This is a genomic window from Pseudaminobacter soli (ex Li et al. 2025), from assembly GCF_003012705.1.
Classification (GTDB): Bacteria; Pseudomonadota; Alphaproteobacteria; order Rhizobiales; family Rhizobiaceae; genus Pseudaminobacter; species Pseudaminobacter soli.
The window spans coordinates 1-110,263 of sequence record NZ_PXYL01000006.1; the positions used below are offsets into that span (position 1 = coordinate 1).

At 63.4% G+C, this 110,263-nt stretch carries 111 protein-coding genes and 2 pseudogenes (1 of these 113 cut by a window edge); 46 read left to right on the forward strand and 67 right to left on the reverse strand.

Going from position 1 to position 110,263, the window contains the following annotated elements:
* Window positions 1–222 precede the first annotated feature (222 nt).
* Window positions 223–477 (reverse strand): annotated as a pseudogene (locus C7I85_RS13255) (transposase); the annotation flags it as partial.
* A gap of 41 nt (window positions 478–518) precedes the next feature.
* On the opposite strand from C7I85_RS13255, the gene C7I85_RS30565 reads away from it, so the two are divergent.
* On the forward strand, window positions 519–1,094 hold the full coding sequence (locus tag C7I85_RS30565; RefSeq protein ID WP_146148875.1) for a hypothetical protein: 576 nt from the start codon (window positions 519–521) through the stop codon (window positions 1,092–1,094).
* Window positions 1,095–1,214: 120 nt separating this feature from the next.
* Here the strand turns inward: C7I85_RS30565 and C7I85_RS13260 are convergent, their stop codons facing one another.
* The gene (locus tag C7I85_RS13260) at window positions 1,215–1,550 is read right to left on the reverse strand and encodes a hypothetical protein (protein ID WP_106724481.1); all 336 of its coding nucleotides are present in this window, start codon (window positions 1,548–1,550) and stop codon (window positions 1,215–1,217) included.
* A 284-nt stretch (window positions 1,551–1,834) separates the two neighbouring features.
* Between C7I85_RS13260 and C7I85_RS13265 the strand changes: the two genes are divergently transcribed.
* Window positions 1,835–2,512, forward strand: a complete 678-nt coding sequence (locus C7I85_RS13265) for a hypothetical protein (protein WP_106724482.1) — start codon at window positions 1,835–1,837, stop codon at window positions 2,510–2,512.
* 39 nt (window positions 2,513–2,551) lie between these two features.
* On the opposite strand, the gene C7I85_RS30965 is transcribed toward C7I85_RS13265, so the two are convergent.
* From C7I85_RS30965 to C7I85_RS13280, 4 genes are all read right to left on the reverse strand, one after another.
* Window positions 2,552–2,701 carry a hypothetical protein gene (locus C7I85_RS30965; protein WP_181257171.1) on the reverse strand — a complete coding sequence of 50 codons (150 nt, stop codon included), beginning with the start codon at window positions 2,699–2,701 and terminating at the stop codon, window positions 2,552–2,554.
* A 293-nt stretch (window positions 2,702–2,994) separates the two neighbouring features.
* Window positions 2,995–3,600 (reverse strand): hypothetical protein, encoded by a 606-nt coding sequence (locus C7I85_RS13270; protein ID WP_106724483.1) that lies wholly within the window; start codon window positions 3,598–3,600, stop codon window positions 2,995–2,997.
* Between the two features lie 3 nt (window positions 3,601–3,603).
* Window positions 3,604–5,172, reverse strand: a complete 1,569-nt coding sequence (locus C7I85_RS13275; protein WP_146148876.1) for a hypothetical protein — start codon at window positions 5,170–5,172, stop codon at window positions 3,604–3,606.
* 183 nt (window positions 5,173–5,355) lie between these two features.
* Window positions 5,356–6,444: a dsDNA nuclease domain-containing protein gene (locus C7I85_RS13280; protein WP_280954363.1), complete on the reverse strand. Its 1,089-nt coding sequence runs from the start codon at window positions 6,442–6,444 to the stop codon at window positions 5,356–5,358.
* Between the two features lie 340 nt (window positions 6,445–6,784).
* On the opposite strand from C7I85_RS13280, the gene C7I85_RS13285 reads away from it, so the two are divergent.
* Entirely contained in the window at window positions 6,785–7,807 is a 1,023-nt protein-coding gene (locus C7I85_RS13285; protein WP_106724752.1) for an IS110 family transposase, read from the forward strand.
* 606 nt (window positions 7,808–8,413) lie between these two features.
* On the forward strand, window positions 8,414–8,812 hold the full coding sequence (locus C7I85_RS13290; RefSeq protein ID WP_106724486.1) for a hypothetical protein: 399 nt from the start codon (window positions 8,414–8,416) through the stop codon (window positions 8,810–8,812).
* 141 nt (window positions 8,813–8,953) lie between these two features.
* Here the strand turns inward: C7I85_RS13290 and C7I85_RS13295 are convergent, their stop codons facing one another.
* Window positions 8,954–9,310, reverse strand: a complete 357-nt coding sequence (locus tag C7I85_RS13295) for an antibiotic biosynthesis monooxygenase (protein ID WP_181257172.1) — start codon at window positions 9,308–9,310, stop codon at window positions 8,954–8,956.
* Between the two features lie 122 nt (window positions 9,311–9,432).
* Here C7I85_RS13295 and C7I85_RS13300 point away from each other — a divergent pair, with 122 nt between their 5' ends.
* Window positions 9,433–10,320, forward strand: a complete 888-nt coding sequence (locus C7I85_RS13300; protein ID WP_106724487.1) for a LysR family transcriptional regulator — start codon at window positions 9,433–9,435, stop codon at window positions 10,318–10,320.
* 810 nt (window positions 10,321–11,130) lie between these two features.
* On the opposite strand, the gene C7I85_RS13310 is transcribed toward C7I85_RS13300, so the two are convergent.
* Entirely contained in the window at window positions 11,131–12,090 is a 960-nt protein-coding gene (locus C7I85_RS13310; protein WP_245444930.1) for a GlxA family transcriptional regulator, read from the reverse strand.
* Between the two features lie 122 nt (window positions 12,091–12,212).
* Here C7I85_RS13310 and C7I85_RS13315 point away from each other — a divergent pair, with 122 nt between their 5' ends.
* Together C7I85_RS13315 and C7I85_RS13320 are read left to right on the forward strand one after the other, a co-directional pair.
* Complete coding sequence (locus tag C7I85_RS13315) at window positions 12,213–13,298, forward strand: DJ-1/PfpI family protein (protein WP_106724489.1); 1,086 nt, start codon at window positions 12,213–12,215, stop codon at window positions 13,296–13,298.
* Between the two features lie 348 nt (window positions 13,299–13,646).
* Window positions 13,647–14,555, forward strand: coding sequence for an ornithine cyclodeaminase family protein (locus tag C7I85_RS13320; RefSeq protein WP_280954364.1), 909 nt, complete (start codon window positions 13,647–13,649; stop codon window positions 14,553–14,555).
* Between the two features lie 7 nt (window positions 14,556–14,562).
* Here C7I85_RS13320 and C7I85_RS13325 read toward each other — a convergent pair whose 3' ends face one another.
* Complete coding sequence (locus tag C7I85_RS13325; RefSeq protein ID WP_146148877.1) at window positions 14,563–14,952, reverse strand: aminotransferase class I/II-fold pyridoxal phosphate-dependent enzyme; 390 nt, start codon at window positions 14,950–14,952, stop codon at window positions 14,563–14,565.
* A 13-nt stretch (window positions 14,953–14,965) separates the two neighbouring features.
* On the opposite strand from C7I85_RS13325, the gene C7I85_RS13330 reads away from it, so the two are divergent.
* Genes C7I85_RS13330 through C7I85_RS13340 form a run of 3 tightly spaced genes read left to right on the forward strand, consistent with a single transcriptional unit; the run spans window position 14,966 to window position 16,943 of the window.
* On the forward strand, window positions 14,966–15,424 hold the full coding sequence (locus tag C7I85_RS13330) for an ABC transporter permease subunit (protein ID WP_106724492.1): 459 nt from the start codon (window positions 14,966–14,968) through the stop codon (window positions 15,422–15,424).
* Window positions 15,421–16,116 (forward strand): ABC transporter permease, encoded by a 696-nt coding sequence (locus C7I85_RS13335; protein WP_106724493.1) that lies wholly within the window; start codon window positions 15,421–15,423, stop codon window positions 16,114–16,116. Before C7I85_RS13330 ends, C7I85_RS13335 begins: the two co-directional genes overlap by 4 nt.
* 32 nt (window positions 16,117–16,148) lie before the next feature.
* On the forward strand, window positions 16,149–16,943 hold the full coding sequence (locus C7I85_RS13340) for an amino acid ABC transporter ATP-binding protein (protein ID WP_106724494.1): 795 nt from the start codon (window positions 16,149–16,151) through the stop codon (window positions 16,941–16,943).
* Window positions 16,944–17,367: 424 nt separating this feature from the next.
* On the opposite strand, the gene C7I85_RS13345 is transcribed toward C7I85_RS13340, so the two are convergent.
* The 4 genes from C7I85_RS13345 to C7I85_RS13360 form a co-directional block, all read right to left on the reverse strand.
* The gene (locus C7I85_RS13345; RefSeq protein ID WP_146148878.1) at window positions 17,368–18,096 is read right to left on the reverse strand and encodes a hypothetical protein; all 729 of its coding nucleotides are present in this window, start codon (window positions 18,094–18,096) and stop codon (window positions 17,368–17,370) included.
* Between the two features lie 213 nt (window positions 18,097–18,309).
* Window positions 18,310–19,845, reverse strand: a complete 1,536-nt coding sequence (locus C7I85_RS13350) for an AAA family ATPase (RefSeq protein WP_106724496.1) — start codon at window positions 19,843–19,845, stop codon at window positions 18,310–18,312.
* Window positions 19,846–19,857: 12 nt separating this feature from the next.
* The gene (locus C7I85_RS13355; RefSeq protein WP_106724497.1) at window positions 19,858–20,202 is read right to left on the reverse strand and encodes a DUF6634 family protein; all 345 of its coding nucleotides are present in this window, start codon (window positions 20,200–20,202) and stop codon (window positions 19,858–19,860) included.
* 156 nt (window positions 20,203–20,358) lie between these two features.
* Window positions 20,359–20,658, reverse strand: coding sequence for a DUF6634 family protein (locus C7I85_RS13360; RefSeq protein ID WP_106724498.1), 300 nt, complete (start codon window positions 20,656–20,658; stop codon window positions 20,359–20,361).
* Between the two features lie 178 nt (window positions 20,659–20,836).
* Here C7I85_RS13360 and C7I85_RS32280 point away from each other — a divergent pair, with 178 nt between their 5' ends.
* The gene (locus C7I85_RS32280; RefSeq protein WP_181257173.1) at window positions 20,837–21,079 is read left to right on the forward strand and encodes a helix-turn-helix domain-containing protein; all 243 of its coding nucleotides are present in this window, start codon (window positions 20,837–20,839) and stop codon (window positions 21,077–21,079) included.
* Between the two features lie 384 nt (window positions 21,080–21,463).
* On the opposite strand, the gene gyrB is transcribed toward C7I85_RS32280, so the two are convergent.
* Together gyrB and C7I85_RS13375 are read right to left on the reverse strand one after the other, a co-directional pair.
* A complete protein-coding gene (gyrB, locus tag C7I85_RS13370) occupies window positions 21,464–23,917 on the reverse strand; it encodes a DNA topoisomerase (ATP-hydrolyzing) subunit B (protein WP_106724500.1) in 2,454 nt (817 codons plus the stop codon).
* A gap of 170 nt (window positions 23,918–24,087) precedes the next feature.
* Entirely contained in the window at window positions 24,088–24,990 is a 903-nt protein-coding gene (locus tag C7I85_RS13375; RefSeq protein WP_106724501.1) for a LysR family transcriptional regulator, read from the reverse strand.
* Window positions 24,991–25,142: 152 nt separating this feature from the next.
* Here C7I85_RS13375 and C7I85_RS13380 point away from each other — a divergent pair, with 152 nt between their 5' ends.
* The gene (locus C7I85_RS13380) at window positions 25,143–25,547 is read left to right on the forward strand and encodes an ester cyclase (RefSeq protein WP_106724754.1); all 405 of its coding nucleotides are present in this window, start codon (window positions 25,143–25,145) and stop codon (window positions 25,545–25,547) included.
* Window positions 25,548–25,626: 79 nt separating this feature from the next.
* Here the strand turns inward: C7I85_RS13380 and C7I85_RS13385 are convergent, their stop codons facing one another.
* Complete coding sequence (locus tag C7I85_RS13385) at window positions 25,627–26,214, reverse strand: NADPH-dependent FMN reductase (protein ID WP_106724502.1); 588 nt, start codon at window positions 26,212–26,214, stop codon at window positions 25,627–25,629.
* Window positions 26,215–26,413: 199 nt separating this feature from the next.
* Between C7I85_RS13385 and C7I85_RS13390 the strand changes: the two genes are divergently transcribed.
* The gene (locus C7I85_RS13390) at window positions 26,414–27,787 is read left to right on the forward strand and encodes a cytochrome P450 (protein WP_106724503.1); all 1,374 of its coding nucleotides are present in this window, start codon (window positions 26,414–26,416) and stop codon (window positions 27,785–27,787) included.
* Window positions 27,788–27,870: 83 nt separating this feature from the next.
* On the opposite strand, the gene C7I85_RS13395 is transcribed toward C7I85_RS13390, so the two are convergent.
* From C7I85_RS13395 to rph, 8 genes are all read right to left on the reverse strand, one after another.
* Window positions 27,871–28,101, reverse strand: coding sequence for a DUF3297 family protein (locus C7I85_RS13395; protein ID WP_106724504.1), 231 nt, complete (start codon window positions 28,099–28,101; stop codon window positions 27,871–27,873).
* Window positions 28,102–28,319: 218 nt separating this feature from the next.
* Entirely contained in the window at window positions 28,320–28,691 is a 372-nt protein-coding gene (locus C7I85_RS13400) for a YraN family protein (protein ID WP_181257174.1), read from the reverse strand.
* Window positions 28,684–29,553: a 16S rRNA (cytidine(1402)-2'-O)-methyltransferase gene (gene rsmI, locus C7I85_RS13405; protein WP_106724506.1), complete on the reverse strand. Its 870-nt coding sequence runs from the start codon at window positions 29,551–29,553 to the stop codon at window positions 28,684–28,686. The genes C7I85_RS13400 and rsmI overlap by 8 nt, the downstream gene beginning before the upstream one ends.
* Window positions 29,554–29,817: 264 nt before the next feature.
* Window positions 29,818–30,255 (reverse strand): EamA family transporter, encoded by a 438-nt coding sequence (locus C7I85_RS13410; protein ID WP_106724507.1) that lies wholly within the window; start codon window positions 30,253–30,255, stop codon window positions 29,818–29,820.
* Between the two features lie 266 nt (window positions 30,256–30,521).
* The gene (gene hemW / locus C7I85_RS13415) at window positions 30,522–31,676 is read right to left on the reverse strand and encodes a radical SAM family heme chaperone HemW (protein ID WP_106724508.1); all 1,155 of its coding nucleotides are present in this window, start codon (window positions 31,674–31,676) and stop codon (window positions 30,522–30,524) included.
* A gap of 10 nt (window positions 31,677–31,686) precedes the next feature.
* Entirely contained in the window at window positions 31,687–32,334 is a 648-nt protein-coding gene (gene rdgB, locus C7I85_RS13420; protein ID WP_106724509.1) for an RdgB/HAM1 family non-canonical purine NTP pyrophosphatase, read from the reverse strand.
* The gene (locus C7I85_RS13425; RefSeq protein ID WP_106724510.1) at window positions 32,335–32,745 is read right to left on the reverse strand and encodes a VOC family protein; all 411 of its coding nucleotides are present in this window, start codon (window positions 32,743–32,745) and stop codon (window positions 32,335–32,337) included.
* Between the two features lie 7 nt (window positions 32,746–32,752).
* The gene (gene rph / locus C7I85_RS13430; RefSeq protein WP_106724511.1) at window positions 32,753–33,469 is read right to left on the reverse strand and encodes a ribonuclease PH; all 717 of its coding nucleotides are present in this window, start codon (window positions 33,467–33,469) and stop codon (window positions 32,753–32,755) included.
* 145 nt (window positions 33,470–33,614) lie between these two features.
* Here rph and hrcA point away from each other — a divergent pair, with 145 nt between their 5' ends.
* Window positions 33,615–34,685, forward strand: a complete 1,071-nt coding sequence (gene hrcA, locus C7I85_RS13435; protein WP_106724512.1) for a heat-inducible transcriptional repressor HrcA — start codon at window positions 33,615–33,617, stop codon at window positions 34,683–34,685.
* 39 nt (window positions 34,686–34,724) lie between these two features.
* Here the strand turns inward: hrcA and C7I85_RS13440 are convergent, their stop codons facing one another.
* Entirely contained in the window at window positions 34,725–35,108 is a 384-nt protein-coding gene (locus C7I85_RS13440; RefSeq protein WP_210203042.1) for a hypothetical protein, read from the reverse strand.
* A gap of 271 nt (window positions 35,109–35,379) precedes the next feature.
* Here C7I85_RS13440 and C7I85_RS13445 point away from each other — a divergent pair, with 271 nt between their 5' ends.
* Together C7I85_RS13445 and C7I85_RS13450 are read left to right on the forward strand one after the other, a co-directional pair.
* Entirely contained in the window at window positions 35,380–36,222 is an 843-nt protein-coding gene (locus C7I85_RS13445) for a DUF2189 domain-containing protein (protein WP_106724513.1), read from the forward strand.
* A gap of 138 nt (window positions 36,223–36,360) precedes the next feature.
* On the forward strand, window positions 36,361–36,564 hold the full coding sequence (locus tag C7I85_RS13450; protein WP_106724514.1) for a hypothetical protein: 204 nt from the start codon (window positions 36,361–36,363) through the stop codon (window positions 36,562–36,564).
* A 14-nt stretch (window positions 36,565–36,578) separates the two neighbouring features.
* Here the strand turns inward: C7I85_RS13450 and C7I85_RS13455 are convergent, their stop codons facing one another.
* Together C7I85_RS13455 and C7I85_RS13460 are read right to left on the reverse strand one after the other, a co-directional pair.
* Entirely contained in the window at window positions 36,579–37,169 is a 591-nt protein-coding gene (locus C7I85_RS13455; RefSeq protein ID WP_245444932.1) for a YceI family protein, read from the reverse strand.
* A 125-nt stretch (window positions 37,170–37,294) separates the two neighbouring features.
* A pseudogene (locus tag C7I85_RS13460) lies at window positions 37,295–37,777 on the reverse strand (cytochrome b); the annotation flags it as partial.
* Between the two features lie 182 nt (window positions 37,778–37,959).
* Between C7I85_RS13460 and C7I85_RS13465 the strand changes: the two are divergent.
* From C7I85_RS13465 to C7I85_RS13475, 3 genes are all read left to right on the forward strand, one after another.
* The gene (locus C7I85_RS13465; RefSeq protein ID WP_106724516.1) at window positions 37,960–38,574 is read left to right on the forward strand and encodes a LysE family translocator; all 615 of its coding nucleotides are present in this window, start codon (window positions 37,960–37,962) and stop codon (window positions 38,572–38,574) included.
* Between the two features lie 195 nt (window positions 38,575–38,769).
* Complete coding sequence (cysK, locus tag C7I85_RS13470; protein WP_106724517.1) at window positions 38,770–39,750, forward strand: cysteine synthase A; 981 nt, start codon at window positions 38,770–38,772, stop codon at window positions 39,748–39,750.
* 115 nt (window positions 39,751–39,865) lie between these two features.
* The gene (locus C7I85_RS13475) at window positions 39,866–40,486 is read left to right on the forward strand and encodes a glutathione S-transferase family protein (protein WP_106724518.1); all 621 of its coding nucleotides are present in this window, start codon (window positions 39,866–39,868) and stop codon (window positions 40,484–40,486) included.
* 36 nt (window positions 40,487–40,522) lie between these two features.
* Here C7I85_RS13475 and C7I85_RS13480 read toward each other — a convergent pair whose 3' ends face one another.
* From C7I85_RS13480 to C7I85_RS13495, 4 genes are all read right to left on the reverse strand, one after another.
* A complete protein-coding gene (locus tag C7I85_RS13480; RefSeq protein WP_106724519.1) occupies window positions 40,523–41,767 on the reverse strand; it encodes an RNA polymerase sigma factor in 1,245 nt (414 codons plus the stop codon).
* The gene (locus C7I85_RS13485; RefSeq protein ID WP_106724520.1) at window positions 41,767–42,120 is read right to left on the reverse strand and encodes a YciI family protein; all 354 of its coding nucleotides are present in this window, start codon (window positions 42,118–42,120) and stop codon (window positions 41,767–41,769) included. Before C7I85_RS13485 ends, C7I85_RS13480 begins: the two co-directional genes overlap by 1 nt.
* Before the next feature lie 293 nt (window positions 42,121–42,413).
* Window positions 42,414–42,593, reverse strand: coding sequence for a hypothetical protein (locus C7I85_RS13490; protein WP_106724521.1), 180 nt, complete (start codon window positions 42,591–42,593; stop codon window positions 42,414–42,416).
* A 270-nt stretch (window positions 42,594–42,863) separates the two neighbouring features.
* A complete protein-coding gene (locus tag C7I85_RS13495; protein WP_106724522.1) occupies window positions 42,864–43,544 on the reverse strand; it encodes an ArsR/SmtB family transcription factor in 681 nt (226 codons plus the stop codon).
* A gap of 52 nt (window positions 43,545–43,596) precedes the next feature.
* Between C7I85_RS13495 and C7I85_RS13500 the strand changes: the two genes are divergently transcribed.
* The 3 genes from C7I85_RS13500 (at window position 43,597) to C7I85_RS13510 (ending at window position 44,558) form a co-directional block, all read left to right on the forward strand.
* Entirely contained in the window at window positions 43,597–43,806 is a 210-nt protein-coding gene (locus C7I85_RS13500; protein WP_106724523.1) for a DUF1127 domain-containing protein, read from the forward strand.
* 78 nt (window positions 43,807–43,884) lie between these two features.
* Window positions 43,885–44,217 (forward strand): NIPSNAP family protein, encoded by a 333-nt coding sequence (locus C7I85_RS13505; protein ID WP_106724756.1) that lies wholly within the window; start codon window positions 43,885–43,887, stop codon window positions 44,215–44,217.
* Window positions 44,214–44,558, forward strand: coding sequence for an antibiotic biosynthesis monooxygenase family protein (locus C7I85_RS13510; RefSeq protein WP_106724524.1), 345 nt, complete (start codon window positions 44,214–44,216; stop codon window positions 44,556–44,558). The genes C7I85_RS13505 and C7I85_RS13510 overlap by 4 nt, the downstream gene beginning before the upstream one ends.
* Window positions 44,559–44,573: 15 nt before the next feature.
* On the opposite strand, the gene mbfA is transcribed toward C7I85_RS13510, so the two are convergent.
* A complete protein-coding gene (gene mbfA, locus C7I85_RS13515; RefSeq protein WP_106724525.1) occupies window positions 44,574–45,557 on the reverse strand; it encodes an iron exporter MbfA in 984 nt (327 codons plus the stop codon).
* Between the two features lie 168 nt (window positions 45,558–45,725).
* On the opposite strand from mbfA, the gene C7I85_RS13520 reads away from it, so the two are divergent.
* Window positions 45,726–46,043 carry a hypothetical protein gene (locus C7I85_RS13520; protein ID WP_106724526.1) on the forward strand — a complete coding sequence of 106 codons (318 nt, stop codon included), beginning with the start codon at window positions 45,726–45,728 and terminating at the stop codon, window positions 46,041–46,043.
* Between the two features lie 149 nt (window positions 46,044–46,192).
* On the opposite strand, the gene C7I85_RS13525 is transcribed toward C7I85_RS13520, so the two are convergent.
* From C7I85_RS13525 to C7I85_RS13545, 5 genes are all read right to left on the reverse strand, one after another.
* Window positions 46,193–47,011, reverse strand: coding sequence for a DUF2066 domain-containing protein (locus tag C7I85_RS13525; RefSeq protein WP_181257176.1), 819 nt, complete (start codon window positions 47,009–47,011; stop codon window positions 46,193–46,195).
* Window positions 47,012–47,126: 115 nt separating this feature from the next.
* Window positions 47,127–48,263: an ABC transporter permease gene (locus tag C7I85_RS13530; RefSeq protein ID WP_106724528.1), complete on the reverse strand. Its 1,137-nt coding sequence runs from the start codon at window positions 48,261–48,263 to the stop codon at window positions 47,127–47,129.
* Window positions 48,260–49,177, reverse strand: coding sequence for an ABC transporter ATP-binding protein (locus C7I85_RS13535; protein ID WP_106724529.1), 918 nt, complete (start codon window positions 49,175–49,177; stop codon window positions 48,260–48,262). The genes C7I85_RS13530 and C7I85_RS13535 overlap by 4 nt, the downstream gene beginning before the upstream one ends.
* A gap of 91 nt (window positions 49,178–49,268) precedes the next feature.
* Complete coding sequence (locus tag C7I85_RS13540) at window positions 49,269–50,213, reverse strand: HlyD family secretion protein (protein WP_106724530.1); 945 nt, start codon at window positions 50,211–50,213, stop codon at window positions 49,269–49,271.
* On the reverse strand, window positions 50,210–50,890 hold the full coding sequence (locus C7I85_RS13545) for a DUF1956 domain-containing protein (RefSeq protein ID WP_106724531.1): 681 nt from the start codon (window positions 50,888–50,890) through the stop codon (window positions 50,210–50,212). The genes C7I85_RS13540 and C7I85_RS13545 overlap by 4 nt, the downstream gene beginning before the upstream one ends.
* A 77-nt stretch (window positions 50,891–50,967) precedes the next feature.
* Between C7I85_RS13545 and C7I85_RS13550 the strand changes: the two genes are divergently transcribed.
* Entirely contained in the window at window positions 50,968–51,438 is a 471-nt protein-coding gene (locus C7I85_RS13550) for a CYTH domain-containing protein (protein ID WP_106724757.1), read from the forward strand.
* A complete protein-coding gene (locus tag C7I85_RS13555; protein ID WP_106724532.1) occupies window positions 51,435–52,376 on the forward strand; it encodes a CHAD domain-containing protein in 942 nt (313 codons plus the stop codon). The genes C7I85_RS13550 and C7I85_RS13555 overlap by 4 nt, the downstream gene beginning before the upstream one ends.
* Before the next feature lie 201 nt (window positions 52,377–52,577).
* On the opposite strand, the gene C7I85_RS13560 is transcribed toward C7I85_RS13555, so the two are convergent.
* Window positions 52,578–53,435 (reverse strand): LytTR family DNA-binding domain-containing protein, encoded by an 858-nt coding sequence (locus C7I85_RS13560; protein WP_106724533.1) that lies wholly within the window; start codon window positions 53,433–53,435, stop codon window positions 52,578–52,580.
* Between the two features lie 113 nt (window positions 53,436–53,548).
* On the opposite strand from C7I85_RS13560, the gene C7I85_RS13565 reads away from it, so the two are divergent.
* Window positions 53,549–54,511, forward strand: a complete 963-nt coding sequence (locus C7I85_RS13565) for a DUF6622 family protein (RefSeq protein WP_106724534.1) — start codon at window positions 53,549–53,551, stop codon at window positions 54,509–54,511.
* Between the two features lie 6 nt (window positions 54,512–54,517).
* Here the strand turns inward: C7I85_RS13565 and C7I85_RS13570 are convergent, their stop codons facing one another.
* The 7 genes from C7I85_RS13570 to C7I85_RS13600 form a co-directional block, all read right to left on the reverse strand.
* Entirely contained in the window at window positions 54,518–55,432 is a 915-nt protein-coding gene (locus C7I85_RS13570; RefSeq protein WP_106724535.1) for a phosphotransferase family protein, read from the reverse strand.
* On the reverse strand, window positions 55,429–57,846 hold the full coding sequence (locus C7I85_RS13575; RefSeq protein WP_106724536.1) for a GcvT family protein: 2,418 nt from the start codon (window positions 57,844–57,846) through the stop codon (window positions 55,429–55,431). The genes C7I85_RS13570 and C7I85_RS13575 overlap by 4 nt, the downstream gene beginning before the upstream one ends.
* Window positions 57,847–57,856: 10 nt before the next feature.
* Window positions 57,857–60,298 (reverse strand): GcvT family protein, encoded by a 2,442-nt coding sequence (locus C7I85_RS13580; RefSeq protein WP_106724537.1) that lies wholly within the window; start codon window positions 60,296–60,298, stop codon window positions 57,857–57,859.
* A complete protein-coding gene (locus tag C7I85_RS13585) occupies window positions 60,295–61,185 on the reverse strand; it encodes a phosphotransferase family protein (RefSeq protein ID WP_106724538.1) in 891 nt (296 codons plus the stop codon). The genes C7I85_RS13580 and C7I85_RS13585 overlap by 4 nt, the downstream gene beginning before the upstream one ends.
* A 10-nt stretch (window positions 61,186–61,195) precedes the next feature.
* Window positions 61,196–63,229, reverse strand: coding sequence for an ABC transporter permease (locus tag C7I85_RS13590; protein WP_106724539.1), 2,034 nt, complete (start codon window positions 63,227–63,229; stop codon window positions 61,196–61,198).
* Window positions 63,230–63,448: 219 nt separating this feature from the next.
* A complete protein-coding gene (locus C7I85_RS13595) occupies window positions 63,449–64,474 on the reverse strand; it encodes a quaternary amine ABC transporter ATP-binding protein (protein WP_106724540.1) in 1,026 nt (341 codons plus the stop codon).
* 84 nt (window positions 64,475–64,558) lie between these two features.
* Window positions 64,559–65,545 carry an ABC transporter substrate-binding protein gene (locus tag C7I85_RS13600; RefSeq protein ID WP_245444933.1) on the reverse strand — a complete coding sequence of 329 codons (987 nt, stop codon included), beginning with the start codon at window positions 65,543–65,545 and terminating at the stop codon, window positions 64,559–64,561.
* 256 nt (window positions 65,546–65,801) lie between these two features.
* On the opposite strand from C7I85_RS13600, the gene C7I85_RS13605 reads away from it, so the two are divergent.
* Window positions 65,802–66,569 carry a DeoR/GlpR family DNA-binding transcription regulator gene (locus C7I85_RS13605; protein ID WP_106724541.1) on the forward strand — a complete coding sequence of 256 codons (768 nt, stop codon included), beginning with the start codon at window positions 65,802–65,804 and terminating at the stop codon, window positions 66,567–66,569.
* Here the strand turns inward: C7I85_RS13605 and C7I85_RS13610 are convergent.
* Window positions 66,566–67,858: a sensor histidine kinase gene (locus tag C7I85_RS13610; protein ID WP_428832859.1), complete on the reverse strand. Its 1,293-nt coding sequence runs from the start codon at window positions 67,856–67,858 to the stop codon at window positions 66,566–66,568. The two genes, C7I85_RS13605 and C7I85_RS13610, sit on opposite strands and share 4 nt — an antisense overlap.
* Before the next feature lie 65 nt (window positions 67,859–67,923).
* Window positions 67,924–68,604 carry a response regulator transcription factor gene (locus C7I85_RS13615; protein WP_106724543.1) on the reverse strand — a complete coding sequence of 227 codons (681 nt, stop codon included), beginning with the start codon at window positions 68,602–68,604 and terminating at the stop codon, window positions 67,924–67,926.
* Window positions 68,605–68,806: 202 nt separating this feature from the next.
* Between C7I85_RS13615 and C7I85_RS13620 the strand changes: the two genes are divergently transcribed.
* The 9 genes from C7I85_RS13620 to C7I85_RS13660 all read left to right on the forward strand — a co-directional run bounded on the left by C7I85_RS13620 (window position 68,807) and on the right by C7I85_RS13660 (window position 77,391).
* On the forward strand, window positions 68,807–69,406 hold the full coding sequence (locus C7I85_RS13620) for a class I SAM-dependent methyltransferase (RefSeq protein ID WP_106724544.1): 600 nt from the start codon (window positions 68,807–68,809) through the stop codon (window positions 69,404–69,406).
* Window positions 69,403–70,023 (forward strand): DedA family protein, encoded by a 621-nt coding sequence (locus C7I85_RS13625; RefSeq protein WP_106724545.1) that lies wholly within the window; start codon window positions 69,403–69,405, stop codon window positions 70,021–70,023. The genes C7I85_RS13620 and C7I85_RS13625 overlap by 4 nt, the downstream gene beginning before the upstream one ends.
* A 106-nt stretch (window positions 70,024–70,129) precedes the next feature.
* Window positions 70,130–71,041: a LysR substrate-binding domain-containing protein gene (locus C7I85_RS13630; protein ID WP_106724546.1), complete on the forward strand. Its 912-nt coding sequence runs from the start codon at window positions 70,130–70,132 to the stop codon at window positions 71,039–71,041.
* Window positions 71,042–71,199: 158 nt separating this feature from the next.
* Entirely contained in the window at window positions 71,200–72,357 is a 1,158-nt protein-coding gene (locus tag C7I85_RS13635; RefSeq protein ID WP_106724547.1) for an ABC transporter substrate-binding protein, read from the forward strand.
* A 228-nt stretch (window positions 72,358–72,585) separates the two neighbouring features.
* Window positions 72,586–73,578 (forward strand): ABC transporter ATP-binding protein, encoded by a 993-nt coding sequence (locus tag C7I85_RS13640; protein ID WP_106724548.1) that lies wholly within the window; start codon window positions 72,586–72,588, stop codon window positions 73,576–73,578.
* Window positions 73,578–74,543, forward strand: coding sequence for an ABC transporter permease (locus C7I85_RS13645; protein WP_106724549.1), 966 nt, complete (start codon window positions 73,578–73,580; stop codon window positions 74,541–74,543). The genes C7I85_RS13640 and C7I85_RS13645 overlap by 1 nt, the downstream gene beginning before the upstream one ends.
* Complete coding sequence (locus tag C7I85_RS13650) at window positions 74,533–75,348, forward strand: ABC transporter permease (RefSeq protein WP_106724550.1); 816 nt, start codon at window positions 74,533–74,535, stop codon at window positions 75,346–75,348. The genes C7I85_RS13645 and C7I85_RS13650 overlap by 11 nt, the downstream gene beginning before the upstream one ends.
* Before the next feature lie 22 nt (window positions 75,349–75,370).
* Window positions 75,371–76,798 (forward strand): gamma-aminobutyraldehyde dehydrogenase, encoded by a 1,428-nt coding sequence (locus C7I85_RS13655; protein WP_106724551.1) that lies wholly within the window; start codon window positions 75,371–75,373, stop codon window positions 76,796–76,798.
* A 101-nt stretch (window positions 76,799–76,899) separates the two neighbouring features.
* On the forward strand, window positions 76,900–77,391 hold the full coding sequence (locus C7I85_RS13660; protein WP_106724552.1) for an ester cyclase: 492 nt from the start codon (window positions 76,900–76,902) through the stop codon (window positions 77,389–77,391).
* Between the two features lie 161 nt (window positions 77,392–77,552).
* Here C7I85_RS13660 and C7I85_RS13665 read toward each other — a convergent pair whose 3' ends face one another.
* The 7 genes from C7I85_RS13665 to C7I85_RS13695 all read right to left on the reverse strand — a co-directional run bounded on the left by C7I85_RS13665 (window position 77,553) and on the right by C7I85_RS13695 (window position 85,234).
* A complete protein-coding gene (locus C7I85_RS13665) occupies window positions 77,553–77,804 on the reverse strand; it encodes a formate dehydrogenase subunit delta (RefSeq protein WP_106724553.1) in 252 nt (83 codons plus the stop codon).
* Window positions 77,794–78,621 carry a formate dehydrogenase accessory sulfurtransferase FdhD gene (fdhD, locus tag C7I85_RS13670; protein ID WP_106724554.1) on the reverse strand — a complete coding sequence of 276 codons (828 nt, stop codon included), beginning with the start codon at window positions 78,619–78,621 and terminating at the stop codon, window positions 77,794–77,796. The genes C7I85_RS13665 and fdhD overlap by 11 nt, the downstream gene beginning before the upstream one ends.
* A 157-nt stretch (window positions 78,622–78,778) precedes the next feature.
* On the reverse strand, window positions 78,779–81,658 hold the full coding sequence (gene fdhF / locus C7I85_RS13675; protein ID WP_106724555.1) for a formate dehydrogenase subunit alpha: 2,880 nt from the start codon (window positions 81,656–81,658) through the stop codon (window positions 78,779–78,781).
* Window positions 81,659–81,669: 11 nt separating this feature from the next.
* A complete protein-coding gene (locus tag C7I85_RS13680; RefSeq protein WP_106724556.1) occupies window positions 81,670–83,226 on the reverse strand; it encodes a formate dehydrogenase beta subunit in 1,557 nt (518 codons plus the stop codon).
* Window positions 83,223–83,702: a formate dehydrogenase subunit gamma gene (locus C7I85_RS13685; RefSeq protein ID WP_106724557.1), complete on the reverse strand. Its 480-nt coding sequence runs from the start codon at window positions 83,700–83,702 to the stop codon at window positions 83,223–83,225. Before C7I85_RS13685 ends, C7I85_RS13680 begins: the two co-directional genes overlap by 4 nt.
* A gap of 91 nt (window positions 83,703–83,793) precedes the next feature.
* Window positions 83,794–84,693: a LysR family transcriptional regulator gene (locus tag C7I85_RS13690; protein ID WP_106724558.1), complete on the reverse strand. Its 900-nt coding sequence runs from the start codon at window positions 84,691–84,693 to the stop codon at window positions 83,794–83,796.
* Between the two features lie 70 nt (window positions 84,694–84,763).
* Entirely contained in the window at window positions 84,764–85,234 is a 471-nt protein-coding gene (locus C7I85_RS13695) for a VOC family protein (RefSeq protein ID WP_106724559.1), read from the reverse strand.
* Between the two features lie 184 nt (window positions 85,235–85,418).
* On the opposite strand from C7I85_RS13695, the gene C7I85_RS13700 reads away from it, so the two are divergent.
* On the forward strand, window positions 85,419–86,576 hold the full coding sequence (locus tag C7I85_RS13700) for an Mrp/NBP35 family ATP-binding protein (protein ID WP_106724560.1): 1,158 nt from the start codon (window positions 85,419–85,421) through the stop codon (window positions 86,574–86,576).
* Window positions 86,577–86,597: 21 nt separating this feature from the next.
* Here C7I85_RS13700 and C7I85_RS13705 read toward each other — a convergent pair whose 3' ends face one another.
* Window positions 86,598–87,050: an SRPBCC family protein gene (locus C7I85_RS13705; protein WP_106724561.1), complete on the reverse strand. Its 453-nt coding sequence runs from the start codon at window positions 87,048–87,050 to the stop codon at window positions 86,598–86,600.
* A gap of 145 nt (window positions 87,051–87,195) precedes the next feature.
* Complete coding sequence (locus C7I85_RS13710) at window positions 87,196–87,939, reverse strand: class I SAM-dependent DNA methyltransferase (RefSeq protein WP_428832856.1); 744 nt, start codon at window positions 87,937–87,939, stop codon at window positions 87,196–87,198.
* A 140-nt stretch (window positions 87,940–88,079) separates the two neighbouring features.
* On the opposite strand from C7I85_RS13710, the gene C7I85_RS13715 reads away from it, so the two are divergent.
* The gene (locus C7I85_RS13715; protein WP_106724562.1) at window positions 88,080–89,882 is read left to right on the forward strand and encodes an IlvD/Edd family dehydratase; all 1,803 of its coding nucleotides are present in this window, start codon (window positions 88,080–88,082) and stop codon (window positions 89,880–89,882) included.
* 743 nt (window positions 89,883–90,625) lie between these two features.
* On the opposite strand, the gene C7I85_RS13720 is transcribed toward C7I85_RS13715, so the two are convergent.
* The 5 genes from C7I85_RS13720 to C7I85_RS13740 are packed head-to-tail and all read right to left on the reverse strand — an operon-like array spanning window position 90,626 to window position 95,876.
* On the reverse strand, window positions 90,626–91,456 hold the full coding sequence (locus tag C7I85_RS13720; protein WP_106724563.1) for a dipeptide ABC transporter ATP-binding protein: 831 nt from the start codon (window positions 91,454–91,456) through the stop codon (window positions 90,626–90,628).
* Window positions 91,453–92,301, reverse strand: coding sequence for an ABC transporter ATP-binding protein (locus tag C7I85_RS13725; protein WP_106724564.1), 849 nt, complete (start codon window positions 92,299–92,301; stop codon window positions 91,453–91,455). The genes C7I85_RS13720 and C7I85_RS13725 overlap by 4 nt, the downstream gene beginning before the upstream one ends.
* 1 nt (window position 92,302) lies before the next feature.
* Complete coding sequence (locus tag C7I85_RS13730) at window positions 92,303–93,208, reverse strand: ABC transporter permease subunit (RefSeq protein WP_106724565.1); 906 nt, start codon at window positions 93,206–93,208, stop codon at window positions 92,303–92,305.
* A gap of 7 nt (window positions 93,209–93,215) precedes the next feature.
* Entirely contained in the window at window positions 93,216–94,223 is a 1,008-nt protein-coding gene (locus C7I85_RS13735; RefSeq protein ID WP_106724760.1) for an ABC transporter permease subunit, read from the reverse strand.
* Between the two features lie 57 nt (window positions 94,224–94,280).
* Window positions 94,281–95,876, reverse strand: a complete 1,596-nt coding sequence (locus C7I85_RS13740; RefSeq protein ID WP_106724566.1) for an ABC transporter substrate-binding protein — start codon at window positions 95,874–95,876, stop codon at window positions 94,281–94,283.
* A 485-nt stretch (window positions 95,877–96,361) separates the two neighbouring features.
* Between C7I85_RS13740 and C7I85_RS13745 the strand changes: the two genes are divergently transcribed.
* The gene (locus tag C7I85_RS13745; RefSeq protein WP_106724567.1) at window positions 96,362–98,464 is read left to right on the forward strand and encodes a long-chain-fatty-acid--CoA ligase; all 2,103 of its coding nucleotides are present in this window, start codon (window positions 96,362–96,364) and stop codon (window positions 98,462–98,464) included.
* A gap of 40 nt (window positions 98,465–98,504) precedes the next feature.
* On the opposite strand, the gene C7I85_RS13750 is transcribed toward C7I85_RS13745, so the two are convergent.
* Genes C7I85_RS13750 through pgi form a run of 3 tightly spaced genes read right to left on the reverse strand, consistent with a single transcriptional unit; the run spans window position 98,505 to window position 101,694 of the window.
* Window positions 98,505–99,296 (reverse strand): glutamate racemase, encoded by a 792-nt coding sequence (locus C7I85_RS13750; RefSeq protein WP_106724568.1) that lies wholly within the window; start codon window positions 99,294–99,296, stop codon window positions 98,505–98,507.
* A 37-nt stretch (window positions 99,297–99,333) separates the two neighbouring features.
* Complete coding sequence (locus C7I85_RS13755) at window positions 99,334–100,041, reverse strand: HAD family hydrolase (RefSeq protein ID WP_106724569.1); 708 nt, start codon at window positions 100,039–100,041, stop codon at window positions 99,334–99,336.
* Between the two features lie 6 nt (window positions 100,042–100,047).
* Window positions 100,048–101,694, reverse strand: a complete 1,647-nt coding sequence (gene pgi, locus C7I85_RS13760; RefSeq protein WP_106724570.1) for a glucose-6-phosphate isomerase — start codon at window positions 101,692–101,694, stop codon at window positions 100,048–100,050.
* A gap of 261 nt (window positions 101,695–101,955) precedes the next feature.
* On the opposite strand from pgi, the gene C7I85_RS13765 reads away from it, so the two are divergent.
* Together C7I85_RS13765 and C7I85_RS13770 are read left to right on the forward strand one after the other, a co-directional pair.
* Window positions 101,956–103,449: a PLP-dependent aminotransferase family protein gene (locus tag C7I85_RS13765; RefSeq protein WP_106724571.1), complete on the forward strand. Its 1,494-nt coding sequence runs from the start codon at window positions 101,956–101,958 to the stop codon at window positions 103,447–103,449.
* A 207-nt stretch (window positions 103,450–103,656) separates the two neighbouring features.
* Window positions 103,657–105,249, forward strand: a complete 1,593-nt coding sequence (locus tag C7I85_RS13770) for a trimethylamine methyltransferase family protein (protein WP_245444934.1) — start codon at window positions 103,657–103,659, stop codon at window positions 105,247–105,249.
* Window positions 105,250–105,306: 57 nt separating this feature from the next.
* On the opposite strand, the gene C7I85_RS13775 is transcribed toward C7I85_RS13770, so the two are convergent.
* Window positions 105,307–105,675: a DUF930 domain-containing protein gene (locus C7I85_RS13775; protein WP_106724761.1), complete on the reverse strand. Its 369-nt coding sequence runs from the start codon at window positions 105,673–105,675 to the stop codon at window positions 105,307–105,309.
* A 140-nt stretch (window positions 105,676–105,815) separates the two neighbouring features.
* Here C7I85_RS13775 and C7I85_RS13780 point away from each other — a divergent pair, with 140 nt between their 5' ends.
* Window positions 105,816–106,079, forward strand: a complete 264-nt coding sequence (locus C7I85_RS13780) for a PepSY domain-containing protein (protein ID WP_106724573.1) — start codon at window positions 105,816–105,818, stop codon at window positions 106,077–106,079.
* 114 nt (window positions 106,080–106,193) lie between these two features.
* On the opposite strand, the gene C7I85_RS13785 is transcribed toward C7I85_RS13780, so the two are convergent.
* Window positions 106,194–106,403, reverse strand: coding sequence for a hypothetical protein (locus C7I85_RS13785; protein ID WP_106724574.1), 210 nt, complete (start codon window positions 106,401–106,403; stop codon window positions 106,194–106,196).
* A 330-nt stretch (window positions 106,404–106,733) separates the two neighbouring features.
* On the opposite strand from C7I85_RS13785, the gene C7I85_RS13790 reads away from it, so the two are divergent.
* From C7I85_RS13790 to C7I85_RS13805, 4 genes are all read left to right on the forward strand, one after another.
* Window positions 106,734–107,834: an FAD-dependent oxidoreductase gene (locus tag C7I85_RS13790; RefSeq protein WP_245444935.1), complete on the forward strand. Its 1,101-nt coding sequence runs from the start codon at window positions 106,734–106,736 to the stop codon at window positions 107,832–107,834.
* A gap of 224 nt (window positions 107,835–108,058) precedes the next feature.
* Window positions 108,059–108,502 carry a DUF3775 domain-containing protein gene (locus C7I85_RS13795; protein WP_106724576.1) on the forward strand — a complete coding sequence of 148 codons (444 nt, stop codon included), beginning with the start codon at window positions 108,059–108,061 and terminating at the stop codon, window positions 108,500–108,502.
* A 108-nt stretch (window positions 108,503–108,610) separates the two neighbouring features.
* Complete coding sequence (locus C7I85_RS13800; protein ID WP_106724577.1) at window positions 108,611–109,261, forward strand: phosphoribosyltransferase; 651 nt, start codon at window positions 108,611–108,613, stop codon at window positions 109,259–109,261.
* Window positions 109,262–109,277: 16 nt separating this feature from the next.
* Window positions 109,278–109,724 carry a pyridoxamine 5'-phosphate oxidase family protein gene (locus C7I85_RS13805; protein WP_106724578.1) on the forward strand — a complete coding sequence of 149 codons (447 nt, stop codon included), beginning with the start codon at window positions 109,278–109,280 and terminating at the stop codon, window positions 109,722–109,724.
* Between the two features lie 117 nt (window positions 109,725–109,841).
* Here the strand turns inward: C7I85_RS13805 and C7I85_RS13810 are convergent, their stop codons facing one another.
* Window positions 109,842–110,263, reverse strand: the 3' portion of a protein-coding gene (locus C7I85_RS13810; protein ID WP_106724579.1) for a helix-turn-helix transcriptional regulator. Its footprint extends 418 nt past the window's final position; the window shows 422 of its 840 coding nt (coding positions 419–840); its start codon lies beyond the right edge, outside the window; its stop codon occupies window positions 109,842–109,844.

Below are 110,263 nucleotides of genomic sequence, written 5' to 3' on the forward strand. Positions count from 1 at the left end.
TCCGCTTTGCTTGGAGGGCGTGGGTTATGCCAGTCCTTCATCTTCCTAATCGGGATCGCGCGGACAGCCGGCGTCACCACTCTCAAGTGCGCATGAACCCATGGGCCACGTTTTTTAACGGGGTCGATCCCACCAATAAGCTGACGGCCGCTGCCCTCACGGATCGAGATTAGCACAGGGCGGTTTCTACCGCGCACAGGCGGGCAGAGGCCCGGGGTGGTTTTTTAGGATATCGCGCTCCGCCTTCAGCTTCGCGACCTCACGGCGCAGCCTCTCAACCTCAAGCTGCTTCGGCTTCATCTGCCCATGGCCGGGAAAGGCCTGCGTCGGATCAGCCCCATATTCCCTGACCCATTTGCGCAGGACATTCTCATGAACGTCCAGATCGCGAGCCGCCTGCGCGACGCTGACGCCGCGCTCCCTTACCAACTTCACCGCCTCAAGCTTGTATTCGCGGCTGAACTTCCGTCTCTGCATTCACACTCTCCGGTTTCGGAGGGCACCTTATCTCGGTGTCCATGAAACCGGCAGCAGGCCAGAGCGTTATGGTTATTGGCCTGAATCTCTATGGCTATGATTCCACGAAACTGGAGGAACTCGCCAGCGCAGTGGCCGAGCCAATTTCCATCAACACAAAGCCATTTTTTGGCAACAACTATTCGAGTTTCGACATTGTCGGCCCTCGAGGCAAAATCTCTTTTTCTTCGACAGAAGTCTATACCGATGACGAATGCACTGAGGAAGGGCGGCTTGAGTACGTAGATTTTTCAGTTCGATGCCTCCGGCCAGCAGCGACCTCGTCAACTAGAATAACGGTATTTGCTCAAGTTTGCTTCACAGAAAAAGAGCCGCCGGCTAGTGAAACAGTCGGCGTATATAATTTTACCAGGTATCTTCGCGATTTAAGTTTCGTATCGATATATAGGCGCAATGTAGTTATTTCTGGCTTGCGGATTATAACAGAAAGAAACACCATAAATATAGTGCTTAGCGATTATGAAAGCGCCTTGCATGTATCCTTTGGGAATGACGGTGTTTTGGGGCGGAATTATACTCCAATCGCTGAATATGGGCCAGGCATTGCCGCTTCATGACAGGTTTATTGGGGGCTCAGCCGAAACTTGGCAACGTGCGAGCGGCACATCGCTTCCAGCGAGGTGAAGCCCCGAGCGAAATCCGCCTAGGCCGCGTGGACGAATTGGCCTGTGACGGATTCAGCGATACTTCGAGAAGAGGTCTCTCTGGGCTCGGTTGATCGAACCATCATCCCAATCGACCTCGCGCTTTGACTGCGGGATGTGTCCGCGCCGATATTCGTTGCCGTAGAACAGCGTCCCGTGAATGCCGAGCGCATCGCGTTTCAGGATGGGACGGTCCCAAAGCGGGGCCAGCACACGGCCGACGTCGTCGTCACCAAGCCGTTCGATTAAGTCTTCGACTAGTTCCATGTCTCGTCCATCCGGAAAGATGGCGGCATACTCCTCCTCTGTTGCCTGGAACACACTGAAGGTAGCGTTCACGGCGCTGTCGATGATTTGGATATTCTTCATGACGTGTGTTCTGACATTCAACAGCAACGGCGGCAATGGGATGCAAGCGGATAGGCAAGTTCGCTACAGCCAGATACTGGCACAAATTCGTCCCCGCGGCCTAAGATAAGAGCCCCAGGTGGTCGGCGGGCCTCTAGCTGTCTTCAAAACCAGCCAAACACGCCCGCCAGCAATAGCAGCACCAGCGCGAGCAACAGCAGCAGGCCCGACCAGCCAGCGACTTAACCCCGCAATCGTTTCAGGCTAACGTGCCCACAGTAATTCATAGAGGCATCATTACCGCCATGAGCCCCAAAAATGGATCACGATCATTCATCTTGCAGGCCATTGATCCGGCCACAGATTCGGCTGTGGCCGAGGTGCGCGTTCTCATCTCAGACATAGATCGGCTACGAATGGTGCTTGGCCTCGAAGAAGGCGAGGATCCAAATCTAAGCGGTCGATACATTTTATCTCAGTGCGAAATGGTCGAGGTCGGTGCGCTTTGCCGCCCGTCGTTTGTGCCCGACCGGATGCTGACGGTCATCGAACCTTGGCATTCCATACGAGAGGTTCCCTATCTTGTTCACACCAATTTCGAACTGCCGTTGATGCTTGAGGGCCGGAAACCTTTGGCCGTTTTCAGCGATGGCTATCCCGCACAATGGTTCGATGACCGGATTGCGCACTTTGAGCCATTCATAGAATCTGGTCGATTTGTGCGCCGGATCGTAGATCGGCCCTTTGATGCAACGGCAAAATCCCAGACCGGCCTCGACGGCATCCGAACCGTCTGTTTCGCCTTACCATCCGAGCGATGGCGGATTGATGCGTATATGCTGCTGAAATATGTTGGCGAAAGGTCAGGCTGGAACGAAAGTCTCGAACGCTTCGAGGGATTGTTGTTAGGTTATGAGGATTGGCAGAACGATTGGTGGCTTGACCGGTATCGAGAACGCCATGAAGAAAGCCCACCGAAGTGAGCGGCGGGCTTCTGGTCGGTCGGCGAAGATAGGTCGGCGCTATTCGTAGTAGCCGCGAGAGCTTTCCCGCACGATGCCGCCAACGTCCATCAACGCGAACTGGATAGGCTTGTCGGGGTGACGTTGCCCCAGCCGTCGCACGTCGGCTGTGATGCCGGTGCAAGCTGGCCGCTCAATCAGGGCCGTCATTCCCGGACGCTCAAACGCTCAAACCCGTTGTCATCCACCGCGAAAGCACGGGTGGAGAAAAGGGTTACTTCTTCGATAGCGTGAAGGGGGACGACGGCGGTAGTGGACCTTTCGATTGGTTAATGACGAAGCCATCAAACGGGCCGAAAAATACGCCTCTGACAATGGTATCCCGCATGTTGTGGTCCGCGCTCAGGTAGAGCGCTGAACCATGCGAAATGCACGAAGAAGCGTTCTAGAAACCGCCCCTTCCGCTGGAAGGGCGGCGGCTGATTTCCTTCGGGTGCGCGTGCTTACTCGTGCAAGCCCCAGTTCCGTTTCACGTCGTTCCTGCGATTGAACGCCTCCGACGGCAGTCCGGAGCTTGAACTCCGACGGACGCCGTCGCTCCCCGTCCAGGTAAAGGAATATTCGTACCCGGTCGACTTGCCGCTATTGCTGGAGAAGCCCCGCAGGTCTTTCGAAACGTCGATGCCGGCAAGCGTCAGCCTGGCCGGTCCGGGCCCGGCATTTTTGTAGAATATCCGGTTCATGAAGTGATGATCGAGGAAGTCGCTCTCGCGTACGAGGACGATGTCGTCGACGCAGTCCTTCCTGCGCTTGCGTTCGCGGATCTCTTCCCGGAGCGGCTCGGCGTCACGGAGATAGGCTTCGGCCTCGGGCGCCTCCTGCACAGCCTTCCCGCGCTGCATAGGAAGGCGGCCATCCTTGTACGCCTGCAGGATTGCGGCCGCAGCATCCGGGCCGACCACGGTGACAAGATCGAAGAGGCTGTCGTTGCGGGGGTGGAGGTCGCGCTTCAGCTCCCTCGACAGCAGGTCTCCTTCCATGACAAGCGTGTAGGCCTTGCGAGGCGCGACGCCGGGGAGCCACCGAAGAAAATCCGTGAGTGATCGCATGACTTACTCCATCGCGAGGATCTTCTGGAAGAACGGGTCGAATACAGCCTTCACCCGATCGAATTCCTTTTCGCGGAGAACTTGCCGCTTCGCCTCGCCGTAGGTGGCGATGGTGACCCCTTCAAATTCAAGCCCCGAAGCGTCCTCGGTCGCAACGATGGTCTGGGCGTCGCCTGGAAGGTGATCGAAAATGAACTTCACCATCTGAGGAAGATGGACCTTGTCCTGTCCCTGCTGGTTCGGGGAGTCGATCACGACGGGGAACCTGGCGTTTGTCGTGAATTCGATCTTCGTGTGCAGAAAAGCGTAATAGTACGCCAGCAGCGCTCTCGGACCTTCGCTTCCGCGCGCCACGTTAATGGACACGATCGACTGCTTTTCCGGATCGTCCAGATGGACGTCCAGTTCCTGCGAAAACATCGAAAGCCGGGTCCGATAGAACTTCCTGATCTCCGATGTGCGCGTTCTGTCGGTGAACTCGTTCATCGAAGCGCGCAGGGCGTCGGTTCTGGTTCTGGAGCCATCCGCCGCCACGATCTTGTCGTTCAACGATACCCGGAGAATCTTGGTGGCCTCTGTCTTGCCGGCCGCGACCAGCACGTCGTTCAGCGAGAGCGATTGTTTCCGGGTCTCGAGGATCTTCTGAACGCGGGACAGGCTTGCGCTGATCGCGTCGAGCTTGCCGCGCTCTGCCCGTTCCTTCTCGACCAGTCTTTCCATCTTCGATTGGGCGTCGGTCAGCGCCTTGGACAGGACGCCCTCGTCCTCGATCAACGCGAATCTTTCGGCAAGGGAGTTCTGGTACTCGTGCCCGCAGGTGGGGCACTCGACCTGCCGTGGCAGGGAGGACGCAAGTTCGAACTCGCCTCGCATTTCATTGAGAGCGTTTTTGAGGAGGACCGCTTCGGCCCTGACAAGGTGCGATTCCTCGTGGAGGTCGGACACCGTCCGGCGGTGTTCCGCCTGCAGCACGAGAAGTCGTCCGCTTTCCGCGACTAGGTCGTCGCACTCGCTGGCGAATTCCTGCAGGTCGTAGGTCGGCGTCGTCCCTTCGATTTCTTCGATCTGGGTCATCGCCTGGCGGAGCGTCTCGACTGCGGTCTCCAAACTAGAAAGGACGATCTTCTCCTTCGTCAGCTCGGCCTTGGCGGAATAGTAGCCGTCCGGCCGTATGCCGGAATGGTAGTCGGCCAGCGTTACTGCGCTTTCCGGCAGGTAGAAGTCCTTACGGAAGGAAACCCAGGTATTCTCCCAGCTTCCGTCCTGGTCGACGTAGAACGGCGCGAACAGGTACGCGGGCGGCGGCGTCAAGGTTTGTCCATCCTTGTCCACCATCTCCAGTTTGAAGCCGAAGAACTCCGCGAGCTTCGGTCCCCAGTCCTTGACTAGCCGCTGGCCCCAGAACCGTCTGTTGCCCTTGTCGTCGAAGAGCGAATGGACTCCATGCGCCTTGACCGAGAACCAGGTCTCGCCTGCGAACTCGAATTCGAGGCAGCTCGAAACATTGGCGTTCTTCCAGCGATCGTCAATCTTGTTCGGCGTCGCTCCCAGAGCCTCGTACAGGCTCTTCATTATGACCGACTTTCCAAAGCCGTTTGCGCCTTGGATCAACAGCTTTCGCGAGTGCAATGGTACGTGCAACGCTCTCTTTTCGACCTGCGACAACAGGAAGAGATTTTTGAATTCTACCGTTGGCATTGCTGCTCTCGCTTAGTTTTCGAAGGACGCGCCGCAGTCTCGTCGTGTCGTCGTGTGTCATGTCATGGCTTCCATCAGTTCGACGATCATCGCGGACTGGAGATCGTAGAGTTCCGACGCGGGTTCAACGAGACCGTGGGTCTTCACGGCTACGGCCGCCTCGAGTACGCTGTCCATGTCGCTCAACGCGGTTTTTCCGATCGCGTCGCCGATCGCGGCGCTCAACTTGGCTGCCGTCCTGTCGCCCGCCCGACGGGCGTTCGCGTAGGACATGCACTTGTTCTTGATGCGCTGGATCTGCAGCGCCCGCATCCCGTCCGCCGCGAGTTCGTCGTTCACGCTCGCCCACCACTCGACGAGATTTTTTGACCTGCTCTGAACCCGGACGATCAGACGGCTGATCTGGTCTCGATCGAGGGCGACGCGCTTGTGCAGTTCTTCGACCGTCGCCGACTTCGTTTTGTTGCCGGTGCACTCTCCCGCGGCGGCGAGGAGCGCCGTATAGAAGGGGCTGGAAACCGCGACGAAATCGGGGTGGAGTTCTTCCAGCATCGTCACGATCCTGCCAAGCACCGTGGCGCGATAACTTTCCAGGTCGAACGGGACGCGCTCGAACGTCAGAAGCGTCGCGTGGGTCTTGTCGAAGCCGGCTGGGAAATCCGCCTCCAGCGACTTCATTAGCGTGTCCTGATCGGCGGAGCATAGATCGGCGACCGAAAGCTCGCCGTCGTGGAGATCGGATTTGGTGGCCGTCGCCAACGTGGCGCTTAGCGGCCGGTTGGACAATATCGACGCCCGTCGAATTTCCGGCCCGAACTGGGCGACATTGTAGTAGGCCTTGCCGACGATGGATTTCGGCAGTTCGCCCTTGGGACTTCGTCTCGCGAGCCTCTTCGCAGTCCACGTGAGTTCGCTGCTCGATTTCACCTGGTAGAACGATAGCTCCGAGTTTTCTCCTTCCCCGACGAAGACGACGAGATCGTCGTGATGATCGAACAGGGCGACGAATTCCTTGCCCTGCTTGTAGAGATTGAGAACGAGCGCCATCGACACGTTCACCTGGTAGTCGAAGGCCATGAACGCAGCGGAGCCCGCGGTCTCGCGTGGCTGTTTCGATGCTACCGTCGTTAGTGTGGGCTTTGGCAAGGAGACTCGGTCCGGAAGGGTTTGAATCTTTTACTAGTTGTTGCCGAAAATGGAAGTGGAGGTTGCAATGAGAGGCATCGTTACAAGTCACCGCCTCGCCCTGATGGCGACGATCGCGCGACTTGGTCGCTGGTACCCTTAACGTGACTCATGCGGTCGCATTTTAGACTCCCGTACGCCCCACATCATAGGATTTACCGAGGCAAGGTCAGCAGGATGAGTTCACAATGGCAGCTTAGCTCAGGGTTCCGCCAAAACCGGCCAGTCTGCTCATGATGCGGTGGACGGCTCTCCTCCCTCCCTGCGTATGATCATGGGGCTAGAGCTGAGGAGAGCTATGATGGGCAACGTTACGACGATTGGTCTGGATATTGCGAAGTCAGTGTTTCAAGTCCACGGCGTGGATGCAGAGAGTGAGGTTGTCGTTCGCAGGAAGCTGACCCGAGGGCGCGTGCTGGCATTCTTCGAGAGCCTGCCGCGTTGCCTGGTCGGAATCGAAGCCTGCAGCTCGTCGCATTATTGGGCGAGAGAGCTGACTGCACGTGGCCATGATGTGCGGCTGCTGCCGGCACAGTATGTGAAGCCTTATCTGAAGCGGCAGAAGAATGATGCGGCAGACGCGGAGGCGATCTGCGAGGCGGTGACCCGGCCGACCATGCGCTTCGTACCGGTGAAGTCGCCCGAGCAGCAAAGTGTGATGATGCTGCACCGGGTCCGGTTGATGCTCAACCGCCAGCGCACGCAGATATCGAACGCGTTGCGAGCACACCTATCCGAGTTCGGGGTCGTGGCGCCGATCGGGCGGAATGGGATCGAGCAACTGCTCGTGGTTGTCAACGACGAGAACGACGCCAGGATCCCCGCTGACGCACGGCTGTGCCTGCGCATGCTCGAGGCGCAGCTCCGGGTCGTGAAGGAACAGATCCTCGAAAACGATCGTCGGGTCCGAGCGAGTGCGCGAGAGACCGAGCTTGGCCGCAGGTTGATGGAGATCCCGGGCGTCGGCCCGCTGCTGGCGAGTGCATTCGTGGCCACGGTCGCCGATGCGCATGCGTTCAAGTCGGGGCGCTGTCTTTCGGCCTGGATCGGGCTCGTGCCGAAGCAAAACTCTAGCGGGGGCAAGGAGAAGCTCGGCGGCATCTCCAAGGCCGGCAATCGCTACCTGCGACAGTTGCTCGTGGTCGGCGCCATGGCGGTCATCCGCTATGCCGAACGGAACGGGACAAGGCGGCCATGGCTGGTGCAGTTGATGGCGCGGCGAACAACCAAGGTTGCAGCGGTTGCGCTGGCCAACAAGACCGCCCGGATGGTCTGGGCATTGATGACAAGCGGCGAGCGCTACAGGGAGCCGGTCGTCGCATAGACAAGGCGAGGAAACGCCGACGAGGTTGGAAAGGGCGGACAGGAGCTAATGCAGCAAGCCGGTTGATACCGCCGGATCAGGAGAACCCACTGGGGCCGTGCACCTCGAGTGCGAGCTTACGATCGGGATCTGAGACGCGCGAATGGCATTATGGCCAGCGGCACATGAAAGGCCGCACCTACAGGTCGGATACATGGCCGCACCAACCAGCAACGGCAATGCTCAAAGAACCCCTTGCCAACGGAGAGCCGTCCATACACGGCCCCAAACTGCCAGTCAGCAACTCGCCCCATTCCAGCCGTTCTGATCCACGTCATCCGCTCCTGGACGCTGCTGTCGCAAATGACTTGCAGAGGCGGAGGCGTGTCAGCGGAAATAACTTGCCGCGCAAATAAGTCGAATCATCTTGCATCAAACGGCAAGTCTCCGGCCACCACAGCTATGAATTTTCGTATCAAATCCGCAACACTACAGCAGTCAGTGTACCGACCCTTGCCATATGCATTTAGTGACACAGCGAACATTTCATCCAAAACGGAGTATTTACTCGCTCGCGGTTCTCGAGAAGGCTGATCCTCACGGCGTTCCTGCCATGAGGATTAATGAATGCACTATAAACCAGAACCACACTTCCCTTCGCTGACCCCGCTAGTTGTCCAGGTCCGCTGGAAGGTGCCGACCGAGTTTCCTGCCTGCCCCGATGAATTCACCGACGATGCGCTCCTACTCTACGCCTCGAGGCTCTCGTTCGGCAGTGTCTTCGCGCGCAACCAGTATTCCACCAGCCTTGTCGTGGACCATCGCCTCAAGGACGATGACCTGATCGTACTCACTCGTTTCGCAGGGGACAGCATCAAGGATTGGGCCGTCGCCCATATTTCGATCCATGACGGCATTTTTTTTCATCGCAGCGAATTCACCTTCTACACCCTGCCGGGTGCCCTGAAGCACTTCTGTGAATTGGTCGGGGAGGTACTGACGGATTCGATCGACGATTATTGCTGATCGGGCGATGACTCGGCAGGTGCGCCGGCGTGGCGAAGCCGGCGAGTGCGAGGGCGATCAGCGCCGACAGAGGGAAGGTTCCCCCGTCGGACTGCTGTCGGCCGAGCATGTTCCTTTCAGAACTTGACCCGGTCATATTGGTCACGCCGCCGCTGCACGCATGGGCAGAACGAGATCGCCGACCGTGTAGGTATGAAACTCGCTCTTCGAGACGTCATCCAGTTTCCGGAACTTCTCGACGAATGCTGGATCGGAGAAGAACTCGTCGACATTGCCGGCTCCCTGGATCGCCTCGATGTTGACGACCGTCTGCCCATCCATGCTTTTCGCCAGGCTGCTCCAGAGGAAACCTTCTTTGCGTTCGGCGACGTAATGAACGACGTCCTGGATGATCGCGAAGGCTTCCTCCTGCTTTCCGGGATGAACGTGAATGACGTTGACGATAAAGGTCGTGGGAGCGGGAGCGGCCGCAAAGGCGGCGATATGTTTCGTTTCCATGAGTGTCTCCATCTGAGCGCGGGCCATGCCGGCCGCGACAACGTCTGGATATCGGCGGACAAATAGCGGATAAACGGGCCAGTATTCTCGACACATCGGAACGAAATTCCTCAATAGCCGTCATGGACAAGCTCGGAACACTCGGCATTTTCATCCAGGTTGCAGAGGCCGGGAGCTTCGTCGCCGCCGGTCATCGCCTCGGCATATCCGGTTCGGCCGTCGGGAAGGCCATCGCCCGCCTTGAAGACGAGCTCGGTGTACGATTGTTCAATCGCTCGACGCGAAGTATGGCCCTGACGGAAGAGGGCAGCTTCTTTCTCGAGACTTGCCGGCGCATCCAGTCGGAATACGAGTCCGCCCAGTCAAGATTATCGAGATCGCAGGCGATCCCGCGCGGGCAGCTCCGTGTAAGCCTGCCGTTGGCAGGCATGCTTCTGATGCCAACAATATCTTCCTTCATGGAATCGTTTCCTGAGATCAACCTCGACCTCGACTTCACCGATCGCCTCGTCGATGTCATCGAGGAAGGTTTCGACGCCGTCATCCGCACAGGGGACGTGAGGGACACTCGGCTGATGAGCCGCAAGCTCGGCACATTCAGGCACATGATCGTGGCTGCGCCAGCTTACCTGGCGGCCCATGGCCACCCGACGGTGCCAGAAGACCTCCTCCAGCATCGTTGTCTTCACCACCGCTTCGCGAACTCCGGGAAGCTTGAACCATGGCCGTTGGTGCGCGAAGGACGCGAGATCAAACTCGAGCTGCCGACGACAACGGTTGCAAGCACCCTGGAACCGCTGATCTACCTTGCTGAACGATCGTTCGGGATCACATGCCTTCCACCATTCGCTGTGGCGTGGGAGGTAGCACAGGGGAAATTGGTTTCACTGCTGGACGACTATCTGGCAGACACGGGGACCTTCCGAGTCCTCTGGCCGACCAATAGATACCTGTCCCCAAAGGTCAGAGCGTTCGTGGATTATATGGCCGTGAACCTCTTCGCAGGGTGATCGCAGGGAAAGCAGGTCGGGCGTCTGTGTACGGCGACCACAACCTCCAGCATTTGTGGAATGACCGCTTTCAGCCGTCCATACACGGCCCCGTTCTACCTTGACGTTTTCCGTTTCTCGACTGGCCAATCATGGCCGAGGAGAAACACGATGGGTTACTCTCGATTTGATCCAGCCATACAAGGTCGCGCAGCGTGGAATGCCGGAAAGACGGTAGGGACGAAGAGGCCACTCACACCGCGGTTTTGCCCTCTGGCGTGACTTGAACGAACGGCAACTCGCGGGTGTCTACCGATGCTTCCGGAACGGCGGCAATGCGGTCGGGTGCCGAACGGCAGCTTATCGCGAGGGCGGACAGAAACCGGACGGTCTGGTACCGGCCCCTAAACTGACAGTCCGCAACGTGCCCATGTCGGCCGTAGCGATCAGCTTTGCCAGACATTGCCGGCCATCACGCTCGAGGTCGCGGTTGCGCCAATTCCAAGCCTCACCTAGCGGAGAACGAACAGCAGCTTACGATGGATGGAGAACTGACCTTCCGGTCAATCGCGTTAGAGCGCGGCTAGTTTCAGCCACGGCGAAGGAATAGCAGGTAGAAAGCCGCGAATACAGAAACTATTCCAATATTCACGACCAGCCTCTGCCAGAACCGATCTCTGAAGGACAGAAAATCCACCCTGCTGAAATCACGGTGGGTTTCCAGTCGATTTTACACAGCCACGTTCTTTTTCTGGGTATAGCTGCCCCCGAACGCACGAGCGGTTGGCACGCCTCCATCGCCCCCTAAGCCATAGCCTCCACATGCCTCCTTTACCCAATCCCGAAGCGATCGCGATACGAGCCGGGCGTAATTCCCAGCCGCTTCTGGAACGCGCGGTGTAACGCATGGAGACTGCCGAAGCCTGAGTGCGCGGCGATGCGGGCCAGCGGCCAATCGGATGTCTCCAGCAGCGTCTTCGCGCGTTCAACTCGCGCTGCTTCTACGAATTGAGCGGGCGTCGTACCGGTTTCCTTATGGAAAGAGCGCGAGAAAGTTCGCTCGCTCATTCCGGAGCGCGCGGCAAGAGCGCGGCCGGAAAGATCGCCGGTAGGATCTTCGACGATTTCATTCAGTAACTTGCGCAGGCGTGGCGTGGCCTTGACCTGTATCGCCAAACCTGGACTGAACTGTGACTGCCCCCCAGGCCTGCGCATGAACAGCACCATCTGCCGAGCGACGGATAGCGCCGTTTGCGCCCCGCAATCAGCTTCAACCAACGCCAGGCACAAATCGATCCCCGCCGTGATGCCGGCAGAGGTGAACACCGGCGGCTCGGCGACGAAGATCGCGTCCGGTTCGACCTCGATCTGAGGACGAAGCTCCTTCAGGAGAGCGATGGAATTCCAATGCGTGGTCGCGCGCTTTCCATCAAGAAACGCGCCCGCAGCGAGCACAAAAGCGCCCGTACAAACGCTGGCAAGCCGACGCGTTGCCGCGGCGCGCGACTTCAACCACTTGATAAGATCAGTCTCGAAGATAACCCCGCGCAGCCCCTCCTCGTTCCCGCCAGCGACGATGATCGTATCGACCTCATCGGGCAGGTCATCGAGCGCCACGGCATCACCCAGGCGAATTCCTCCAGCCGAACTGCAACTCATGGACCCGCCCGCCGGGGAGGCCAGCACAACCTCATAATGCGGCATGTGTTGGGACATATGGAGGTTCGCCATGGCGAAGACTTCCATCGGCCCCACCACATCCAGGGCCTGCACCCCGTCATAGCCGATCACAACGATCCGTCTTACATTGCGAACTGGTCCCTGCATTGGCGTAAAATGCGATAGATTTGACATTTTCGCCAGGGCCGAGCCCACCTATCTTGGTGGCACTCTAAGTCAATGCGAATATCCCCATGCACCGCCTTCTCCTGAAAGCCCTCCTCGTCGTCCTCCTCCTGGCCTTGCCGACAATCATAGGTACCGGCGATGCCCCGGCCGCCGACACAAACTCCATTCGATTGCCGCCTGTGAAGGCTGGGCGAACCCGTCCGCTCATCGCCATTGCGGCGGACAATGCAGGCACTGAGACAACCGACCTCATCGTTCCCTACGGCGTGTTGAAGGAAGCAGACATCGCCAATGTCGTCATCGTTTCCACGCATGCGGGCGCAGTCAGCCTGATGCCCGCCCTCACGATCAAGCCGGATACCACTATGCACGCATTCGACACGGCCCATCCGAGCGGCGCGGATATCGTCATCGTGCCAGCCTTGCACAACAGCAGGAATGAAGTCGTTGTCGATTGGGTGCGCGAACAATCCGACAAAGGGGCGACCATCGTCTCGATCTGCGAAGGCGCTTGGATCGCTGCTCGAGCCGGTATCCTCGTCGGCAGGGCTGCAACCACTCACTGGTACGCGTTCGACGAGATCTCCCGAAGATTCCCCGGGACACATTGGGTTCGAGACCAGCGTTATGTCTTCGACCACAATGTGATGACCACCACGGGCGTCACCGCTTCCATTCCGGCGAGCCTCGCCCTCGTCGAAGCGATGGCGGGGCATGCGAAGGCGAAAGCCGTGGCGGCCGTGCTCGGCATCAAGACCTGGACTCCAGCGCATGATGCGGCACCGTTTCATCTGACGACAAGGCGAATGTGGCTGGTCGCCCGAAACTTCCTCTCGTTCTGGGGACACGAAACGCTGTCGATTCCGATCACAAACGGCTTTGATGAGATTGCGCTCGCGCTCACTGCCGATGCATGGTCGAGAACCTACCGCTCACAGGCGATCGCCGCCCCAAGTGGCAGCCTCATCCAATCGCGGCACGGACTCGTGCTGATGCCGGATGGAGACGTGGAAACAAGGGATCTTCAATTGGCTCTTCTTCACGCGCCCTCGGGGAAGGCTCTCGATCACGCTCTTGAGGAGATCGCCACCCGTTACGGCAAGGCCACGGCGGATCTTGTTGCGCTGCAACTGGAGTACGCACGCAACTGATGCGGGCAGCATCAAAATACCGCATCCTCGGCAATCTGGCGACGGGACGCGTCTGGATGTGGAACAGCTTGGTGGCGGTCAATGCACGGCGCTGAAGTAGAAGGTCAAGAACTGAGCCGAAATGCCATGTTTCTCTGGTTGGCGTGAGGTCCAGTATCAGCGCGAGATGGTGGAAACTGCCAATAGAAGTGGCACATTCGGCATAATCTGTCAGGCGATCGGACCATAGTCGATGCCCTGGAGCGGAAAGCTTTTGCTTGCCTGCAACGCCAAAATTGTTCGAGGAAACACATGCCTGCTGTTTTCAATCCTGCCGAAATCCGGTGTGCCGTCGCCGAGATCGATCTGGTGGCCGAGATGGAAGCGGGCTTCGCGACCTATTCGCGCGGGTTGGTCGATGTGCCGCCGGTTGGCGAGTTGCTGTTTCCTGAAGTGCGGGGCGAGATGCATGTGAAATACGGTGCGGTGCGAGGGGACGGTGTTTTCGTCGTCAAGATTGCAACCGGCTTCTACGGCAATCCCGAAAAGGGCCTGCCATCCTCCAACGGAGCGGTTCTGGTCTTCAGTGCACGTGATGGCAGCCCGATAGCGATCCTTCTGGATGAGGGGCACCTGACCGATATCCGCACTGCCGCTGCTGGAGCGGTAGTAGCCAAATATCTCGCACCACAAAGGCTCGACTGGATCGGAATATGCGGCTCCGGCACGCAGGCCCGTCTTCAGGCGCGCTATCTTGCTTCGGTGACGAGATGCCGCAACGTGTTGGTGTGGGCCAGAAATCCCGAACGGGCTGCGGAATGCGCCTCCGACATTGTGCGACTTGGCTTTGAGGTTGCCTTAGCGACATCTGCAGCGGCGCTGGCGGAGAGGTGCCGGCTGATCGTCACCACCACAGCCTCGCATGAGCCGTTCCTCATGGCACATGATATCCGTCCAGGAACGCACATAACGGCAATGGGGGCCGATACGCCCGAAAAGACCGAACTCGATCCAGCCTTGCTGGGTGGAGCGGCAATCGTCGTTGCCGACAGCAGGGCGCAATGCATAGAGCGCGGCGAGATCCATCATGCCCTCGCGCGTGGTGAAATTCGCGCCGACGCCGTTGTCGAAATCGGAGAATTGGTTGACGGACGACGTTTCGAACGCCGCCCGGAGGATATCACGATTGCCGATCTGACCGGGGTCGCGGTCCAGGACATCGTTTTGGCCAGGGCGATTTGCCGCCGCGTGGGCCTGATCGACAACCGCTTGGGCTGACTGGCCGTCAGGCTCTCTCACTAAATTCCTGGGCCAGGAAAAGTTCGATACGTCGCAGCGCCTCTGCAAAATGGTCTGGGTCGCCGCCGATACCTAACCGCAGATGGCCATCCAGTCCGAACCAGCTTCCGGCAACGACAAAGACACTTTGCGTCTCGCGCAGGCGACGGCTCAATTCCTCGGACGGGATGGGAAGGTTGTAGCGCAGGAATGCCATAGCTCCCGCCTGCGGCGCTATCCAGTGGAACATAGGCGTATGTGCCTCAATCCAGGCGGAGAGTCGCTCGACATTGCGAGCGAGCAAGGCACGGTTGCGTGCTACGATATAGGCTCGCTTTTCCTGCTGCAGCGCGAGCGTCGCTACGCGCTGGCCAAGCACATTCTTCGGAGGCGGCAAGTTCTACCGCCAGATCGCTGAGGCATTCGGCTATGGCCGCGCAGGGTCGGCAGATGCGTTCGCGGCTGGTGTGTCGGCGGTGGTTCTCATCGCGGCCGCATATTCGGCGGAAGTCTTCCGGGGAGCCTACCAGGCTATTCCTGCTGGCCAGATCGACGCGGCGCGGGCGTTCGGAATGTCTCGTTCGACCATGTCCCGACATGTCACCTTTCCGCAGATGCTACGGCATGCTTTGCCGTCGCTTGCCAATATTTGGCAACTCGTGATCAAGGACACGGCCCTCATCTCTGTCACCGGGCTCGTCGAACTCATGCGCACCACGGATGTGGCGGCCGGTTCGACGCGTAACCCCTTTCTCTTCTATTCCGTGGCGATCATGATCTTTCTGGTATTCACCGGCATATCCAACATGGCTTTCGAGAGTGCCGAGCGCCGCTTTAGCCGTCATGTCGATCGAGGTTCCGCTAAATGAGATGGGACGTCGTCGCCACCGCTTTTCCGGCTCTTCTCTCCGCCGTACCGATGACGCTGCAGCTTGCATTCATCGCCGTTGCAGCCGGATTTTTCCTGGCGGTTCTGCTCGCGGTCGCTCGGCTTTCGGGCATTCGCGGGTTGTCAGGGCTTGCCTATGCATATGTCTATGTCATTCGCGGCACGCCGCTGCTTCTGCAGATATTCTTCATCTACTATGGCGCGGGACAGTTCGATGCAGTACGCGCGTCGCCGTTCTGGCCGATCCTGCGGGAGGCGTATTGGTGCGCATTGTTGGCGCTTTCGCTGAATACGGCCGCCTATGGCAGCGAAATCATCCGCGGCGGTTTGATGTCGGTGCCGAAAGGCCAGATCGAGGCCGCAAGGGCGTTCGGCCTAAGCGGGATGCGTCTTTTCAGGCTGATAGTCTTTCCGCAGGCCCTGCGCGTCATGCTTCCTGCCTACGGCAACGAACTGATCCTGCTACTCAAGGCCACCTCGCTCGCCAGTACGATAACGATCATCGACGTCACCGGGATGGCCCGCACTCTTGCGTCGCAAACCTATGCGCCGGTCGAAGTTTTTGTCTGTGCGGGCGTGATCTATCTGGCGCTCACCACTTTATCGACGCTTGCTGTCCAGTCCGTGGAGGGAAGGCTCAGGCGCCGGGGCGGGCTTGCGCTGCAAGGCTAGAAAGAAGCCAGCTATTCCAAATGGGAGAAATTATGACACATCCCTTGCCTCGACCGGTCGATGGCGCCGGCGCAGCATTGCCGACGATCGAAACACGAGACCTCAGAAAGAACTTTGGCGCAGTGGAGGTGCTTAAGAGCGTGTCGTTCCGGGCATGTGAACACCAGGTCGTCTCCATCATAGGAGCGAGCGGATCGGGCAAGAGCACATTCCTGCGATGCCTCAATTTCTTGGAACAGCCCAGCGGGGGCGAAATACGTTTCAAGGGCGAAAGCCTGCATATCGACGGCGCCAAGGGCGGCGCCAGACAGAGGGACATCGAGCGCTTGCGCCGTCGCACCGGCATGGTTTTCCAGCAGTTCAATCTGTGGTCTCATTGGACGGTGTTGGAGAATGTCGCCAAGGTTCCCATGCATGTGCATGGTGTTTCCAAGGGGCTCGCCGAGAAGCGTGCTATCGAGCTACTCGCCAAAGTCGGCCTTGCTGGCAAGAAGGACGCCTATCCTTCCGCACTCTCCGGCGGTCAGCAGCAACGTGTTGCCATAGCGCGGGCGCTTGCCGTCGACCCCGAGCTTCTTTTGTTCGACGAACCGACTTCTGCCCTTGATCCGGAACTGGTGGGGGAGGTCCTCACTGTCATTCGTTCGCTGGCCATGGAAGGACGCACCATGATCGTGGTTACCCACGAGATGGGGTTTGCGCGCGAGGTCTCCGACAAAGTCGTGTTCTTCCACAATGGTCGCATTGAAGAGGAGGGGGCGCCGGGGGAAATCTTGAAAAGGCCTCAAAGTCCGAGACTTGGCACTTTCCTGAGTTCTACCCGCTAGGTTGAAGAGCGGCAAGATCCTGGCGCGGGCATTACCAGCCGACGCATATTCAAGAACCGATGATTAACAAGGCCGGCACGGATTGGCTGGCGCGAGTTCTCTACTCGGTCCTGCAAGATTTTGCCTAATGCCAGGCATGATCTGTTGCCTGGCTTGGCCATAGGACCTCAGTGTCTATCAGAGATCATGACCTGAGGCGCGCGACCATGGGCATTCAGCCGCTTCGCAGTTTTTGCATCAGAGCTGCTTTGCATGAGCACGCTGAATCCCTTTGTCCCGTCCCACTCAAAGAGCAATAACCATCTACCCACGTAGACTCGGGCGATGGCGCCGTAAAGTGGGACGCCTTCACCAATTGTTGACACTGCTCGGAGGACACTTGGAAACCTGAACGACGCGCGACCCCTTGCAAGGAATCGTCCGCCTACGGAGCCATGTGTCGCTTGACTTCCTCGAACAGCCGCTCGAGTTCCGGCCCTTCCAAGGTCTTTCGCACAAGGAGCTTTTTGGCGAGGAACACGATGGCGGCCTGCTGGCGAACGACCTCCTGGCGGGCAGCTTCGTAAGCCGTGTCGAGCCGGGCGTTGACCAAGCTCCTCAGGCCCGGTTCAAGCGCGAGAAGCACGGGGCGGTCGGCCTTCGGGCGATAGAGCAGAGGCCATTTGCGGGCGAAGTCTGGCGTTGCCTCCAAGGCGAAGGCGAATTCGTTCGCCAGTTCGATCTCATCGTGCGTTTCCGCGGCGTCGCAGGCCGGGAGGATTTCCTGTTCGGCAGCGCGGCCGCTCAGGATCCATACGAGCATCGTAGCGAGCAGTTCCTCGGTCAGATCGCCAAACTCCCTGTCTCCGACGGCCAGGCCAGCTTTCGGGGGCTCGATGGTGATTTTCTCGATCGTGCCCAGACCGAGACAGAGCCATCCTACGGCATGGGCAGCCTGATGAACTGCCAGCCGCTGCCACAGCAACGGCGACCGTAGCGGCGGGATGCCGTCGTTCAGGGATTGAGCGGCCGAACCGTCTGGCGTTTCGGGTCCTCGGAACTGCGCTTCATCACCGTCGGATTGATTTGATGGGGAGTGCACCCTCGCGTGGTATCGACCGCTTCCCTGGCGATGACGGCCCGTCGTGCCTGTGTGATCGATTGACTGTGCCATTGGCCGTCCTTTCTTGCGCCGGGGGTACTTGCAGGAATCGTTGGCTCACATTCCCTGCCTGCAACGGTGATGCCGCGCTGCTCTAGTTCGAACGAAACCACGTTGATCCCACCCGAGTTCGTTAGCGGGTTGCTTCATGAGGGGCGGTCATCATGCGGAGTGCTTTCCGGGTGCTCATCGCCCCTTGTCAGCCCCCATCCCATCGGCAGTGCTTCACTGCCGCGCGCGGCCATCTTCCCGCACCTCGAAGAGCTTTTCGACGAGGCGCTGTAGCGTGCGGAGCGATCCGCCCGGCCAGGCGGCGCTGAGCGCATCGATCTCGACCTGGTCGAGCGGCGCCGCCCAACGTGGATCGTGGCCAAGTTCGGCATAGAGCCGCTCGAGGATGCGAGTGGCCAGCACCGTGAGTTGATCGGGGCCGGGCTGGGGAAAGCGCAGAATGCGGCATCGGTCGCGCAGCACGGCCGGAACGCTTTCGACCTGGTTGGCGGTCATCAGCCAGGACACATGCGAGAGGTCGCAATTGGCCTCGACGTAAGGATCGAACCAACGTGCGGCGGTTTCTTTCTCGAGAAGACCGACCAGCACGTCATGAACATTGCCATTGTGCCGGCTGGTCGCGACCTTCTCGATCTCGTCGAGGACGATCGCCGGGCCCGCGCATCCGTGCCGCCGGACGGCCATCACCGCGATACTCGGCTCGCCGGTGGACCAGCGTCGCGCTGTCCCGCCGATGTAGCTGTCGCCGATGCCGCCGCAGGGAACCATCTCGTAGGGAAGTCCGAGCTCCTCCAGCAAGCGGCGCGCAAACCGCGACTTGCCGCCGCCGGGTGGCCCCAAAAGAATGGTCGGCCGCAAGTGCAGATGTCCCCGGCCGATGAGCTTTTGGAGAATGGCGTCGATGACGGTGGTCGCATGGGGGAATTCCGCAACCAGCCGCGCCCGCACGATCGTCAGGTTCGGCATGCGGGGGAGCTGCAGCGGTTTCCCGAGCAGGTTTCCGAACTCCTTGACGACTCTCTTGCCTTCGGCGGTGGTTTCGTTGCCGATGCACCGGAACACGATGGCAGTCCCACCCGGCGAGGCGGCTTCTTTCGTCCGCTTCTCGGCACCGCCTGCTTCACGGTCGCTGGCGCGCGCGTCGACCGCCGCGGCTACAGCGGCGAACTGTCGGCCCTCGATGGCCATCCTGAAGCGATGTTCGAGGCCGCTCAGCTCCCAGAACGATCCCCTCTGTCGATGCCGGCCGCTGTCGTCCCGCTGCATCCGGGCGATCGAGCACGAGTGCGCGCTCCAGCCGAGCGCGCGCCACAAAAGCTCAACCTCCTCGCATTCGCGCAGATCGGTGAGCGCCAGCGTGGCCATTTCCCCGGCGATCCGGGCAACCGCATCCGGATCGCCGAAGTTGGCGAGGTAGAACTGGCAGCGAAGCAGGCCAGCCTCCACCACGGCACGCTCCTTGCTGTCCGTCGCGGCAAGGACGATCGCAAGGCTCTGGACGGCATGTTGGCTCGGCTCCATGACCAGTTCGTCCAGCGAGGCGGCAAGGCCTGCCAGCGTCGGCTTGCCACGCTTCTTGATCCGACACGACAGCCGCGTGGCGTATTCGCGGATGTCTGCCGCGAGCTCGCCGCGGAGGAAGCCCATGCCGCGCAGCAGCTCTTCCTCGGTCGGCAGGTGCCGGCCGATGCGCGCGGCATGCTGGCGGCGCTTGAAATGCCGCCGCTGTGAGGTTTCCTTGGCTGTCATCTTGGCCGCCGCTCAGGCATCCGGCCGAGACTGCTCGACCGGACGGCCAAGCCGATACCAGCGCGACAGCGTTCGCGCCCAGGTCCGGTCTTCCGACATCAACCACAGGTCCGACGTTGCGATTGCCCGGTTCACCCCAGAGAGGCGTGGATGACCGGTCGAAAGCCCGGCCAGGCAGGGCACCGGTCGGTGGCCAAGGATCCATCGGTCGAGGATCGGGGCGTCCTCTCCGCCTGCCAGTGCCTGTGGCGGTTCACCGCGCCGGATGCCCTCCATGTCGGCAACGAGGCGCGCCAGCCGTTCAGTCTCGAACACGAATGCTTCATTCGGGTGCTCGCGCGGGGTGAACAACAACATTGGCAGGTCTCTATCTGGAATGGGGCAAGGATCCGCGAACGAATCCTGCGATCTTCGAGATGTCGATATGCAGATCGGAGATGAAGATGTCCCTCGACTGCACTGACACCGTCGGCTTTGCGAGGTTGCAGGAGTCACGCTTTGCGCGGTCACGTATCATGCCTTGCCAACGCCTACAGAATGCCCAAGGCGGTACCAACGGTTGATCGTACGCGCGATGCCGATCCCCGTGTCCATGTATATGAGCTGGCTTGTCATGATCTCACGACCGTCAATCAGAGAAGGATGACCAAAGACGTATCCAGACAGACACGGTGTCCGACGTGAAAGCATTTGATGGACTTCGAGGAGGGGAGCGGTGTCGAGAGATTCTATTGTGAGCGAGCCGGTTTCGACCACACGCAAGTCGGCGGAAAGCCGCTGCGCATCGTCCGCACTCATGTAGGCGAACTTCATGGAGAAATGTCCTCTTTTAGCGATTCGAAGCCGGCAACGCCGCAAAACGCGTTAGCGATCCGTTCGCGTAAATTAGCGATATGATCGCTCTTTTTCGCGAGTCGTTCGCTAGTGTCAACATTTATTTGCGAAGTGGAGATTTTGGTGACACCAAGGCGACATGAGGCCGCCTTCACGAATGCTTGCCGTCGCACGACTTATCCTTGGTCAAACCCAGGCCGAGGTTGCGGAGCTTTCCGGTATAAGTCCTCGCACGATCTATATGATCGAAAAGGGCGCCGCCGGTATCGCAAGTGTCGAAAAGTTGGTCCGCCACTATGGGAAATGCGGGGTCATTTTTCTCGCACCTAGCGGGACAGAAGGATGGGGAATCCGCGCCAACTTCGTGGTCACGTCATATGACGATGAGCGGCCAGAGTGACCCGCCGCGCTACAGCTCAAAGCCGCCCCCTATGTCGAGGGTCAAAGGGCTGCGCCGGAAAATGACGGCCGATCGGCCGACTTGTTGATTGATTTTGACGACAAGGCCTCGTCCGCTGCAGTGGAGGAGGCTCTCTCAGCCTTGTTGGCTTCCAAGCGGAATGCGTGCTGTTCGATCGCCATTGGGCGATCGGGGCGCATGCTTCATTCTGCTCGAGAATTGCTGTCGACTAACTGGTGACGGTCAAGGCGTTTAAGCCGCTCGCGTCGCTCCTGGAACCCGAACTTTCTGAAGAACGGGAATCTTGTTCCGTAGTTTCTCACTACCGTGAACAAGATTCTCATTATTTCTGACGCTGACCACCGTGCTTATTATTGGCGGGCGTTACACGTCCAGGTTCGCCACCGAAAGCGCGTTGTCCTGGATGAACTCGCGGCGCGGCTCGACCTCGTCGCCCATCAGGCGCGAGAACAGGCTGTCGGCGTCGGTGGCGTCGGCGACCTTGACCTGAAGCAGCGAGCGCACATTCGGATCGAGTGTGGTTTCCCAAAGCTGCTCGGCATTCATCTCGCCAAGGCCTTTGTAACGCTGCATGGTCAGGCCCTTGCGGCCGGTGGCGAACACGGTTTCCAGAAGCCGCGTCGGGCCGGAGATCACCTCCGCGGTTTCCCTGCGGCGCAGTGTCGGCGGCTGGCCATAGATTTCGCCAAGGCGGGGAGCGTAGCGGTCCAGCGCGCGCGCGTCGGCCGAGTTCAGCAGCCCCATGTCGAGGAAAGCCGCTTCCTTCACGCCGCGCACCGTGCGCTCGAAGACATAGCCGCCGGGACCATCGCTGGAGATCGCGGTGCGGCCGTGCCAGCCGCGCTCGGTTTCCTCCGCAATCGTGTCCAGCCGCTGGGCGATGGTTTCGGCCATGGCGTCGGCGCGGCCGAGATCCTCGAGGATGGCCGGGTTCAACGCGCCGGCGATTGCCGCCTGCTCCACGATGGAGCGCGAATAGCGCGTGTGCAGGCCGTTCAGCAGGCTGCGCACGGCCAGTGCGTCGTCGATGACGGCGCGCAGATCCTGGCCGGTCCGCACCTCGCCCGAGCCGAGCGTCAGCGAGGCTTCGTCGAGGCCGGTATTGATCAGATATTCCTCGAAAGCCGACTCGTCCTTCAGGTACTGCGAGCTCTTGCCGCGCGTGACCTTATAAAGCGGCGGCTGGGCGATATAGAGGTGCCCGCGCTCGATCAACTCCGGCATCTGCCGGAAGAAGAAGGTGAGCAGGAGCGTGCGGATGTGGGCGCCGTCGACGTCGGCGTCGGTCATGATGATGATCTTGTGGTAGCGCAGCTTGTCGGCGTTGAAGCCGTTGGTCTCGTCCTTGCCGATGGACGTGCCGAGCGCGGTGATCAGCGTGCCGATCATGTCGGACGACAGCATGCGGTCGAAGCGCACGCGCTCGACGTTCAGGATCTTGCCGCGCAGCGGCAGGATGGCTTGGTTCTGGCGCGAGCGGCCGCTCTTGGCCGAGCCGCCTGCGGAGTCACCCTCGACGATGAACAGTTCCGACTTGGCCGGATCGCGTTCCTGGCAGTCTGCAAGCTTGCCGGGCAGCGAGGTGACGCCGAGAGTGCTCTTGCGGGTGATGTCGCGCGCCTTGCGCGCGGCTTCGCGTGCGGCAGCGGCCTGGATCACCTTTTCGATGACGGTCTTGCCCTCGCTCGGATGTTCTTCGAGCCAGGTGCCAAGCGCCTCGTTGACGAGGTTTTCGACCACGGGCCGGACTTCCGAAGAAACCAGCTTGTCCTTGGTCTGGGAGGAGAATTTCGGGTCCGGAACCTTCACCGAAAGCACGGCCGTCAGGCCCTCGCGGCAGTCGTCGCCGACAAGCGAGACCTTTTCCTTCTTGGTCAGGCCCGAGCTTTCGCCATAGCCGGTCACCTGGCGCGTCAGCGCGCCGCGGAAGCCGGCAAGGTGGGTGCCGCCGTCGCGCTGCGGAATGTTGTTGGTGAAGCACAGCACGTTCTCGTGGTAGCTGTCGTTCCACCACATCGCCACTTCCACGGTGATGCCGTCGCGCTCGGCGCGGATGGCGATGGGCGCGGGGATCAGCGGCTTCTTGGCGCGATCGAGATACTTCACGAAGGCTTCGAGGCCGCCCTCATAGAGCAGTTCCTGGCTCTTCACGTCGGCATGGCGCTTGTCGGTCAGCACGATGCGCACGCCCGAATTCAGGAAGGCGAGCTCGCGCAGCCGGTGCTCCAGCGTGTTGTAGTCGAACTGGACCATCGAGAAGGTGTCGGGGGAGGGCAGGAAGGACACTTCGGTGCCGGTCTCGTCGCCGGCGTCGCCCACTTCCTTCAGCGGCGCGTCGGCCACGCCATGGGTGAAGGACATGTCGTGGATGCGGCCTTTGCGGCGGATGCGCAGCTTGAGCCAGATCGACAGCGCGTTGACGACGGACACGCCGACGCCATGCAGGCCGCCGGAGACCTTGTAGGAATTCTGGTCGAACTTACCGCCCGCGTGCAGCTGGGTCATGATGACCTCGGCCGCCGAAACACCCTCGGAAGGGTGGATGTCGGTCGGAATACCGCGGCCGTTGTCGGTGACGGTGCAGGAGCCGTCGGGATTGAGCGTGACGGTGACCAGCGTGGCGTGGCCGGCCAGCGCCTCGTCGATGGCGTTGTCCACCACCTCATAGACCATATGATGCAGGCCCGACCCGTCGTCGGTGTCGCCAATATACATGCCGGGCCGCTTGCGCACCGCGTCCAGCCCCTTGAGGACCTTGATGGAATCGGCGCCGTATTCAGCCTGCGTACCGGCCTGGTTCTCGGTCGTATCGCTCATGAAGTGCTTTCGTCTCTCTGTAGCGTGACAGGCGCGCGAAACCGCCCCGAATCGCGCGCCCGTTCATCTTTCAGATATAGGCGCTTCGACGTGTTTTTCCAAGTTTTACAAGGATTTTGCGGGGGAAATTGGGCGATCTCCGAGGCGTTCCGGATGGCTTGCTTCAGAGCTTAAACCAATACTCCGCCGCGCAGCAGGTCGACCTTTGCCGTGACCACTTCGGCCAGCACCCCGCCGGCCAGCCGGATGAGCGGATCGTTGCGCCGGCTTTCGTGCCAGCAGACCCAGAGCTGCGCCGGAAAGGAGGGCAGCGCCTCGCAGCGTACCAGCTCGGGCGCGGTGGCGGCGGCGACTGCGGGCAGGGCGGCGAGCCCGAGGCCGGATTCAGCCGCCGCAAGCAGTCCGGGCAGCGAATTGGAGCGGAAAGCGACGCGGCCTGCGCCTGCCTTGCCTTCCAGATAGGCCAGCGGCGGTGCCGCTGCCACGATGCCTTCGCCGACAATCACCGGATAGCGAGCTATGTCGTCTTCGGCTTCCGGCATGCCGAAATCATGCAGGAATGCGCGGCTGGCATAGATGGCCCACAGCGTATCTGGCATGCGCTTGCGCACGATGTCGGGCTGCTCGTTGGCGCCGCCTGCGCGCAGCGCGATATCGGCCTCGCCGGCCGCGAGGTCCAGGCGCCGGTCGGAGACGATGATCTCGGCATTGATGCCAGGATGCCTAGTCCTGAGCAGGGATGCCGCCGGTGCGAGCAGTGCGCGGGCCATGTATTCGGTGCCGGTGATGCGCACCGTGCCTGACACATTGCGCTGGCGCGAGCGAATCTTTTGTTCGAGCGCATCGGCCGCCTTTTCCGCTGCCGAAGCGAGGTCGAGCACGGCGCGGCCCTCTTCGGTGATGCGATAGCCGGACTGCTGGCGGTGGAATAGCGTCACGCCCAGCGCGGTCTCCAGCGCCTTGATGCGCCGTGCAACCGTAGTCTGGTTCACGCCGAGCGCAGCCGAAGCCTTCAGCGTCGACTCGTGTCGCGTGGTCGCCAGGAAGTAGCGGAGATCGTTCCAGTCGAACATCGCCCATTCTGCACAAATGCAGAACCGTTAGGCAAGTGGGTCAACTGCCTGCCACGGCGGTGAGCGGCTATACGGCAGATCGTCATCGACCGGCCGGCCCTGACTTTTCCGTTCCCATCACCGCCGCCAAGCTGCGGCAGCAGGAGACAGTCATGCTTCATGAACAGCAGAACAAGGATGTGGTGCGCGCCTATGTCGAGGCGATGAACGCCGGCGATTTCGACAGGCTGGAAGGCTTGTTCGCCAAGGACACGAATATCCACGGTGTGCTCGGCCGCGGCTCGCTCGACATCGCCATGCCGATATGGCGCGAGCTGCACGGCGCACTCGCCATGCATCTGGAAATCGAGGAACTGGCGGCAGATGGCGACACTGTGGTGGCCCGCTTCCGCGAGACCGGCCGCTCGGGAGCCGAGTTCCGGGGCCTGCGTGCCACCGGCAGGACCTACGAGATCATCGCCATCGAGTGGTTCACCATCCGCAACGGCCTGATCACCGACCGCTGGGGCGTGCGCGACAGCGCAGCGCAAGCCCGCCAGATCGGCTGGCAGGCATGAGCCGGTTTTCGCCCATTCGCCCCGCCTGGTGCAGGCAGGGCGAGTTTCCCAACTGGCTCTATCTGGCCACGCCTGCGGGTCAGGCGGCGGCAGCGGCCTGCTTGGCCGGACGCAGCGCTTTGAGGGCGCCAGTCCAGCTGTCGAGCTCGTCCAGCATGGTCTTTGCGCCGGCGGTGATGAGATCGTTCGGCTTGAACTGGCCGTCGGCCAGGAACTGCGGATAGTTCGGCACCGGAACGCCTTCCGGGATCGGCACGATCTTGACGGTGTTCAGAAGCGTCTTGGCCGATTCCACGGCGCGCAGGCCGCCCGAAACGCCGCCATAGCTCAGGAAGCCGGCCGGCTTGTAGTTCCATTCGGTCGACAGATAGGTGATGGCATTCACCAGCGGCGCCGGGATGAAATAGTTGTATTCCGGCGTCACGAACACAAAGGCATCGCCTTCGGCAATGGTCTGCGACCACTGCTTGGTGTGCTCGTTCTCATACTGGCCGAGGCGCGGGTGCTTCGGCTCGTCGAACAGCGGCAGGTTGAATTCGGCAATGTCCACCAGCACCGGTTCGAACTTGCCATGTTCGCGCGCGAAATCGGCAAACCACTTGGCGAAGAGGGGGCCGACGCGGCCCGGCCGGGTGCTGCCGATGATGATGTGGAGCTTGTGCTTCAATGTCGTAATCCCTATGCGATTCTGGTCACCAAAGGTAACTTAGGGAGGAAATGGGCCTAACGCTTCCGGAAGGCAAGCAAGCACTTTTTGGTAACCGGCCAAATTGCGGGTGACGCAGCGTTCACCCTTTGCAAACGCGGTCTTCGTTTCTGTGGACGGGGGCGCTCGCGGCGCTTACATAGACCGGATGGAGGACACGATGGATACCGCGCCCGCTCCCTTCATTCCGCCCGCGCCAAAGCCTCGCAGCACGCCGCCCTCGACGCTGCAGATGATACGCATCGTCTATCGCAATCCGCTCGAATTGTGGGGCGAGCCATCCTACAACCAGCCCTGGATTTCAGTGTCCGGCATTGGCGGGCCGCTGGTTATCGCCAACGATCCCGGCCTGATCCGCCATGTGCTGGTGGACAATGCCAGGAACTACAAGATGGCGGCGGTGCGCCAGAAAATCCTGCGGCCGATCCTGCGCGACGGGCTTCTGACCGCCGAGGGCGAGGTATGGAGGCGTTCGCGCAAGGCCATGGCACCGGTGTTCACGCCGCGCCACATCTTCGGCTTTGGTCAGCCGATGCTCAAGCGCACGCTGGAATTCGTCGAGCGTTACGAGGGCGAGACCGGCACGGTCGACATCGCCCGCGACATGACCACGCTGACCTACGAAATCCTCGCCGAAACGCTGTTTTCCGGCGAGATCGCCGGCGAGCCCGGCAGTTTCGGGCGCCAGGTCGACCATCTGTTCGAGACGATGGGCCGGGTCGACCCGCTCGACCTCTTGCGAGCGCCGGACTGGCTACCGCGCATCACCCGCATCCGCGGCCGCAAGACCATGGCCTATTTTCGGAAAATCGTGTCCGACACCATGACCATGCGCAAGGAGCGGCTGGAGCACGAGCCCGATACCGTTCCGCAAGATTTTTTGACCCTGCTGTTGCGCGCCGAAGGGCCGGACGGGCTGGCGCGCGCCGAGATCGAGGACAACATCATCACCTTCATCGGCGCCGGCCACGAAACCACCGCCCGCGCACTTGGCTGGACGATCTATTGCCTGGCCGAGGCATCGTGGGAGCGTGCGCCCATCGAGGCCGAGATTGATGCTGTGCTGGCGCGCGAGCCCGACCCGACCAAGTGGCTGGATGCCATGCCGCTGACGCGCGCGGCCTTCGAGGAGGCGCTGCGGCTCTATCCGCCGGCGCCCTCGATCAACCGCGAGGCCATCGAGACCGACCGCTACCAGGATCTGGAAATCCGCAAGGGCTCGCAGGTGCTGGTCATGCCCTGGACGGTGCACCGCCACCGCAAGCTGTGGGACCAGCCCGAGGCTTTTATCCCGGCGCGCTTCCACCCCGGCAACCGCGAGAAGATCGACCGCTACCAGTACCTGCCCTTTGGCGCCGGCCCGCGCGTCTGCATTGGCGCGAGCTTTGCCATGCAGGAAGCGATCATCGCGCTCGCCATCCTGCTCTCGCGCTTCCGCTTCGACACGGTGGCCGAGACAAAACCCTGGCCGGTGCAGAAGCTCACCACCCAGCCGCAGGGCGGCCTGCCAATGCGCGTGACGCGGCGAGGGTAGGGAAGGGAGCCGGCGGGTTTATATACCGCCGGCTTGTTGCTCTGCGTTGCGAAGAAGCATGGCCTCTCTGCAATTGCCGGCGCTCAGGCCCTCGGAAAAGGCTCGACCGTGCCCTTGAGCTTGATGGTGATCGGCTGACCGAAGCGGTCCTTGGACTTGCCGGCCGGCACGCGGATCCAGCCCTCGCTGACGCAATATTCGCTGACGTCCTCGCGCTCGCGTCCGTTGAACAGGATGCCGACGCCGCGTTCCAGCACCTCGCCGTCGAAGAAGGGGCTGCGCGGGTCGATGCTCAGCCGGTCGGGAAGGGTCATTGCTTTCTCCAGTAATGCTTGGCGCCCATGCGGCCGCTTGACGAGATTGCCCGGCTAGCAGCCGGCGCTTGGGAAGCGCTGTTAAGGGCATCGGCCGTCAGGGTAAAGACCCTAGAGCGACGAGCATTCTGACAAATGCTATTCGGCCGCACTATTCGTTCTCTTAGCCGCATTTGTGCGACGCCAGACGATTCCGTCTGGCTGCAAAATGCTCTAGCTCAGTTCCGCCCGTAAAACACATTCTCGACATGCACCGGCCAGCGGCGGGGCAGCACCGCCACCAGGTCGAAGCGCACGGAAAGCCGGCCATAGTCCGGCTGACGCGAGAGCCAGAGGTCGGCGGCACCTTCGATGCGCCGCTGCGAGCCATAGGCCACGGCCTCCATGGCCTCGGCAAGCGTCGGTCGCGCCTTCACCTCGACGATCAGCACGAGGTCGCCGCGCCGGGCGATGAGGTCGATTTCGCCGAGTTTTGTCCGATAGCGCCGGGCGACGATGCGGTAGCCTTTCAGCATCAGCGCGAGTGCCGCAAGCCATTCGCCGCGATGTCCGCGCTTGTAGGCTTTGCGTCGCGAAAGCTGGTCAGCCACCGCCGCCTTCCTTGAGTTCGAGCAGGCGGCGATAGAGCGCAGGCTTTTGCCCGCCGGTCATGCGCGCGGCCTCGGCAGCTGCCTTGGAGGCCGGCATCTCGGCCGCCAGCGAAAGCAGCAAGCGGTCGACGTCCCCGGCCTCGGCGGCCTGTGGGATCGGCGGCCCGACGCAGATGACGATCTCGCCCTTGGGCGTCGGCGCCTCGGCATAGTGGGCCGCGAGCGTGGCAAGCGTGCCGGTGCGCATCTCCTCGAACGTCTTGGTGAGTTCGCGACCGATTGCAGCCGGCCTCTCGCCATAGACATCGGCCATTGCGACCAGCGTGTCGGCCAGCCGACGCGGCGACTCGAAGAAGATCAACGTCGCCGGCACGGCAGTCAGCTCGGAAAGCCGGGTGCGGCGCTGGCCGTCCTTTACCGGCAGGAAGCCGGCGAACATGAAGGCATCCGAAGGCAGGCCCGAGGCGGTCAGCGCTGCCAGCACGGCGGACGGGCCGGGGATCGGCACCACGCGGATGCCCCTTTCCAGCGCATGCTCCACCAGCCGATAGCCGGGGTCGGAGACCAGCGGCGTGCCGGCATCAGAAACCAGCGCCACGCTCCTGCCAGCCTCCAGCGCCTCGATCAGGCGCGGGCCGGCTTCGTTCGCGTTGTGCTCGTGATATGGGGTAGGGCGCTGGCGAATGCCGTAGCGGTCGAGCAGCACGCGGGTGACGCGCGTATCCTCGCAGGCAAGCACGTCTGCGCCGGCAAGCGTTTCCAGCGCGCGCAACGTGATGTCGCCGAGGTTGCCGATGGGCGTGGCGACGAGGTAGAGCGCCACCTCCAGCGGCCGGGCGGCGACCTCAGTCTGCCCGATCATGTAGCTTTTCCTGCCGCTGTCCGTTGTCACGCCTGCTGTCTCCTGATGGCTCTCTTTCGCATGGGTAGCGGTGCGTTGCAAAAAGGCTTTCACTCAGCGGCGCGAATTTTGCCGCAATCGGGTCGAAACCTGTGGACCGAGTCGGAAGCGTTTCGCTGCGGCGAAAACCTTCCGGCACCACGGTCAAAAGGCTGGAAGCACATGCCCAATCGCTTCGATGTATTCCTGTCGCGTCTGGAAAGGGACCGCTCGTCCGAGCGCACGTCAGACGCGGTAGGCGACCAGCACCGCACCGGCGGCAATCAGCGCGACGCCAAGCCAGTTCGCGCCGCTCAGCCGCTCGCCAAGAAAAAGAACGCCGAACACCGCGACCAGAACCACGCTTAGCTTGTCGATCGGCGCCACCTGCGCGGCTTGCCCAAGCTTTAGCGCGCGGAAGTAGCACAGCCACGAGGCGCCTGTGGCGCACCCGGACAGGATAAGGAAGGCATAGGTCTTCGTGGAAATCGAGCCGAGCGCCTGTGCCTGGCCGGTGGCGACGACGATGCTGGCCGTCACCGCCAGGATGACGATGGTGCGGATGAGGGTGGCAAAATCCGAATTCACATTTTCCACGCCCACCTTGGCGAAGATGGCGGTCAGCGCCGCAAAGGCGGCGGACAACACCGCCCAGAACTGCCAGGATGCGAGAGCGGAATTCATCGAGAGGTTCCTGTCCAGAATGCCGGAACTCTGCCGCCAAAAATTCCGCGGCGCAATTGCGTTTGAATTTATCCCCCTCTCCGTCCGCTTCGCGGCCACCTCTCCCCCATTCCATGGGGGCGAGGAACCCAAGTTCTGCGATGCCGCGACCTCGGCGAGTGCCGGTTCCTCGCCCCCGCAAAGCGGGGGAGAGGTGGCCGCGAAGCGGACGGAGAGGGGGAAACAACACTGAGTATTCACGCCTCGTGAGTAAGCGAGGCCAAACTTCACCGGGCCAGATCGGCCACCACCGCGTCGAGCACGATCATGCCCGATGGCGTGGCGCGAAGGCGCGAATTGCCGACTGGCTCGACCAGCCCTTCGCCCTGGAGGATGGATATGCGATCCGTGGAAAGAGCCTGGCCGGACAGCGCCTCGTAGCGGACGAGGTCGATGCCTTCGACCAGCCTGAGCCCCATAAGCAGGAACTCGTCGGCCTCTTCCGACCGGATCAGCGTTTCGCCACCGGTGATGCCATGGCCGTTCGCCTCGACAAGACCTGCCCAGGTTTCGGGAACCTTCTCTGCAATCGTCACCACGCGCTTGCGGTCTTCCACGAAGCGGCCATGCGCGCCGGGGCCGACGCCGACATATTCGCCATAGCGCCAATAAGTCAGGTTGTGCCGGCTTTCCGCGCCGGGCCTGGCGTGATTGGAGATCTCGTAGGCCGGCAGGCCGTGCGCGGCGGTCACTTCCTGGGTGACCGCATAGAGATCGGCCGATTGCTCGGCGTCGGGCAGCTCGAACTTGTGCGCCGCATAGAGCGTGTGGAAGCGCGTGCCTTCCTCGATGGTCAGCTGGTAGAGCGACAGGTGGTCGACCGCGTGGCCGATGGCCTGCTCGAGTTCCGCCGCCCAGGCGTCTGGCGTCTGGCCGGGCCGGGCATAGATGAGATCGAAGGACAGGCGCGGGAAGGTTTCGCGCGCCAGCTCGATCGCATGCAGCGCTTCTTCGACATTGTGCAGTCGACCGAGGAAGCGCAAGTCGGCATCGTTCAGCGCCTGCACGCCGAGCGACACGCGATTGACGCCGGCGGCGCGATAGCCGCGAAAACGCTCTGCTTCGACGGAGGAGGGGTTGGCCTCGAGCGTGATCTCGATGCCGTCCGGCACCGTCCAGTTCTTCGCCACCGCCTCCAGCACAGCGCCCACCGTCTCGGGCTTCATCAGCGAGGGCGTGCCGCCGCCGAGGAAGATGCTGGTGACCTCGCGCGGGCCGGTGCGCTGGCGCATCGTCGCCAGTTCGGCCTCGAAGGCGCGGGCAAAGCGCTCCTGGTCCACCGGCTGGTGGCGGACATGGCTGTTGAAGTCGCAATAGGGGCACTTGGCCGCGCAGAAGGGCCAGTGGATGTAGACGCCGAAGCCCGGTTCGTTGCCCGTCAAGATATCGTCCTTATGCCGCGCCGAGCATGGCGCGGGCAAATTTCTGGAAGGCGCGGGCGCGGTGCGACAGCGCTGTTTCCTGCCCCGGCTTCCAGCCGTGTTTTTCCTCGGCGGTCATTTCGCCAAAGGTCTTGTCGAAACCTTCCGGCAGGAAGACTGGATCGTAGCCAAACCCCTTTTGGCCGCGCGGTGGCCAGACCAGCTGGCCCTCGGCCTCGCCGCGGAAATATTCGGTGTGCCCGTCCGGCCATGCCACGCAGATGACGGCCACGAAACGGCCGCTGCGCTCGTCGGCCGAGACGGCGCCAACCTCGTTCATGGCATCTTCCGTGCGCTGCATGGCCATGCCGAAGTCGCGGCTGCCGTCGGGCTTCTCGGCCCAGTTGGCGGTGTAGACGCCGGGCTGGCCGTCGAGCGCATCGACGCAAAGACCGGAATCGTCAGACAACGCCGGCAGGCCGGTGGCGGTGGCGGCTGCCAGCGCCTTGATGGCTGCGTTCTGCTCGAAGGTGGTTCCGGTTTCGTCGGGCTCGGGCAGGCCGAATTCCTTGGCCGACTTCGCCTTGAAGCCGAACGGCGCCATCAGGTCCGCAAATTCGCGCAGCTTGCCTTCATTGTGGCTGGCGACGACGATTTCCCGTTCGGTCAGAATGCGCATTCAGATACCCCAGATACGTGGTTCGGCGATTTCCAGCGAATTGCCGGATGGATCGCGAAAATAGATGGAACGGCCGCCGCTCGGCCACTCGAAATCGGCTTCGATGGCGATGCCCTTGGCCTCCAGATGGGCCTTCCATCGCTCGATTTCATCGGCGGTGCCCGAAAAGCAGAGATGCCCCTGGCCCACAGTGCCATGCGGCGGTACCGGAAGTTTTGCGTCCGGCGCCGGCGGATGACGGGTGGCGTCCGCGTTGAACAGCAGGAGCACGCCCGGCCCGCAGCGGAAGAAGACATGCCGGCCGGGCACCTTGGCAATGCGCTCCAGCCCCATCACCTCGCCGTAGAACGCCTCCGCCGCATCGAGGTCGGCGACGTAGAGGGCGCTTTCGAGGATGCCGGAGGGGCGCATCGCTGGTTCAGGCCACCGCCATCTGCTGAAGGTCGACCAGCCGGGAAATACCCTTCTTGGCCAGCGCCATCAGATTGGCGAATTCTTCTTCGGTGAAGGGCGCGCCCTCGGCCGTGCCCTGGATCTCGACGATGCCGCCCTTGCCGGTCATGACGAAATTGGCGTCGGTGCCGGCCGCGGAATCTTCCAGATAGTCGAGGTCGATCACCGGCTGGCCTTCATAGATGCCGCAGGAGATCGCCGCGACGTGGTCCTTGAGGACCTTGGAGACGGAGACCATCTGCCGCGCTTCCATCCAGCGCAGGCAGTCATGGAGTGCCACCCAGCCGCCGGTGATGGCCGCGGTGCGCGTGCCGCCATCGGCCTGCAGCACGTCGCAGTCGACGGTGATCTGCACTTCGCCCAGCGCCTGCATGTCGACGACTGCTCGCAAGGAGCGGCCGATCAGACGCTGGATTTCCAGCGTGCGCCCGCCCTGCTTGCCGGCGGCAGCCTCGCGGCGCATACGATCGCCGGTGGCGCGCGGCAGCATGCCGTATTCGGCCGTCACCCAGCCCTTGCCGGTGTTGCGCATCCAGCCCGGCACCTTTTCCTCAAGGCTTGCCGTGCACAGGACATGCGTGTCACCGAACTTGACCAGGCACGAGCCTTCGGCGTGTTTGGAGACATTGCGCTCGAACGAGATGGCGCGCATTTCGTCGGGTTGGCGTTTGGAGGGGCGCATGCGGTTCTTTCCGTACGAGAGCTGGATTCGAGGCGGCTTGTAGCCCCATGCAGGCCCCGGCGCAAAGGAAAACCTGGCATGCGTCGCCGAGGTTGTGTTGGGCCCATGTGAATCTATATCTTGATTCCAAAGGTTTGTTGAATCGATGACGAAGCCAGTGGTGGATCCGATATTGCAGTCTCTCGACATGCGCTCGCGCGACATTTTCCGCCGCATCGTCGAATCCTATCTGCGCGACGGCGAGCCGGTGGGCTCGCGCAACCTGTCGCGCATGATGCCCGCCACGCTGTCGCCGGCGACCGTGCGCAACGTGATGAGCGACCTTGAGCAGCTCGGCCTCATCTATGCGCCGCACATTTCGGCCGGCCGCCTGCCCACGCAGCAGGGCCTGCGCTTCTTCGTCGATGCCTTCATGGAGATCGGCGACCTGGCCGAAGACGAACGCCGGACCATCGAGACCCAGCTCAAGGCTGCCGGCACCGGCGCCACGCTGGAGCAGATGCTGATCGATGCCAGCCAGATGCTGTCGGGCCTGTCGCGCGGCGCGGGCCTCGTGCTGGCGGCCAAGAACGAGGTGCCGCTGAAGCACATCGAGTTCATCCAGCTCGATCCCGGCCGGGCGCTCGCCATCATGGTCTCGCAGAACGGTGACGTGGAAAACCGCGTGGTGGAGCTGCCCGCCGGCGTCACCGCCTCGCAGCTCATCGAGGCGTCGAACTATCTCACCGCCCATGTCCGCGGCCGCACGCTGATCGAGGCCAAGGCCGATATCGGTCGCCGCAAGCAGGAAACGCAGGCCGCGCTCGATACGCTGTCGCAGGAGCTGGTGGAGAGGGGCCTTGCCGTCTGGGCAGGCCCCGAGAGCGGCTTGCCGGTTCGCCTCATCGTCCGTGGCCGCGCCAATCTTCTGGAAAACCTCACCGCTCAGGCCGATATCGACCTGCTGAAACACCTGTTCGAGGACCTGGAGACGCAGGAGAGCATGGAGCAGCTGCTCGATCTCGCCGAGGCGGGGTCGGGCGTGCGCATCTTCATCGGCTCGGAAAACAAGCTGTTTTCGCTTTCCGGCTCTTCGCTGGTGGTCGCGCCCTACCGCGACAAGGACTCGCGCGTCATCGGCGCGCTCGGCGTCATCGGGCCGACGCGGCTCAACTATGCGCGCATCGTGCCCATGGTCGACTACACCGCCCAGCTCATCTCGCGCCTGCTGCGCTGACGGGTCTGAGCCCTAGGCGCGCACGTCAGCGCCGGTGATCTAGTCCTGCTTCCGCTGCATGATCTGCATCGCCGACTCCAGCATCTTCAAGGTCACGTCATCGTGGCGCAATCGCGCGGCTTCGATGCCGGCTTGAGCTTTTTGCGTGAAGTCGAGCCGCTCGCCATCGCTGGCGGCGGCCAGCTCGCCGCCGAAACCGCCGCTGACCGGGACTTTCATGGTCATGGCCATGAACGGGCGGCTGTCATCGAGCGACATTTCCCCGCTGCGGATTTGACCATTGGCCCAATCGCGCATCTCTTGGCGTGTCATGCTGGTGAAGTCCGTTTGCTTCCCGTCGGCCTGGGCCGAGGCAATCGCGGCCGAGAATGACTCCGCCACGCTGTCGCCGGCCGGATCCTGTGGGCGCCGGTTGGCGTACAAGTGGCTAGTCCCTGCAACGTCAACTCTCATCGAAGCCCCTTCTTTGGCTAGCAAGCGCGACTTCATGCCATACAAGTCTTGTGCCGGACTGGCGCCTGCCACCGCCATCGCATCCTGGCTCCGATCGCGTCTGGACCCTAAAACGTTCGTGACGCGACAAGCTCCGCGCGATTGAGTATGATCGGCGTGTGCGGGTCGCGGTTCGTCGTGGCGGCTTATCTCGCGCGCCAGGCGTTTTCCGACGGCCGTGTCCAACTGCGGAGGAACGGCAATGGCGGGTTTCCATGTCATGGCAGGCGCCACCGAAGGCTATAACCGGGTGGCGATACGCAAGATCCACTTTTCCGATGTCAACGCCGCGTTCCGCGAGGGCGCCGAGGATTTTTGGGACAAGCCGTCCCATTACGTCTTTCTGTGCCTGATCTATCCGATCGTCGGCGTGTTTCTGATCTCGTGGACCTCGGGGAACAATGCCCTGCCGCTGCTGTTTCCGCTGATGTCGGGCTTTGCCCTGCTCGGGCCGATCGCAGCACTCGGCCTCTATGAGATCAGCCGCAGGCGCGAAAAGGGTGCCGACACGTCCTGGCGCCACGCCTTCGATGTCCGCCATTCGTCGGCGCTGCCGTCGATTGCGGTGGTCGGCATCTGGCTGTTCGCGCTCTTCATCGCCTGGCTGCTGGTTGCCAAGGCGCTCTACATCTCCCTCTTCGGGCCGGCGGCGCCGGCTTCGATGAGCCTGCTGCTGCATGAAGTGTTCTACACCCAGCAGGGGCACCAGTTGATCATCTGGGGCAACCTTATCGGACTTGCCTTCGCCATCGTCGCGCTCGCCACCACGGTCATCGCGTTTCCGCTGCTGCTCGACCGCGACGTCGGCGTGGTGGCTGCCGTGGAAGCCTCGGCCCGGTCGGTCATGATCAATCCGTTGCCGATGCTCTACTGGGGTCTGATCGTCGCTGTCTGCCTGGTGCTTGGCTCCATTCCATTCTTCGCCGGGCTGGCCGTGGTCATTCCGATCCTGGGCCATGCCACATGGCATCTCTATCGCAGGGTGATCGAGCCCAATCCGGCAGCTGGCGTGCGGTCGGCACAAAGTTACAAAGCCGGCGTCTGACGCACTACGGCGCCGCGCGCCCTATTGGGCGCGCAAAGGACGCTGTAACACTTTGAATCTACGCATAATCCTTTCCAAAAAGTCGATTTCGATTTTTGGGGTTATGCGTTTCGACCCGAAATATCGCAGGAGGCCGGAATGGCACTGGAAGAACTCAAGGCGCAGATCGGCTTCCTGATTCAGCAGATGGTCGACCAGCCGGAAGACGCTCATGAGGTTCAGGAGCGTCTTCGCGAAAAGCTCAACGAATTTCGTGCGATGGGCATGCCGCTGCCGGACGATCTGGTCGAGCTCGAGAAGAAGCTCGATGCGGGTTTCGATACGGCCGGCAGCAAGACGTAGGGTCTGCTAGCTCCCTAGCGTGTCCCGCGCAGCTGCATGTCGAAATCCACGAGGTTCGAGTAGATCGACAGGCCGGCATCCATCCCGTAGTCCGAGCGCGATATCGTGCCCTGCACGTGGAAGGTGATGTTGCGGTCGCTGTGCTGGCCGACGGTGGCGACGAATGCCGCCCTGTTCGTCTTGCCGCGGGCGGTCAGGTTGCCTTCGATGATGGCGCTGCTGGGCCCCGTCTGCCGCACGCTGGTGGAACGGAACACGATTTCCGGATAGGCGTCCACGTCGAAGATGGCATCCGAACGCAGAAGATTCTCCGTTCTCGCCTCGCCGGTCCTCACGCTGGCCGGCATCACGACGAAGTCGACATTCGACCCCGCGATGTTGTGCCCGTCGATGCGGAAGGTGCCGCGGAACTGGCCGAAGTCGCCGGCGAGGTAACCTCCGCCGACCTTTTCCACGCGAAAGCCAATATGCGAGGACGGTTCGATGCGATATTCGCCTGCCGCCTCCGCAAGCGGGTCGGCCTGCGCCGCACCGATGAAGCAGAAAAGCGCGAGCGCAAGCCCGGCGCCGGCCTTCGGCATGGAGTTGGCAGTTCGATGGGGCATCCTGACCTCCTGGCGGCAGTTTGCCGCTGCTTGGCCTGTTCCCCGCTTGGCTTGTTCCCCCGCGCGGGCCACATGCGTTTCAAAACGCCGTCGCCCAGCCAGAATTCATGTCTTAGTGCCGCCAGCATGTGCCCGGTGGCAATCGCTGCCGTTGCATAGGCCAGCCACTGGTGCGTCACCCGCCAAAAGTCCTCCGCCGTCTCGGATCTCGCCATCGGCAGGTCTGGAATGACGACCGTGTTGAAGGCGAAGCTCGGCACGCCGAGCGTGGAGGTGGAAACCAGCGCCCAGCCGGTCAGCGGCACCACCAGCATAAGCGCGTAGAGCGAGCCTTGCACGGTCTTGGCGGCCAGCCATTCGCCCCGTTCGATCGAAAGCGGGCGTCGCGGCCATTTGTTGAGGAGGGCCCAGAGCAGCCGTAAGGCCGCCAGGGCCAGGATCAGGAAGCCGAAGGATTTGTGCCACTGGATCAGCGTGAACTGCAGCGCCATGCTGTGTACCCAACGCGGTGCGAGCCCCAGCAGCATCTGGCCAACGAAAAGTGCGGCGATCGTCCAGTGGATCGTGATCGCCACCAGCCCGTAGGAAGTGTCTCGATTGCGAAGCATCGTCGTTCCGCTACGCCCTCGACAAAGGGATAACGCTGGAAGCAGCGTATCGTCCCGGCTCCGGATTATTCGATCTCGCCTTGGCCCTGCGCGAACTTGCGGCGCTGGCCCATTTGCAACGGCCGGCAGGCGTGCGATTATCCGGCGACCCGTTATTCTACCGCTTACGAGCCATCGTTCCCATGACCTTTACTGGATTTCTCGCCTATGCCGGCGCGCTGGCTGTTGCCGCCGCCATTCCCGGTCCGGGGTTGACCGCACTGATTGCGCGGGCGCTCGGTTCGGGCTTTCGCTCGTCTTTGGCCATGTCGCTCGGCCTCGTCGTCGGCGATCTCACCTATCTGACGGCGACCGTGCTGGGGCTTGCGCTGGTGGCGCAGGCCTTCGGCGAGGTGTTTCTGGTCATCAAGTGGCTGGGCGTCGCCTATCTTGCCTATCTCGCCTGGACCTTCTGGCGCAGCGGCATCACGCCCGAGAACATCGAGGCGCGACGCGGCAAGGGCGGCCTGTTCGCAGCCTTCCTGTCGGGGCTCACAGTCACGCTGGGCAATCCAAAGACGATGATCTTCTATCTCGCGCTGACGCCGACGCTGGTCGACCTGCGCACCATCACACTCTTCGACTATGCGGTTCTCGCCGGCGTCACGGTGACGGTGCTGCTTCTCGTGCTCGTGCCCTATCTTGCGCTGGCGGCCAAGGCGCGCTGGCTGCTCAAGACGCCGCGCGCACTGAAGGCACTGAACCGCACGGCGGCCGCCTTCATGGCAGGCGCTGCGGCAGCGATTGCGGCGCGCTGAGTCGTCGGTTCTCGGTAGAAAATTCTATTTATAATATCGTATTGAGAACAAAATTCTGAAACGGCGGGCATTTCTGTATGCCCGCCGCTCGGTTTTTCCGGCAAGCGCCCTATGCTTAGGACATGATCCCGAGAAGCCGCAGGTTTCTCGGACATGATCATGCGTCCTTCAGGCAATCCGATTGGAGCAGCAATAATGAACAAGCCCGCTCTCGACACGCGCGCGCCCGGCCGCGGCCGCATCTACGGCTCGATCACCGAGACGATCGGCGACACGCCCCTGGTCCGGCTCGACAAGTTCGCGAAGGAGAAGGGCATTGTGGCCAATCTCATCGCCAAGCTCGAATTCTTCAACCCGATCGCCAGCGTCAAGGACCGCATCGGCGTGGCCATGATCGAGGCGCTGGAGGCGGAGGGCAAGATCACCCCCGGCAAGACCACGCTGATCGAGCCGACCTCGGGCAATACCGGCATTGCGCTCGCCTTCACCGCTGCTGCCAAGGGCTATCGCCTCATCCTCACCATGCCCGAGACCATGTCGATCGAGCGCCGCAAGATGCTGGCGCTGCTCGGCGCTGAACTGGTGCTGACCGAGGGCGCCAAGGGCATGAAGGGCGCCATCGCCAAGGCCGACGAACTGGCCGCTTCCATTCCCGATGCCGTCATTCCGCAGCAGTTCGAAAACCCGGCCAACCCGGAAATCCATCGCCAGACGACGGCGGAGGAGATCTGGAACGACACAAGGGGCGAGGTCGATATCCTGGTTTCCGGCATCGGCACCGGCGGCACCATCACCGGCGTCGGCCAGGTGCTGAAGCAGCGCAAGCCCGACGTGAAGGTCGTGGCCGTCGAGCCGGATGCCTCGCCGGTGCTGTCCGGCGGCCAGCCCGGTCCGCACAAGATCCAGGGGCTCGGAGCGGGCTTTGCGCCGAAGATTCTCGACACCTCGATCTATGACGAGATCGTGCGCGTCACCAACGAGGATGCCATTGCCACTTCGCGGCTGCTGGCCCAGCTCGAAGGCGTGCCGGTCGGCATTTCCTCGGGCGCGGCTCTGCATGCGGCGAGCGTTGTCGGCGCGCGGCCCGAAAACGCCGGCAAGAACCTCGTCGTGGTCATTCCCGACTTTGCCGAGCGCTACCTGTCGACGGCGCTGTTCGAGGGGCTGGGCGGTTAATACCCTCCGCTGGATCGCCGAAAAAACCGGTGTGGCAAGACGCTCGCCCGGTTGAGCGGCAGAGCATTTGTTGTCAAATCTCCCCAACCGGCGATCGGCCGGTGGGGAGGATTTCATGTACAGACTTTATACGCGTCCCGGTAGCGGCGGTTTCGTCGCCGAAGCGGCGTTCGCGCTCGCCAACGTGCCCTATGAGCGGGTCAATGTCGCCAAGTCGGAGGCGGGCGATCCGCAGTTCCTGAAGGTCAGCCCGCTCGGCCAGGTGCCGGCTCTGGCGCTGCCCGAAGGCGGCACGATGACCGAATCCGCGGCCATCTGCATCCTGCTTGGCGAGCGCCACCCCGAAGCTGGCCTGGCGCCTGGTTTGGGTGAAGAAGCGCGTGCCGACTTCCTGCGCTGGATGGCGTTCATGTCGTCCACGCTCTATCCCGCCATCCTGCGTCGCTACTATGCGCCGCGCTACACCGCCGACCCCGACGGCAAGGCCGCCGTGGAGGCCGCCGCCGTGGCCGAGATCGACCGTGGCCTTGGCATCGTCGAGGGCGAGCTCGAGGGCCGCGACTGGCTGGTGGGCAACCGCCTGTCGCTGGCCGACGTCTATCTGCTGATGCTCTATTGCTGGCACCCCGAGCAGGGGAGGGCCCGCGAGGCCTGGCCGAATATCGAGCGGGTCTGCGCCGCGTTGCGGCAGCACCCGGTGATCGAAGAGCTGAACGGCGCCCACGAAATGTGGTGAGGCACGACGCTGCGGCGGCAGGCAGGCCTGCCGCCATCACGCCTCAAGCGTCGCCAGCTTGGCCTGCAGGAATCGCCTCATCGCCGGGTCGGGTTCGAGACCGATGGCGCGGTGACAGGCGGCAGCGGCGGCGGCCCGGTCGCCGAGGCGCTCCAGAACTTCCGCGCGAGCGGCCCAGTAGGGCTGATATTCGGCAAGCCGCGGGTCGTCCGCGACCTGATCGAGCATGCGCAGTGCCTCGTCCGCCCGTCCGGCAAGTGCGGCCGCCACGGCGTGGTTGACCGCGACCACCGGTGAGTGGGTGAGGGCGCCGAGCGCCGCATAGAGACTGGCGATTGCCGTCCAGTCGGTGGCGCCGAGATCGAGGCGCGCCGCATGCGCCGATTGGATCGCCGCTTCCAGCTGGTAGCGGCCGACCTTGCCCATGCCGGCGGCCTTGCCGAGAAGCGTTTCGGCCTCGGCGATCATGGCAGTGTCCCATAGAGCGATGTCCTGTTCGGCCAGCGGCACGAAATCGCCGCAAGGGCTGCGCCGGGCATGGCGGCGCGAATCCGCAAACAGCATCAGCGCCAGAAGGCCCAGCGCCTCCGGCTCCTGCGGCATCAGCGAAACTACAAGCCGGCCGAGCCAGATGGCTTCGTCGGCAAGGCCCCGGCGACGGCTTTCCGAGCCGTTGGGGTCGGTCCAGCCCTCGGCATAGGCGGCATAGATCGCTTCGAGCACTGCATCGAGCCGCCCGTCGAGCTCCTCGCGCTCGGGCACGCGAAACGGGATCCCGGCCTGGCGGATACGGCTTTTGGCGCGGACCAGCCGTTGGCCCATTGTGGCCGGCGGCACGAGGAAAGCGGAGGCGATGGTCGCGGCATCGAGGCCGAGGATGGTCTGCAGCATCAGCGGCGCGCGCATGCCGGCATCGATGGCCGGATGCGCGCAGGTGAACATCAGGCGCAGCCGCTCGTCCGGCAGTCCCTCGTTTGCATCCTTCGCCTCGATCTCCTCGGCCATCAGGCGCAGATGGTCCTCGGCCGCAATGCCGGTCTGGCGTCGGCGCATCTGGTCGATGCTGCGCCTGCGCGCCACGGTCAGCAGCCAGGCCTCGGGCCTTGCCGGCACGCCTTCCACCTGCCAGCGCTCAAGTGCTGCGGCAAAGGCGTCGGCCAGGGCATCCTCCGCCCCCGCCACATCGCGGGTGCGCGCGGCGAGGAAGGCAATGAGCTTGCCGTAGCTGTGGCGGGCGGCGGCTTCGGCTGCCGCCCGCGCAATGGCCAGTGTGTCGGCCATCAGCTTGCCCGCATCTCCCACAGCGGCCGCACCTCGATCGTGCCGTTCTCGGCGCCGGGGCAGCGTGCCGCCCAGCCGATGGCCGCGTCGAGATCCGGCGCCTCGATCATGTAGTAGCCAGCGAGCTGTTCGCGGGTTTCAGCATAGGGGCCTTCCAGCACCTCGGTCTTGCCCGATCTGCTGCGCACCGTGGTGGCATAGGCGGTCGGCTGAAGGGGCTCGCCACCAAGCAGAATGCCGGCGTCCCGCATGGCATTGGTGTAGGCGATATAGGCGGGGCTGACGTCTTTCACCTTGTCCGGGTTTCCCTGGACGGCGGCTTCGTTCGCATAGATCAGCAGCATGTAGCGCATGAGTATCTCCTCAACATTCCGACACGCCTCATCGCGTGCCGGACGTATGTCGCGCGGCATCGCTTGTTTTCGACAATCGGTCGAGAAAATCTTCGGCCGGCCGCGCGACTTCGGCAAGAGCCGGCCGCGCGTCAGTCTTGGGAGGAGTGCGAAGGAGGTAGTCGGAAATGCTGGGCTCGCCGCCGTGATGGCGCAAGCGAGGTCTCAGCCGCGACCGATAGCGGCCGGGCATGCGTGCCCACGAGCGCGGCCAACGGCCCGCTCGTGGCGGTCAGGGCCTGCGATGGGCGTTGTCACTGAAAGGAAGGCCGCGCGTTAAGCGCGGTGGCGTGATTCTTAGGCGTAGCAGTGCCGCGACGACGCTCGCAGGCCGGGCCGGGGCCGCGCATATAGTGGCGTTCCGGACGGTAGGTCGGAGCGATGAATTCGCGCAGCGCGATCGCGTAGGTGGTGATGCGATTCAACAGTGTCATTGTCGTCAAAGTCCCGGTCCGTCGGAAAGCCCCTTCCGCATGTGGACCATCATAGAGTTCGGTCGTGAATAGTCGGTGAACGCGTTGTTAATCTTCGCCTGAAAAAGCCGCGAATCATGGCGGAAAAGCGGAACTTTCGGGGTCTTTCTCCGGCGACGCAGACCATAGGCGCCGACTGTGACGGGAATGTCACGGAAATAGCGGCAAAACAAAGGCTCGCGGGGTGCAAGCCACCGGCGAATCCGGTGGAACAGTGCTGTCGCCGCGCGATCAGCCAAAAAAAGTCTTTTCGAAAGCGCGGCGGCCGGTGGGCGAGAACACCACCGCGCGGCTGTTCGCCTCGCGCCGCGCCCATCTTTCGGCGACGATCTTGTCGAAGATCGCAGCACCCAGCGAGCCGGCCAGATGCGAGCGCCGCACGCTCCAGTCCAGGCAGGCGCGGCAGAGCGGCCGGCGTGACTTCTTCAACGTATCCGGCTCGATGCCGATGGCGCGGAAGAAGGAGGGGCCGACCTCGCCCATGGCAATCCGATCGCCGTCGCGCGTCAGTATGTTGCGAGCCAGAAAACCGTCGAGCATCGCCACCGCCTGGTCGCCGGCCAGATGGTCGTAGCAGATGCGCGCCTCGCGCATGGTGGCGTCGCGCGGGCCGGGGCGCACGCGCTGCGGCCCAGCCGCCTCCGCCACGCCCATGATCGATTCCAGCATCGAGGCCACCTGCGCATTGGCGAGGCCATAGTAGCGGTGGCGACCCTGCGCGGCGAGCGACAGCAGGCCGCCCTCCATCAGCTTGGACAGGTGCGAGCTCGCCGTTTGCACGGTCACGCCCGCTTCCAGCGCCAGCTCGCTTGCCGTCAGCGCGCCGCCGTCCATCAGCGCCGTCAGCATGTTGGCGCGGGCGGGGTCGCCCACGAGGTTCGCTATGCGCGCTATGTCGGGTCCGTTTCGCATAGTTCGATGCTAATCGAAGCATTCTTGTCCGGCAAGGGCTACTCTCCCCTGCATGACAACCGAGAAAGACATTTTTGAAACCACCCGGGCGGCCAATGCCGGCGACACTTTGCGGTCGGCGCTGATCGCACTCGGCAACTGGTACGACCGCTGGCAGCAGCGGGAGCATCTTGCCGATCTGGACGACCACATCTTGCGCGACATCGGCATTTCTCCCCGCGAGGTCGAACGCGAATGCGCCAAGCCGTTCTGGCGGCGCTGAGCCAGCCTGACACGAAATCCCGGCCGATGTTTCGATGTGGATCGAAGCGTCGCCGGCACTGGAAACAAGGAGACGATCATGACCATCACCTGCTTCATCCGCTACGAGATCGAGCCGACCGGTAAGGCGGATTTCGAGCACTATGCACGCAACTGGGGGCAGGCGATCCCGCGCTGCGGCGCCGACCTGATCGGCTATTTCGCCCCGCATGAAGGCTCGGCCACCACGGCCTATGCCGCCTACAACATCGACAGCCTCGCCGCCTACGAAGCCTATCGGGCGCGGCTGGCTGCCGACCCGCTCGGCCGCGAGAATTTTGTCTTTGCGCAGGAGAAAAAGTTCATCCGCCGCGAGGACCGCATTTTTCTGAAATGCGTGTCGCTGCCGCATGCGCCGCTGGTGCGGCCATGATCGCCGTCATCTTCGAGGTCACGCCGGCCGAGGACCGGCGTGATGCCTATCTCGGTCTTGCGGCCGATCTGCGCCCCCTGCTCGACGACGTCGATGGATTTCTCTCCATCGAGCGGTTCCAGAGCCTGTCGGACTCCGCGCGGCTGTTGTCGCTCTCCTTCTGGCGCGACGAGCAGGCGGTCACGGCATGGCGCAACACCCAAGAGCATCGGCAGACGCAAAAGGCAGGCCGCGGCGGCGTGCTCGCCGCCTACAGGCTGCGCGTCGCCCACGTCCTGCGCGACTATGGCATGGACGACCGCGAGGCGGCGCCGGCGGACAGCCGTGCCATGCACGGCTGAACCGCCCTCGATCTGTTAGGAGCTGCCGATCAGCACACCGGCCGCGAGCACCAGCGCGCCGCCCAGCACCACCTGGAAGGTGGCGCGCATCCAGGGCGTTTCCATGTAGCGGTTCTGGATGAAGACGATCGCCCAAAGTTCGAAGAACACAATGATGGCGGCGACGGTGGTGGCGGTCCAGAAGTCGCGGATCAGGTAGGGTAGGGTATGCCCCAGCCCGCCCAGCGTCGTCATGATGCCGCAGGCAAGTCCGCGGATCAGTGGCGAGCCGCGCCCCGAGATCTTGCCGTCGTCATGCGCCGCTTCCGTGAAGCCCATGGAGATGCCGGCGCCCACAGAGGCCGAAAGGCCGACCAGGAAGGTCTGCCATGTGTCCTGGGTGGCGAAGGCGGCGGCGAAGATCGGCGCCAGCGTCGAAACAGAGCCGTCCATCAGCCCGGCAAGGCCCGGCTGCACCATGGTGAGGATGAACTGTTTGCGCTCGGTGGCCTCCTCCTCGGCGCGCACGTCGTCGGTCAGGTGCTTGTGGCCGAGCCGCGCGGCCAGCGATTCATGCGTCTTTTCTGCGGCGGCAAGATCGCCTAGCAGCTTGCGCGTCGAGGCATCCGACGTGCGCTTGGCCGCTTCGATGTAGAAGCGGTAGGCCTGCTCCTCCATCTGCTCGGCCATGGCGCGCACCTTGTCGAGGCCGAGCGGGCGCACCAGCCAGTCGGGCTTGCGCTCGTAGTAGCCGCGCACATGCTCGCGCCGGATGAGCGGAATGCGGTCGCCGAAGCGCTTGCGGTGCAATTCGATCAGCGCCGCACGGTGGCTGTCTTCCTCTTCGGCCATTTCCTCGAACACCTTGGCCGATTCCGGGTACTGTTCGGCAAGACCGTCGGCATAGGCGCGGAAGATGCGGGCGTCGTCCTCTTCCGAGGAAATCGCCAGGGCCAGGATTTCCTGTTCCGACAGGGAATCGAATGAGCGCCGGCCAAGGCCCAGAACACGGGAAAGCATGAGTAGAATCCACTAGTTTAGAATAATTCTAAACTATGCCGTGGCCGTTATGAGGTCAATGGGCATGCTGTCGCAATGTGGCAGGAAAGAATGTGGAGGTCGGGTCTTTTTATAGGCTTATCTTCACCTATATAGGCGAAACTGTACCTATAGAGGAAAGCTGGTCCGATGCATACCAAGCCACAGCCTTTCGACCCCAAATCCGTGCTCGAACTCATCACCAGCATTGAAACCGACCTGCAGCGCCTCCGGGGCATGCTTCAGCCGCCGGCGCAGAAATTCGATCCGGCCGACCCGCGCAACAAGACCACCGACGGCAAGCTGACGATCGAGGGCGTCGAGTGCTGCTACCGCATGTTCGACGAGGGCAAGAGCCGCTATTCGGTGTCGCAGGCGATGAAGATTTCCTTCGCCGCAGCCACCCACCGCCTCAACTCCTGGCGCAAGGCCGGCGGCAAGAAGCGCCAGCGCGTGCTGCTGGGCTGATACTGATCCATGGTTTGACAGGCTGTTTCAGTGCGTCCTTCGAGGCTCGCCCTCTGGGCGAGCACCTCAGGATGAGGGAGGCATGCGCCCACACCCTCATCCTGAGGTGCGACCCTGAGCTTGTCGAAGGGGAGGACCCCCCACCGGCGTCACTTCACGAGATCGGCCGGCTGGCCGTTGCCGGAGAGGATCTGTGCGGCGCCGGCGACGACATTGCGAAATGCATCGTCATAGCCGACACCGCGCGCATGCCACCCGTAGGTTTTCGTTCCCGCGGCGAGGCGCCAGTCGGCCACCCAGCCCAGCGCCTTGTCGCTCCAGGTGAGCGTTCCGACAACCGCCATGTCGCCGTCTGCGATGCTGGCGATGCCAGCAAGCTCGGTCTTGGGCAGCGTGCCCGCATCCAGCCCCGCAGCCGAAAGTGCGGCCTGCCCAGGCAGGATGAAGGGAAGGGCGAGACGATCGGACGCCGCAGCCAGCGAGCCGCGCATATCCTCGTCCTGACTGCCGACGCTGTCGGTCGTCAGCGTAAAAACCCTGCCTTTCATGTCGCTGACGACGAGCATCAGCGCGACACGCGGGCGCGGCGCCGGCCAAGGCTTGCTGCCGAGCGAGCCGAGCAGCGCGTCGATCTTCTGCCGGTCGAAATCGCAAGTCAGGTCATGGGGCCTGTCGTAGCTGCCCTGCTCGTCATGCAGCGGCCTGCCACTGAGCCGGTCGCGATAACCGAAGCCCGTTACAAATGTGCCCGCCAGTCCTGTCAGCCGGTTCACCCGGTCGTTGTCTGCAAGGCGCGGGTCGCCCGAGACCTTGACCAGCACATCCTTGAGGCAGAGCGCAAAGCCCAGCGCCTGGCGTTCCTCGCCTTGTCCGCTAACGACCGCGGTCGCACGGTAAAGCGTGTCGTTGTCGTCCGCCGCCGCCGGGCGGCAGGAGAGCAGCGCGGCCACAAGCAAAGCCGCGAGCATGCAAGCGGATTTCGAATGGAGACGCATCTGGTCTGGATCCCCCGGGCCGGTTTGCCGGAACCCTAAAGCATGATCCCGAAAAGTTGCAGACTTTTCGGACAGGCGCAAAGCCGGCTCAGTCCAGCGTGCGCCGGAACCGCAGCAGCGCCATTGCCGCAAACAGGACCACGAAGAGGACGAGTGCGGCGACCTCGCCGGCGATCGCCTGGAAGTCGGCACCCTTCAGCATCACGCCGCGCACGATGCGCAGAAAATGCGTCAGCGGGAATATTTCGCCCAGATACTGCGCCCAGTCCGGCATCCCGCGATAGGGGAACATGAAGCCGGACAACATGATCGACGGCAGGAAGAAGAAGAAGGTCAGCTGCATGGCCTGCATCTGCGTGCGCGAGGCGGTCGAGATCGAGTAGCCGAGCAGCACTAGCGACAGCACGAAGATCAGCACGCTCGACATCAAAAGCGTCAGCGAGCCGATGAACGGCACGCCGAACAAAAGCTTGGCCGCCACCAGCACTACCACCATCTGCACCGCCCCGACCACCAGATAGGGCAGCACCTTGCCCAGCATGATCTCGGAGGGCGTCGCCGGCATCGCCAGAAGGTTCTCCATGGTGCCGCGCTCGGTCTCGCGCGTCAGCGCCATGGCCGTCATCATCACCATGGTCATCTGCAGGATGACACCCAGCAGGCCGGGCACGATGTTGTATTGCGAGATGCCTTCGGGATTGTAGCGCCGGTGCACCACCACCTGCAGCTGGCTTCTGGCGTCGCTGGCCGCCTGCATCTGCATGCCTTGCGCGCGCAGCAGCGCCTGGCTCGCCACGGTGCTCAGCGTCGAAATCGCGCCGGAAGCCACGGAGGGATCGGTGGCGTCGGCCTCGATCAGGATTTGCGGGTTGTTGCCGCTGTCGACCCGCCGCTGGAAATCGGAAGGAATGGTGACGACGAAGGACACCGTGCCGTTGGCAATCAGCGCCTCGGCCTCGGCGGCGCTGTGCACGATATGGTCGAAGCGGTAGTAGCCGGTCGTCTCCAGCGCCGACACCATGGCGCGGGTGTAGGGATCGTTGCTCAGCGTCACCAGCGCCGATGGCAGCTGCTTGGGGTCGTTGTTGATGGCAAATCCGAACAGCATCAGCTGCATCAGGGGAACGACCAGCATCATCGCGAAGGTGACGCGGTCGCGCCGCATCTGGATGAATTCCTTCATCAGCATGGCGCCGAGGCGGCCCAGGGAGAACAGGCCGTTCATTTCATGTTGTCCTTCGCGCCGGCCATGAACTGGATGAACACGTCCTCGAGGCTGGTTTCGCCGGCCTGCACCTCGATGTCCTTGCGGTGCCTGATGCTCTCCAGCGCGGTCTCCAGCGTGCCACGGTCGGAGCCGACGACATGGAGCGTCGCGCCGAAGGGCGCCACCTGGTCGACGCCGGGCAGGCCTTCGAGCACGCGCGCCACTTCGCTCAGATGCGGGCCGGTCACCACGAAGGTGGTCAGCCCCGCGCGGGCGATCACCTCGTCTACCGTGCCGGTGGCCAGAAGCTTGCCGTAGGAGATGTAGCTGATGCGGTGGCAGCGCTCGGCCTCGTCCATGTAGTGGGTCGAGACCAGCACCGTCAGCCCGTCATCGGCGAGGCGATGGATCTCGTCCCAGAACTCGCGCCGCGCCTTGGGGTCGACGCCGGCGGTGGGCTCGTCGAGCAGCAGCAGTTTTGGCTTGTGCATGATGCAGGCGGCCAGTGCCAGCCGCTGCTTCCAGCCGCCGGAAAGCGTGCCCGCCAGCTGGTTGCCACGCGAGGTCAGGCCGAGCTCTTCCAGCGTGCGGCCGACATGCTCCTTGACCGGCTTCAGCCGATAGAGCCGGGCGACGAATTCGAGGTTTTCGGCAATGGTCAGGTCTTCGTAGAAGGAGAAGCGCTGCGTCATGTAGCCGACTTCGCGCTTGATCTTCAGGCCCTCGGTGCGGAGGTCGTAGCCCAGCACCTGGCCTTCGCCCTCGTCGGGGGTCAGAAGCCCGCACATCATGCGGATGGTCGTGGTCTTGCCCGAACCGTTCGGCCCGAGGAATCCGACGATCTCGCCCCTGGCCACGCTCATGCTGACATGGTCGACAGCCGTTGCGCTGCCGAAGCGCTTGACCAGGCCCTTGACGTCGATGGCGTTCATCGCGCGCGGCCTTCCGAGAGGTGCCGGCGCGCAATAAGCGCAATGCGGTTCGACAAGGTGGCGTTCGACATGGCCGGCAAGTCCTTCGGCCTTACTCGCTCGTCAGATCGACATCGACGATCTGGCCCGGCTGCAGCGGCGAATTGGGATCGACCGGGTGCGCCTCGACCAGATAGACCAGCTTCTGGCGGGTCTCGAGCGAGTAGATGACGGGCGGCGTGAATTCCGGGTCGGGCGAGACATAGCTCACCCGCGCCTTGATGCCCGGGGCGCAGCCATCGCAGCGGACGTTGAGCAGCGAGCCCACCGTCACCGCCGAGAAGCTCTCCTGCGGGATGTAGACCTTCAGCTTGACCGCGCCGTCCGGCAGCATGGTGATGATGGGCGCGGAAGGCCCGGCGACGTCGCCGGGGTTGCGGATGATGTCGGTCACGCGGCCCGGCGCCGGAGCTTCGATCGTGCGTTTGGAAAGGCGCCAGCGTGCCTGGTCGAGCACCGTTTGCGCAACCTTGACGGCGTTCTCTGCGGCCTTGATCGCCTCGGAGCGGGCGGGCAGGCGGCCGACCGCCAGATTGGCCTCGCTCTGGCCGATTGCTGCTTGCGAGACCTCGACCTGGGTCGTCGAGTCATCGAGCTGTGCCTGGGTAGCGAAACCCTGCTTGTTGAGGTCGCGCGTGCGGTTGAAGGTGCGCTGCGCCTCCGCCGCCTGGGCCTTGGCCGTACGCACGGAAGCTTCCAGCACCGCGATTTCTTCCGGCCGGCGGCCGACCAGCAGGTCGGCGAGTTGCGCGTGCGCCTGGGCAAGCGAGGCTTCCGCCTGCGCCACCATGTTCTTGGCGTCGGTGTCCTCTGTCAGCGCGATCGGCTTACCTGGCTCGACGCGGTCGCCGCGCGCCACCGCGATGGAGCGCACCTGCGTCACTTCGATCGGTGCCAGCTGGACGAAGTCGCCTTCCACATAGCCCACCGCCAGCGGCTGGGTACCACAGGCGGTCAGCAGCGAGGCGACGAATGGAATAGTGCAGAGCAGGCTCATTGACTGTGTGACTTTCGGAAGGCGAGTATGGCATCGAGGTTGCGCCCGGCGATTGCCGCGACCGCGTCGGCCTCGGCCGATCCGATCGCGGCCCAGCCCATTCGGCGCTTGACCGCCTCCTGGCCGATGCGGAAGTAGATGACCTGGCCGATGATGGTGAAGACGGTGAGCTTGGTGCTGTCGCTCTCGGCCGGCTCGCCGGTGGCGGCTTCCCAGATGGCGCAGAGCCGCCGATGCAGCGGCTCGAACACACCGCCATAGATGCGGTCCAGCGCGGCGGTGGGGTGAGCCAGCTCGCGCAGCATGAATTGCACGATCTCTCCGGCCTCCGGCCGCGCGACGATGAAATGGACCATGCGGTCGAGCGCCGCGTGAAGCTGGCGCTGTGCGGCTTCCGCTGTATCAGCCGGCTCACTAATCGGCGCGAAATCCCCCAGCGCCTGGTTGGCGATGCCCTGGATGGTTTCGACGATGTAGTCGGCCGCGCCGAGGCGCAGGCCTTCCTTGCCGCCGAAATGGTAGGCGATGGAGCCGATATTGGCCTTGGCGAGCGCTGCGATCTCGCGCGTCGAGGTGCCGTCGAAGCCCTTGGCGCCGAACAATTGCAGCGCCGCATGCACGAGCGCTATGCGCGTCTGATCGCCGGCCGCCGTCTTGTTTTCGGGCGCAATTTTCATGAACGAAGTTTTAATCAATTGATTGATTAACGTCAATGATCTTGTCGCATCGGCCTCCCTGCCTTTATTCTTGGGACATGGCCAAAGAGATCGAGCGTAAGTTTCTTGTAGCGAGTGAAGATTGGCGCGAAGCCGTCGTCGAGGTGCTGCCGATGCAGCAGTTCTACCTTGCCACCGCGCCTGACCGTTCCGTGCGCGTGCGCATCCGCGAAGACACGGCAATCCTGACCATGAAGTTCGGCGTCCAGGATCGGGTGCGGGACGAATTCGAATATCCGATCCCGATGGCCGACGCCGAGGAGATGCGGGCCTACGCCATTGGCCGTGTGATTAAAAAGGTCCGCCACAAGGTCCGCCACCGCAACCATATCTACGAGGTGGACGTTTTCGGAGGTGACTATTCGGGACTGGTGATCGCCGAGTTGGAAACGCCCGACGATGTGCCGGACGCTGACCTGCCCGCCTGGTTGGGGCGGGAGGTTACCGGCGAAGTCGCTTACTACAACGCCTCGATGGCGCTGCGGGAGCGACCTGGAGACATGCTTTGAACTACTGCATCGATCCGCATTCGCCGCTTACCGCCGAGGTGAGGCGCATCGCCTCCGAGGAAGTCGACGCGGCGCTGGAGGATCTCACGGCCGCCCGCACCGAGCCCGAAGTCAGGCTGCATGAGTGCCGAAAACACCTCAAGCGATTGCGGGCCCTGTATCGATTGGTGCGCAGCGCCGATCAGGGCTTTTTCCGTGCCGAAAATGCTCGCTTTCGCGATGTAGCCCATTCGCTCGCGGGCGGCCGGGAGGCGACGGCGCTGATCGAGACGGTGGATCGCCTTGCCAAGGAATTTCCCGAGGAGGCATGCTCGGGCGAGCTTGCGGGGGTGCGCAAGGCGCTGGTTTCGCGTCGCGACGCGCTGCTGCATCCCGACACGGGATTGCATATCGACATCGAGGTCGCGATCGCCAGCTGCCAGCGCGGCCGCGCGGCGCTCGCTTTCTTCAAGCTGCCGGACAAGCCGCAGGGCTCGGCGGACCTGCTGGCCAAGGGCGCGAAAAAGGCCATGCGCAAGGCAGGCAAGGCGCTGGCGGCGGCAAGCAAGAATGGCACCGAGGAGAACTTCCACGAACTGCGCAAGGCCGTGAAGGCCCATTGGATGCAAATGATGCTCCTGACCGATTTCTGGCCGCCCCCGGTCAAGCCGCGGCGCAAGGAGATCGATCTTCTGGGCGAGCATCTGGGCGAGCTCAACGACCTGGCCGTGATGCGCAGGGTGCTCGTCGAGGAAAGCGCAAAGCTCGGTAGCCGCAAGGAGATTGCGCTACTGGAACGCCTCATCAAGCGCTCGGAAAAACGCCTGCGCAAACAGTCGCTGGTCGAAGCGGCCGATCTTTTCGAGGACAAGCCCGGCAAGGCCACGCGCAAGCTGGCAAAGAACTACAAGACCGAGGCGAAGGCCGAAAAGAAATCCGACGAACTCGTCGAAAGTTGAGTGGCGGGGCCGTGAGCGGTGCGTCCTTCGAGGCTCCCCTTCGCAAGCTCAGGGTCGCACCTCAGGATGAGGGGGTCTGCGTTCCAAGCCAAGTCCTGAGACGCTCTGCGTGGTAGTTTTGGGTGGGACAGGCGCAAACCTCCCTCATCCTGAGGTGCGAGCCCAAAGGGCGAGCCTCGAAGGACGCACCACGACAGCCCGTCAAACTTTGAAGATACCCGCCTCCCGAGCCGCCGCCTGAAAACTGCGGCTGACCGGCAGCAGCGCTCCGTCACTCATTTTCACATAGAGCTTGCCGTCCTTGCGCAGCGTGTCCTGCACGGCGTCCAGCGCCACCCAGTGCGAGCGATGGATCTGCAGCCCCGCGATGGGCGCGGTCTCGCGCATGGCGTCGGCGAGCCTGAGCAGTATCAGCGCCGAGCCGCGGTCGGTGTGCACGTCCACATAATGGTCCTGCATCGACATGTAGGTGAGCTTGCCGCGTGCCGTCGCGGGAAGCCGTTCGATGAGCGGCGGTCGCGCTACCGGCGGGGCGGTATCAGTTGGGAAGATGGTCGGGGAGGAAACAGTCGGCAGTGTGTCAGGCTCGGCCGACGGCGTGACGTGTCCCGTCGCGCCTCGTCCCAGGATCAGATCGTAGAGAAACGAGATCCCGGACGAAATCAGCGCCACGTTGATGAACAGCGCAGCCAGATCGCCATTGACCCAGTGCGGATCGGCGAACAGCGCCATGTTGAGAAGCGCCACTGAAGCCGTGATTGGCACTGCCGCCACGAAGCCGGCGAACAGAACCTTCGCCCCGCGATAGCTTTGGCCCGGCAGGTAGTAGCCGAGCACAAGCCCGATCACGACGTAGCCGATGGCATAGGTCATCAGCGCGACCGCGAGCCAGTAGCCGAGGCGCGGCAGGAAGGGCATCTGCGAAAAAGTGCCGAACGGCCCGATCACGCCGAGCATGACCGCCACGATCAGGATAGTGGCCCAGAAGCGCGGGGAAAACGCTATCGCCTGCAATCTGCGAAGCGTGAAATGCAGCGGCCCATCGTCCACGAATTCCATCGTCCTTTCGCGAAAGCGCGTTTGAAGCCTTGCCGGGCGCTCGCCATTGTCCGGGGCAACGGCAGGCCGTGATAGCCCGCCTCCGGACAAAATCCAACATAGGCAAAGACGACATGACCCTTCAACCGCTGCTCGAAGCTTCGCCCGTCATCCAGATCCACGCCTATGCGGCAATCGCTGCGCTGTTGCTCGGCGCGGCAGTGCTGTTTCGCCGAAAGGGCGACCGGCTGCACAAGCTCGGCGGACGCATCTGGGTCGGCTTGATGCTTATCGTGGCGCTGTCGTCCTTCTTCATCCACACCATTCGCATGTGGGGGCCGTGGAGCCCGATCCATCTGCTTTCGATCCTCACCCTGTTCGGGCTGGCCAAGGCAGTCATGATGATCCGCCAGCGCAAGGTGATGCAGCATGCGCGCATCATGAAGATGGTTTATTTCGGCGGCCTGGTGATTGCCGGCTTCTTCACCTTCATGCCCGGCCGGGTGATGCATGCGGTGCTGTTCGGCGCTCCGGAGGTGGCCAACCAACCGGCCGCTGCCCCGGCCCCCTCCGCCAGCGGCCCCAGCTTGGTGCAGATCGTTGCCGGCACGCCGCTCTGGGTCTGGCCGCTGCTTGCCTATGCGCTGTGGGCCGGCTGGAGCATGAGCCGCGACCGCGACACGGCGCTGTGGCGCATGGCCGTGATGCCGGCGCTGATGCTCGGCCTGTCGATCTACGGGCTCGCCGCAAGCGGGCTGACGCTGGTCTCGCTCGCCGCCTATATGGTCGGGGCCGGCCTCGGCGCCTTCATAGGTCAGGCCGTCGCCCGCCGCCGTCCCGCCGAGGTGCTTGCGGGCGGCATGATCCGCCAGAAAGGCGACTGGCTGCCCTTCGTGCTGATCCTCGGCATCTTCGCCACCCGCTACGTGCAGGGCGCAGCACTTGCCCTGCACCCTGAGCTGGCTACGAATATGGGCTTCGGCCTGGGCGGCGCCTTCCTGTCGGGCCTGTTCGCCGCCACCATGATCGTGCGCACCTTGGCCTCGCTGCCGTCTCAGGCGCTGCGGCAGCTGCCCAGGCCGCAGTCGGCGAAGTGAAAGGTTTTAGCCCCGCGCCACGGCGACGACGTGCCGGCCGAAATCTTCCGTCTCCATCAGCGCCTTGCAGCGGGCAAAGCGGCCATCGGCATAGGCCCTGAAATCGTCGGCCGGGTTGCCATTGGCGAGCTGGATGAGGCCCCAGAGCGTCCACAACAGGTCGCACATGGCCTTGTAGATCACGATCCGGCCCCGTTCCGCGGCGCTGGGCTCGCCATCGAAATAGGCGCGGATCATCTCGTTTTCCTGCTCCGCGTCGAAGCCGGCTTCCACCGACAGGTCGCCGAGGTCCCACATCGGATCGTTCATGCCGGAATATTCCCAGTCGACGATCCACATGCGGCTGCCTGTGTCCAAAAAATTCTCGCAGAGCGGATCGCAATGGCAGGCGACAATCGGCAGCGGATGGGCCTCCAGCGCGGCGCGCACCTTTCCCGCCTCGCGCACGACGTCGTGATACCCTGCCGGCAGTTCCACGTCCTTCGTGGAAAGTATCTTCAGATAGTCGTCGATCATCGAAAAGAGTTCGAAGCGGAAGTTGAACTTCGAGCCCGACGCGTGAAGCATGCGGAACGCCTCGCCGGCGCGTGCGGGACTGCCCGCCCGGCTGCGGAACTTTTCCGGCGACATGGTCTCCGCGCCTTCGATGAAGCGCGTCACCATCACTCCGTTGGCGGCATCGAAATGCAGCACCTCGGGGCTGACGCCCGCCTTGGCCGCCTCGCGCGCCGCCTGCTCCTCATTGGCCCGGCTGATATATTCCTCCGTTCCCTTGCCGGGAATCCGCAGGCAGAACTCGTCGACCTTGAACACCAGGTTCGTAAGGCCGCCAAGGCGCGTCACCGACGCGCCGACGGCCCGCAGCAGCGGAATTGTCCTCAACGTTTCGCGGGCAAGCTCAATCCCCGAGGCGTCGTTCATGCCTTCAGCCTCTCCATCCTGGGATCGTAGAGCGTGCGCGGGCCGCGCGTGGCGGAATAGGTCTTGCCGAAGGCCTCGATCTCGAACGCGCCATGCGAGGCGAATTCGACCGGCAGGTAGCCGAAGGCTATGTTCTTGCCGAGCGTGTAGCCGTAGCCGGTCGAGGCCGTCGAGCCGATCACCTTGCCGTCGAGCAGGATCGCCTCGCCGCCGTGGAAGGGTGCGAAGCCGTCCACGGTGAAGGAGCAGAGCTTGCGCTTGACGCCTTCGGCCTTGATGCGCGCCAGCGCCTCGCGGCCGATGAACTCACCCTTGTCGAACGCGACGGCAAAGCCCAGCCCGGCCTCGATCGGATTGTAGTCGGGTGTAATGTCGCCCGACCAGTAGAGGTAGCCCTTTTCCATGCGGCAGGCATCGATGGCGCGGTAGCCGGCGTCCGCAATGCCGGTCTCCTCTCCCGCCTCGCGCAGCGTGTCGTAGACATGCGCCGCATATTCCTGCTCGACATAGAGCTCGTAGCCGAGCTCGCCGACATAGCCGATGCGAACCGCTAGCGCAGTCGCCGCGCCGATCTCGATCTTCTTTGTGGCCAGGAAGGGCAGGGCGGCGTTGGACACGTCGTCATCCGTCACGCTCTGCAATATGTCGCGGGCGCGCGGGCCGCAGAGATTGATCGTCGCAAAACGGTTGGTCACGTCGCGCAGCTTCACGCCCTCGGGCAGATGCTTTGACACCCAGTGGCTGTCACGCACCCCGAAGCCCGAGCCGGTGACGAGGTAGAACAAATCCTCTGCGGCATGGATGAAGGTGACGTCGGCCTCGATGCCGCCGCGCTCGTTGCAAAGCTGGGTGTAGACCGCCTTGCCGGGCGGACCGGCAAGGTCGTTTGCGGCGATACGCTGGAGGGCTGCCTGCGTGCCCGGCCCGGAAATCTCGAACTTGGAGAAAGAAGACTGGTCGATCAGCACCGCGCGTTCGCGGATCGCGCGCACCTCTTCGCCCACCTGATCGAACCAGCCCGGCTTGCCCTCGAAGCTCGGCTGCTCGGTCGAGGCCGTGCCTTCCACCGCAAACCAGTTCGGACGCTCCCAGCCGAATTTCGAGCCGAACTGCGCGCCGCGCCTGGCCAGCGTATCGTGGAGCGGCGAGCGCCGCAGGCCGCGTGACGCATGGGCTTCCTCGCCGGGCCAGTGGATCTTGTAATAGGCGCCATAGGCCTCGATGGCGCGGGCTTCGAGATAGCGCCCTTGCGCCTGCACGGCGCCGAAGCGGCGCACGTCGAAGGGCCAAAGGTCCATGCCCGCATCGCCGTGCAGGATCATGTTGGAGAGCGCCAGGCCCGCCCCGCCGGAGGCCGCGATGCCGGCCGTGAAGCCGCAGGCGACGTAGAAATTATCGAGCTCGGGCGCCAGCCCCATGATCGGCTCGCCGTCGAAGGAAACCGGGATCGGCCCGTTGATGACGGTCTGGATGCCGATTTCGTTGAGAACCGGCAGGCGCTCGGCCGCAGGCAGCGCGAAGAGTTCCAGCCGGTCCATGTTGGGCGCAAAGAGCTCGCGCCCGAAGTCGAGCGGCGGCTGGCCGCGCCAGCAGCCTTTCGAGCCGTCCTCCCAGCCGCCGATGGCAAAACTGCCCGTATCGGGCTTGAGATAGAAATTGTTGTCCGGGTCGCGCAGGGTGGTCAGCCCGGGATCAAGCGTCAGCTTCTTCTCGGTCAGGAAATATTGGTGCTCCACCACGCCGGCCGCGAGCGGCACGCCAGCCATCAGCCCCACGCGTTTGGCCCAGAGGCCGGCACAGTTGACGAGGATGTCGCAGGAGATGGTGCCGGCATTGGTGACGACGCCGACCGCGCGGCGGTTCCTTATGACGATCTCCTCGACGGTGACGCCTTCCTCGATGCGGGCGCCATGCATGCGCGCGCCCTTGGCATAGGCCATGGTCAGCGAATAGGGGTCGATATAGCCGTCGCCGGGTATGTAGGCCGCGCCCTCGATGCCGTCCTTGACGATATAGGGGAAGTGCCTGGCCGCCTCATCGGCCGAAAGCGAGTAGCACTCCACGCCAAAGCTCTTGGCCTGGGTCATGGAGCGGCGGATCTCGCTCCAGCGCGCCGGACTGCCGGCAAGGCGCAGCGAGCCCACCTTCTTCCAGGCGATGTGCTGTCCGGTCTCGGCCTCGAGTCGGTCGAAGACCGCGACCGAGTTCTGCATCAGCCGCGTCAGGTTGCGCTTGCCGCGAAGCTGGCCGACAAGGCCCGCCGCATGCCAGGTGCAGCCATGGGTGAGCTGCGCCTTTTCGACCAGCAGCACGTCCTTGGCGCCATCGCGGGCGAGGTGATAGGCGACGGAGGTGCCGATGGCGCCGCCGCCGATCACCAGGATATGGACGTGACGATCCGCGTTGAATGCCATCGGAACCTCCCTAAGCCTTCACCTTCGCATTGGTGGGGTCGTAAAGCGGCTCGAGATGGATTTTTGCGGGGGTCCGCTGCATGGCCACCACCAGCTCGTACTCGCCCGAGGTCAAAAACTCGTCGGAGACGCCGTCGGCGTTGCGGACATAGCCATAGCCCACAGGCTTGCCGAGCGTGTAGCCATAGCCGCCGCTGGTGAGATAGCCGACTGGCTCGCCGTCGCGCAGGATGGTTTCGCGCCCGACCAGCACGATCTCCGGATCGTTCACCGTAAAGCCGGCAAAGCGCTTCTTCGGTGTGGCGCCGTTCAGTTCTTCCAGCGCGCGCCGGCCGAGGAAGTCGGTGTTCTTGCGCAGTTTCACCGCCCAACCGAGGCCCGCTTCCTGCGGCGTGTCGTTGGGCGTGATGTCCGAGCCCCAGGCGCGATAGCCCTTTTCCAGCCGCAGCGATTCCAGCGCACGGTAGCCGACCGGGCGGATGCCGTACGGCTTGCCTGCCGCCATCAGCGCGTCGAAAATCTCGCCGGTGGCCTCGATCGGTACATGCAGCTCCCAACCGAGCTCGCCGACATAGGTCACGCGCAGCGCCCGCACCTTATGCCCTGCTATCGTGATTTCGCGCGCATGGCCGAAGGGGAAGGCGGCGTTTGAAACATCTGCATCCGTCACCGCCGAAAGCACGCTCCTCGCGTGCGGTCCCATCAGCGACAGCGTGCCGAAATCCTCGGTCACGTCGGTAAGCGTCGCGTCGAGTTCTTCGCCGATATGGTCGCGGATCCAGGCAAGGTCATGCGTGCGGAAGCCGGTGCCGGTGACGATGTAGAATTTTTCGTCCGCCAACCGCGCCACGGTGAGGTCGGCTTCGATGCCGCCGCGCGTGTTGAGAAGCTGGGTGTAGGTCAGCCTTCCCACCGGCTTGTTGACGTCGTTGGCGCAGATACAGTCGAGCGCCTTCAGCGCGTCGGGTCCGGTCATCTCGTATTTGGCAAAGGACGATTGGTCGAAGATGCCGACCGCTTCGCGCACGTGGGCGTGCTCCTCGCCCACCGGGCCGAACCAGTTTTGCCTGCCCATCGAATAGACGTCTTTCGCCTCCATGCCCTCTGGCGCGAACCAGTTGGGCCGCTCCCAGCCGAGCTTGGAGCCGAACACTGCGCGATGCGCCTTCAGCCGTTCATAGAGCGGGGAGACGATGCGCGGCCGGCCGCTCTCATATTCCTCATGCGGGAAGCCGATCGTGTAGTGCTTGCCATAGGCTTCCAGCGTGCGGTCGCACACCCATTGCCGGTCGCGGTGCAGGTCGGAGAAGCGGCGGATGTCGACAACCCAGAGGTCCAGCGGCGCCTCGCCGTCGACCACCCACTGCGCCAGCACCCAGCCCGCGCCGCCGCCAGACGCGATGCCGAAGGCATTGAAGCCCGCACCGACGAACATGTTTTGGCACTCCGGCGCGAGGCCGAGGACGAAATTGCCGTCGGGCGTAAAGCTCTCGGGGCCGTTGATCATCTGCTTGACGCCAACCTGCCCCAGCGCGGGAATGCGCTCGATGGCCTGCACCATGTGCTGCTCGAAATGGTCGAAATCGTCGTCGAACAGGCGGAATTCCCAGTCGTTCGGTACGTCGCCGGTCGTCCAGGCCTGCGGGTTCGGCTCATAGCCGCCCATCACTAGGCCGCCCACTTCCTCCTTGAAATAGGTGCGGCGGTCGGGGTCGCGGATGGTCGGCGCGTCGGTGGCCAGCCCCGCGATCTTCTCGGTAATGATGTACTGGTGCTTCACCGGCTGCAGCGGCACATTGATGCCGGCCATCGCGCCCACCTGCCGCGCCCATTGGCCGGCGCAGTTCACCACCTTCTCGCAGGCGATGTCGCCCTTGTTGGTCTTCACAGCGGTGATGCGGCCGTCCTTCATCTCGAAGCCGGTGACGCGCACCTCCTCGAACAGCTTTGCGCCATGCATGCGCGCGCCCTTGGCCAGCGACTGGGTGATGTCGGAGGGGCTGGCCTGGCCGTCAGTGGGCAGCCAGCTTGCGCCGACGAGGTCGTCCACCTCCATCAGCGGCCACATGCGCTTGACCTCTTCCGGCGAGATCAGGTGCATCTCCATGCCGAAGCTTTTCGCCGTGGTGGCGAGCCGGCGGTATTCGGTCCAGCGGTCCTGGTTGGTGGCGAGCCTCAGGCAGCCGGTCATCTTCCAGCCGGTGGCAAGGCCGGTCTCGGCGTCGAGCCGCTTGTAGAGGTCGACCGAATATTTCAGCACCCGCGTGATCGAGGCCGAGGAACGGAGCTGACCGACGAGCCCCGCCGCATGCCAGGTCGAGCCCGAGGTGAGCCGGCCCTGTTCCAGCAGCACCACATCGGCCTTGTGGTCGCGCGCCAGGTGATAGGCGGTCGAGCAGCCTATGATGCCGCCGCCGATGACGACGATCTCAGCGTGGGATGGCAAGGTCATGATGCGGTCTTTCCATAGGTCGAGCGGTAATGGTCGAGCGCGGCGTCGAGCCGTGCCAGGTTGTCAGCGGTGTAGGCGACGTAGTCGACGCCGGGGGCGGAGAGGTGGAGTTCGGAGACCATGCTCCACATCGCCTCGCGCAGCAGCGAGGCGCATTGCATGGCCGCGTGCGCGCGCCTGGTGGCAAGGTCCGGCTCGCGGCCGAGATAGGTCGCCAGCAACTCCTCGGCCTCTGCCTGGGTCATCCCCGCATTGGAGGCGACGCCCGCCAGGTCGAACATCGCGGTGGAAAAACCGGCATACTCGAAATCGATGAGCCAGAGTTTTTCGCCATCGTCGAGGAAATTTGCCGGCAACAGGTCGTTGTGACCGAACACAACCGGCAGCGCCACTTGCGCGCGCTCCAGTTCGTCGGCCAGCGCAAGATAGCCGGGCAACGCGGACGCCATGCGGCTGCCGCCTGCATCCAGGGTGCGGGCATAGTCGCGGATGACGTGGAACACCCAGAACATGAAGCCGGCGCCCGAAACATGGCGCGGCATCTCCTCGTGGAAGCGGCGCATCAGCCGAGCGAGGCGGTTGCGGTTCTTGCGCACGTCCTCGGGACCATAGGTTCGTGCGTCGATGAAGGCCGAGACCATCAGCCCCGGCTCGGCATATTCCAGCGCAGGCGCAAATCCGGCGGCGTGGGCGGCGCGCGCGGTCATGATCTCGCGCTCGCGATAGACATGATGGAACGGATAGTCCTTGCCGAAGCGCACCACGTGCCGGCCCTTGGCGTCGGTGACGAGATAGCTCTCGTTGCTGATGCCGCCGCGCAGCGGCTCGATGCTGACGCCGCCGCTCCAGATCGGCAGGGTGCGAATGCGAAGATCGTTGGTCCTCACGGTTTCCCCCTCATGCGAGCCCCAGCCTAGCCTTGGTGCGCGCAGCACCCGCCGAGATCAGCCGGTCGGCGATGATGGCGATGAAGGCGACCGCCAGCCCGGCCACCAGCCCGCGGCCGGTGTCGGCCTTGGTCAGCGCGATGTAGACCTCCTGGCCGAGGTCGCGGGTGCCGACGAGTGCGGTGATCACCAGCATCGACAGCGCGAACATGATTGTCTGGTTTAGCCCCAGCATGATCTCCGGCAGCGCCAGCTTGAGTTTGATCTTGGTCAGGATCTGCCAGGGCGTGCAGCCCATGGCGCGGCCGGCCTCGATCAGCCGCGGGTCGACCTTGGTCAGGCCGTGCACCGTGTAGCGGATCGCCGGGACGATCGAATAGGCGACGACGGCGATCATGGCGGTGAAGTCGCCGACACGAAACAGCATCACCGCCGGCATCAGATAGACGAAGGAGGGCAGCGTCTGCAGCGTGTCGATGATGACGCGCACCCAGCTCCACAGGCGCTCCCGCTCGGCCGCCAGTATGCCGATGGGAATGCCGATCAGCATGGCGAGCATCACCGAGATGCCGCAGAGATAGACGGTGATGGTCGCCTTCTCCCACTGGCCGGTGGCGGCAATCAGGAAGGCGAGGATACTGACTACCAATGCCAGCCGGATGCCGCCGAGCCGGTAGCCGGCAAAGGCCAGAAGGCCGGTCACGCCCAGCCAGGGCAGGCCGCCCAGGAAACGCTTGAACGGCACCAGCACATTGAGCAGCACCGCGTTCTTGATCGCCTCGAACGTGTCGAAGAAGTTGACGTTGATCCATGCCACGACATTCGACCAGAACGAGCCGGTAGAGAGCCGCAGGCTTTCGGGATAGGTCTGCACGAAGGGCAAAGCGAGCCCGGCGAGGCCCGTGAGAAGCACGATCGCCAGCGCCGCCAGCGTATAAGGATTTCGCGCCACGAAGCTGCCGCCCACGATACCCGTCGTGCCGGGCGCTCCAGCGCGCTCGGCATAGGCCTGGCTCAGCCGGTCCAGCGCCACCGCCAGCGCAACTATGGCAAGGCCCGATTCCAGTCCCGCACCGATGTCGAGCCGACGAAGTGCCGCCAGCACGTCGAAGCCGAGCCCGCCGGCGCCAATCATCGAGGCGATGATGACCATGTTGAGCGACAGCATGATCACCTGGTTGACGCCCACCATCAGGCTGTCCTTGGCCGACGGCACCAGCACCCGCCAGGTCATCTGCCGGCGCGTGCAGCCGATCATCTTGCCGAGGTCGTGGATCTCGGACGGCACCGAGTGCAGCGAAAGCGTGGAGATGCGCGTCATCGGCGGCATGGCGTAGATCAGCGTCGCCACCACGGCCGCCGTGGGCCCGAAGCCGAACAGGAACAGGATCGGCACCAGATAGGCGAAAACCGGAATGGTCTGCATCAGGTCGAGCACCGGCGTCAGCGCCTTTTCGAAGCGCGGCCAGCGATAAGCGGCAATGCCGAGCAAAAGCCCCGCGACCACGCTCAGCGGCACCGCCACCAGGATCGAAGCCAGCGTCACCATCGCGCTCTGCCACTGGCCGAACACGGCCAGGAAGCCGAAGCAGAGCCCGACGATCAGCGCCAGCCGCCGTCCGCCGGCATGAAGGCCCATCATGGTGACGATGGCGATCACCGCGATCCAGGAGAGCGGCGGCAGGATCTGCACCGCGCTCGAGCCCTGGCCCGACAGGAAGCCGGTCGAAAGCAGGCTGAGCGCCAGCTTGTAGGGCAGGTCGATGATGCTGGCGATGAAGCGCGTGAGGTCGGTGAAGGTGAAAAGACCGAAGCTTGCCTGGTTCACCAGCCATTTCATGGCATCGCCGATCCAGCGCGCGAGCGGAATCTGCCAGCTCTTGGGATAATCGAAAGTCCATTTGAGCGCCTCGGCGCCGAACCGCCACAGCAGGAGGAACGCGGCGATCGCCACACCCCAGGCGATGAGCGATGCGCTGTTACCGCGCGATGGGGACCCCTCCCGAGCCGGCGCCAGAGGTTGGAAATGAGATCGCGCGCTCATCGAGTTGCCTCACTGAATTCGCGTACTGCATGTGAAATACCCCCCTCTGTCCTGCCGGACATCTCCCCCACAAGGGGGGAGATCAGCAGCTTCAGGCCCTGCTTTCTACCTACTATGTCGGCGGTTGGCGAAGGTCGACGCGACAGCCAATCTCCCCCCTTGTGGGGGAGATGTCCGGCAGGACAGAGGGGGGTGCTGAAGCGCGACGACATCGCCATCTCACCCCCGCATCATCAGGTCGACCACGTCGGCGCGGTGCAGCACGCCGACTGGCTGGCTGTCGCCGTCGACCACGCCAAGATGCTCGCTGTTGTCGCCGAAGACCGGCGCTGCCTCGGAGACCGTCGCGTGCGCCTGCACGGTTGCGGCCCCGTTCGGCATGGCGCCATTGGCCTGGCGCATGATGGAGGCCACCCGCACCACCTTGGCCTTCGGCACATTGCGCGTGAATTCGGCGACATAGGCCGTGGCCGGGTTGAGCACGATGTCTTCCGGCGTGCCGGCCTGCACGACCGCCCCGTCCTTCATGATGGCGATGCGGTCGGCGAGCCTTATCGCCTCGTCGAAATCATGGGTGATGAAGACGATGGTCTTCTTCAGCACCGACTGCAGGCGCATGAACTCGTCCTGCATCTCGCGGCGGATCAGCGGGTCGAGCGCCGAGAAGGGCTCGTCGAGGAACCAGAGTTCCGGCTCCACCGCCAGCGAGCGGGCGATGCCGACACGTTGCTGCTGGCCGCCGGAAAGCTCGCGCGGGAAGGCGTTCTCCTTGCCCGACAGGCCGACCAGTTCGATCATTTTTCGCGCACGCGCCTCGCGTGTCGACCTGTCGATGCCCTGCACCTCGAGCGGGAAGGCGACATTGGCCAGAACCGTCAGATGCGGCAGCAGCGCGAAATTCTGGAACACCATGCCCATCTGGTGGCGGCGAATCTCGATCATGCGGCTGTCGCTCGCCGCCAAAAGGTTCTCGCCGTTGAACAGGATTTCGCCGGCGGTCGGCTCGATCAGCCGCGACAGGCAGCGCACCAGCGTCGACTTGCCGGAGCCGGACAGGCCCATGATGACGAAGATCTCGCCGGAACGGACCTCGAGGTCCACGTTGCGCACCGCGCCGACAAGCCCGGCGCTGGCGAGCGCTTCGGCCGAGATGTCGGCCTTCGCCGAGGCCATGAATTCCCGGGCGCCGCTGCCGAATATCTTCGACACGTTGCAGCAAATAAGTTTCGGTTCCGGTGAAGGCATGGTCCGTCCGGTCGCAAAGTCGTTTCAGGCACTGGGGGGAGGAGGCCCGCCGCAGCGCGGCGGCGGGCGAGAGCCGGTCAGCGGCTATTTCTTGATCCACTCGGACCAGCGGGCTTCGTTGGCCGCCATCCATTCGGCCACCACGTCGTCCACCTTCTGGCCTTCGAGATCGGCCTTGACGATCAACTGGCCCATTTCGTCGTTGTCGAGCCTGAAGGCCTTGATCGCCTTGTAGGCGCCCGGCCATTTGTCCTTCACGCCCGACCAGCCGACCTTCCAGATCGGCCCGCGCGGCTTGGCGCAGTCATAGAGCGCGTCCGGATTGATGCCCCAGGAAGGGTCGGTGTAGCAGGCCTTCTCGTATTTCGGGAACTCGATCCAGTGGCCCTTGAACTTCACGGGCGCCCAGTGCGGGGCATAGATCCAGAGCAGGATCGGTGCCTTGCGCTCATAGGCGGATTCGAGTTCGGCAAAGAGCGCTGCATCGGTGCCGGCATGCACCACCTCGAAGGGCAGGCCCAGCGCCTCGACGCGTTCGTCGTCGAAGCCGCCCCAGGTCACCGGTCCGCCGAGATAGCGGCCCTTGGGATAGGTCTCGGCGGTGGCGAAGGCCTCGGCGCATTTAGGGTCCTTCAGCGCTTCCCAATTGGGCAGGCCGGGGCACTTCTCGGTCATGTAGTCGGGATACCACCACTCCTCGATGGCCTGCATGCCGTTCTCGCCGAGGTTCTCGACCTTGCCGGTGGCGACGGCGGCGTCCATGGCGTCCCGCCCGGTCGTCTCCCACATCTCCATGGCGACATCCAGGTCGCCCGTCTCCAGCCCGGCGAACTGCGCCAGATAGTCGGCCTGCACGTAGTCGACGCTGTAGCCGGCTTTCTTCAGCACCTCGCCCATGATGTGGGTGGTGATGAGCTGGCCGGTCCAGTCATGCAAAGTCAGCTTGATCGGGTCGGTGGAATCCTCGGCGCGAGCCTGCGGTCCGGAGGACAGAAACATGGCTGCCGACACGGCCAGTACGCTGAACACGGACCTGGCCATGCGGCTGTTGAAACGACTGCGCGAATGCATGTCGAAACCTCCTCGTTGTCGTCATTCTTCTTGTCATTGTGTGCCCCGGAGCTGCGCTGGCGCGTCTTGTGACGCCAATCGGCCCGGTGCTGTTCCCGCTGGCAATCTCACGCAGGGGAAAGCGGGTTGTCAACGCTGTTTTGTGGTATTTTGTGATTTTGTGACCGAATGGCGCCGTATTCGTTGCGATCGTTGTCACAATTGCCTAAGAAACGGTCATGAAGGATAGGTTTTCGGCAGAGCAGCAGCGCGCATCATGAACCACTCCAAACGGCACGCGGAAATCCTGCGCATCGTGCAGGACGAAGGCACGATCAGCATTGCCGACCTGGCCGACCGGCTGGGCGTGTCGCTTGAGACTGTGCGCCGTGACGTGAAGCCGCTGACCAGCGATGGCACGGTCATGAAGATGCACGGCGCCATCGGCTTGCCGGCGATCGTGGGCGAGGCGCCCTTCGAGCGGCGCATGCGCGAAAACAGCGAGGCCAAGCGAGCGATTGCCCGCCTGGTCGCCACCACCATTCAGGACGGCGAGTCGGTCATGCTCGACACCGGCACGACCACCAGCTACCTCGCGCGCGAACTCCTCGGCCATCGCCGGCTGACGGTGGTGACCAATTCATCCGACATCGCCCGCACCCTGGCGACAGTCAACGGCAACCGCGTCTACATGGCCGGCGGCGAGCTTCGCAGCGATTCAGGCGCGGCCTTCGGCATCTCGGCCATCGAGTTCGTCAGCCGCTTCAGTGTCAACCATGCCATCATCTCCATCGGCGCGCTCGATGCCGTTGCTGGCGTCATGGACTACGATCTCGAAGAGGCGGAATTCGCGCGCATGGTGCTGTCGCGCGGCACGCGCTCGCTGGTGGTCACCGACCACACCAAATTCGGCCGCCAGGGGCTGGTGCAGGTGTGCGGCTTCGGCGGTTTCGGCGAGCTGGTCACCGACCGGACGCCGCCACCCGACATTGCCGCGGCCCTTGCCGCCGCCGGTACGCGGCTGACAGTGGCTGAGGCGAACTAGGCGGCCAATGGCCTGAACGCCATGCGGAAGCAGGCGCCCTTTGCGACATCGTCGACCACTTCGATATGGCCGCCATGCAGTTGCATGATCTCGCGCACCAGATTGAGGCCGAGGCCAGCGCCGTGGCTCCGCGGGCGCAGGCGATGGAACGGTTCGAAGATGCGCTCGCGCTCTTCCTGCGGCACGCCATTTCCTTCGTCCGCCACCTCGATCAGCGCCGGGGCCGATACGCCCACGCTGATCTTGCCGGTATTGCCGCCATGTTCGATGGCGTTCTGGATGAGGTTCATCACCGCGCGTTCGATGGCCGTGCGGTCGCCCGATACTAGGATGGACGTCGCCTCAGCTTCGAAGTCCATCTCGTAGCCGGCTGCAAAGGCGATGGGCGCAAGGTCGACCACCACCGTGCGGGCGACATCGACCAGGTCGATCGGGCCAAATGTCTCCCTCTGGCGGTCTAGGCGCTGCAGGTCGAGAAGCTGGTCGGTCAGCGTCGAAAGCCGCGCCGTGTCCTGCAGCAGGCGCGCCCGCTCGGGCGAGGGCGGCAGTGCCGCGATGCGCGTTGCGAGGATGGCGATCGGCGTGCGCAGCTCGTGGGCAGCGTCGGTCAGGAAGCGCTTGTGCCGCTCATAGCCACGGTCGAGGCGGCCCAGCGCGTCGTTGACCGCCTTCACCAGCGGCAGGATTTCGCGGGGCACCTTGTCGGCCGGCAATTGCAGGCCGCGCTGGTCGATGTCGATGCGCTCGGCCGCCGCCGCCGCATGTCCCAGTCCGCGAAGCGCGCCGTGCACCACCCACGGCGTCACGAAAAGCGTCGACAGCGCCATGAGGCCGCTGAGGGGCAGGATGGCCTGCACGAAGAAGTTTGGCGCCTGCATGAGAATGCGAAGGAGCGAAAGCTCGCCCTTCGTGCCGCTCATGATCTGTACATTGCCGGCACCCGTATCGGTCCACCGCACCCTCACGTCGGGCGGCTCGGCCTCTCCGATTTCGCGATCGAAGCGGGCGTCGCTGATATTGTCCAGCCGCTCCGCAAAGGGCTGGAACTCGGCAGGCACGGTGCCTTCCTCCAGCCGGTGGCCTTCCTTGTCCCGGATGATGAACCAGAGGTCCGGCACGTTTGCCCGCAGCTTGGCAAGCGCTGGCGTTTCCTTCAGTTCAAGTCCGCCGGCGGCGTCGCGCGTCACAGCGTCGGCCAGCACATCCATGGTGCCGCCTTCATATTGGTGCGGGATCACGCCGGTGCCCAGCATGACGGCAAATATCAGCACGATGAGCAGGGTCAGCATGATCCCCTGGAGCACTGCGATGCGGAAGACGAGGCGCCATTTCAGCGATCTGGGTTTGCCGCGGATCACGGGTTTGCCGTCTCGCGCAACAGGTAGCCCACGCCGCGGATGCCGTTGATCGTCACCCCGCCCTCGGCATCGGCAAGTTTTTTGCGCAGGCGCGAGACATGCGTGTCGAGCGCGTTGGACTGGATCTCGTCGTCGAGGCCGAAGACTGCTTCCATCAGCACGGCGCGCTGCACCATGCGCCCTGTGCGCCGCATCAAGGCCTCCAGCACCAGCAGCTCGCGGCGCGGCAGCGCCAGCGGCTCGCCGCGAATGGTCGCCTCGCGGTGGCCCACGTCGAAGGCCAGATGCCCGGCGCGTATCGTCTGCGCCTGCACGGCGCTCGGCCGCCTGAGCAGCGCGCGCAGCCGCGCCAGCAGTTCCTCGAAGGCGAAGGGCTTTGCCAGATAGTCGTCGGCGCCGCTGTCGAGCCCCGCGACGCGGTCGGGAATGTCGCCGCGCGCGGTCAGCACCAGCACCGGCGTACCATCCTTCCGCGTCCTTAGCCGGCGCACCAGCGAAAGGCCGTCGCCGTCCGGCAATTGGCGGTCGAGCAGGATGGCGTCGTAGTTTTCCTCAAGCGCGAAATCGTCCGCCTCGCCAAGCGAGGCGGCATGGTCGACGACCATGTCGTGCCGCTTCAGCGCGGCGCGCAGTGCCGACACCATTTCCGGTTCGTCCTCGACCAGCAATATGCGCATGCAATAACCTTGTCAGAGTCGCAAGCAACCCGGTTACGATGCCAACATTGCAGAAACATTGCGAAGTTGGAACGGGAAGGTGACTGCTGGTTCAAAGCTTTTTTGAGCTGCGAAACTGCGCAATGCAGCTGCAATGCAGCGCCCGCAAAAGACGTCCATCGAAGCTGATGAACGATTCGCCAGCAACATGACGGAGGTCTGAATGCCTGCAAGCGATACTCTTCAATTTCTTTTCGCATGGGCGGCCGCGCCGATGCGCGTGGCTTCCGTAGTGCCTTCCAGCAGCAAGCTGGCCGAGCTGATGACGCGCGAGATCGGCGCCGACACGGGGCCGGTGCTGGAACTGGGGCCGGGCACTGGCCCATTCACCCGCGCCTTGCTTTCGCGCGGCGTGATGGAAAATGACCTGACGCTGATCGAATCCGGCGCCGATTTTGCTCAACTGCTCAAGCAGCGCTTTCCCGCCGCACGCGTGCTGCAGATGGACGCCGCGGACCTGCGCGATAAGCGGGTTTTCGCCGAGCCGATCGTAGGTGCCACCGTCAGTGGACTGCCCTTCCTCAACATACCGCCGCGCAAGACCCTGGCGATCCTCGAAGGCGTGTTCAGCGTGATGCGGCCGGGTGCTGCCCTCTATTTGTTCACTTATGGTACCCGCTGCTCGATCGACCAGAGTCTGCTCGACCGGCTCGATCTGCGGGCTGCCCGCGTCGGCCACACTTTCCGGAACCTTCCCCCTGCGACGGTCTACCGGGTCGAGAGGATCAATTCGATCACCCGCTACGACTGGCGCTTCGGATGACCGACACGATCCTTGCCGTGCTCGATCTGGGGCTTGCCGGTATCGCCTGCGTGGCGCTCGCCGAGAAGCTGCTGCCGATCGCGCCCTCCTATGTGGTGCTGATGTTCCTCGGCATGGCCGCCGCAGCAAACGGCCATGCGCTGCCGATCCTGCTCCTGGTGACCACAACCGCCTCCACGCTTGGCTCGATGCTGTGGTACGGGGCCGGCCGGCTGTTCGGCCCGGTCCGCGCGACGATGCTGGTCGAGCGTTTTGGAAAATATGTGTTCCTGCGGCCCGAAACCTACCGGCGGCTGGCGAGCGCCTATGGCCGCAACAATTTTTCGACAGCGCTGACGGCGCAACTCGTGCCGGTGGTGCGCATCTATCTTGCCCTCCCGGCAGGCGCCTTCCGGCTGGCGGCGCTGCCCTTTGCCACTGCCACTTTTCTCGGCTGCATGGTCTATAACGCCATCTTCATTGGCCTCGGCTACCTGATCCGTGACACCGGCCAGAACCCGGCCGACCTCGGCTTCCGGGTCATCATGGTCGTGCTTCTCATCGAAGGCGGCTGCATGCTGGCAGTCAGATGGAAAGCGCGCAGGCGCCACGGCGAACAAGAGCTGGGTGTTCGCTAGAGCATTTTGCAGCCAGACGGAATCGTCTGGCGTCGCACAAATGCGGCTAAGAAAACGGATAGAGCAGCCCCTTCCCAAGCGCCATGCGCCCGTGTTTAGTCGCGGCATGGCATTCACGATCAGGCAGTTGCAGTTCTTCGTCGCGGTGGCCGAGCAGGGCACTGTCTCCGGCGCCGCGCAGAACCTTTCCATCTCGCAATCGGCGGTCACCGAGGCGATCAAGGATCTGGAACGAGACCTTGGCGTGGAACTGTTCGAGCGTCATCCGCGCGGGCTCTCAATCACCCACAAGGGCCACCAGTTCCTGCGCCACGCCACCAAGATCCTCGCCAATGTCTCGGACGCCCGGCGCACCTTCTCCGAAAAGCAGGAAAAGGTCGGCGGGCGCCTGCAGCTCGGCGTCACCTCGCTGGTCGCCGGCTATGTGCTGTCCGACCTGCTCGCCCGCTATCGCCGCGCTTTCCCGGCAATCGAGGTCTCGGCCATCGAGGACAATGGCGACTATCTCGAGCATCTGCTGATCGGCGGCGAGCTCGACGTCGCGGTCATGATCATTTCCAACCTGCGCGACCGCATGGCGCTGCAGGCCGAAATCCTCGAAGTTTCGCCCTACCGGCTGTGGCTGCCGCTCGGCCATCCGCTGGTCGACGCCGACATCATCGGCATCAACGACATCGCCGCCGAACCGCTGATCATGCTGACGGTGGACGAAATCGAGGAGAACACCGGCAAGCTGCTCTCCGCCTTCGGCGCGCGCCCGCATGTCGCCTTCCGCACCCGCTCGGTGGAAGCGGTGCGCAGTCTGGTCGCCACCGGGGCAGGGGTCACGCTGCTGCCCGATCTTGTCTACCGCCCATGGTCGCTGGAAGGCGACCGCATCGAATCGCGCGACATTTCCGGCTCGCTGCCGGCGGTGCAGGTGGGCATGGTGTGGCGGCGCGGCTCCAGCCTGCCGCAGGCGGCGCGCGATTTCATCGGCGTTGCGCAGTTGCAGCGTCAGAGCCGGCAGCGACCATAGGTAGACAGCGTTTGGCCGCTACCTCACGAGCGATATCGGAAAAACCGATACCGCCTTTCTGATAAATCCGTTTGCGAATGCTCCGATTTCGGATCACCTTCTGTTTCAGGGGATCGACGCCGCCGTCCAGAGCGGCCCCTGACAATGGGAGAGAAGCCATGAAATCCTTTTTGAAGACGTGTACGGCCATGACTCTGGCGCTGGGCCTCTCGGGCCAGGCCATGACCCAGGAGATGCTGAAGGAACTCGGCAAGGGCGAAGGTCAGGTCAACATCGTCGCTTGGCCGGGCTATATCGAGCGTGGCGAGAGCGACAAGGCCTACGACTGGGTTACAAGCTTCGAGAAGCAGACGGGCTGCAAGGTCAACGTCAAGACGGCCGCCACCTCCGATGAAATGGTCGCGCTGATGAACGAAGGCGGCTTCGACCTCGTCACCGCCTCGGGCGACGCCTCGCTGCGCCTGGTTGCCGGCAAGCGCGTTCAGCCGATCAACACCGATCTCATCCCGAGCTGGAAGACCGTCGACGAGCGCCTGCAGAACGCGCCCTGGTTCACCGTCGACAAGGTTCACTACGGCGTGCCCTACCAGTGGGGCCCGAACGTTCTGATGTACAACACCAATGTCTTCAAGGAAGCGCCCAAGAGCTGGAACATCGTGTTCGAGCCGATGGATTTCCCGGACGGCAAGCCCAACAAGGGCCGCATCCAGGCCTATGACGGCCCGATCCACATCGCCGATGCCTCCAACTATCTGATGGCGCACAAGCCCGAACTCGGCATCAAGGATCCCTATGAGCTGAACGAGGACCAGTACAAGGCAGCGCTCGACCTGCTGCGCGTGCAGCGCACGCTCGTCGGCCGCTACTGGCACGACGCCATGATCCAGGTCGACGACTTCAAGAATGAGGGCGTTGTTGCCTCCGGCTCGTGGCCGTTCCAGGTCAACCTGCTGAAGTCCGAGAAGCAGCCGATCGCCTCGACCATTCCGGAAGAGGGCGCCACCGGCTGGGCCGACACCACCATGATGCATGTCGAAGCCGCCCATCCGAACTGCGCCTATATGTGGCTGGAGCATTCGCTGGAGCCCAAGCTGCAGGGCGATCTCGCCGCCTGGTTCGGCTCCAACCCCGCCGTGCCGGCCGCCTGTAAGGGCAATGAGCTGCTCGGCGAAGAGGGCTGCAAGACCAACGGCTTCGAGGACTTCGACAAGATCAAGTTCTGGCGCACGCCGGTCAGCAAGTGCGCGAGCCAGAGCGAGTGCGTGCCTTACTACCGCTGGGTCTCCGACTACATCGCCGTGATCGGCGGTCGGTAAGACCACTTACCCTCCCTTGTGGGGAGGGTCGACGCTCAGCGTCGGGGTGGGGGTGCTTTCGCACCTGCATTTCAACTTTACCCCCACCCGCGCCTTTAGCGTGACCTCCCCATAAGGGGGAGGTGGGCGCCCGCGTTACCACGCTCCCTCCTTTCCCCCACAGGGGAGAGGTGGCCGCATTGCGGTGGCCGAGTGAGGGGGCTTGTGCATCAAGAAAGCTAGACCCGCATGACCTCAGCCGTTTCCTTCGAAAATGTCTCCCGCCACTTCGGCGCCGTGCGCGCGGTCGATGCGGTCGATCTCGACATCAGGCCGGGCGAATTCTTCGCCATGCTCGGCCCGTCGGGTTCGGGCAAGACCACCTGCCTGCGCCTCATAGCCGGCTTCGAGCAGCCGACCGGCGGCAGCATTTCGATCTTCGGCGAGCGCGCCGAGGGCGTTCCGCCCTATCGCCGCAACGTCAACACCGTGTTCCAGGATTACGCGCTGTTTCCGCATCTCAACGTGCTCGACAATGTCGCCTACGGGCTGATGGTCAAGGGCGTTTCCCGCGCCGAGCGCGGCCGGCAGGCGGAAGAGGCTCTCAAGCTGGTGCAGCTTCCCGGCTATGGCGCCCGCAAGCCTGGCCAGCTTTCCGGCGGTCAGCGCCAGCGTGTCGCGCTCGCCCGCGCGCTGGTCAACAAGCCCCGCGTGCTGCTGCTCGACGAACCGCTTGGCGCGCTCGATCTCAAGCTGCGCGAGAACATGCAGGAGGAGCTAAAACTCCTGCAGCGTGCGCTGGGCATCACCTTCGTCTTCGTCACCCACGACCAGGGCGAAGCGCTCTCCATGGCCGACCGCGTGGCCGTGTTCAACGATGGCCGCATCATGCAGGTCGGCGCTCCGCAGGACATCTATGAGCGGCCGCAGTCGCGCTTCGTGGCGGATTTCGTCGGCTCCTCCAACGTGCTGCCCCCCGAATTCGTCGCTCGGCACGGCGGCGCGCGCCGCTGGGCGAGCCTCAGGCCTGAAAAGATCAGGCTCGGCGAAGCCAATGGCGCTGGCGTTTCCGGCACGGTTCGGGCGCGCAGCTTCCTCGGCGCCACCAACCGCGTCACCGTCGAGGCCGAGGGCGTGCGCCTGCATGCAGTTGTGCCCGCCGGCCTGCCGCTGCCGGACGATGGCGCCGAAACGCGCCTGTCGTGGTCGCCCGCCGACCTGCATCTGATGGAAGAAGCGTGATGAGCGCCTCGGCCGTCATTCCCGCGCACGCGCCAGCCATTCTGCCCAGCCGCGGCGGCATTGCCGGTGCGCTGTCCGATACCTTCTGGCGCAGGCCCAAGGTACTTCTCTTCCTGATGCTGCTGCCGCCGTTGCTCTGGCTCGGCATCGTCTATCTGGGTTCGCTGTTTGCGCTGCTGCTGCAGAGCTTCTTTTCGATCGACGAGTTCTCCGGCCTCATCAACAGGCAGTTCACGCTGAAGACCTATGGCGACCTCTTCCAGGCCGCCAATCTCGACATCATCATCCGCACGGTGGTCATGGCCGCCAGCGTCACGCTCGCCTCGGCGGTCGTGGCCTTCCCCATCGCCTATTACGCGGCCCGCTTTGCGCGTGGCAAATGGAAGGCGCTGTTCTATCTCGGCATCATGCTGCCGCTGTGGTCGAGCTATCTTGTCAAGATCTATGCCTGGAAGCTGATCCTCGCCAAGGAAGGCATCCTCACCTGGTTCCTCGACAAGCTGCATCTCGGCTGGCTGCTCGATGCCTGGCTGTCGCTGCCCTATGTCGGCGGCAACTCGCTGTCGGTGTCCTTCACCGGCACCTTCATCGTCTTCGTCTATGTCTGGCTGCCCTACATGATCCTGCCGATCCAGGCCGCACTCGAGCGCGTGCCGGGCAATCTGGTGGAAGCCTCGTCCGACCTTGGCGCGTCGCCCGGGCAGACGTTCCGCAACGTGTTGTTCCCGCTGGCCCTGCCGGGCATCGTCGCCGGCTCCATCTTCACCTTCTCGCTGACGCTGGGCGACTACATCATCCCCCAGATCATCGGCACCTCGCGCCTGTTCATCGGCCAGGCCGTCTACGCCCAGCAGGGCACCGCCGGCAACATTCCGCTGGCCGCCGCCTTCACCGTCGTCCCCGTCGTCATCATGGGTTTCTACCTGTGGGGCGCCAAGCGCATGGGAGCTTTCGATGCGCTCTGATCGCAACCAGTCCGCGCCCTTGGGCGTCAAGCTCGCAGCCGCTGCAGGCCTTCTGTTCCTGCATCTGCCGATCCTGCTGATCTTCGTCTACGCCTTCACGACGGAGGAAAAGTCCTACCAGTGGCCGCCGCCCGGCTTCACGCTCGACTGGCTGAGCGTCACCTGGAACCGGCCCGACGTCTGGACGGCGCTGGGCCTGTCGGTCAAGGTCGCGGTGGTATCGACGACGATCGCGCTGGTGCTCGGCACGCTCTGCGCCGCCGCCGTCAGCGGCACGAAATTCTTCGGCCGCGAGGTGGTGTCGCTGCTGGTCATCCTGCCGATCGCGCTGCCCGGCATCATCACCGGTATCGCGCTGCGCTCGGCCTTCAACCTGGCGGACATCCCGTTCTCGTTCTGGACGATCATCCTCGGTCACGCCACCTTCTGCGTGGTGGTGGTCTACAACAACGCGGTGGCGCGCTTCCGCCGCACCTCCGGTTCGCTGGTCGAGGCGTCGATGGACCTCGGCGCCGACGGTTTCCAGACCTTCCGGCACGTGATCCTGCCCAATATCGGCACCGCACTGCTTGCCGGCGGCATGCTGGCCTTTGCGCTGTCCTTCGACGAGGTGATCGTCACCACCTTCACCGCCGGCCAGCAGCAGACGCTGCCGATCTGGATGCTGGAGGAACTGGTGCGGCCGCGTCAGCGCCCGGTCACCAATGTGGTGGCCATGGTGGTGGTGCTGGTGACGTTCCTGCCCATCCTCGCCGCCTATTACCTGACCCGCGAAGGCGACCAGGTCGCCGGCAGCGGCAAATAGACTTCAAAGGGAGAGAGACCTCATGGATACCGAGATGCTGATCGGTTCGCGCTTCGAGAAAGGCACCGAGATCGAAGAACCGATCCTCAACCCCAAGACCGGCGAAACCATCCTCAACCTGCCCGAGGCGAGCCAGGCGCAGATCGACGCCGCCGTCGCCGCGGCGCAAAAAGCCTTCGGCGACTGGTCGCGCACCACGCCCGCCCAGCGCTCCGGCTACCTGCTCAAGATCGCCGAGCGCATCGAGGCCGAGGCTGCCGAGTTCGCCCGGCTCGAAGCGCTGAACTGCGGCAAGCCCATCAATGCCGTGCTCAATGACGAGATTCCCGCGCTGGTAGACTGCTACCGCTTCTTTGCAGGTGCCGTGCGCTCCATGCCGGGCGTCGTCGCGGGTGAATATCTGCCGGGCCACACCTCGATGATCCGCCGCGACCCGGTCGGCATCGTCGCCTCCATCGCGCCGTGGAACTATCCGCTGATGATGATGGCCTGGAAGCTGGCCCCGGCCATTGCCGGCGGCAACACCGTGGTCTTCAAGCCGTCCGAGCAGACGCCGCTGACGGCGCTGAAGCTCGCGCGCATCCTGGCCGACGTGCTGCCCGAGGGCGTGGTCAATGTCGTGCTCGGCCGCGGCGAGAGCGTCGGTAATGCGCTCATCAATCACCCCAAGATCAACATGATCTCGATTACCGGCGACATCGCCACCGGCAAGAAGGTGCTGCAGGCGGCCGCCCGCTCGGTCAAGCGCACGCATCTGGAGCTTGGCGGCAAGGCGCCGGTCATCGTCTTTGACGACGCCGATCTGGAAGCCGTGGTCAATGGCGTGCGTGCCTTCGGCTACTACAATGCCGGCCAGGACTGCACCGCCGCCTGCCGCATCTATGCCGGCAAGAAGATCTACGACAAGCTGGTCGCCGACCTCACCTCGGCCGTCTCGTCGATCAGGTACAACCTTGCCGACGACACCGAAAACGAGATCGGGCCGCTCATCTCCAGCCGCCAGCGCGACCGCGTGGCAAGCTTCGTGGAGCGCGCCACCGAGCAAAAGCATATCGAGATCACCACCGGCGGCCGGCCGGGCGAGGGGGGCGGCTTCTTCTACCAGCCCACTGTCGTGGCCGGCGCGCTACAGGAGGACGAGATCGTGCAGCGCGAGGTGTTCGGCCCCGTGGTCTCGGTCACCCGCTTCTCCGATGTGGACGAGGCGGTGAACTGGGCCAACGCGTCCGATTACGGCCTCGCCTCCTCGGTGTGGACCAAGGATATCTCGCGCGCCATGGCCACCGCCGCACGCCTGCAATATGGCTGCACCTGGATCAACACCCACTTCATGCTCACCAACGAGATGCCACATGGCGGCATCAAGCAGTCGGGCTACGGCAAGGACATGTCGCTCTATGCGCTGGAGGACTACACGGTGGTCCGCCACGTCATGGTCGCGCATGGGTGAGCGGCCGGGCCTGATGATCAGGCCAAAGGAATGCCGGGACGCCACAACAAACGGCGCTCCGGCTGGGAACGAAAAATCCAACAAAAACAGGGAGGAAAAGCATGCGCAGGCGTCAGTTTCTCGCAGTCACCGGTGCGCTGGCTCTGGCCGGCATGACCATCATGCGACCGGCCATGGCCGACGACACGCCGCAGGCGGTAGTCGAGTCCTATCTGGCGGCGTGGAATGCCCACGATTCCGCCAAGGCGGCGGGGCATTTCGCCGACAACGTCACCTATTACGATGCCTCGGTCGGCACGCCGGTCGAAGGCCGCGAGGCGGCCAAAACGGGCGTCATCGATAATTTCCTCAACGCCGTGCCCGACGCCGTGTGGAAGATGAAGGGCTCGCCCATCGTGCAGGACGGCCGCGTTTCCTTCGAGTGGCAGTTCTCCGGCACCAATACCGGCGACTGGGCCGACGGCGCCAAGGCCACCGGCAAGAGTTTTAAGTTCGACGGCGCCTCGATATTCGAGATCGGCGGCGGCAAGATCACCCATCAGGCCGATTATTACGACGCGCTAGGCTTCTACAAGCAGCTCGGGTTGATGTAGGCGGGGCAACCGACGCTTCCTCTCCCCCGTCGAACGGTGGAGAGGTCGTTTGCGAAGCAAACCGGAGTGGCGGTCGAATTCTACATACGACCGGCTCTCGCACTCACTGCCGAAGGCAAATCAGGATCGGGCCAACCCCGATCCGGAAAAATTGGGCAGCCTTAGGCCGCCGCGTCGGCCGGCCGTCTGATGGTCGAGGACGCCGCGAGCACCAGCTCGTCCAGGCCGTCGCCGCCGGCATCGATGATCTCGAACAGGTGCCGGCGCATGCGCGGCTCCCAGAACTTGTTGATGTGCTCGGCCGTGCCGGCAATGCCTTCCTCTCGCGGCTTGGAGTGGAAGAAGGTCGCGATCTGGTTGGCCATGCGGATGATCTTGTCGCGCGTGCTGGCTCTGTGTTCATCAAGCGACATGGCGTGCTGCTCCGGAAGTAACGCGGTCTGGATTGGTGAAAATGTCGAAGTCGTCGCCGCGCACCAGCGCCACCAGCGTCATGCCGGCTTCGTCCGCGGTGCGGATGGCAAGCGCGGTGGGCGCCGAGACGGCGATGATGAAGCGCGAGCCGATGGCCGCCGCCTTCTGAACCATTTCGACGGAAACGCGGGAGGTCACGACAACCGCGCCGCTCGAACCGGCAATGCCGGCCCGCGCCAGCGCGCCGGCAAGCTTGTCGAGCGCATTGTGGCGGCCGACATCCTCGCGCGCCAACACCACGCCCTTGCCGGGGACGTAGAAGCCTGCGGCGTGCACCGCGCCGGTTTCGGCATGCATAGGCTGCGCCTTCGAAAGCAGCTTTACCGACTGGACGATGTCGTCCTCGGAAAGGGTCAGCGCAGCTTGGCCCACCTGGCAAACCGAGCGCATGGCTTCATCGATGGATTCGATGCCGCAGAGCCCGCAGCCGACCGGGCCGGCGAGCCTGCGCCGCCTCGCTTGGAAGCGCGTATTGGCCTTGTCCTTCAGGCGGATCTGGATGTCGATGCCGGCGCCGAGATCCTCGACCTCGATTGACTCGATCTCCTCGGCGGAGCCGACGATGCCCTCGGTGAGCGAAAAGCCCAGCGCAAAATCCTCGAAGTCGGCGGGGCTCGCCATCATCACAGCATGCGTGGTGCCGGCATAGGAAAGCGCGATCGGCGTTTCCTCCGGAACCATGCGCTGCGCCGCAGCCGTCCCGCTCGCGCGACGCGCGATGCGGGTGATCTGCGTGGTGGCGGGGCGGTTTGTCATGGTGCGCCTCACCCTTCCCCTTGTGCGGAGGGGCGATCCACGAAGTGGATCAGGTTAAGAGTAATCTGTCGGGCAGGACGGGCCTGTGTCAACCCCCACCCCGGACCTGCGGTCTGACCCTCCCCACAAGGGGAAGGGTATCGGCGCAGAGCCACCATCACTCCGCCGCTTCCAGCCGGCCTGCGATGCGGCGGCTCTGGTGTGCCTGCTCGTTGTATTCCTTCTGCCATTCCGACGGGCCGTTGGAAGGCGCCACCTGCACCGCCGTCACCTTGTATTCCGGACAATTGGTTGCCCAGTCGGAGAAGTCGGTGGTGATGACGTTGGCCTGCGTGTCGGGGTGGTGGAAGGTGGTGTAGACCACGCCCGGCGACACGCGGTCGGTCACCAGCGCGCGCAAGGTCGTCTCGCCGGCGCGGCTCTGCAGCCGCACCCAGTCGCCGTCGCGCAGACCGCGGTTTTCGGCATCGTGCGGGTGGATTTCCAGCCGGTCCTCGTCGTGCCACATCACATTGTCGGTGCGGCGGGTCTGCGCGCCGACATTGTACTGGCTGAGGATGCGGCCCGTGGTGAGCAGCAGCGGGAAGCGCGGACCAGTCTTCTCGTCGGTCGCCACATATTCGGTGCGGATGAACTTGCCCTTGCCGCGCACGAAGCCGTCGATATGCATGATCGGCGTGCCTTCCGGCGCCTTCTCGTTGCACGGCCACTGCACCGAGCCCATCTTCTCAAGGAACTCGTAGGAGACGTTGGCGAAGCTCGGCGTCGTCTTGGCAACTTCGTCCATGATCTCGGACGGGTGCTGGTAGTTCCAGTTCAGGCCCATCGCCTGGGCGAGCTTCTGCGTCACTTCCCAGTCGGCATAGCCGTTCTTCGGGCTCATCACCTTGCGCACGCGGTTGATGCGGCGCTCGGCGTTGGTGAAGGTGCCGTCCTTCTCGAGGAAGGTCGAGCCAGGCAGGAAGACATGTGCGTAGTTCGCCGTCTCGTTGAGGAACAGGTCCTGGACGACCACGCATTCCATCGCGGCGAGGCCGGCCGAGACATGCTTGGTGTCGGGGTCCGACTGCAGGATGTCTTCGCCCTGGATGTAGATGCCCTTGAACGTGCCTTCTACGGCGGCGTCGAGCATGTTGGGGATGCGCAGGCCCGGCTCGTTGTCGAGCTTCACGCCCCACAGGCTGTCATAGATGTCGCGCACGGCGTCGCCCGAAATGTGGCGGTAGCCCGGCAGTTCGTGCGGGAACGAACCCATGTCGCAGGCGCCCTGCACGTTGTTCTGGCCGCGCAGCGGGTTCACACCCACGCCCCTGCGGCCGATATTGCCGGTCAGCATGGCGAGGTTGGCGATCGCGATGACGGTCGTCGAGCCCTGGCTGTGCTCGGTCACGCCGAGGCCGTAATAGATCGCGCCATTGCCGCCGGTGGCGTAAAGGCGCGCAGCACCGCGGATCGTCTCCGCCGGCACGCCCGACAGCTTTTCAACCTCTTCGGGGCTGTGGCGCGGGTCCGAGACGAACTCCGCATAGTCCTGGAATTCCGCCCAGTCGCAACGCTCGCGGATGAAGGCCTCGTTGAACAGGCCTTCGGTGACGATGACATGCGCCAGCGACGTGACGACGGCGACGTTGGTGCCCGGCTTCAGCGCCAGGTGATGCGCCGCCTCGATATGGGCCGACTTCACCATCTCGGTGCGGCGCGGATCGATGACGATCAGCTTGGCGCCGGCGCGTAGCCGCTTCTTCAGGCGCGATGCGAACACCGGGTGCGCCGACGCCGGGTTGGCGCCGATGATCAGGGCGACATCGGTGTACTCGACCGAGTCGAAGTCCTGCGTGCCGGCCGAGGTGCCGTAGGTCTGGCCGAGGCCGTAGCCGGTCGGCGAGTGGCAGACGCGGGCGCAGGTGTCGACGTTGTTGTTGCCAAAGCCCTGGCGGATCAGCTTCTGCACGAGGAAGGTTTCTTCATTCGTGCAGCGCGACGAGGTTATGCCGCCGATGGCCGCGCGGCCATACTGGTACTGGATGCGGCGGAACTCGTTGGCGGTATGGGTCAGCGCCTCTTCCCACGACACTTCGCGCCACGGGTCGGTGATCTTCTCGCGGATCATCGGGTTGAGGATGCGCTCCTTGTGCGTGGCATAGCCATAGGCGAAGCGGCCCTTGACGCAGGAGTGGCCGCGATTGGCCTTGCCGTCCTTCCACGGCACCATGCGCACCAGCTCCTCGCCGCGCATCTCGGCCTTGAACGAGCAGCCCACGCCGCAATAGGCGCAGGTGGTGACCACCGAGTGCTCCGGCTGGCCGATCTGGATCACCGATTTTTCCGTCAGCGTCGCGGTCGGGCAGGCCTGCACGCAGGCGCCGCAGGAAACGCACTCGCTATCGAGGAAGAGTTCGTGCGCGCCCGGCGAAACGCGGCTGTCGAAGCCGCGGCCTTCGATGGTCAGCGCAAAGGTGCCCTGCACCTCCTCGCAGGCCCGCACGCAGCGCGAGCAGACGATGCACTTGGACGGGTCATAGGTGAAATAGGGGTTGGATTCGTCCTTCGGCATCCAGTTGAAGTTCTGGACGCCGTCGTTCTTGGCGCGGACGTGGTTGTCGCCCTCGTAGCCATAGCGCACGTCGCGCAGGCCGACGGCACCCGCCATGTCCTGCAGCTCGCAGTCGCCATTGGCCGCGCAGGTCAGGCAGTCGAGCGGATGGTCGGAGATATAGAGCTCCATCACGCCCTTGCGGATGTCTTTCAGCCGGCTGGTCTGGGTGTGGACCACCATGCCCGGCGCCACCGGCGTGGTGCAGGAGGCGGGCGTGCCGGCGCGGCCCTCGATCTCGACCAGGCACAGGCGGCAGGAGCCGAAGGCGTCGACCATGTCGGTGGCGCACAGCTTCGGCACCTGGATGCCGGCCTCCATCGAGGCGCGCATGATCGAGGTGCCCTCAGGCACGGTCACCGAAAAGCCGTCGACGGTCAGCGTGACCTGCTTTTCGGCTTTAGAGGCAGGGGTGCCGTAGTCGATTTCGTGGACGAGACCCATGGTTCTGACTCCTATTCCGCTGCCTGGGCGACCGCGACCGGCCGGAAATCTTCGGGGAAATGGGTAAGCGCGCTCATGACCGGGTAGGGCGTGAAACCTCCCAGCGCGCAGAGCGAGCCGAACTTCATCGTGTTGCAGAGGTCGGTGACCAGCGCGAGGTTCTTCTCGGGCTCGATGCCGCCCGCGACCTTGTCGAGCGTCTCCACGCCGCGTGTCGAGCCGATGCGGCAGGGCGTGCACTTGCCGCAGCTTTCGATGGCGCAGAATTCCATGGCGAAGCGCGCCATCTTCAGCATGTCGGCGCTGTCGTCGAAGACGGTGATGCCGGCATGGCCGATCAGGCCGTCGCGCTTGGCAAATTCCTCGTAGTCGAAGGGCGTGTCGAACAGCGCGCGCGGGAAATAGGCGCCCAGCGGGCCGCCCACCTGCACCGCCTTCACCGGCCGGCCGGTGACGGTGCCGCCGCCGATCTCGTCGACGATTTCGCCCAGCGTCAGGCCGAAGGCCACTTCGAACAGGCCGCCATGCTTCGTATTGCCGGCGATCTGGATCGGGATGGTGCCGCGCGAGCGGCCCATGCCGAAGTCGCGGTAATATTCCGCGCCCTTGTCCATGATGATCGGCACCGAGGCCAGCGAGATCACGTTGTTGATCACGGTGGGCTTGCCGAACAGGCCCTGGATCGCCGGCAGTGGCGGCTTGGCGCGCACCACGCCGCGCTTGCCTTCGAGCGAGTTGAGCAGCGAGGTTTCCTCGCCGCACACATAGGCGCCGGCGCCCGAACGGATTTCGATGTCGAAGCCTTGGGAGGATCCAAGCACGCTCTTGCCGAGGACGCCGGCGCTGCGCGCCACCTCGACGGCCTTGCTCATCACCGCGATCGCGTGCGGATATTCGGAGCGGATATAGACAAAACCCTTGGTCGCGCCGGTGGCGAGCCCGGCAATGGCCATGCCCTCGATCAGCACGAAGGGGTCGCCCTCCATGATCATGCGGTCGGCAAAGGTGGCCGAGTCGCCTTCGTCGGCGTTGCAAACGATGTATTTCTGCTCGGCAGCCGTATCGTGAACCGTCTTCCACTTGATGCCGGTGGGGAAGCCCGCGCCGCCGCGTCCGCGCAGGCCCGAATCGGTGACCTGCTTGACGATGTCGGCCGGGATCATCTTCACCGCGTTCTTCAGGCCGGTCAGGCCGCCATGCGCCTCATAGTCCTCCAGCGATACCGGATCGGTGATGCCGCAGCGCGCGAAAGTGAGGCGCGTCTGCTTGGCGAGGAAGGGAATCTTTTCCGGATCGCCGAGCGAAAGCTTGTGCTGGCCGCCGGTCACGAAGCCGGCTTCGAACAGCGACGGCACGTCCTTGGCCGAGACCGGGCCGTAGGCCACACGGCCGGCATCGGTGGCCACTTCCACCATCGGCTCAAGCCAATAGAGGCCGCGCGAGCCGTTGCGCACAATCCGCGCATCGATGCCGTGCGCAAGAATCTCCGCTTCGATCGCCTTGGCCACCTTGTCGGCGCCGAGGGCAAGCGCGCCGGAATCGCCGGGAACGTAGATGGTGACGGTCACGAGCGCACCTCCGCGACGATTTCCTCGACCTTGTCGGCGTCGAGCCTGCCGATCACTTCGCCGTCCAGCATGGCGGCCGGCGCGCAGGCGCAGAGGCCCAGGCAGAACACCGGCTCCAGCGTCACCGAATTGTCCTTTGCCGTCTCATGAAAGCCGATGCCCAGCGCCTGGCTGATCTGCGCCGCAATGGCGTCGGCGCCCATGGACTGGCAGGCTTCCGCCCGGCACAGCTTCAGCACATGGCGGCCGGCGGGGTGGTTGCGATAGTCGTGATAGAAGGTGACGACGCCGTGCACTTCCGCGCGCGACAGGTTCAGCGCATCGGCGATGACTGGCACCGTCTCGGACGGCACGTAGCCGAACTCTTCCTGTAAGCCATGGAGAATGGGAAGGAGCGGGCCTTCGAGCCCCTTGAATTCATCGATGACCGACTGCGCCCTGGTGGCGATGTCGGTACTTGCCGGCTGCAAACTCATGCAGCGCCCTCCCTTCAGAAACACCAATCGAGGCTAGTCAGAAGCGGAAAGCGTAATCAATAGAGCAGTTTCGTTGATCGATAGAAAAATTCTATCGAAGAGCGACGAGACTTGCCGCAAGCAGGCGCGCCTCGTGCAGCAGCGCCGAAACCATCGGCGTGTGCGGCTCGCGATGCGCGGCCACCAGGCCGACAAGATGGCTGGCGTCCGGCTCGACGATGGGGATGGCTCGGATGGGTTCGGCAAAGCCAAAGGTCTCCGCCAGGTTGAGCGGCATGATCGAGGCCCATTTGCCGGTGCGGATGTGGGAAAACAGCACGATCATCGAGTTGGATTCGAGCGTCGTGCGCGCCTCGACGCCAGCCTCTTCCAGATGCCGGTTGATGATGCGGCGGTTCTGCATGTCCGGCGTCAGCAGGCAGAGCGGCAGCGTGCTCACCTCCGCCCAGGTCACCGACTGGCGCTCTGAATAGGGCGTGCCGGCGGCGGTGATGAGCTGGTAGCGCTCCGAATAGAGCGGCACCGAGGCGACGCGGCCCAGCGGCTCGTTGTCGAGATAGGTGATGCCGATGTCGATCTCGAAATTGTCGAGCAGGGTCAGCACCTCGATCGAGGTGCGCGAGATGATCGAGAACGTCACCGCCGGATGCTTTTCATGGAAAGGCGTGGTCAGCCGCGGCGTCATGGCGAGCGCGGTTGGGATGGCTGCGATGCGTACATGGCCGGCAAGGCCGTGCCGCGCCGCGCGCATCTCCTCGCGCATGGTGCGGGTGTCGCCGACGATGCGGCGCGCCCATTCCAGCACCCGGCTGCCTTCAGGCGTCAGCCCCTGGAAGCGCGAGCCGCGCTGCACCAGCATCACGCCCAGCTGGTCTTCCAACTGCTTGATGCCGGCCGATAACGTGGGCTGGGTCACGCCGCATTCCTCGGCCGCACGGCCGAAATGCTGCTCCTTGGCGAGCGCGAGGAAGAATTCGAGCTTGTCGATCATGCGGCGAAACTAGCCGGTTGGCAGGCGAAGCGCCAGCGCGAGCTAGGCGCTTGCCTGTCCGGACCTATCGTCAGGCCGCGGCGCGTTCCAGTTCGGCGATGTCGATCTTGCCCATCTGCATCATGGCCTGCATGACCCGACCCGCTTTCTGCGCGTCCGGCTGCTTCAGCAGTCGGGGCAGGGCGGTCGGCGTCACCTGCCAGGAGAGGCCAAACTTGTCCTTCAGCCAGCCGCACTGGCCGGGCTGACCGCCATCGGCCGTCAGCTTATCCCAAAGACTGTCCACCTCTTCCTGCGTTTCGCAGGCGATCTGCATGGAGATCGCCTCGGTGAATTTGAACATCGGCCCGCCATTGAGCGCGACGAAGGAGAGGCCGTCGAGCTCGAACTCGACCGTGAGCACGCTGCCGGCAGGTGCGGGGCCGCCTTCGGTCATGCGCGCGACGGTGCCGATCTTTGAATTCTTGAAGATGGAGGTATAAAACTTTGCGGCTTCCTCGGCCTGGTTGTCGAACCACAGGAACGGGGTGATTTTCTGCATGTTCTTTCCTCTCGCTTGGCCGCGGCTCGGTCGCCGCGCCTTTCAAGGACGTGGTCAGAATGGCCGGTCCGACAAGGTCGGCAAAGTTTTTCGTCTGGATGTTCCGCAGACGGCGCTGGCCCAGTGTTGGTTCCGGCGGCGATATGCATTATCTCAAGCACAACACTGAAACAGAAGAAGCGCCATGTCAGTTACCAGAGAAGCCGTTCTCGAAAAGCTCAGCACGGTCAAAGGCCCCGATCTGGAGGGTGACATCGTCAGCCTCGGGCTGGTGTCCGAGATATTCATCGCCGACAGCAAGGTCTTCTTCTCGATCACCGTTCCGGCCGCCCGCGCCAAGGAACTCGAGCCGCTGCGCGCGGCGGCCGAACGGGTGGTGAAGGAGATGCCAGGCGTGTCGAGCGCAATGGTGGCCCTGACCGCCGAGAAGAAGGGCGGCGGCATGGAAAGTGCTCCACCGTCGCGTCCCGCTCCGCGCCCTGCCGCCCCCGCCACGCCCCCGCACGCCCCCGCCGGTCATCAGCCGGGCAAGCGCGGCGTGCCCGGCATCGAGGCGATCATCGCGGTGGCTTCCGGCAAGGGCGGCGTCGGCAAGTCGACGACCGCCATCAACATCGCGCTCGGCCTCGCCGCCAACGGCTTGAAGGTCGGCGTGCTCGATGCCGACATCTACGGCCCCTCTATGCCCAAGCTTCTCAACCTGCACGGACGGCCGCAGACGGTCGACGGCAAGGTGCTGAAGCCGATGGAGAAATACGGCCTCAAGGTCATGTCCATGGGCTTCCTCGTCGACGAGGAAACACCGATGATCTGGCGCGGGCCGATGGTCATGTCCGCACTCACCCAGATGCTGCGCGAAGTCGATTGGGGTCCGCTCGACGTGCTGGTGGTCGACATGCCGCCCGGCACGGGCGACGCCCAGCTCACCATGGCCCAGCAGGTGCCGCTGGCCGGCGCCGTCATCGTCTCGACGCCGCAGGATCTCGCACTGATCGACGCGCGCAAGGGCCTCAACATGTTCAAGAAGGTCGACGTGCCGCTGCTCGGCATCGTCGAGAACATGAGCTACTTCGTGGCCCCCGACACCGGCAAGCGCTACGACATTTTTGGCCATGGCGGCGCGAAGAAGGAAGCCGAGCGCCTTGGCGTCACTTTCCTCGGCGAAGTGCCGCTCGAAATGGGCATCCGCGAAAGCTCCGACGCCGGCGCGCCGGTCGTGGTCTCCAAGCCTGACGGGCCGGAGGCCAAGACCTATCGCGGCATCGCCGAAAAGGTCTGGACGCGCATTCAGGAAGAGCGCGGCGTGGCCGAGGCTGCGGTGCCGAACATCGTGTTCGACTGATGGCTGAGGGCAGGGAGCGCGCTACCCCGCGCTCACCTTTTCCCCAAAACTCGAAAAGAATTGCCCGGCGAGTTTCTTCGACGTCGAAGTGATCAGCCGGCTGCCGAGCTGGGCGATCTTGCCGCCCACATCGGCCTTGGCCTCATATTTGAGGATGGTGGTATCGGGGCCGTCCTCGGTCAGGGTCACGTCGGCGCCGCCCTTGGCGAAGCCGGCGATGCCGCCCTTGCCTTCGCCGCTGATGGTGTAGGAGTGCGGCGGCTTCAGGTTCGTCAGCGTCACCTCGCCGGCGAAGGTGGCCTTGATCGGCCCGATCTTCAGCACCACGGTGGCCGCCATGTCGGTGGGCGACTTCATCTCCAGGCTCTGGCAGCCGGGAATGCATTCCTTCAGCACGTCCGGGTCGTTCAGCGCCTCCCACACCTTCTGCACGGGCGCGGCGATGTGTTCTTCACCTTCGATGACCAGAGCCATGACTTCCTCCCGAGTGGATTGCTCTGAGAGGGGTACTGGACGCGGGGTTTCTTGTCTATCACACCAAAGTGCTTAGAGCATTTTGCAGCCAGGCGGAATCGCTTGGCGTCGCACAAATTCGGCTAACAAACCGCGCACTTGCCGGCTAGCGCAGCCGCCCGATCGGGATGATTTCGCGCGAGGTCGGCGTCCAGGGCGCGCCGTGCCAGTCGCCCAGCCAACGATCGATGGCAAGGCCGGCCTCGTGCAGCATGCCGGCCAGCGTGTCCTTCTCCGGAAAGGCGATCTTTGACTCCGCATGGAAGCGCCGCCCGCCGGGCGCATCGTAAAAGGTCTCGTAGGTCACGACGCCCGCCGCTTCATCCCACGCCGCGTCGTTCCAGGCTTTCACCGCGCCGAGGCGCGGATGCTCGACTGACCGCTGCGACTGCTCCGGCACCCATTCCAACCACTCCCGCGCTGCCGGATTGCGGCTGTCGAAGATGAAGCGCCCTTCCGGCGCCAGATGGGCCGCGATGGTGGCCAGCACCGCCCGCTGGTCTTCAGCCGTCAAAAACACCTGGAAGGCATGGCCGGTCAGCAGCACCAGGTCGAATTTTTTGCCCAGCCGCACATGGCGCGCATCGGCCTCGACCCACTCCACGCTGTCACCGCCCGGCCGTCTGCGTGCCACATCCAGCATGGCGCCAGCCGGATCGACGCCGGTGACATCGCGGCCGGACGCCAGCGCCACCGCCACCAGCCCGGTGCCGCAACCGAGATCGAGCACGCTCCGCGCGCCCTCGGCAAAGGCGATGCAATAGTCCTGATCCGCGCCGCCCTCGTTTTCGAGGTCGTAGAACTGCACGAGTTCGGGGTCGATATAGAGGCGGTCGTCGATCAGGCTCATGCGCTTGCTCCTCCAGCATTGCACGCGCTGATAGCATTTTTGGCGGCTTTCGTCTTCTCCGAGTTGTCTCCGCGCGGTGCCTCTTGCGGCCCCCAAAACCTTGTCATAACCATTTCACAGCCGCATTCCGGGAGAAGCCGATGGCCGATACCAAGACGCCCAAGAAATTCCGTTCGCAGGAATGGTTCGACAATCCCGACAATCCCGGCATGACCGCGCTCTATCTCGAGCGCTACCTGAACTACGGCCTCACGCGCGAGGAACTCCAGTCGGGCAAGCCGCTCATCGGCATCGCCCAGACCGGCTCGGACCTGTCGCCCTGCAACCGGCACCACCTCGAGCTTGCCAAGCGCGTGCGCGAGGGCATCGTGGCCGCCGGCGGCATTCCCTTCGAGTTTCCCTGCCACCCGATCCAGGAAACGGGAAAGCGTCCCACCGCCTCGCTCGACCGCAACCTTGCCTATCTCTCGCTGGTCGAAGTGCTCTACGGCTATCCGCTCGATGGCGTCGTGCTGACCATCGGCTGCGACAAGACCACGCCGGCGCTGCTGATGGCGGCGGCCACGGTCAACATTCCGGCGATCGCGCTGTCAGTCGGACCGATGCTCAATGGCTGGCACAAGGGCAAGCGCACCGGCTCGGGCACCATCGTGTGGGAGTCGCGCCAGCGCCTGTCGGCCGGCGAGATCGACTATAACGAGTTCATGGAGATCGTTGCGTCTTCGGCCCCCTCGGTCGGCTATTGCAACACCATGGGCACCGCCACCACCATGAACAGCCTGGCCGAGGCGCTGGGCATGCAGCTGCCGGGCGCGGCGGCCATCCCTGCGCCCTATCGCGAGCGCGGCCAGATCGCCTATGAGACCGGCAAGCGCATCGTCGGCATGGTGCATGAGGATTTGAAGCCATCCGACATCATGACGCGCGAGGCTTTCGAGAACGCCATCGTCGTCAATTCGGCCATCGGCGGTTCCACCAACGCGCCGATCCACCTGAACGCCATTGCCCGCCATCTCGGCATCAAGCTCGACAATGACGACTGGCAGGCCATCGGCCACAAGGTCCCACTCTTGGTGAACCTGCAGCCAGCCGGCGAATTTTTGGGCGAGGATTTTTGTCATGCCGGCGGCGTTCCGGCGGTGGTGATGGAGCTGATGAAGGCCGGCCTGCTGCCGCATCCCGGCGCGGTGACCGCCAACGGCAGCCCCATCGGCGAGAACTGCGGCACGGTGGAAAACCTCAATCCCGAGGTCATCCGCACGGTATCCGATCCGTTGAAGAAGGATGCCGGCTTCATCAATCTCAAGGGCAATCTGTTCGACAGCGCCATCATGAAGACCAGCGTGATCTCGAAAGAATTCCGCGAGCGCTATCTGTCGAACCCGACTGACCCGGATGCCTTCGAGGGCAAGGCGATGGTGTTCGACGGGCCGGAGGATTATCACGCCCGCATCGATGATCCCGCTCTCGGCATTGACGAGCACACCGTCCTGTTCATGCGCGGGGCAGGGCCCGTCGGCTACCCCGGCGCTGCCGAGGTGGTGAACATGCAGCCGCCGGATTACCTCATCAAAAGGGGCGTGCACTCGCTGCCCTGCATCGGCGACGGCCGCCAATCGGGCACTTCGGGCTCGCCCTCGATCCTCAACGCCTCGCCGGAAGCCGCGGTCGGCGGCGGCCTGGCGCTGCTTCGGTCGGGCGACCGGGTGCGCGTCGACCTGAAGAAGGGCACCGCCGACATATTGATCAGCGCCGACGAACTGCAGAGCCGCCGCACCGCGCTCGAGGCCGCCGGCGGCTACCACTATCCGGCCCACCAGACGCCGTGGCAGGAAATCCAGCGCGGCATGGTCGACCAGCTGTCGGAAGGCATGGTGCTGAAGCCGGCGACAAAATACCAGCGCGTGGCGCAGACCAAAGGCATTCCGCGGGACAATCATTAAGCGCGAAAAGCAAGACCTGCCGCGCTGCCCGACAAAACCCCTCTCCGTCTCGGGCTTCGCCCGAGCCACCTCTCCCCGCCAGCGGGGCGAGGAACCGGCACCCGCCGAGGTCGCGACCTCAGAGAACTTGGGTTCCTCTCAGAACTTGAGTTCCTCGCCCCCATGAAATGGGGGAGAGGTGGCTCGGGCGAAGCCCGAGACGGAGAGGGGGCGAAGCTCGCCCTTGGAGAGGGACGACGGCTAGAGCTGCCGTGGCGCTCCCTACAAGCCGCAATTCGTCGTCGCCAGCGGGGATGAATTTCACAAAACTTCTGAGGCCGACCAGCGCTAACTCGTTGAAATCAATCGCGACGAAAGAAATTCGCCGTCTCTTTCATCCCCCACCTTCCCACCTCCCGCATAATGCCCGCATCGGCCTCACCGGGAACACGGGTCATGAACCGGATGAGCGTGGAGGGCGACGATGTCCGGGCTGGTGGTGCTACGGTCGCACTGCTGGGTGATGAACCCCCAAGTCCGGGCCCAGGGTGTGGCTGGCCGCGCGAATGCGGAGGCGAACAAACCCAGGCAAGAGCATCGAACGGGCGGTCGAAGGACCGCAAGATTTATCAAAACGAGCGCGTCCGACGACCGCCCGTCTTCCCAGGTTCTTTGAAATGGCCAGACGCGAAAGCGGGCGTGGCAATGAATAGGTGCGTCGATACAAAAAAGGCGGGCCGGAGCCCGCCTTTGTGACAGAGTGCTTAGGCCGCTTTCTTGCGGGCCAGGCGTGCTCGGATGCTTTCTACATCGGCGCGGGGCGTCGCGGCAAACAGCGTCTTGGTGTAGCTGTGCTGCGGGCTGGAAAACACCTCGTCGCGGGTGCCGTATTCCACCGCCTCGCCGAAATACATCACCATCACCTCGTCGGCGATGTAGCGCACCACCGACAGGTCGTGGCTGATGAAGACGTAGGTCAGCTTGAACTCGTCCTGCAGGTCGGCAAGCAGGTTCAGCACTTGCGCCTGAACCGAAAGGTCCAGCGCCGACACCGGTTCGTCCAGCACCAAGAGGCTCGGGTTCAGCATCAGCGCGCGCGCAATGGCGATACGCTGTCGCTGGCCGCCGGAGAACATGTGCGGGTAGCGGTTGAAGTGTTCTTCGCCCAGCCCGACCTTCTTCAGCATCGCCATGGCGCGGTCGCGCCGCTCGGAAGCCGGCATGTCGGTGTTGATCTTCAGCGGCTCGCCCAGCACGTCGCCGATCTTCTGGCGCGGGTTGAGCGAACCGTAGGGGTTCTGGAACACGATCTGCACCTTGCGGCGCATCTCGGGCGTCAGCCCGTCGCGAGCGATGTCGACCTTCTTGTCGTCGATGACGAGTTCGCCCGAGGTCGGCGCATCGATCAGCGTGATGATGCGCGCCAGCGTGGACTTGCCGCAGCCGCTTTCGCCGACGATTGCCAGCGTCTTGCCCTTCTCGACGGAGAAGCTGACGCCCTTCACGGCATGGACCGTGCGGGACTTCGTGAACATGCCGCCCGAGACGTGGTAGTCGCGCTTGAGGTTCTTGGCTTCGAGAACGGTATTGGTCATGCCGAAACTCCTTCCGGCTCGTCGAGCACGAAGTCGGAGACGGTGGGCAGACGGTCGCCGGTGGCGTTGTCGGGCAGGGCCGACAAGAGCGCCTTGGTGTAGTTGCTCTTCGGCGATTCAAAAAGCGACAGCACGTCGGCTTCTTCCATCTTGCGTCCCTTGTACTGGACGACGACGCGGTCGGCCGTCTCGGCGACCACGCCCATATTGTGGGTGATCATGATCAGCCCCATGCCGTGCTCGGCCTGCAGGCGCATCAGAAGATCGAGGATCTGCTTCTGGATCGTCACGTCGAGCGCGGTGGTCGGCTCGTCGGCGATCAGGAGCTTGGGGTTGCAGGCGATCGCCATGGCGATCATCACGCGCTGGCACTGGCCGCCCGACATCTGGTGCGGGTAGGAGCCGAGCCGGTCGGCGGGGTCGGGAATGCCGACCAGTTGGAACAGCTCGATGGCGCGGGCGCGGCGCTGGGCGTTGTCCATGCCCATATGCACGCGCAGCACTTCTTCGATCTGGAAGCCGACCGTGAAGCACGGGTTGAGGCTCGCGATCGGCTCCTGGAAGATCATGGCGATGTCTCGGCCGATGATCTTGCGACGCTGCTCGGGCGACATGGCGAGCAGGTCCTGACCGTTGAAGGTCATGCTGTCGGCCGTCACCGTGGCGGTCTTGGGCAGGAGGCCCATCACCGCCAGCATCGAGACGGACTTGCCCGAGCCGGACTCGCCCACGATGGCCAGCACCTCGCGCGGCTCGACCGAAAGATCGATGCCCTTCACCGCCATGAACTGGCCGGCGCTGGTGTCGAAGGAGACGCAGAGGTTCCTGATTTCGAGAAGCGGCATCTTACGACCTCTTCAGCTTGGGGTCGAAGGCGTCGCGCAGGCCGTCGCCGATCAGGTTGATGGCAAGCACGGTGATCAGGATGGCAAGACCGGGGAAGGTCACCACCCAGGGCGCGCGCAGGATGAACTCGCGGGCCGCGGCCAGCATCGTGCCCCATTCTGGTGTCGGCGGCTGTGCGCCCATGCCGAGGAAGCCCAGCGCCGCCGCCTCGAGAATGGCGTTGGAGAACGACATCGTCGCCTGCACGATGAGTGGTGCAAGGCAGTTCGGCAGGATGGTCACCAGCATCAGGCGAATATTGCCGGCGCCGGCAACCCTGGCCGAGACGACATATTCGCGGTTCTTCTCGGCCATCACCGCAGCACGCGTCAGGCGTGCGAAGTGAGGCTGCAGAACGACTGCGATGGCGAGCATGGCGTTGAACAGACCGGGCCCGAGGATCGCCACCAGCACCAGCGCCAGAAGCAGCGACGGGAAGGCGAGGATGATGTCCATCACGCGCATGATCACCGTGTCGACCCAGCCGCGGAAGAAGCCGGCGAGCAGGCCGAGGATGATGCCGCTGACCAGCGCGAAGGTGACGACGACGACGCCGATGAACAGCGAGTAGCGCGCGCCGAAGATCAGTCGCGAAAGGATGTCGCGGCCGACGGCATCGGTGCCGAGGATGAAGTTCGAGGTGCCGTTCGCCCACCACATCGGCGGGGTCAGCAGCGCATCGCGATACTGTTCGTTGGGCGCGTGCGGTGCGATCAGCGGCGCGAAGATCGCGACCAGCACCAGAAGGGCGAAGACGACGAGGCCGAGGACGGCCCCGTGGTTCATGGAGAAATAGTGCCAGAACTCGGCAAGCGCACCCGGACGGGCGGCCGGCTTGGACGGCACGGCTGTGGTTTGGTTGCTCATCCTTGCCTCACTGCACGCGGATACGCGGGTTGATCACGGCGTAGAGGAGATCGACGACAAGGTTCACGGCCATGACGATGAGCGCGATCAGAAGCAGACCGCTCTGCACCACGACATAGTCGCGCTTGCCGATTGAATCGATCATCCACTTGCCGATGCCCGGCCAGGAGAAGATGGTTTCGGTGAGGATCGCACCCGCCATCAGCGTGCCGACCTGCAGGCCGATGGTGGTAACCACCGGGATCAGCGCATTGCGGAAAGCATGCATGCCGATCACGCGGCGCGGCGAAAGGCCCTTGGCGCGCGCGGTGCGCACATAGTCCTCGCCCAGCACCTCCAGCATTGCCGAGCGCGTCTGACGCGCAATGACGGCGAGCGGGATGGTGGCTAGCACGATCGCCGGCAGAATCAGGTGGCTGACGGCAGACGAAAACGCGCCTTTCTTACCTGAGATCAGGCTGTCGATCAGCATGAAGCCGGTATGGGGCGGGAAGAAGTATTGCAGACCGATGCGGCCGGAAACCGGCGTCCAGCCCAGCGTGCCGGAGAAGAAGATGATGAGCAGCAGGCCCCACCAGAAGATCGGCATGGAATAGCCGGTCAGGGCAGCGCCCATGGTGAGCTGGTCGAACCAGGAGCCGCGCTTGACGGCCGCGAAGATGCCGGCTGGAATGCCGATCGCGATCGCCAGCAGCATGGCAACGGTCGCGAGCTCCAGCGTGGCCGGAAACAGCGTCAGGAATTCACCCAGCACCGGCCGTTTCGTGGCGAGCGAGACGCCAAAGTCGCCGTGCAGGACGCCGCTGATGTAATCGAAATACTGGACCCAGATCGGGCGGTTGTAGCCGAAGCGTTCGAGCAGCTCGGCGTAGCGTTCGGGGCTCACGCCGCGTTCGCCTGCCATGGCCAGGATCGGGTCGCCGGGCAGCAGGCGCACGAAGGCGAAGGCGGCAAGGGTGATGCCGATGATCGTCGGAACGATCAGTGCGAATTTGTTGAGGATATAGCGGAACATGGTTCTGGCGATGGCAAGATGGCGCCCCGGGCGGGGCGCCATCCCCATTCGCTTTTCTTATTCGGCGATGTCGACGCCGTCGAAACGATGGATGCCGAGCGGATCCATCTCGAAGCCCACGACGTTCTTGGTCATGGGCATGAAGACCTTCGAGTGCGCGATGGTCAGCCACGGAGCCTCACGCTTGAAGACTTCCTGGGCCTTTTCGTAGATCTTGGTACGTTCGGCCTGGTCGGTCGTCTTCTTGCCGGCCTGCAGCAGATCCTCGAACTCCTTGTTGCACCAGATGGCGTAGTTGGACTGGCCGATGGCCTCGCAGCCCAACAGGAACAGGAAGTTGTCCGGGTCGCCGTTGTCGCCGGTCCAGCCAAGCTGGAAGGCGCCGTCGCGGTCGTTGGCCTTGCCGCGGGTGCGGTACTCGGTCCACTCGTAGCTGACGATCTCGGCCTTGACGCCGACCTTGGCGTAGTCGGCCTGGATCATCTCGGCAACGCGCTGGGCGTTCGGGTTGTACGGGCGGCTGACCGGCATGGCCCAGATCTTCATCGAGAGATCCTTGACGCCGGCTTCATCGAGCATCTTCTTGGCCGATTCCGGATCGTACGGGTCGTCCTTGATGTCCTTGTTGTAGCCCCACATCGTCGGCGGGATCGGGTTGACGGCCGCCTGTCCGGCGCCCTGATAGACCGCGTCGATGATGGCCTGCTTGTTGACGGCCATGTTGAGGGCCCTGCGGACCTCGACCTTGTCGAACGGCGCCACGGTGGTGTTGTAGGCCATGTAGCCGATGTTCAGGCCTTCCTGCTCGGCAACGTGCAGGTTTTCGTCAGCCTGCAGGCCGGCGATGTCGGCCGGAGCCGGGTAGGACATGATGTTGCACTCGCCAGCCTTCAGCTTCTGAGCGCGCACTGCCGGATCGGGAGTGATGGCGAAGATCAGGTCGTCGATCTTCTGGCGGCCGCCGAAATAGCCGTCCCAGGCAGCGTAGCGGATGACCGAGTCAACCTGGTAGTCGACGAACTGGAAGGGGCCCGTGCCGACCGGCTTCTGGGTGAACTGCTGCAGGTTGCCGGCCTTCTCGAGCTGGTCGGCATATTCCTTCGACACGATCGAAGCGAAGTCCATGCCAAGGTCGGGCAGGAAGGCGACTTCCGGCTTGTTCAGCACGAACTTGACGGTCAGGTCGTCGACCTTGACGATTTCCTTGAGCAGGTCCGGGAAGCCCATGCCGGCGAAGTATTCCCAGCCGGTGCCGGGCAGATAGCTGTACCAGGGGCTTTCCTTCTTCCACTGACGCTCGAAGGAGAAGATCACGTCGTCGGCGTTCAGGTCACGCGACGGGGTGAAGTAGTCGGTCGTCTGGAACTTCACGCCGGGACGCAGCTTGAAGGTGTATTCGAGGCCGTCGTCCGAGACGGTCCAGCTTTCAGCGAGACCCGGCATGAGGCTGGTCTTGCCGTGCTCGAATTCGACCAGGCGCGAGTAGATGGTGCGCGAGGACGCGTCGAAATCGTTGCCGCCGCTCCACGGCGACGGGTCAAAGCCTGCCGGCGACGCTTCAGAGCAATAAACAAGCGTTTTCGCATTCGCTGCCACACCGCCCAGTGCGGTTGCAGCTGCCAGAGCAGCTGCAAAAGTCAGCTTCTTTATCATTGAACACTCCCTGTCATGAATCCAAGCCCCTCTAACAGGCTTCGAGCCCGCATATAAGCATCGTTTTTTCGGCTTTGGAACTCCTGTTTGATAGTCATTGTACCAGTAGAACAAAATTTCATTGTTCTACACCATTGGAGTCATATTATTGCGATTCATGGGGCGTTTTCGAAATAGATCGCGTGGAAACGACAAAACTGCGTGACTTCGCGTCTCGCCGTCCTGTCCGTCAAAGCCACCGGACGTAGCGGAAGGTCTCATGTTCAAAGCCGGCTTTGCTTCATGTCTTGCCGAGGTCAGGAGGGGTTGACGTTGGGGCAAGACTTGCACCTCTGAGCCTTGTGACAATACACTGAAGTCGAGGCGGTTTTTTGCTCGAAGTATCGCGGGGAGGAGACTGAGGAGCGAGACGCGGGCATCGAGCCGCCAGGCGAGTGCGGGCAACCGGAAAAGACCAAGAGCAGGCATCAGCGAGGGAGGCGTGTATGGCCAAGGCCACCAGCAAAGCGACCAAGGCGCAGGCTAATGGGCATGCGGCAACAAAAGCCGCAACCACACCGTCTACAGCCAAGCACGCAAGATCCGCACCCGCGAAGAAGGACGCCTCTTCGAATGCTGCGCCAGCCAAGGCCAAGGCTGCCGCCGCAAAGGCCGCCACGCCCAAGCCTGCAGTGAAAGCACAACGGGCCAAGGTCGCCGAAGCCGCAAAGAAGCCCGAGGCACCGGCCAAGCCTGCAAAGAGCGCCGTGAAACCGAGCAAGCCGACAAAGGCAGCGGAAACGGGCAGGGCCAAGGCTGCCAACTCGAGCTCAACCGCAAAGCCTGCCGCCAAAAAATCGAAAACCGCAGAAAAGGTGAACGCCGTGGCAGAGCCTGCCAAAGAGTCCGCTACCAGCAAGCCCGATGGGGCCGCCTCGGCGTGTGAAGCGCGGCCGTGGCTGACAAGCTACCCCGACAATGTGCCGGCCGAAATCGAGCCGCTCGAGTTCAAGTCGATCGGCGATCTTCTGGTCGCGTCTTCCAAGAAATACGCCACCCGCCCAGCCTTCACCTGCATGGGCAAGACCGTCACCTTCGCCGAGCTGGAGCGGCATTCGGCGGCATTCGGCGCCTATCTCCAGTCGAAGGGGCTGCCGCAGGGCGCCCGCGTGGCGCTGATGATGCCCAACGTGCTGCAATATCCGGTCGCGCTGCTCGGCGTGCTGCGGGCCGGCTACACGGTGGTGAACGTCAACCCGCTCTACACACCGCGCGAACTCGAGCACCAGCTTCGGGATTCCGGGGCGGAGGCCATCGTCATCCTCGAGAATTTTGCGACGACCTTGCAGGCGATCGTCTCCAAGACGCCGGTCAAGCATGTCATCGTCGCGTCGATGGGCGATATGCTTGGCCTGAAAGGCTTGCTGGTCAATCTGGTGGTGCGCCGCGTCAAGAAGATGGTGCCGGCCTGGTCGCTGCCCGGACACGTCAAGTTTCCGGTGGCGCTGAAGGAGGGTGCTGCGCGCACCTTCAAGCCGGCGCGCGTCGACGGCGACGACATCGCCTTCCTGCAATATACCGGCGGCACGACGGGCGTATCGAAGGGCGCGATCCTGTTGCACCGCAACGTGCTGGCCAATGTCGCGCAGAACATGCTGTGGATGGAAACGGCCTTCGTGAAGAAGCCGCGCCCGGAGGCGCTGACCTTCGTATGCGCGCTGCCGCTCTACCATATCTATGCGCTGACGGTGAACGCGCTGATGGGCATGCAGCAGGGCGGGCATAACATCCTGATCCCCAATCCGCGCGACATACCTGGCTTCGTCAAGGAGCTGGGAAAGTATCCGATCAATATCTTCCCGGGCCTCAACACGCTGTTCAACGCGCTGCTCAACAATGAGGATTTCCGCAAGCTCGACTTCAAGCCGCTGCTCTTGACCTTCGGCGGCGGCATGGCCGTGCAGCGCGCCGTGGCCGAGCGCTGGAAGAAGCTGACGGGCATCACCATCTCGGAAGGCTACGGCCTGTCGGAGACATCGCCGGTTGCGACCGCCAACCGCTTCGACGCGGAAGAGTTTTCCGGCACCATCGGCCTGCCGATCCCCTCGACGGAGATTTCGATCCGCGACGAGGATGGCAAGGAAGTTCCGCTCGGCGAGGTCGGCGAAATCTGCATTCGCGGCCCCCAGGTCATGGCCGGCTACTGGAACCGCCCGGACGAAACGGCAAAGGCGATGACCTCGGACGGCTTCTTCAAGACCGGTGACATGGGTTTCATGAACGAGGCCGGCTACACCAAGATCGTCGACCGCAAGAAGGACATGATCCTGGTTTCGGGCTTCAACGTCTATCCAAACGAGCTCGAGGACGTCGTTGCCCAGCATCCGGGTGTGCTCGAGGTCGCAGCCGTCGGCGTGCCGGACGAGCGTTCGGGCGAGGTGCCCAAGCTGTTCATCGTGCGCAAGGATCCCAGCCTGACGGCCGAGGACATCATGTCCTTCTGCCGCGAGAACCTCACCGGCTACAAGCGCCCGCGCCAGATCGAATTCCGCACCGAGCTGCCGAAAACCAATGTCGGCAAGATTCTGAGGCGTGAGCTGCGGGGGTGACGCCTGCGCTGGGCGGCCCGCGTCAGTGGGCCGTTCGTTTCTAGCCTATGGTCACCGTCTCAAGCGGAATGTCGACGCCGATCGCGTTCAACATTGCCTGGAGCGATTTCAGATCGAAGCGGGGAGTTTCGGTCGCCAGGCCGCGAACGATCCCGCTTCCCTCGTGACCGGTAGCCAAGCCGGAGACGATGTCCTTTGCAGGGTCGAGGAAGATGCCGTTGGGCTGAGTCGCGCTGAAGAAATCGTTCAGCCACGGCAGATGCGTACTGGACAGTGTGAACACGTCGATGAGCGGATACTCGCGGGCGAGGTCCGACATGAATTGGGTGACGCGGTCCTGCGTTCCGATCGGATCGAAGAGAAAGGAACCATCCTCCACCAGATCGACCATGGAAGATGCATTGATCAAAGCGACATTGGCCGGGTCGCACTGATGTTTTCCGACGAACTCGCGCAACATCGGGCTTTCCACCAGGGACTGCACCCCCATGATGCCAACCTGACCGGTGCGGGATAGAGCAAGTGCTTTCTGCAGCGGAGGAAAGACGCCGAACAACGGAATGGCAGCGTCTTCGCGCAGTTCGTCCAGCACCATGATCGATGGGGCATTGGAAGCGACCACTATCGCGCAAGGATCATAAGTGCTGAGGAACGCGATTGTCCTGCGCATGATGGAGAGCAACTCGGCTCGACTTTTACTCCCGTAGGGAAAGCTGGCCCGGTCCGCCAGATAAAGTATGTCCTGTCGCGGAAACGCCTTCTGTATTTCGGCAACGATCGCATAGCTTCCGATGCCTGCATCGAAGACGGCGACGGGGCGACGAAGTTCCAATCAGCCCTCCCGTCTCGGCAGTCGCCGCATGGACCGGTCAGGCCGCACCAAGAAATTCCGGCAGGTCGGCCACCGAGTCCAAAATCACGTCGGCCATCGGCGCCAGCGTCTCGCGCGTACCCGTGCCGGAGAGGACGCCCACCACCAGACCCGCGCCGCCGGCACGCGCCATTTCGAGGTCGTGGCGGTTGTCGCCCACCATGGCTATCTCCGAGGTTTTCAACCCGGTGAGGTCGGCAAAGGCGTGGATGGCGTCGGGCGCCGGCTTGGGGTTTGCGACCGCATCATAGCCATAGGCAGCGTCGAACATCTGCGCGATGCCCAGCGCCAGAAGCGTCTTTTCGGCGCCACTGGTGGAGTCGTTGGTGGCAACGCCGAGCCGGAAGCCCTGGCCATGCAGGGCGGTGACAGCGTCCTTGCTGCCGGGCAGCGCCACCGACGCGGCCGCGCCTTCCTCGGCGGTGATGGTGTTGAAGCCGGCCGTGATCGTCTGGCGCTCGGTCTCGTCGGCCTCCGGATACCACAGCTCGACGATCTCGGCATTGGTGCCCGCCGCAAAGACGGAGTCTGCCTTGAAGCGATGATTGGCAAAGTCATAGCCAGCCAATTCCAGCAGCGTATTCGCCTTTTCGCGGTCACCGCCCGCCGCCGTCAGCGCCATCACGTCGCCGATGGCGAACCAGGTTTTCTGAAAATCCACCAGTGTCCCGTCCTTGTCGAACAGGATTGCCTTTATGCCACGCAAATCCGTTTACTCCCCTCTGAGCTGATGGATATGGCGCACCAAACCGGCGGTCGAGGCGTCGCTGCGGGCGGCATCTTCCGTTCCCTCAACGACAGGCAACAGGGCAGTGGCCAGCTCCTTACCCAGCTCGACGCCCCACTGGTCGAAGGAATTGATGTTGTAGAGCGTGCCCTCGACGAACACGCGGTGCTCGTAGAGGGCGATCACCCGGCCGAGCGTGCGCGGGTCGAGCAAGCGGTAGAGGATGGTGATCGACGGGCGGTTGCCGGGGAATACGCGGTGCGGCGCGATGCGGTCGACTTCTTCGAGCGGCATGCCCTTGGTCAACATCTGCCGTCGTGCCTCTTCCAGCGTCCGGCCCTTCATCAGCGCCTCGGATTGCGCAAGGCAGTTGGCCAGCAGCAGATCGTGGTGGTGCTTCAGCTCCGGCTCGTGGCCCTCGGCTGCAGCCAGGAACTCGACGGGAATGATGTCGGTGCCCTGGTGCAGCAGCTGGAAGAAGGCGTGCTGGCCGTTGGTGCCGGGCTCGCCCCAGACGAGCGGGCCGGTGGGCGTTGCGGCCTTCTGGCCGCCAAGCGTCACCTGCTTGCCGTTCGATTCCATGTCGAGCTGCTGCAGATAGGCCGGCAGCCGCGCCAGGCGCTGGTCGTAGGGAATGACGGCGCGGGCCGGATAGCCGCAGACGACGCGGTGATAGTAGCCGACCAGCCCCATCACCACGGGAATGTTCTTGAGCAGCGGCGCACTGGCAAAATGCTGGTCCATCTCATGGGCGCCGGCGAGGAATTCGGCAAAGTGCTGCGGCCCGACTGCGATCATGATCGGCAGGCCGATCGCCGACCACAGCGAATAGCGGCCGCCCACCCAATCCCAGAAGCCGAAGACGCGGTCCGGCGCGATGCCGAAGGCGGCGACCTTGTCGAGCGCGGTCGAAACGGCTGCAAAATGCTTGCCCACTGCCTCCCTGCCGAGCGCCTGCTCCACCCATTTGCGGGCGGTCTCGGCATTGGTCATGGTCTCGACCGTGGTGAAGGTCTTCGAGGCGACGATGAAAAGCGTCGTCTCGGGCGAAAGGTCCTTCAGCGTATCGTGGATATGCGCGCCATCGATGTTGGAGACGAAATGCGAGCGCGGTCCGTCGTGATAGGGCGCCAGCGCCAGCGTCGCCATGACGGGTCCGAGGTCGGAGCCGCCGATGCCGATGTTGACGACATCGGTGATGCGTTTTCCGGTCGCGCCGGTAGCCGTGCCCGAGCGGATCGCATCCGAGAATGCACCCATGGCGGCGAGCACTGCGCGAACCTCGGGCATCACGTCCTTGCCGTCCACCATCACCTTGGCGTCGGGCCCGGCCCGCAGCGCGGTGTGCAGCACGGCGCGGTCTTCGGTGATGTTGATCTTCTGACCCGAAAACATCGCCTCGCGCCGCTCCGGCAGCTTGGCCACCAGCGCCAGCTTTTCAAGCAGGTGCATGGTCGTGGTGGTGACGGCGCATTTCGACCAGTCGAACAACAGGTCGCCATCGGTGAGCGAGAACTTGGCAAAACGCTGCGGGTCGGCCTTGAAGGCCTCGCGCATATTGGTCGGGGTTTCTTCCCGGTCTTCGCGAAGCGCCGTCAGTGCGGCATGAAAAGGGGCTTCGGTCACTGCCATTCTCCAGTTTTCGGCCTTCAGGCGGGCGAGCTTAGCAGAGCTAAGGTAACATGGAGAGAGTGTGACAGGCTTGTGCCTTGGAAAATTTCAATCGATTTGATGTTGTGGAATTCGATTTTGTGAGCTTGGGTCATGCGAGCATAGATCACTGGCATAAATCCTAGCGATTAGAAAAATTCATTGGCGCAACCCTTTGGCCCACGGATACGCTCGACTGGTCCAAAGAAGACAAAAATATAGCGCCTGCCCGAGGAAATGCTCATGCCACAGAGAAACGATTCGGCCATCTGGTCGGGACTGTTCAGGATTTCTGCGGAATCGGGCCAGACGCTTCAGGCACAAATCCGTCAGGCCATCGTCGCGGCCATTCTCGACCGTCAGATCGCCGCTTCCATGCCGCTGCCCTCCTGCCGCATCCTGGCCGAGAAGCTCGGCGTGGCGCGTGGCACCGTGGTGCTTGCCTTCCAGCAACTCGTCGATCAGGGCTTTCTGGTGGCGCGCGAGCGGCGCGGCCACTTCGTCAACCCTGAGGTGCTGGCGACGCCGGCCAAGCCGCAGCAGAAGTCCGCCGACCAGGCGAGCGAAATCGACTGGAAGGCGCGTCGGCAGATTGCCGCGAGCGACATGCCGCGCGCGGCCAAGCTCGACAACTGGATCAAGTCTTCCTACCCCTTCGTCTATGGCCAGTTCGACCCGGCGCTGTTCCCGACGGCGGAATGGCGCGAGTGCAACCGCATGGCGCTGGCCGTGCTGGAAATCCGCAACTGGGCGGCCGACATGGTCGACCGCGATGACCCGCTGCTGATCGAGCAGATCCAGGCGCGGCTTTTGCCGCGGCGTGGCATCTTCGCCAATCCCGACGAGATCATCGTCACGCTCGGTGCGCAGAATGCGCTGTATATGCTGGCGACGCTACTGATGACCAAGGGCACCAAGGTGGCCATGGAAGATCCCGGCTACCCGGATGCGCGCAGCATCTTCCGGCTGGCCGGCGCCGAGCTGCACCCCACGCCGGTGGACTCGGAGGGCATCGTGACCTCGGCAATTCCTTCGGATGCGGGCTTTGTGTTCGTGACGCCGAGCCATCACTGCCCGACCATGGTGCCACTGAGCGCCGAGCGTCGGCAGGATCTTCTGGCCCGCGCCAGCCGCAACAACCAGATCATCATCGAGGACGGCTATGACAGCCAGCTGCTCGACGAGGCGCCGCAGCAGGCACTGAAGAGCGTCGATCGCTCGGGTCGCGTCATCTATGTCGGCTCGATGTCGAAGACGCTCGCGCCGGGCTTGCGCCTTGGCTACATCGTCGCCTCGGCCGACCTGATTGCCGAGTTGCGCGCGCTGCGCCGTTTCATGCTGCGCCACCCGCCGTCAAACAACCAGCGCGCCGTGGCGCTGTTCCTGTCGCTCGGCCATCACGAGGCGCTGGTGCGCCGCCTGTCGTCAGCGTTCGACGAGCGCCGCAAGCGGCTGGTCCAGGCCATCGACGCCTTCCTGCCCGACTGGCGCCCGACGGATGCCGCAGGCGGCACCTCGCTTTGGCTGGAAGGACCGCGCGGCACGGATTCGCGTGGGCTGGCCGAGGCTGCCGCCTCGCGCAGCGTACTCATCGAGCCGGGCGATCGCTTCTTCGACCGCTCGGACAAGCCCTCGCGCTTCATGCGGCTCGGCTTCTCCTCGATCGCGCTGCAGCACATCGAGCCGGGCATTCGCGAACTTGCGACGGCCGCCGGCCGGCGCCCTGCCGCGGCCTGATCCGGGCCTCGAAAATTCTCGAAAACATGGTGACGGCCGGGCATTTGCCCGGCCGTTTTCGTTCGTCTTTCTGGACCATCTTACGGAAAATCGTGGCCCATTCGCGAGGCCTAATGGACGCGCATAGTCGCCACCATTGGGGAATGGGCAACGTGACCGGAGGGACATCCGGCATGGGATGCCGACGAGAATGTGGAGGTTTTTGGCATGTCTACGACTGCCTTGGATGAGCGTATGGTTGCGGCAGCAGAGCAAGGCTCTCGCCGTTCCGGGGGGCGCGAGGCGCGCCGTGCGCTGCGTTCGGCGCCTTTGGCCGACGATATTCGGCCGATCCGGCCCGGCCTCGAGGGCGGCAGGTACAAGCCGTTGGGCCAGAACGATCTGGAGCGGATCCATGAGGCGGTCCTGGTCCTTCTTGAAACCGTCGGCTTTGCCAATGCCATCCCAAGTTGCATCGAGGCGCTGACCAGGGTTGGCGCGACCCATGGCGCGGATGGCCGCATCCGCTTCCCGCGCGAGCTGGTTCTGTCGACCATCAAGAACGCCGCCCGCAACTTCACGCTCTATGGACAAGACCCCAAGCACGACATGGTGATCCAGGGCACGCGCGTGCACTACGGCACCGCGGGTGCTGCGGTGCATGTCGTCGATGTAGAAAAGCGCGAATATCGGGAGTCACAGCTGCAGGACATCTACGATGCCGCCCGCATCGTGGATCAGATGGACAACATCCATTTCTTCCAGCGGCCGATGGTGCCGCGCGACATTCCCGATCCGCTCGATATGGACTTCAACACGCTCTATGCCTGCGTGATGGGTACCTCCAAGCATGTCGGCACGTCGTTCACCGTGCGCGAGAACGTGGCGCCCGCACTGGAGATGCTCTATGCGATCGCCGGCGGCGAGGAGAAATTCCGCGCCCGGCCGTTCGTCTCCAATTCCAACTGCTTCGTCGTGCCGCCGATGAAATTCGCCGAGGACGCCTGCGGGGTGATGGAGGCCTGCGTCGAAGGCGGCATTCCGATCCTGCTGCTGTCGGCCGGCCAGGCCGGCGCGACGGCGCCCGCGGCGATCGCAGGCGCAGTGGTGCAGGCGGTGGCCGAGGTGCTGGCGGGCCTGGTCTATGTCAATGCGCTGAAGCCCGGCCATCCGGCCATCTTCGGCACTTGGCCCTTCGTGTCCGATCTGCGCACCGGCGCCATGTCGGGCGGCTCGGCCGAACAGGCGCTGCTGACGGCGGCCTGCTCACAGATGGCGCAGTTCTACGATTTGCCCGGCGGTTCGGCTGCCGGCATGGCCGACTCGAAGCTGCCCGATATCCAGTCCGGCTACGAAAAGGGCATCACCAATGTCATGGCCGGCCTGTCGGGCCTCAACCTCGTCTATGAATCTGCCGGCATGCATGCCTCGCTGCTCGGCTTCTGCCTGGAAAGCCTGATCATCGACAACGACATGCTGGGCCACTGCCAGCGTTGCGTGCGCGGCATCGAGGTCACCGACGAGGCGCTGTCGATCGACACGATCGCCGAGGTCTGCCTCAATGGCCCCGGCCACTATCTCGGCAACGAGCAGACACTGAAGCTGATGCAGACGGAGTATTTCTACCCGGTTATCGGCGACCGCTTCAGCCCCAAGGAGTGGAACGAGAAGGGCCGGCCCGACATCGTCACCCGCGCGATCGCCGCAAAGCAGAAGATCTTGGCCGAGAGTTTCCCGCGCCATGTGCCGCGCGCCCTCGACGACAAGCTGCGCGCGCGCTTCGAGAACATCCTGTTGCCGCGCAGCGGCATGGGCGGCTGAGGGTAGGGAACCCTGGCGAGCGGTCGGTCCCCGGCCGCTCATCTTTCGGCGTCGTAGTCAGCGCCAGAGATTGTATTTCGGCCAGTCGGCTTCGGCGATCCTGTCGCCGATACGGTAGCTGAACGACAGCACATGCATGCGGTCGTCGGCCGTGCGGCAATCGTAGGAGAGGCGATACCATTCTCCCTTGGCGCGAAAGGCCGCGCCCGGGCTCTGTATGGTGTCGCCCTGGAGGATCGGCGTCTTGATGGCGTAGGCGACCACGCGATCGGGCTTGTAGGGATTTTTGTCGCGCGCGATGCGAGCGAGCGCTTCGGCGTCGCAACGCTGTTCCAGGCGCGTGTCGGGGTCGAGTTTCAAAAGGCCGGCCTTGAGACGCGCATCGAGCGCCCAGGCCGGTACAGCGCCAACCAGCAGAGCCGCCATCGCGAACCAGAATTTCCTCATGGCGGCATGATGCACCATATTCGCGCCGGCAAATCAACCCGACCTAGGGTTGTCCACCGGCGGAACAAAAGGAACGATGGCCCGTTCTAATTCATTGCAGATTATGGAGAGGAACCCCCATGGCCCGCCGCCAAATTGTCGGATCGATCGTCGTGGCGCTCATGATGGCCGGCCACGCGCAAGCACAGACTTCGCCCGGAGTCCCCGCGGAGAATGCCATCAAGCTTTCCGAGATCATTGCCAAGGTCGAGAAGCGGCCGCAGTTCCGTTACCTGAGCGAGATCAGCTGGGAGCAGGACGGCTATTACGACATCACCTATTACACGACGGACAAGGCCAAGGTGGAGATCAAGATCGATCCCAAGACCGGCGAGCCGCGGTAGGGCATTCTTCCGCGAGAGTAGCTTCCGCTTCCTCATGGCAAACGGTGCCCCGGAATCAAAAGACCCGCCACGGGTCGGGCCGTGGCGGGTCTTTCGAACAGTCTTTCGATGACACTATGACAGCGTTGACAGATGACGCCTGAGTTCCGAGGCCAGGGCCGCGCGATCGATCAGCCCGTCCTGAAATTTACGTGTAAGGAATCTTGCCGCATTGCGACTTAGGGCGGACGGGACCTCCTTGCGGAGACCGGCCTCGGCGAGCACTTGCTCGATCATCGTCATGTCAGAAGGTGTCAGATATTGCCTGCGACTGTCGGAAGACATCCCATCCTCCCCTATTGGGTTGCGGTACTCAGAGACCCCCGACACCGGCAATTTCAAGCAAAACTACCGATAAACCGATAATGCACATTTTGGTGCTCAGCGTCTATGCTGACTTGCTCTTGATATAATCAAATGAACGTTGATGGCATCTACCACGTCTTTGTTGAATGCAGGTCATTTGGCGGCGGCGAAAATATAGGCCGGCATCTTTTCTGCTATGGTCGGGGCGGCTCATTTCCCGCTTCCGGGCCCGGCGGTGACTGACGCACTGGATCGACATTGAGCCGGCTGCGTTATCTGGCGCGCATGCCGTGAACCGGGATGGAACAGGTGGCACAGCAACAAACGGATGCAAAAATCCTGATCGTCGGGGCCGGGCCAACCGGCCTCACTGCCGCGGTGGAACTGGCGCGGCGAGGCATTATTCCCCGCATAATCGATCGGAAGGAGGCGCCCACCCCGCTTAGCAAGGCGGTCGGCATCAGCCCGCACAGCCTCGATCTCCTTGAGCCGTCGGGTGTTTCGGAGCGCCTCTTGGCGGCAGGCCTCAGGATACGCCACGTGCATTTCAGCACGGAAGACCGCGAACTGGGCGTGGTTTACATCTCGGCTCTCTCGCATCGCTTCAATTTCCTGCTTTCACTGCCGCAGCGGGATACGGAAGCGATCATGGTCGGTAGGCTGGCCGAACTTGGGGTCGAGGTGGAGTGGCAGTCGTCGCTTGCCGGCCTCGAGGAAAACGCCGACGGGGTCGAGGTAACAATTGCGACGCCCAATGGCGAGGAAAAGGCGCGCTTCGATTGGGTGTACGGCGCCGATGGCATCGACAGCGCCGTGCGAAAGTCTTTGGCCATCGAATTTCAGGGTTACACGCATAAGCGGCAATGGAGCATTGCCGACGCGGAGATTTCCGACTGGCCCTATGAGCCGCTTTCAGGCCAGGCCTTTCTTCATCGGAACGGCGACTTGGGGTTCATCATCCCCATCGAAGAGGGGCGCTTCCGCGCGGTCTCGAATACTGACGACGCCCTGCGGCGCATCCCTGGCAACTATCGGGTGACAGAGGTCTTGCGGACCGATCGTTTCCACATTCCGGCGCGGCAGGCAAAGCGCTATCAGACGAACCGCGTCTTTCTGGGCGGCGACGCCGCCCACGCGCATTCGCCAGTGGGCGCACGCGGCATGAATCTCGGCATCGAGGACGCCACGTCTTTTGCCCGCCGCTTCTTCGACGGCACGTTGGCCGGCTACACCGGGGAGCGCTGGCCGATCGGGCGACGCTGGATCGTGCTCAGCGAACGGATCTTGCGGACGGCCCAGGCGACCAGCCCGACCGCACAAGCCTTCAGGAACTTCGCATTCTCGATCATCGGCCGCTTTCCTGCGCTGCAGCGCCCCTTTGTCGAGCGCATTGCAGGGCTCAAGGAATAAAGCGACGGCTGGAATTTTTTTCCGCGAAAGTGGCCTGGCAGCTCCGCACCCTGCGCTTCCTGTGGGTCGGGAACGTTTACTATGGCCAACGCTTATTAAATTGAAACGCTTCCCGCGCGCCGCTCCCGCCCGCTCGCCGGACTGAACCCGCAACGCGTGCGTCGGACGAGGCGGCAAGCTGGGCGCGGGCGCGAATTCCTGCATTGCGGAAAGGCCATCCGGGCATGAAACGCGGAATCGGAGTCGACGAAGAAGAGGGCCCGGACTTGAGTGTCCCGCTCAAAACGGTCTGCTTCATCATCATGAAGGCGCGGGAATTCGACGCCAAGGAGGACGTGTCCGAACCGGATCCGGGCTCCAACCCGACGGACGACGAGAACGTCGGGGTTCTGGAGGACCATCGGGACGATCCCGTGCAGGAAGAGTTGCTCTCATTCATCTCGGATCTTTCCATCGACGAACAGATCGACCTCGTGACGCTGATGTGGCTCGGCCGTGACGACTACGAGGCGAAGGACTGGGATGAGGTGCGCCGGCAGGCGACCGAGGCCCATAACGAGCATACGGCCGAGTATTTGTGCGGCGAGCCCTTGCTCGCGGATTACCTGGGGGACGGTCTCGACATGATCGGCCTGTCCTGCACCGACTACGAGAGCGGGCATTTGTGAGACTTCATTCGGGCGGTTTTTGCGTCTCTTTGATCCACATCAATGCGTGATGGCTTGAAGAAGAGTTGATAGAATTTGAGCTGCTGATTTACTCGGCGGAGTGGTGCCATGTTCCGCAATCGACAGGACGCGGGGCGAAGACTGGCAGGCGAGTTGGCGAAGCTCGGCTTGGCCGATGCAATCGTGCTGGCGTTGCCGCGTGGTGGTGTTCCGGTCGGGGCTGAAATCGCGCTGGAGCTGAATGCTCCGCTCGATGTCGTCATCGTGCGCAAGATAGGGGCACCAGACAACCCGGAACTGGCAGTCGGGGCAATCGTCGACGGCAACCCGCCCGATATCGTGCTCAACCGCGACATTGTGGAAGGATACGGCCTGGACGACGACCAGTTGCGCGTGCTGATCGACCGCGAGCGGCCTGAGCTGGAGCGGCGCCGGCTGGTCTATCGCGAGGGTAGAGAACCGCTACCCGTCGCGGGCAAGACGGCCATTGTGGTCGATGATGGCGCTGCTACGGGAGCGACGATGAAGGTGGCGCTTCGTTCCATGAACCGGCGCTCGACGCTCGAAACGATCGCCGCCCTGCCGGTGGCGCCGCCCGAAACCGTCATGGAACTCAGCCGGGAAGCCGATCGGGTGGTCTGCATAAGTCAGCCGGCGCACTTCCTGGCGCTTGCATATCACTACCTGCACTTTCCCCAGCTCACGGACCAAGAGGTCGTCGATCTCTTGAGGAAGTTCAGGCCGCAGGACACCGGATAGAACGAGGAGGATCGCGATGCATATCCGCACATTGTCGGGTTTCGAATGCACGGAGTTGCTTGCCGGCAATCGGGTTGCCTTCCTGGCTTGTACCAAGGACGATCAGCCTTACGTCGTTCCGATCCACTACGCCTATTCCGACGGGCACGTTTATGCCTTCTCGATGCCCGGCAAGAAGATCGAATGGATGAGGGGCAATCCGCGCGTTTCCGTTTTCGTGGAGCAGCCTGGCAAGGGAAAGGCATGGAAAAGCGTGGTGGCCGAAGGCCGCTACGAGGAACTGCCGGACGAGATCGGACACAAGGTCGTTCGCGAACACGCCTGGTCGGTGCTGAGCAAGCATTACGACTGGTGGGAGCCGGGCGCCTTCAAGCCGTACGAGCAGCAGCTGTCTGGCCATTCGCCGCACATCTTCTTCCGCATCCTCGTGGAACAGATGTCGGGCCGCGAGGCCAAGGAGTGACGGCGCGCTGAAATCTAGAGTGGCGGTCATCCTGACGGATGCCCTCGATCCGCTCTATCTTGTTGTTTTAGCCGCATTTGTGCGACGCCAAGCGATTCCGCTTGGCTGCAAAATGCTCTAGCTCCCCGGCGACTGCATGAAGATGGAAAACAGCTCGCGCTGCGAGGAAATGCGCATCTTGGCGTAGACGTTCTTGCGGTGGATGCGAACCGTGCCTGCGGAAATGCCCAGAATGTTGGAGATCGACTCCGACGAGTGCCCCTGCAGCACGAGGCCGACCACTTCCGTCTCCCTGGCCGTCAGCGCCGGCATGCCAAGGCGCGCCAGCGCGTCCTGCACGGTACGCCGCAGCACTTCCTTCTCGTCTTGCACGGGTTTCGCCGCCTTGAGCCTTGGGTCGGTTCGCCAATGCGCCTTGGCGATTTTTCCCAGCAGCGGCTCGACGCAGCGGAGCGTGCGCAGTTCGCGCGCCGAGAAGGCCGGCTGGCTGTTCCGGCGCATCAGCGATGTCACGATCGTCCAGCTTTCATTGCCGGGGA

What these genes read in the sequence shown, in the direction of transcription:
- C7I85_RS30565 (WP_146148875.1), top strand. Translation starts at nt 519, where the DNA reads ATGAAACCGGCAGCAGGCCAGAGCGTTATGGTTATTGGCCTGAATCTC.
- C7I85_RS13260 (WP_106724481.1), bottom strand. Translation starts at nt 1,550, where the DNA reads ATGAAGAATATCCAAATCATCGACAGCGCCGTGAACGCTACCTTCAGT.
- C7I85_RS13265 (WP_106724482.1), top strand. Translation starts at nt 1,835, where the DNA reads ATGAGCCCCAAAAATGGATCACGATCATTCATCTTGCAGGCCATTGAT.
- C7I85_RS30965 (WP_181257171.1), bottom strand. Translation starts at nt 2,701, where the DNA reads ATGACGGCCCTGATTGAGCGGCCAGCTTGCACCGGCATCACAGCCGAC.
- C7I85_RS13270 (WP_106724483.1), bottom strand. Translation starts at nt 3,600, where the DNA reads ATGCGATCACTCACGGATTTTCTTCGGTGGCTCCCCGGCGTCGCGCCT.
- C7I85_RS13275 (WP_146148876.1), bottom strand. Translation starts at nt 5,172, where the DNA reads ATGAAGAGCCTGTACGAGGCTCTGGGAGCGACGCCGAACAAGATTGAC.
- C7I85_RS13285 (WP_106724752.1), top strand. Translation starts at nt 6,785, where the DNA reads ATGGGCAACGTTACGACGATTGGTCTGGATATTGCGAAGTCAGTGTTT.
- C7I85_RS13290 (WP_106724486.1), top strand. Translation starts at nt 8,414, where the DNA reads ATGCACTATAAACCAGAACCACACTTCCCTTCGCTGACCCCGCTAGTT.
- C7I85_RS13295 (WP_181257172.1), bottom strand. Translation starts at nt 9,310, where the DNA reads ATGGAAACGAAACATATCGCCGCCTTTGCGGCCGCTCCCGCTCCCACG.
- C7I85_RS13300 (WP_106724487.1), top strand. Translation starts at nt 9,433, where the DNA reads ATGGACAAGCTCGGAACACTCGGCATTTTCATCCAGGTTGCAGAGGCC.
- C7I85_RS13315 (WP_106724489.1), top strand. Translation starts at nt 12,213, where the DNA reads ATGCACCGCCTTCTCCTGAAAGCCCTCCTCGTCGTCCTCCTCCTGGCC.
- C7I85_RS13335 (WP_106724493.1), top strand. Translation starts at nt 15,421, where the DNA reads ATGAGATGGGACGTCGTCGCCACCGCTTTTCCGGCTCTTCTCTCCGCC.
- C7I85_RS13340 (WP_106724494.1), top strand. Translation starts at nt 16,149, where the DNA reads ATGACACATCCCTTGCCTCGACCGGTCGATGGCGCCGGCGCAGCATTG.
- C7I85_RS13345 (WP_146148878.1), bottom strand. Translation starts at nt 18,096, where the DNA reads ATGGCACAGTCAATCGATCACACAGGCACGACGGGCCGTCATCGCCAG.
- C7I85_RS13350 (WP_106724496.1), bottom strand. Translation starts at nt 19,845, where the DNA reads ATGACAGCCAAGGAAACCTCACAGCGGCGGCATTTCAAGCGCCGCCAG.
- C7I85_RS13355 (WP_106724497.1), bottom strand. Translation starts at nt 20,202, where the DNA reads ATGTTGTTGTTCACCCCGCGCGAGCACCCGAATGAAGCATTCGTGTTC.
- C7I85_RS13360 (WP_106724498.1), bottom strand. Translation starts at nt 20,658, where the DNA reads ATGAAGTTCGCCTACATGAGTGCGGACGATGCGCAGCGGCTTTCCGCC.
- C7I85_RS32280 (WP_181257173.1), top strand. Translation starts at nt 20,837, where the DNA reads ATGCTTGCCGTCGCACGACTTATCCTTGGTCAAACCCAGGCCGAGGTT.
- gyrB (WP_106724500.1), bottom strand. Translation starts at nt 23,917, where the DNA reads ATGAGCGATACGACCGAGAACCAGGCCGGTACGCAGGCTGAATACGGC.
- C7I85_RS13375 (WP_106724501.1), bottom strand. Translation starts at nt 24,990, where the DNA reads ATGTTCGACTGGAACGATCTCCGCTACTTCCTGGCGACCACGCGACAC.
- C7I85_RS13380 (WP_106724754.1), top strand. Translation starts at nt 25,143, where the DNA reads ATGCTTCATGAACAGCAGAACAAGGATGTGGTGCGCGCCTATGTCGAG.
- C7I85_RS13390 (WP_106724503.1), top strand. Translation starts at nt 26,414, where the DNA reads ATGGATACCGCGCCCGCTCCCTTCATTCCGCCCGCGCCAAAGCCTCGC.
- C7I85_RS13395 (WP_106724504.1), bottom strand. Translation starts at nt 28,101, where the DNA reads ATGACCCTTCCCGACCGGCTGAGCATCGACCCGCGCAGCCCCTTCTTC.
- rsmI (WP_106724506.1), bottom strand. Translation starts at nt 29,553, where the DNA reads ATGATCGGGCAGACTGAGGTCGCCGCCCGGCCGCTGGAGGTGGCGCTC.
- C7I85_RS13410 (WP_106724507.1), bottom strand. Translation starts at nt 30,255, where the DNA reads ATGAATTCCGCTCTCGCATCCTGGCAGTTCTGGGCGGTGTTGTCCGCC.
- rdgB (WP_106724509.1), bottom strand. Translation starts at nt 32,334, where the DNA reads ATGCGCATTCTGACCGAACGGGAAATCGTCGTCGCCAGCCACAATGAA.
- C7I85_RS13425 (WP_106724510.1), bottom strand. Translation starts at nt 32,745, where the DNA reads ATGCGCCCCTCCGGCATCCTCGAAAGCGCCCTCTACGTCGCCGACCTC.
- rph (WP_106724511.1), bottom strand. Translation starts at nt 33,469, where the DNA reads ATGCGCCCCTCCAAACGCCAACCCGACGAAATGCGCGCCATCTCGTTC.
- hrcA (WP_106724512.1), top strand. Translation starts at nt 33,615, where the DNA reads ATGACGAAGCCAGTGGTGGATCCGATATTGCAGTCTCTCGACATGCGC.
- C7I85_RS13445 (WP_106724513.1), top strand. Translation starts at nt 35,380, where the DNA reads ATGGCGGGTTTCCATGTCATGGCAGGCGCCACCGAAGGCTATAACCGG.
- C7I85_RS13450 (WP_106724514.1), top strand. Translation starts at nt 36,361, where the DNA reads ATGGCACTGGAAGAACTCAAGGCGCAGATCGGCTTCCTGATTCAGCAG.
- C7I85_RS13455 (WP_245444932.1), bottom strand. Translation starts at nt 37,169, where the DNA reads ATGCCCCATCGAACTGCCAACTCCATGCCGAAGGCCGGCGCCGGGCTT.
- C7I85_RS13465 (WP_106724516.1), top strand. Translation starts at nt 37,960, where the DNA reads ATGACCTTTACTGGATTTCTCGCCTATGCCGGCGCGCTGGCTGTTGCC.
- cysK (WP_106724517.1), top strand. Translation starts at nt 38,770, where the DNA reads ATGAACAAGCCCGCTCTCGACACGCGCGCGCCCGGCCGCGGCCGCATC.
- C7I85_RS13475 (WP_106724518.1), top strand. Translation starts at nt 39,866, where the DNA reads ATGTACAGACTTTATACGCGTCCCGGTAGCGGCGGTTTCGTCGCCGAA.
- C7I85_RS13480 (WP_106724519.1), bottom strand. Translation starts at nt 41,767, where the DNA reads ATGGCCGACACACTGGCCATTGCGCGGGCGGCAGCCGAAGCCGCCGCC.
- C7I85_RS13485 (WP_106724520.1), bottom strand. Translation starts at nt 42,120, where the DNA reads ATGCGCTACATGCTGCTGATCTATGCGAACGAAGCCGCCGTCCAGGGA.
- C7I85_RS13490 (WP_106724521.1), bottom strand. Translation starts at nt 42,593, where the DNA reads ATGACACTGTTGAATCGCATCACCACCTACGCGATCGCGCTGCGCGAA.
- C7I85_RS13495 (WP_106724522.1), bottom strand. Translation starts at nt 43,544, where the DNA reads ATGCGAAACGGACCCGACATAGCGCGCATAGCGAACCTCGTGGGCGAC.
- C7I85_RS13500 (WP_106724523.1), top strand. Translation starts at nt 43,597, where the DNA reads ATGACAACCGAGAAAGACATTTTTGAAACCACCCGGGCGGCCAATGCC.
- C7I85_RS13505 (WP_106724756.1), top strand. Translation starts at nt 43,885, where the DNA reads ATGACCATCACCTGCTTCATCCGCTACGAGATCGAGCCGACCGGTAAG.
- C7I85_RS13510 (WP_106724524.1), top strand. Translation starts at nt 44,214, where the DNA reads ATGATCGCCGTCATCTTCGAGGTCACGCCGGCCGAGGACCGGCGTGAT.
- mbfA (WP_106724525.1), bottom strand. Translation starts at nt 45,557, where the DNA reads ATGCTTTCCCGTGTTCTGGGCCTTGGCCGGCGCTCATTCGATTCCCTG.
- C7I85_RS13520 (WP_106724526.1), top strand. Translation starts at nt 45,726, where the DNA reads ATGCATACCAAGCCACAGCCTTTCGACCCCAAATCCGTGCTCGAACTC.
- C7I85_RS13525 (WP_181257176.1), bottom strand. Translation starts at nt 47,011, where the DNA reads ATGCTCGCGGCTTTGCTTGTGGCCGCGCTGCTCTCCTGCCGCCCGGCG.
- C7I85_RS13530 (WP_106724528.1), bottom strand. Translation starts at nt 48,263, where the DNA reads ATGAACGGCCTGTTCTCCCTGGGCCGCCTCGGCGCCATGCTGATGAAG.
- C7I85_RS13535 (WP_106724529.1), bottom strand. Translation starts at nt 49,177, where the DNA reads ATGAACGCCATCGACGTCAAGGGCCTGGTCAAGCGCTTCGGCAGCGCA.
- C7I85_RS13540 (WP_106724530.1), bottom strand. Translation starts at nt 50,213, where the DNA reads ATGAGCCTGCTCTGCACTATTCCATTCGTCGCCTCGCTGCTGACCGCC.
- C7I85_RS13545 (WP_106724531.1), bottom strand. Translation starts at nt 50,890, where the DNA reads ATGAAAATTGCGCCCGAAAACAAGACGGCGGCCGGCGATCAGACGCGC.
- C7I85_RS13550 (WP_106724757.1), top strand. Translation starts at nt 50,968, where the DNA reads ATGGCCAAAGAGATCGAGCGTAAGTTTCTTGTAGCGAGTGAAGATTGG.
- C7I85_RS13560 (WP_106724533.1), bottom strand. Translation starts at nt 53,435, where the DNA reads ATGGAATTCGTGGACGATGGGCCGCTGCATTTCACGCTTCGCAGATTG.
- C7I85_RS13565 (WP_106724534.1), top strand. Translation starts at nt 53,549, where the DNA reads ATGACCCTTCAACCGCTGCTCGAAGCTTCGCCCGTCATCCAGATCCAC.
- C7I85_RS13570 (WP_106724535.1), bottom strand. Translation starts at nt 55,432, where the DNA reads ATGAACGACGCCTCGGGGATTGAGCTTGCCCGCGAAACGTTGAGGACA.
- C7I85_RS13575 (WP_106724536.1), bottom strand. Translation starts at nt 57,846, where the DNA reads ATGGCATTCAACGCGGATCGTCACGTCCATATCCTGGTGATCGGCGGC.
- C7I85_RS13580 (WP_106724537.1), bottom strand. Translation starts at nt 60,298, where the DNA reads ATGACCTTGCCATCCCACGCTGAGATCGTCGTCATCGGCGGCGGCATC.
- C7I85_RS13590 (WP_106724539.1), bottom strand. Translation starts at nt 63,229, where the DNA reads ATGAGCGCGCGATCTCATTTCCAACCTCTGGCGCCGGCTCGGGAGGGG.
- C7I85_RS13595 (WP_106724540.1), bottom strand. Translation starts at nt 64,474, where the DNA reads ATGCCTTCACCGGAACCGAAACTTATTTGCTGCAACGTGTCGAAGATA.
- C7I85_RS13600 (WP_245444933.1), bottom strand. Translation starts at nt 65,545, where the DNA reads ATGCATTCGCGCAGTCGTTTCAACAGCCGCATGGCCAGGTCCGTGTTC.
- C7I85_RS13605 (WP_106724541.1), top strand. Translation starts at nt 65,802, where the DNA reads ATGAACCACTCCAAACGGCACGCGGAAATCCTGCGCATCGTGCAGGAC.
- C7I85_RS13610 (WP_428832859.1), bottom strand. Translation starts at nt 67,858, where the DNA reads ATGCTGACCCTGCTCATCGTGCTGATATTTGCCGTCATGCTGGGCACC.
- C7I85_RS13615 (WP_106724543.1), bottom strand. Translation starts at nt 68,604, where the DNA reads ATGCGCATATTGCTGGTCGAGGACGAACCGGAAATGGTGTCGGCACTG.
- C7I85_RS13620 (WP_106724544.1), top strand. Translation starts at nt 68,807, where the DNA reads ATGCCTGCAAGCGATACTCTTCAATTTCTTTTCGCATGGGCGGCCGCG.
- C7I85_RS13625 (WP_106724545.1), top strand. Translation starts at nt 69,403, where the DNA reads ATGACCGACACGATCCTTGCCGTGCTCGATCTGGGGCTTGCCGGTATC.
- C7I85_RS13630 (WP_106724546.1), top strand. Translation starts at nt 70,130, where the DNA reads ATGGCATTCACGATCAGGCAGTTGCAGTTCTTCGTCGCGGTGGCCGAG.
- C7I85_RS13635 (WP_106724547.1), top strand. Translation starts at nt 71,200, where the DNA reads ATGAAATCCTTTTTGAAGACGTGTACGGCCATGACTCTGGCGCTGGGC.
- C7I85_RS13640 (WP_106724548.1), top strand. Translation starts at nt 72,586, where the DNA reads ATGACCTCAGCCGTTTCCTTCGAAAATGTCTCCCGCCACTTCGGCGCC.
- C7I85_RS13645 (WP_106724549.1), top strand. Translation starts at nt 73,578, where the DNA reads ATGAGCGCCTCGGCCGTCATTCCCGCGCACGCGCCAGCCATTCTGCCC.
- C7I85_RS13650 (WP_106724550.1), top strand. Translation starts at nt 74,533, where the DNA reads ATGCGCTCTGATCGCAACCAGTCCGCGCCCTTGGGCGTCAAGCTCGCA.
- C7I85_RS13655 (WP_106724551.1), top strand. Translation starts at nt 75,371, where the DNA reads ATGGATACCGAGATGCTGATCGGTTCGCGCTTCGAGAAAGGCACCGAG.
- C7I85_RS13660 (WP_106724552.1), top strand. Translation starts at nt 76,900, where the DNA reads ATGCGCAGGCGTCAGTTTCTCGCAGTCACCGGTGCGCTGGCTCTGGCC.
- C7I85_RS13665 (WP_106724553.1), bottom strand. Translation starts at nt 77,804, where the DNA reads ATGTCGCTTGATGAACACAGAGCCAGCACGCGCGACAAGATCATCCGC.
- fdhD (WP_106724554.1), bottom strand. Translation starts at nt 78,621, where the DNA reads ATGACAAACCGCCCCGCCACCACGCAGATCACCCGCATCGCGCGTCGC.
- fdhF (WP_106724555.1), bottom strand. Translation starts at nt 81,658, where the DNA reads ATGGGTCTCGTCCACGAAATCGACTACGGCACCCCTGCCTCTAAAGCC.
- C7I85_RS13685 (WP_106724557.1), bottom strand. Translation starts at nt 83,702, where the DNA reads ATGAGTTTGCAGCCGGCAAGTACCGACATCGCCACCAGGGCGCAGTCG.
- C7I85_RS13690 (WP_106724558.1), bottom strand. Translation starts at nt 84,693, where the DNA reads ATGATCGACAAGCTCGAATTCTTCCTCGCGCTCGCCAAGGAGCAGCAT.
- C7I85_RS13695 (WP_106724559.1), bottom strand. Translation starts at nt 85,234, where the DNA reads ATGCAGAAAATCACCCCGTTCCTGTGGTTCGACAACCAGGCCGAGGAA.
- C7I85_RS13700 (WP_106724560.1), top strand. Translation starts at nt 85,419, where the DNA reads ATGTCAGTTACCAGAGAAGCCGTTCTCGAAAAGCTCAGCACGGTCAAA.
- C7I85_RS13705 (WP_106724561.1), bottom strand. Translation starts at nt 87,050, where the DNA reads ATGGCTCTGGTCATCGAAGGTGAAGAACACATCGCCGCGCCCGTGCAG.
- C7I85_RS13710 (WP_428832856.1), bottom strand. Translation starts at nt 87,939, where the DNA reads ATGAGCCTGATCGACGACCGCCTCTATATCGACCCCGAACTCGTGCAG.
- C7I85_RS13715 (WP_106724562.1), top strand. Translation starts at nt 88,080, where the DNA reads ATGGCCGATACCAAGACGCCCAAGAAATTCCGTTCGCAGGAATGGTTC.
- C7I85_RS13720 (WP_106724563.1), bottom strand. Translation starts at nt 91,456, where the DNA reads ATGACCAATACCGTTCTCGAAGCCAAGAACCTCAAGCGCGACTACCAC.
- C7I85_RS13725 (WP_106724564.1), bottom strand. Translation starts at nt 92,301, where the DNA reads ATGCCGCTTCTCGAAATCAGGAACCTCTGCGTCTCCTTCGACACCAGC.
- C7I85_RS13730 (WP_106724565.1), bottom strand. Translation starts at nt 93,208, where the DNA reads ATGAGCAACCAAACCACAGCCGTGCCGTCCAAGCCGGCCGCCCGTCCG.
- C7I85_RS13735 (WP_106724760.1), bottom strand. Translation starts at nt 94,223, where the DNA reads ATGTTCCGCTATATCCTCAACAAATTCGCACTGATCGTTCCGACGATC.
- C7I85_RS13740 (WP_106724566.1), bottom strand. Translation starts at nt 95,876, where the DNA reads ATGATAAAGAAGCTGACTTTTGCAGCTGCTCTGGCAGCTGCAACCGCA.
- C7I85_RS13745 (WP_106724567.1), top strand. Translation starts at nt 96,362, where the DNA reads ATGGCCAAGGCCACCAGCAAAGCGACCAAGGCGCAGGCTAATGGGCAT.
- pgi (WP_106724570.1), bottom strand. Translation starts at nt 101,694, where the DNA reads ATGGCAGTGACCGAAGCCCCTTTTCATGCCGCACTGACGGCGCTTCGC.
- C7I85_RS13765 (WP_106724571.1), top strand. Translation starts at nt 101,956, where the DNA reads ATGCCACAGAGAAACGATTCGGCCATCTGGTCGGGACTGTTCAGGATT.
- C7I85_RS13770 (WP_245444934.1), top strand. Translation starts at nt 103,657, where the DNA reads ATGTCTACGACTGCCTTGGATGAGCGTATGGTTGCGGCAGCAGAGCAA.
- C7I85_RS13775 (WP_106724761.1), bottom strand. Translation starts at nt 105,675, where the DNA reads ATGGCGGCTCTGCTGGTTGGCGCTGTACCGGCCTGGGCGCTCGATGCG.
- C7I85_RS13780 (WP_106724573.1), top strand. Translation starts at nt 105,816, where the DNA reads ATGGCCCGCCGCCAAATTGTCGGATCGATCGTCGTGGCGCTCATGATG.
- C7I85_RS13785 (WP_106724574.1), bottom strand. Translation starts at nt 106,403, where the DNA reads ATGTCTTCCGACAGTCGCAGGCAATATCTGACACCTTCTGACATGACG.
- C7I85_RS13795 (WP_106724576.1), top strand. Translation starts at nt 108,059, where the DNA reads ATGAAACGCGGAATCGGAGTCGACGAAGAAGAGGGCCCGGACTTGAGT.
- C7I85_RS13800 (WP_106724577.1), top strand. Translation starts at nt 108,611, where the DNA reads ATGTTCCGCAATCGACAGGACGCGGGGCGAAGACTGGCAGGCGAGTTG.
- C7I85_RS13805 (WP_106724578.1), top strand. Translation starts at nt 109,278, where the DNA reads ATGCATATCCGCACATTGTCGGGTTTCGAATGCACGGAGTTGCTTGCC.